The sequence below is a fragment of the Brachybacterium zhongshanense genome (genome assembly GCF_055385755.1).
Genome location: NZ_AP043790.1, coordinates 3,337,991 through 3,450,963 on the forward strand (window position 1 = coordinate 3,337,991; position 112,973 = coordinate 3,450,963).

Annotated in this window: 97 protein-coding genes and 1 riboswitch (2 of these 98 running past the window's edge); of the genes, 54 read left to right on the forward strand and 43 right to left on the reverse strand. The window is 71.6% G+C overall.

The annotated features are described in order from the left end of the window. Positions 1-468 precede the first annotated feature (468 nt). Positions 469-2,223, forward strand: coding sequence for a sodium:solute symporter family protein (locus ACZ5AJ_RS14825; protein WP_464135809.1), 1,755 nt, complete (start codon positions 469-471; stop codon positions 2,221-2,223). Positions 2,224-2,260: 37 nt separating this feature from the next. Further along, positions 2,261-2,380, forward strand: coding sequence for a putative transporter small subunit (locus tag ACZ5AJ_RS14830; RefSeq protein ID WP_464135810.1), 120 nt, complete (start codon positions 2,261-2,263; stop codon positions 2,378-2,380). Between the two features lie 179 nt (positions 2,381-2,559). Here ACZ5AJ_RS14830 and ACZ5AJ_RS14835 read toward each other — a convergent pair whose 3' ends face one another. Next, positions 2,560-3,495 carry an aldo/keto reductase gene (locus tag ACZ5AJ_RS14835; RefSeq protein ID WP_464135811.1) on the reverse strand — a complete coding sequence of 312 codons (936 nt, stop codon included), beginning with the start codon at positions 3,493-3,495 and terminating at the stop codon, positions 2,560-2,562. Between the two features lie 162 nt (positions 3,496-3,657). On the opposite strand from ACZ5AJ_RS14835, the gene ACZ5AJ_RS14840 reads away from it, so the two are divergent. From ACZ5AJ_RS14840 to ACZ5AJ_RS14850, 3 genes are all read left to right on the forward strand, one after another. Next, positions 3,658-4,920 (forward strand): MFS transporter, encoded by a 1,263-nt coding sequence (locus ACZ5AJ_RS14840; protein WP_464135812.1) that lies wholly within the window; start codon positions 3,658-3,660, stop codon positions 4,918-4,920. A 134-nt stretch (positions 4,921-5,054) separates the two neighbouring features. Continuing rightward, entirely contained in the window at positions 5,055-5,801 is a 747-nt protein-coding gene (locus ACZ5AJ_RS14845) for an NUDIX hydrolase (RefSeq protein WP_464135813.1), read from the forward strand. 3 nt (positions 5,802-5,804) lie between these two features. Next, entirely contained in the window at positions 5,805-7,028 is a 1,224-nt protein-coding gene (locus tag ACZ5AJ_RS14850) for an amidohydrolase (RefSeq protein WP_464135814.1), read from the forward strand. A gap of 30 nt (positions 7,029-7,058) precedes the next feature. Here the strand turns inward: ACZ5AJ_RS14850 and ACZ5AJ_RS14855 are convergent, their stop codons facing one another. The 6 genes from ACZ5AJ_RS14855 to ACZ5AJ_RS14880 all read right to left on the reverse strand — a co-directional run bounded on the left by ACZ5AJ_RS14855 (position 7,059) and on the right by ACZ5AJ_RS14880 (position 14,944). Further along, a complete protein-coding gene (locus tag ACZ5AJ_RS14855; protein WP_464135815.1) occupies positions 7,059-8,276 on the reverse strand; it encodes a glycoside hydrolase family 1 protein in 1,218 nt (405 codons plus the stop codon). A gap of 35 nt (positions 8,277-8,311) precedes the next feature. Further along, positions 8,312-10,081 carry an ABC transporter ATP-binding protein gene (locus ACZ5AJ_RS14860; protein ID WP_464135816.1) on the reverse strand — a complete coding sequence of 590 codons (1,770 nt, stop codon included), beginning with the start codon at positions 10,079-10,081 and terminating at the stop codon, positions 8,312-8,314. Further along, positions 10,078-11,010: an ABC transporter permease gene (locus ACZ5AJ_RS14865; protein WP_464135817.1), complete on the reverse strand. Its 933-nt coding sequence runs from the start codon at positions 11,008-11,010 to the stop codon at positions 10,078-10,080. Before ACZ5AJ_RS14865 ends, ACZ5AJ_RS14860 begins: the two co-directional genes overlap by 4 nt. Further along, positions 11,007-11,987, reverse strand: a complete 981-nt coding sequence (locus ACZ5AJ_RS14870; protein ID WP_464135818.1) for an ABC transporter permease — start codon at positions 11,985-11,987, stop codon at positions 11,007-11,009. Before ACZ5AJ_RS14870 ends, ACZ5AJ_RS14865 begins: the two co-directional genes overlap by 4 nt. Before the next feature lie 7 nt (positions 11,988-11,994). Beyond that, positions 11,995-13,665 (reverse strand): ABC transporter substrate-binding protein, encoded by a 1,671-nt coding sequence (locus ACZ5AJ_RS14875; RefSeq protein WP_464135819.1) that lies wholly within the window; start codon positions 13,663-13,665, stop codon positions 11,995-11,997. Positions 13,666-13,852: 187 nt separating this feature from the next. Then, a complete protein-coding gene (locus ACZ5AJ_RS14880) occupies positions 13,853-14,944 on the reverse strand; it encodes a LacI family DNA-binding transcriptional regulator (RefSeq protein ID WP_464135820.1) in 1,092 nt (363 codons plus the stop codon). 592 nt (positions 14,945-15,536) lie between these two features. On the opposite strand from ACZ5AJ_RS14880, the gene ACZ5AJ_RS14885 reads away from it, so the two are divergent. Then, positions 15,537-16,409, forward strand: coding sequence for a VOC family protein (locus ACZ5AJ_RS14885; protein WP_464138783.1), 873 nt, complete (start codon positions 15,537-15,539; stop codon positions 16,407-16,409). A 34-nt stretch (positions 16,410-16,443) separates the two neighbouring features. Here the strand turns inward: ACZ5AJ_RS14885 and ACZ5AJ_RS14890 are convergent, their stop codons facing one another. From ACZ5AJ_RS14890 to ACZ5AJ_RS14900, 3 genes are read right to left on the reverse strand one after another with little or no spacing between them, the layout of a single operon-like run. After that, complete coding sequence (locus ACZ5AJ_RS14890; RefSeq protein WP_464135821.1) at positions 16,444-18,618, reverse strand: hypothetical protein; 2,175 nt, start codon at positions 18,616-18,618, stop codon at positions 16,444-16,446. Continuing rightward, complete coding sequence (locus ACZ5AJ_RS14895; RefSeq protein ID WP_464135822.1) at positions 18,615-19,283, reverse strand: ABC transporter ATP-binding protein; 669 nt, start codon at positions 19,281-19,283, stop codon at positions 18,615-18,617. The genes ACZ5AJ_RS14890 and ACZ5AJ_RS14895 overlap by 4 nt, the downstream gene beginning before the upstream one ends. A 24-nt stretch (positions 19,284-19,307) precedes the next feature. Continuing rightward, complete coding sequence (locus ACZ5AJ_RS14900; protein WP_464135823.1) at positions 19,308-19,661, reverse strand: hypothetical protein; 354 nt, start codon at positions 19,659-19,661, stop codon at positions 19,308-19,310. A gap of 255 nt (positions 19,662-19,916) precedes the next feature. On the opposite strand from ACZ5AJ_RS14900, the gene ACZ5AJ_RS14905 reads away from it, so the two are divergent. Genes ACZ5AJ_RS14905 through ACZ5AJ_RS14915 form a run of 3 tightly spaced genes read left to right on the forward strand, consistent with a single transcriptional unit; the run spans position 19,917 to position 22,714 of the window. Further along, on the forward strand, positions 19,917-21,509 hold the full coding sequence (locus ACZ5AJ_RS14905) for a UDP-glucose dehydrogenase family protein (protein WP_464135824.1): 1,593 nt from the start codon (positions 19,917-19,919) through the stop codon (positions 21,507-21,509). A 49-nt stretch (positions 21,510-21,558) separates the two neighbouring features. After that, on the forward strand, positions 21,559-21,906 hold the full coding sequence (locus ACZ5AJ_RS14910) for a cupin domain-containing protein (RefSeq protein WP_464135825.1): 348 nt from the start codon (positions 21,559-21,561) through the stop codon (positions 21,904-21,906). A gap of 22 nt (positions 21,907-21,928) precedes the next feature. After that, complete coding sequence (locus ACZ5AJ_RS14915; protein ID WP_464135826.1) at positions 21,929-22,714, forward strand: class I SAM-dependent methyltransferase; 786 nt, start codon at positions 21,929-21,931, stop codon at positions 22,712-22,714. 3 nt (positions 22,715-22,717) lie between these two features. On the opposite strand, the gene ACZ5AJ_RS14920 is transcribed toward ACZ5AJ_RS14915, so the two are convergent. Further along, on the reverse strand, positions 22,718-24,079 hold the full coding sequence (locus ACZ5AJ_RS14920; protein WP_464135827.1) for an alpha/beta hydrolase: 1,362 nt from the start codon (positions 24,077-24,079) through the stop codon (positions 22,718-22,720). Positions 24,080-24,306: 227 nt separating this feature from the next. Here ACZ5AJ_RS14920 and ACZ5AJ_RS14925 point away from each other — a divergent pair, with 227 nt between their 5' ends. Next, complete coding sequence (locus ACZ5AJ_RS14925; RefSeq protein ID WP_464135828.1) at positions 24,307-25,152, forward strand: maleylpyruvate isomerase family mycothiol-dependent enzyme; 846 nt, start codon at positions 24,307-24,309, stop codon at positions 25,150-25,152. Between the two features lie 12 nt (positions 25,153-25,164). On the opposite strand, the gene ACZ5AJ_RS14930 is transcribed toward ACZ5AJ_RS14925, so the two are convergent. The 3 genes from ACZ5AJ_RS14930 to ACZ5AJ_RS14940 form a co-directional block, all read right to left on the reverse strand. Then, positions 25,165-28,623, reverse strand: a complete 3,459-nt coding sequence (locus tag ACZ5AJ_RS14930) for a YhgE/Pip family protein (protein ID WP_464135829.1) — start codon at positions 28,621-28,623, stop codon at positions 25,165-25,167. A gap of 142 nt (positions 28,624-28,765) precedes the next feature. Continuing rightward, entirely contained in the window at positions 28,766-29,725 is a 960-nt protein-coding gene (gene gluQRS / locus ACZ5AJ_RS14935; protein ID WP_464135830.1) for a tRNA glutamyl-Q(34) synthetase GluQRS, read from the reverse strand. Between the two features lie 215 nt (positions 29,726-29,940). Beyond that, positions 29,941-30,684 (reverse strand): hypothetical protein, encoded by a 744-nt coding sequence (locus tag ACZ5AJ_RS14940; protein WP_464135831.1) that lies wholly within the window; start codon positions 30,682-30,684, stop codon positions 29,941-29,943. A 325-nt stretch (positions 30,685-31,009) separates the two neighbouring features. Between ACZ5AJ_RS14940 and ACZ5AJ_RS14945 the strand changes: the two genes are divergently transcribed. Beyond that, positions 31,010-31,546: a peptidylprolyl isomerase gene (locus tag ACZ5AJ_RS14945; protein ID WP_464135832.1), complete on the forward strand. Its 537-nt coding sequence runs from the start codon at positions 31,010-31,012 to the stop codon at positions 31,544-31,546. Between the two features lie 109 nt (positions 31,547-31,655). Here the strand turns inward: ACZ5AJ_RS14945 and ACZ5AJ_RS14950 are convergent, their stop codons facing one another. Further along, positions 31,656-32,480 (reverse strand): VIT1/CCC1 transporter family protein, encoded by an 825-nt coding sequence (locus ACZ5AJ_RS14950; protein ID WP_464135833.1) that lies wholly within the window; start codon positions 32,478-32,480, stop codon positions 31,656-31,658. 205 nt (positions 32,481-32,685) lie between these two features. Between ACZ5AJ_RS14950 and ACZ5AJ_RS14955 the strand changes: the two genes are divergently transcribed. Together ACZ5AJ_RS14955 and ACZ5AJ_RS14960 are read left to right on the forward strand one after the other, a co-directional pair. Further along, a complete protein-coding gene (locus tag ACZ5AJ_RS14955) occupies positions 32,686-33,891 on the forward strand; it encodes a DNA glycosylase AlkZ-like family protein (protein ID WP_464135834.1) in 1,206 nt (401 codons plus the stop codon). 45 nt (positions 33,892-33,936) lie between these two features. Continuing rightward, positions 33,937-34,938, forward strand: coding sequence for a rhomboid family intramembrane serine protease (locus ACZ5AJ_RS14960; RefSeq protein WP_464135836.1), 1,002 nt, complete (start codon positions 33,937-33,939; stop codon positions 34,936-34,938). Positions 34,939-35,538: 600 nt separating this feature from the next. On the opposite strand, the gene pcp is transcribed toward ACZ5AJ_RS14960, so the two are convergent. Further along, complete coding sequence (pcp, locus tag ACZ5AJ_RS14965) at positions 35,539-36,177, reverse strand: pyroglutamyl-peptidase I (RefSeq protein WP_464135837.1); 639 nt, start codon at positions 36,175-36,177, stop codon at positions 35,539-35,541. Positions 36,178-36,228: 51 nt separating this feature from the next. On the opposite strand from pcp, the gene ACZ5AJ_RS14970 reads away from it, so the two are divergent. Beyond that, positions 36,229-36,903 (forward strand): GNAT family N-acetyltransferase, encoded by a 675-nt coding sequence (locus ACZ5AJ_RS14970; RefSeq protein WP_464135838.1) that lies wholly within the window; start codon positions 36,229-36,231, stop codon positions 36,901-36,903. 199 nt (positions 36,904-37,102) lie between these two features. Here ACZ5AJ_RS14970 and ACZ5AJ_RS14975 read toward each other — a convergent pair whose 3' ends face one another. Beyond that, positions 37,103-38,107, reverse strand: a complete 1,005-nt coding sequence (locus tag ACZ5AJ_RS14975; RefSeq protein ID WP_464135839.1) for an aminoglycoside phosphotransferase family protein — start codon at positions 38,105-38,107, stop codon at positions 37,103-37,105. A 62-nt stretch (positions 38,108-38,169) separates the two neighbouring features. On the opposite strand from ACZ5AJ_RS14975, the gene ACZ5AJ_RS14980 reads away from it, so the two are divergent. Both ACZ5AJ_RS14980 and ACZ5AJ_RS14985 read left to right on the forward strand, forming a co-directional pair. After that, entirely contained in the window at positions 38,170-38,907 is a 738-nt protein-coding gene (locus ACZ5AJ_RS14980) for a glutamine amidotransferase (protein ID WP_464135840.1), read from the forward strand. 100 nt (positions 38,908-39,007) lie between these two features. Next, positions 39,008-39,901, forward strand: a complete 894-nt coding sequence (locus ACZ5AJ_RS14985) for a GH25 family lysozyme (RefSeq protein WP_464135841.1) — start codon at positions 39,008-39,010, stop codon at positions 39,899-39,901. A gap of 87 nt (positions 39,902-39,988) precedes the next feature. Here ACZ5AJ_RS14985 and ACZ5AJ_RS14990 read toward each other — a convergent pair whose 3' ends face one another. The 5 genes from ACZ5AJ_RS14990 to ACZ5AJ_RS15010 all read right to left on the reverse strand — a co-directional run bounded on the left by ACZ5AJ_RS14990 (position 39,989) and on the right by ACZ5AJ_RS15010 (position 45,177). Beyond that, positions 39,989-40,729 (reverse strand): DsbA family protein, encoded by a 741-nt coding sequence (locus ACZ5AJ_RS14990; protein ID WP_464135842.1) that lies wholly within the window; start codon positions 40,727-40,729, stop codon positions 39,989-39,991. A gap of 801 nt (positions 40,730-41,530) precedes the next feature. Continuing rightward, entirely contained in the window at positions 41,531-42,283 is a 753-nt protein-coding gene (pdxH, locus tag ACZ5AJ_RS14995) for a pyridoxamine 5'-phosphate oxidase (protein ID WP_464135843.1), read from the reverse strand. An 85-nt stretch (positions 42,284-42,368) separates the two neighbouring features. Next, entirely contained in the window at positions 42,369-42,725 is a 357-nt protein-coding gene (locus ACZ5AJ_RS15000) for a hypothetical protein (RefSeq protein WP_464135844.1), read from the reverse strand. A gap of 234 nt (positions 42,726-42,959) precedes the next feature. After that, positions 42,960-44,513: a glycoside hydrolase family 5 protein gene (locus ACZ5AJ_RS15005; protein WP_464135845.1), complete on the reverse strand. Its 1,554-nt coding sequence runs from the start codon at positions 44,511-44,513 to the stop codon at positions 42,960-42,962. A 151-nt stretch (positions 44,514-44,664) separates the two neighbouring features. Then, positions 44,665-45,177, reverse strand: coding sequence for a GNAT family N-acetyltransferase (locus tag ACZ5AJ_RS15010; RefSeq protein ID WP_464135846.1), 513 nt, complete (start codon positions 45,175-45,177; stop codon positions 44,665-44,667). 390 nt (positions 45,178-45,567) lie between these two features. Between ACZ5AJ_RS15010 and ACZ5AJ_RS15015 the strand changes: the two genes are divergently transcribed. The 7 genes from ACZ5AJ_RS15015 (at position 45,568) to ACZ5AJ_RS15045 (ending at position 55,357) form a co-directional block, all read left to right on the forward strand. Then, entirely contained in the window at positions 45,568-47,763 is a 2,196-nt protein-coding gene (locus ACZ5AJ_RS15015) for a glucose PTS transporter subunit IIA (protein ID WP_464135847.1), read from the forward strand. A 177-nt stretch (positions 47,764-47,940) separates the two neighbouring features. Beyond that, positions 47,941-48,861 (forward strand): PRD domain-containing protein, encoded by a 921-nt coding sequence (locus ACZ5AJ_RS15020; protein WP_464135848.1) that lies wholly within the window; start codon positions 47,941-47,943, stop codon positions 48,859-48,861. A gap of 120 nt (positions 48,862-48,981) precedes the next feature. After that, positions 48,982-50,199 carry an acetyl-CoA C-acetyltransferase gene (locus ACZ5AJ_RS15025; protein ID WP_464135849.1) on the forward strand — a complete coding sequence of 406 codons (1,218 nt, stop codon included), beginning with the start codon at positions 48,982-48,984 and terminating at the stop codon, positions 50,197-50,199. Beyond that, positions 50,199-51,611, forward strand: coding sequence for an acyl-CoA dehydrogenase family protein (locus ACZ5AJ_RS15030; protein WP_464135850.1), 1,413 nt, complete (start codon positions 50,199-50,201; stop codon positions 51,609-51,611). Before ACZ5AJ_RS15025 ends, ACZ5AJ_RS15030 begins: the two co-directional genes overlap by 1 nt. Before the next feature lie 322 nt (positions 51,612-51,933). Further along, positions 51,934-53,112, forward strand: coding sequence for a hypothetical protein (locus ACZ5AJ_RS15035; RefSeq protein ID WP_464135851.1), 1,179 nt, complete (start codon positions 51,934-51,936; stop codon positions 53,110-53,112). Then, complete coding sequence (locus ACZ5AJ_RS15040) at positions 53,109-54,233, forward strand: hypothetical protein (protein WP_464135852.1); 1,125 nt, start codon at positions 53,109-53,111, stop codon at positions 54,231-54,233. Before ACZ5AJ_RS15035 ends, ACZ5AJ_RS15040 begins: the two co-directional genes overlap by 4 nt. Next, entirely contained in the window at positions 54,230-55,357 is a 1,128-nt protein-coding gene (locus tag ACZ5AJ_RS15045) for a hypothetical protein (RefSeq protein ID WP_464135853.1), read from the forward strand. The genes ACZ5AJ_RS15040 and ACZ5AJ_RS15045 overlap by 4 nt, the downstream gene beginning before the upstream one ends. A 22-nt stretch (positions 55,358-55,379) precedes the next feature. Here ACZ5AJ_RS15045 and ACZ5AJ_RS15050 read toward each other — a convergent pair whose 3' ends face one another. From ACZ5AJ_RS15050 to ACZ5AJ_RS15065, 4 genes are all read right to left on the reverse strand, one after another. After that, entirely contained in the window at positions 55,380-56,603 is a 1,224-nt protein-coding gene (locus ACZ5AJ_RS15050; RefSeq protein WP_464135854.1) for a PLP-dependent cysteine synthase family protein, read from the reverse strand. Between the two features lie 65 nt (positions 56,604-56,668). Then, positions 56,669-57,535 carry a GNAT family N-acetyltransferase gene (locus tag ACZ5AJ_RS15055; RefSeq protein WP_464135855.1) on the reverse strand — a complete coding sequence of 289 codons (867 nt, stop codon included), beginning with the start codon at positions 57,533-57,535 and terminating at the stop codon, positions 56,669-56,671. 189 nt (positions 57,536-57,724) lie between these two features. Further along, positions 57,725-58,216, reverse strand: a complete 492-nt coding sequence (locus tag ACZ5AJ_RS15060; protein ID WP_464135856.1) for an SRPBCC family protein — start codon at positions 58,214-58,216, stop codon at positions 57,725-57,727. Positions 58,217-58,373: 157 nt separating this feature from the next. Further along, the gene (locus tag ACZ5AJ_RS15065; RefSeq protein ID WP_464135857.1) at positions 58,374-58,709 is read right to left on the reverse strand and encodes an ArsR/SmtB family transcription factor; all 336 of its coding nucleotides are present in this window, start codon (positions 58,707-58,709) and stop codon (positions 58,374-58,376) included. A 263-nt stretch (positions 58,710-58,972) separates the two neighbouring features. Here ACZ5AJ_RS15065 and ACZ5AJ_RS15070 point away from each other — a divergent pair, with 263 nt between their 5' ends. After that, a complete protein-coding gene (locus ACZ5AJ_RS15070) occupies positions 58,973-59,989 on the forward strand; it encodes a hypothetical protein (protein WP_464135858.1) in 1,017 nt (338 codons plus the stop codon). Positions 59,990-60,367: 378 nt separating this feature from the next. After that, positions 60,368-61,216 carry a hypothetical protein gene (locus tag ACZ5AJ_RS15075; protein WP_464135859.1) on the forward strand — a complete coding sequence of 283 codons (849 nt, stop codon included), beginning with the start codon at positions 60,368-60,370 and terminating at the stop codon, positions 61,214-61,216. A 55-nt stretch (positions 61,217-61,271) separates the two neighbouring features. Here the strand turns inward: ACZ5AJ_RS15075 and ACZ5AJ_RS15080 are convergent, their stop codons facing one another. Then, a complete protein-coding gene (locus ACZ5AJ_RS15080) occupies positions 61,272-61,685 on the reverse strand; it encodes an SIP domain-containing protein (RefSeq protein WP_464135860.1) in 414 nt (137 codons plus the stop codon). Positions 61,686-61,945: 260 nt separating this feature from the next. Here ACZ5AJ_RS15080 and ACZ5AJ_RS15085 point away from each other — a divergent pair, with 260 nt between their 5' ends. Together ACZ5AJ_RS15085 and ACZ5AJ_RS15090 are read left to right on the forward strand one after the other, a co-directional pair. Continuing rightward, the gene (locus ACZ5AJ_RS15085) at positions 61,946-64,156 is read left to right on the forward strand and encodes a 3-hydroxyacyl-CoA dehydrogenase NAD-binding domain-containing protein (protein ID WP_464135861.1); all 2,211 of its coding nucleotides are present in this window, start codon (positions 61,946-61,948) and stop codon (positions 64,154-64,156) included. A 176-nt stretch (positions 64,157-64,332) separates the two neighbouring features. Further along, positions 64,333-65,364, forward strand: a complete 1,032-nt coding sequence (locus ACZ5AJ_RS15090; protein WP_464135862.1) for a hypothetical protein — start codon at positions 64,333-64,335, stop codon at positions 65,362-65,364. Positions 65,365-65,403: 39 nt separating this feature from the next. Here ACZ5AJ_RS15090 and ACZ5AJ_RS15095 read toward each other — a convergent pair whose 3' ends face one another. Further along, positions 65,404-66,693 (reverse strand): aminotransferase class I/II-fold pyridoxal phosphate-dependent enzyme, encoded by a 1,290-nt coding sequence (locus tag ACZ5AJ_RS15095; protein WP_464138784.1) that lies wholly within the window; start codon positions 66,691-66,693, stop codon positions 65,404-65,406. A gap of 143 nt (positions 66,694-66,836) precedes the next feature. Continuing rightward, positions 66,837-67,451 (reverse strand): GtrA family protein, encoded by a 615-nt coding sequence (locus ACZ5AJ_RS15100; protein WP_464135864.1) that lies wholly within the window; start codon positions 67,449-67,451, stop codon positions 66,837-66,839. Between the two features lie 204 nt (positions 67,452-67,655). Between ACZ5AJ_RS15100 and ACZ5AJ_RS15105 the strand changes: the two genes are divergently transcribed. From ACZ5AJ_RS15105 to ACZ5AJ_RS15120, 4 genes are all read left to right on the forward strand, one after another. Next, positions 67,656-68,456: a hydroxymethylpyrimidine/phosphomethylpyrimidine kinase gene (locus ACZ5AJ_RS15105; protein ID WP_464135866.1), complete on the forward strand. Its 801-nt coding sequence runs from the start codon at positions 67,656-67,658 to the stop codon at positions 68,454-68,456. A 146-nt stretch (positions 68,457-68,602) separates the two neighbouring features. Continuing rightward, complete coding sequence (locus tag ACZ5AJ_RS15110; RefSeq protein ID WP_464135867.1) at positions 68,603-69,160, forward strand: YbaK/EbsC family protein; 558 nt, start codon at positions 68,603-68,605, stop codon at positions 69,158-69,160. 55 nt (positions 69,161-69,215) lie between these two features. Further along, positions 69,216-70,430: an MFS transporter gene (locus ACZ5AJ_RS15115; RefSeq protein ID WP_464135868.1), complete on the forward strand. Its 1,215-nt coding sequence runs from the start codon at positions 69,216-69,218 to the stop codon at positions 70,428-70,430. 142 nt (positions 70,431-70,572) lie between these two features. Further along, positions 70,573-72,855 (forward strand): heavy metal translocating P-type ATPase, encoded by a 2,283-nt coding sequence (locus tag ACZ5AJ_RS15120; protein ID WP_464135869.1) that lies wholly within the window; start codon positions 70,573-70,575, stop codon positions 72,853-72,855. A gap of 9 nt (positions 72,856-72,864) precedes the next feature. Here the strand turns inward: ACZ5AJ_RS15120 and ACZ5AJ_RS15125 are convergent, their stop codons facing one another. Further along, complete coding sequence (locus ACZ5AJ_RS15125) at positions 72,865-73,203, reverse strand: hypothetical protein (protein WP_464135870.1); 339 nt, start codon at positions 73,201-73,203, stop codon at positions 72,865-72,867. A gap of 256 nt (positions 73,204-73,459) precedes the next feature. Here ACZ5AJ_RS15125 and ACZ5AJ_RS15130 point away from each other — a divergent pair, with 256 nt between their 5' ends. From ACZ5AJ_RS15130 to ACZ5AJ_RS15145, 4 genes are all read left to right on the forward strand, one after another. Next, complete coding sequence (locus tag ACZ5AJ_RS15130; RefSeq protein WP_464135871.1) at positions 73,460-73,681, forward strand: hypothetical protein; 222 nt, start codon at positions 73,460-73,462, stop codon at positions 73,679-73,681. 277 nt (positions 73,682-73,958) lie between these two features. Then, positions 73,959-74,723, forward strand: a complete 765-nt coding sequence (locus ACZ5AJ_RS15135) for a hypothetical protein (protein ID WP_464135872.1) — start codon at positions 73,959-73,961, stop codon at positions 74,721-74,723. Continuing rightward, on the forward strand, positions 74,665-75,912 hold the full coding sequence (locus tag ACZ5AJ_RS15140) for an MFS transporter (protein WP_464135873.1): 1,248 nt from the start codon (positions 74,665-74,667) through the stop codon (positions 75,910-75,912). Before ACZ5AJ_RS15135 ends, ACZ5AJ_RS15140 begins: the two co-directional genes overlap by 59 nt. Before the next feature lie 77 nt (positions 75,913-75,989). Continuing rightward, entirely contained in the window at positions 75,990-76,838 is an 849-nt protein-coding gene (locus ACZ5AJ_RS15145) for a hypothetical protein (RefSeq protein WP_464135874.1), read from the forward strand. 281 nt (positions 76,839-77,119) lie between these two features. Here ACZ5AJ_RS15145 and ACZ5AJ_RS15150 read toward each other — a convergent pair whose 3' ends face one another. Both ACZ5AJ_RS15150 and ACZ5AJ_RS15155 read right to left on the reverse strand, forming a co-directional pair. Next, complete coding sequence (locus ACZ5AJ_RS15150) at positions 77,120-77,947, reverse strand: alpha/beta fold hydrolase (protein WP_464135875.1); 828 nt, start codon at positions 77,945-77,947, stop codon at positions 77,120-77,122. A 120-nt stretch (positions 77,948-78,067) separates the two neighbouring features. Continuing rightward, positions 78,068-78,754, reverse strand: coding sequence for a CueP family metal-binding protein (locus ACZ5AJ_RS15155; RefSeq protein WP_464135877.1), 687 nt, complete (start codon positions 78,752-78,754; stop codon positions 78,068-78,070). A 150-nt stretch (positions 78,755-78,904) separates the two neighbouring features. Between ACZ5AJ_RS15155 and ACZ5AJ_RS15160 the strand changes: the two genes are divergently transcribed. The 4 genes from ACZ5AJ_RS15160 (at position 78,905) to ACZ5AJ_RS15175 (ending at position 82,411) form a co-directional block, all read left to right on the forward strand. Next, positions 78,905-79,702 (forward strand): amino acid ABC transporter ATP-binding protein, encoded by a 798-nt coding sequence (locus ACZ5AJ_RS15160; RefSeq protein ID WP_464135878.1) that lies wholly within the window; start codon positions 78,905-78,907, stop codon positions 79,700-79,702. A gap of 75 nt (positions 79,703-79,777) precedes the next feature. Beyond that, positions 79,778-80,749 carry a glutamate ABC transporter substrate-binding protein gene (locus ACZ5AJ_RS15165; RefSeq protein WP_464135879.1) on the forward strand — a complete coding sequence of 324 codons (972 nt, stop codon included), beginning with the start codon at positions 79,778-79,780 and terminating at the stop codon, positions 80,747-80,749. 130 nt (positions 80,750-80,879) lie between these two features. Next, on the forward strand, positions 80,880-81,572 hold the full coding sequence (locus ACZ5AJ_RS15170) for an amino acid ABC transporter permease (RefSeq protein WP_464135880.1): 693 nt from the start codon (positions 80,880-80,882) through the stop codon (positions 81,570-81,572). After that, positions 81,569-82,411 carry an amino acid ABC transporter permease gene (locus tag ACZ5AJ_RS15175; RefSeq protein WP_464135881.1) on the forward strand — a complete coding sequence of 281 codons (843 nt, stop codon included), beginning with the start codon at positions 81,569-81,571 and terminating at the stop codon, positions 82,409-82,411. The genes ACZ5AJ_RS15170 and ACZ5AJ_RS15175 overlap by 4 nt, the downstream gene beginning before the upstream one ends. A 30-nt stretch (positions 82,412-82,441) precedes the next feature. Here the strand turns inward: ACZ5AJ_RS15175 and ACZ5AJ_RS15180 are convergent, their stop codons facing one another. Next, entirely contained in the window at positions 82,442-82,936 is a 495-nt protein-coding gene (locus ACZ5AJ_RS15180) for a zinc-binding dehydrogenase (protein ID WP_464135882.1), read from the reverse strand. 28 nt (positions 82,937-82,964) lie between these two features. On the opposite strand from ACZ5AJ_RS15180, the gene ACZ5AJ_RS15185 reads away from it, so the two are divergent. The 6 genes from ACZ5AJ_RS15185 (at position 82,965) to fdhD (ending at position 88,138) form a co-directional block, all read left to right on the forward strand. After that, positions 82,965-83,837 carry an ABC transporter ATP-binding protein gene (locus tag ACZ5AJ_RS15185; RefSeq protein WP_464135883.1) on the forward strand — a complete coding sequence of 291 codons (873 nt, stop codon included), beginning with the start codon at positions 82,965-82,967 and terminating at the stop codon, positions 83,835-83,837. Continuing rightward, on the forward strand, positions 83,834-84,484 hold the full coding sequence (locus ACZ5AJ_RS15190) for an ABC transporter permease (RefSeq protein ID WP_464135884.1): 651 nt from the start codon (positions 83,834-83,836) through the stop codon (positions 84,482-84,484). The genes ACZ5AJ_RS15185 and ACZ5AJ_RS15190 overlap by 4 nt, the downstream gene beginning before the upstream one ends. Further along, on the forward strand, positions 84,481-85,146 hold the full coding sequence (locus ACZ5AJ_RS15195) for an ABC transporter permease (protein WP_464135885.1): 666 nt from the start codon (positions 84,481-84,483) through the stop codon (positions 85,144-85,146). The genes ACZ5AJ_RS15190 and ACZ5AJ_RS15195 overlap by 4 nt, the downstream gene beginning before the upstream one ends. 111 nt (positions 85,147-85,257) lie before the next feature. Continuing rightward, positions 85,258-86,220, forward strand: coding sequence for an ABC transporter substrate-binding protein (locus ACZ5AJ_RS15200; RefSeq protein ID WP_464135886.1), 963 nt, complete (start codon positions 85,258-85,260; stop codon positions 86,218-86,220). Beyond that, positions 86,220-87,128, forward strand: coding sequence for an NmrA family NAD(P)-binding protein (locus ACZ5AJ_RS15205; RefSeq protein ID WP_464135887.1), 909 nt, complete (start codon positions 86,220-86,222; stop codon positions 87,126-87,128). The genes ACZ5AJ_RS15200 and ACZ5AJ_RS15205 overlap by 1 nt, the downstream gene beginning before the upstream one ends. Positions 87,129-87,193: 65 nt before the next feature. Continuing rightward, complete coding sequence (fdhD, locus tag ACZ5AJ_RS15210; RefSeq protein WP_464135888.1) at positions 87,194-88,138, forward strand: formate dehydrogenase accessory sulfurtransferase FdhD; 945 nt, start codon at positions 87,194-87,196, stop codon at positions 88,136-88,138. Between the two features lie 17 nt (positions 88,139-88,155). On the opposite strand, the gene ACZ5AJ_RS15215 is transcribed toward fdhD, so the two are convergent. Next, positions 88,156-89,115, reverse strand: coding sequence for a sugar-binding transcriptional regulator (locus ACZ5AJ_RS15215; protein ID WP_464135889.1), 960 nt, complete (start codon positions 89,113-89,115; stop codon positions 88,156-88,158). Positions 89,116-89,225: 110 nt separating this feature from the next. On the opposite strand from ACZ5AJ_RS15215, the gene ACZ5AJ_RS15220 reads away from it, so the two are divergent. The 4 genes from ACZ5AJ_RS15220 to putP all read left to right on the forward strand — a co-directional run bounded on the left by ACZ5AJ_RS15220 (position 89,226) and on the right by putP (position 95,517). Further along, a complete protein-coding gene (locus ACZ5AJ_RS15220) occupies positions 89,226-90,971 on the forward strand; it encodes a glycerol-3-phosphate dehydrogenase/oxidase (RefSeq protein ID WP_464135890.1) in 1,746 nt (581 codons plus the stop codon). A gap of 216 nt (positions 90,972-91,187) precedes the next feature. Next, a complete protein-coding gene (locus tag ACZ5AJ_RS15225; RefSeq protein ID WP_464135891.1) occupies positions 91,188-91,907 on the forward strand; it encodes an MIP/aquaporin family protein in 720 nt (239 codons plus the stop codon). 111 nt (positions 91,908-92,018) lie between these two features. After that, complete coding sequence (gene glpK / locus ACZ5AJ_RS15230; protein WP_464135892.1) at positions 92,019-93,554, forward strand: glycerol kinase GlpK; 1,536 nt, start codon at positions 92,019-92,021, stop codon at positions 93,552-93,554. A gap of 370 nt (positions 93,555-93,924) precedes the next feature. Beyond that, entirely contained in the window at positions 93,925-95,517 is a 1,593-nt protein-coding gene (gene putP, locus ACZ5AJ_RS15235) for a sodium/proline symporter PutP (RefSeq protein ID WP_464135893.1), read from the forward strand. A 51-nt stretch (positions 95,518-95,568) separates the two neighbouring features. On the opposite strand, the gene ACZ5AJ_RS15240 is transcribed toward putP, so the two are convergent. From ACZ5AJ_RS15240 to ACZ5AJ_RS15275, 8 genes are all read right to left on the reverse strand, one after another. Beyond that, entirely contained in the window at positions 95,569-96,435 is an 867-nt protein-coding gene (locus ACZ5AJ_RS15240; RefSeq protein WP_464135894.1) for an SMP-30/gluconolactonase/LRE family protein, read from the reverse strand. Positions 96,436-96,604: 169 nt separating this feature from the next. Then, complete coding sequence (locus tag ACZ5AJ_RS15245; RefSeq protein WP_464135895.1) at positions 96,605-99,574, reverse strand: xyloglucanase; 2,970 nt, start codon at positions 99,572-99,574, stop codon at positions 96,605-96,607. 321 nt (positions 99,575-99,895) lie between these two features. Next, positions 99,896-102,211, reverse strand: coding sequence for an FdhF/YdeP family oxidoreductase (locus ACZ5AJ_RS15250; RefSeq protein ID WP_464135896.1), 2,316 nt, complete (start codon positions 102,209-102,211; stop codon positions 99,896-99,898). Between the two features lie 124 nt (positions 102,212-102,335). Further along, complete coding sequence (locus tag ACZ5AJ_RS15255) at positions 102,336-103,847, reverse strand: FGGY-family carbohydrate kinase (RefSeq protein ID WP_464135897.1); 1,512 nt, start codon at positions 103,845-103,847, stop codon at positions 102,336-102,338. Positions 103,848-104,048: 201 nt separating this feature from the next. Beyond that, entirely contained in the window at positions 104,049-105,380 is a 1,332-nt protein-coding gene (locus ACZ5AJ_RS15260) for an MFS transporter (RefSeq protein ID WP_464135898.1), read from the reverse strand. A gap of 44 nt (positions 105,381-105,424) precedes the next feature. Further along, positions 105,425-105,961, reverse strand: coding sequence for an NUDIX domain-containing protein (locus tag ACZ5AJ_RS15265; RefSeq protein ID WP_464135899.1), 537 nt, complete (start codon positions 105,959-105,961; stop codon positions 105,425-105,427). Positions 105,962-105,998: 37 nt separating this feature from the next. After that, positions 105,999-107,924: a 5-oxoprolinase subunit B/C family protein gene (locus tag ACZ5AJ_RS15270; protein ID WP_464135900.1), complete on the reverse strand. Its 1,926-nt coding sequence runs from the start codon at positions 107,922-107,924 to the stop codon at positions 105,999-106,001. 17 nt (positions 107,925-107,941) lie between these two features. Then, a complete protein-coding gene (locus ACZ5AJ_RS15275) occupies positions 107,942-108,787 on the reverse strand; it encodes a LamB/YcsF family protein (protein WP_464138785.1) in 846 nt (281 codons plus the stop codon). A 124-nt stretch (positions 108,788-108,911) separates the two neighbouring features. On the opposite strand from ACZ5AJ_RS15275, the gene ACZ5AJ_RS15280 reads away from it, so the two are divergent. Continuing rightward, complete coding sequence (locus tag ACZ5AJ_RS15280; RefSeq protein ID WP_464135901.1) at positions 108,912-109,772, forward strand: hypothetical protein; 861 nt, start codon at positions 108,912-108,914, stop codon at positions 109,770-109,772. Positions 109,773-109,783: 11 nt separating this feature from the next. Here the strand turns inward: ACZ5AJ_RS15280 and thiE are convergent, their stop codons facing one another. Then, positions 109,784-110,488 carry a thiamine phosphate synthase gene (gene thiE, locus ACZ5AJ_RS15285; protein WP_464135902.1) on the reverse strand — a complete coding sequence of 235 codons (705 nt, stop codon included), beginning with the start codon at positions 110,486-110,488 and terminating at the stop codon, positions 109,784-109,786. A 68-nt stretch (positions 110,489-110,556) separates the two neighbouring features. After that, a riboswitch (TPP riboswitch) is annotated at positions 110,557-110,662 on the forward strand. On the opposite strand from thiE, the gene thiO reads away from it, so the two are divergent. Further along, positions 110,657-111,895 carry a glycine oxidase ThiO gene (gene thiO / locus ACZ5AJ_RS15290; protein ID WP_464135903.1) on the forward strand — a complete coding sequence of 413 codons (1,239 nt, stop codon included), beginning with the start codon at positions 110,657-110,659 and terminating at the stop codon, positions 111,893-111,895. Its footprint overlaps the riboswitch before it by 6 nt. Then, positions 111,892-112,134 (forward strand): sulfur carrier protein ThiS, encoded by a 243-nt coding sequence (thiS, locus tag ACZ5AJ_RS15295; protein WP_464135904.1) that lies wholly within the window; start codon positions 111,892-111,894, stop codon positions 112,132-112,134. Before thiO ends, thiS begins: the two co-directional genes overlap by 4 nt. 2 nt (positions 112,135-112,136) lie before the next feature. After that, positions 112,137-112,973, forward strand: the 5' portion of a protein-coding gene (locus ACZ5AJ_RS15300; protein WP_464135905.1) for a thiazole synthase. The gene runs 6 nt beyond the window's last position; the window shows 837 of its 843 coding nt (coding positions 1-837); its start codon is at positions 112,137-112,139; the stop codon falls past the right edge of the window. After that, position 112,973, forward strand: partial view of a ThiF family adenylyltransferase gene (locus ACZ5AJ_RS15305; protein ID WP_464135906.1) — a 1-nt sliver only. The gene runs 1,211 nt beyond the window's last position; a 1-nt sliver of its 1,212-nt coding sequence is all that appears in the window; the start codon is cut by the window's right edge — 1 of its three bases falls inside, at position 112,973; its stop codon lies beyond the right edge, outside the window. Before ACZ5AJ_RS15300 ends, ACZ5AJ_RS15305 begins: the two co-directional genes overlap by 7 nt.

Here is a 112,973-nt window from a genome sequence, read left to right on the forward strand (position 1 = left end):
CCTCGCGGCCGACGGTCCGGCCCGTCTCGATCCGGTTCACTGTACGGGCGGCCCGGACCCGGCGCTCGTGGATGCCGCGTGATGCCGCGGGTTGCCGGTCCAGGACTCACTGCCGGAGGCCGCGCCCTGCGCATGCATCGACATGCACTGTGCTCGCGCTCATATGCGAAGTCGGTTTGTCCGACAAGCAGTTTGTGGCTGCTGACCTGCAGAAGTGACCTGATAGTTATCTCCGAGCTGGCAACCCCGTCCCCCCTGTGCGACTATCTATGCGGCTCCCTGTGCGACAGCACTGCGGTGCGCCCGGCACGGGCGCGGACCGACGGGTGCCGCCCCCTCCCCGGAGCAGGTGCACGGCACCGCCCGGGTCGACGTGGGACGGCCGGCGTCGCGGGGGTCGAATGCCGGTCGGCCCGACGCAGGGGCGCTACGAGCCCTGTGCGCACTCGCGCGCCTCGCGGAGACCGGATGCACGTGAAGAACGGTTTGTCCGCGACGAAAGGAAGCCCAGTGCCGCCCGCAGGCGAGATCGCACAGCTCGGAATCATCGGAGTGATCCTGATCCTGCTCCTGTTCTACGGGGGCACGATGTGGATGTCGGTCGCGATCTCCCGCAAGAAGGAGAACGCCGACGACTACATGACCGCCGGGAACAGCATCGGTTTCGGCGTCTCCGCCGCCTCGATGACCGCCACCTGGATCTGGGCCTCCTCGATGTACGCCTCGGTGACCGCGGGCTACACGTACGGCGTCTCCGGCCCCATCCACTACGGCCTCTGGGGTGCGCTGATGATCCTGTTCATCTACCCCTTCGGCAAGCGGATCCGCTCCGTCGCGCCGCGCGCCCACACCCTCGCCGAGGTGATGTACGCCCGGCACGGCCGCTCCTCGCAGCTGATGCTCGCCGGCTCCAACGTGCTCGGCTCCGTCATCTCGCTCACCTCGAACTTCATCGCCGGCGGCGCGATCATCTCGATGCTCTCCCCGCTCAGCTTCGGTGCGGGCATCCTCATCATCGCCGGCGGCGTGCTGCTGTACACCCTGTGGTCCGGCTTCCGCGCCTCCGTGCTCACCGACTTCACGCAGGTGATGGCGATGCTGGGCGCCGCGGTGATCATCATCCCCGCGGTGTTCTTCCTCGCCGGCGGCCCCTCGATATTCACCGAGGGCGTGGCCAGCGGGAACGTCACCCCGCAGCAGGAGAGCTTCTTCTCCTCCGACGCGTTCATGAACCAGGGCGCCCCGTACATCGCCGCCGTGCTGGCCTACGCGATCGGCAACCAGACCATCGCCCAGCGCCTCTTCGCCGTGCGCGAGGACCTCATCAAGCCCACCTTCATCACCGCCACCATCGGCTACGGCGCCACCGTGATCGGCGTGGGCATGCTGGGCGTGATGGCGCTGTACCTGGGCGTGCAGCCCACCGGCGGCGACGTCAACAACCTGATGCCGCAGATGGTGGGCACCTACCTGCCCGTGGGCCTCGTGGCGCTCGCCTTCGTGATGATCATCGGCTCGCTCTCCTCCACCGCGGATTCCGATCTCGCGGCCCTCAGCTCGATCGTGATGACCGACGTGTACGGCCAGTCCGTGGGCCGCAAGAACGCGAACCCCAAGCTCATGCTGCTGATCGGCCGGATCACGATGATCGTGGCCACCGGGCTCGCCCTCTACTTCGCCACGGCGAAGTTCAACATCCTGGACCTGCTGGTGTTCGTGGGCGCCCTGTGGGGCTGCCTGGTGTTCCCGGTGATCGCCTCCTTCTACTGGAAGAAGGTCACCAACCTCGCCTTCAGCGTCTCCGTGCTCGCGGCGCTGGCGATCTTCCTGCCGGTGCGGTTCCAGTGGATCCCGCTCACCGGCGGCTGGGCGCTCTTCGTGGAGCTGCTCGCCGTGCTCGGCGTGGGCGTGGTGCTCGGGATCATGGCCTTCGGCTTCTTCGGTCTTCGCCCGGCGATCATCGTCGGCGCGGTCGCGACGCTGGCTGCCCTGCCCTTCGGCCTCTTCGCGCTGCGCGACTACGAGACCCTCTCCGGCTCCCTCGTCGCCTACGCCGTCTCCTTCCTGGTCTGCTACCTGATGAGCGTCCGCTCGACCCAGGACTTCGACTTCTCCGTGATCAAGAAGGTCACCGGCGACTTCGACGAGGAGACCCCCACTGCCGAACCCACCACCGGGGATGACGACGATCGTGATCGCGTTGCCGCCGGCTCCGACCGCTGAGTTTCCCTATACCCCCACCTGCAGGAGGAGGACCCCCATGCTCACCGCCTACGTGCTCATGTGGCCGCTGATCGTGCTCGGCGTGCTGATCGTCATCGCCGGCGGCTTCGCCAAGGACGTCAAGAAGGCCCGCGACGAGGGCCGCCCCGTCATCTGATGCGACCCGCCCGGGCGGCAGCTCGAGCCCGGCCGGGGCGCCGCCCCTCGGCGCCGGCCCGGCCCGGGGCGCCGCCTTGTGGGTCGGGCCGGCGAAGAAATGTCACGGGACGATCGATGCGCGTGCTCGCATCGATCGTCCCGTGACATTTCTCTGTGCGGGAGGGGGAGGTGCCGCCCTCAGGGCACGATCCAGCCGGCGGCCCGGAACAGCTCGTACCACTCGGCGCGGGTGAGGGGCAGCTCGGAGCCGTCGGCGGAGTCGGCGACCCGCTGGGGTGTGGTGGTGCCGAGCACGACCTGCATCTGCGCCGGATGACGGGTGATCCAGGCGGTCGCGATCGCCTCGGGGGAGACCTCGTACTGTGCGGCGAGCCGGTCGATGACGGCGTTCAGCTCGGCGTAGTCGGGATGGCCGAGGAACACGCCGTCGAAGAAGCGCGCCTGGAACGGGGACCACGCCTGCACCGTGATGTCGTGCAGTCGGCAGTAGTCGAGGATGCCGCCTCCGTCGCGGACGATCGACTGGTCGGTGCCCTGCATGTTCGAGGCGATGCCCTGGGCGACGATCGTCGAATGGGTGATCGACAGCTGCAGCTGGTTCGCGACGATCGGCTGGTCCAGGTGCTTCTGGAGCAGGGCGATCTGATGCGGGGTGTGGTTGGAGACGCCGAAGTGCCGCACCTTCCCGGAGGCGTGCAGCTCGTCGAAGGCGCGCGCGACCTCCTCGGGCTCGACGAGGGCGTCGGGCCGGTGCAGCAGCAGGATGTCGATGCGGTCGGTGCGCAGCGCCCGCAGCGACCCCTCGACGGACTCGATCAGGTGCTCGTAGGAGTAGTCGAAATAGGGGCCCGACGGGACGATCCCGGCCTTCGTCTGGATCGTCACCTGGTCGCGCTCGGCGGGGGAGAGGTCGAGAGCCTCGGCGAAGCGCTCCTCGCAGCGGTGCAGCTCGCCGCCGTAGATGTCGGCGTGGTCGAAGAAGTCGATGCCGGCGTCGCGGGCGGTGCGCACGAGGGTGCGGATCTCGTCGTCGGACTTCTCGGCGATCCTCATCAGCCCGAGCACGACGTTCGGGGCGGACAGATCGGTGTGCGGCATGGTGAAGTGCTTCATCGCAGGCTCCTGCTCGGAGGGGGCCGGGGTCGATCCCGGTGTGGCGTCCGCCGACCAGCCTAGGCGCCGACGGGCCCGCGTGCCGACGGGCCCGGCTGCCGACGGGCCTGGCTGCCGAGGTGCCGTCGTCGGGGGACGGCCGATGGCACCTAGGATCGTCTGATGCCGACATCCTCCTCCGCCAGCTCCTCGCCCGCGCCGCTCCCGCAGCCGGCGCCCGGGGGCTCGCGCGCCGGCGCCCGGATCACCCTGACCCTCGCCGCGCTGGCGATGATCGGTCCGTTCACCATCGACACCGTGTTCCCCGCATTCACCCGCATCGGCGAGGAGTTCGGCGGGAGCGAGGTGGGGCTGCAGCAGCTGGTCTCCGCGTATCTCGCCGCGTTCGCCGTCATGTCCGTGCTGCACGGTCCGCTGTCCGATGCGCTCGGGCGCAAGCGGGTGATGATCGGCGGGCTGTCGATCTACCTCGTGGGGATGCTCGGCTCGATCCTCGCGCCGAGCCTGGGCGGGCTGATCCTGCTGCGCATCCTGCAGGGGGCGAGCGCGGGGGCCGCCACGATCGTCTCCCGCGTGGTCATCCGGGACATGTTCTCGGGCGCCGAGGCGCAGCGGCTGATGGCGCGGGTCATGATGATCTTCTCGGTGGCACCGGCGATCGCGCCCATCGTCGGCGGGTGGCTGCTGCTGCTCGGCGACTGGCGCTGGGTGTTCGCGGGGGTGGGCCTGTACGGCGCTGTCGTGCTGGTGCTGACGACGATGCTGCCCGAGACGCTCCCGAAGGAGCAGCGCACGCCCCTGCACGTCGGCTCGATCCTGCGTTCGCTGCTGCACGTCGGCCGCTCCCCGGTGATGCTGCGGATCGCGGCGGCGTCGGCCTTCGGGTTCGCCGCGCAGTTCCTGTTCATCGCCGGCGCCTCGATCTTCGTGGTGCGCCTGCTGGGGCTCGGGGAGCGGGACTTCTGGGTGCTGTTCGTGCCGCTGATCCTCGGCATGATGAGCGGCTCGTGGGTCGTCGGCCGGGTCGCGGACACCGTTCCGCGGGCGCGGCTGATCACCGTCGGCTTCGTCGGCGCCATCGCGACCGCGCTGCTGAACACCGTGCTCGTGCTCCTCGCCCCGACGCCCGACGGCGGACTGGGCTGGCATCTGCTGCCGCTGGTCGTCGGCCCGATGCTGCTCGCCTTCTCGGTGTCGCTGGTGTTCGCGCCGATCCAGCTCGAGCTGCTCGACCTGTTCCCGCACGAGCGCGGTGCCGCCGCCTCGCTGGGGACCTTCTTCTCGCTGGTCATGAACGCCCTGCTGGCCGGGGTGATCACTCCGCTGGTGGGCGGATCGCTGCTGGGCTTCGCGCTGACGGCCCTCGTCTTCGCGGTCGTCGGCACGGCCCTGTGGTCCTGGCACCTCGCCGCCGTGCGGAAGTGAGCAGAGCACGCACGCCGACGGGCTGCTCGGCCGACGGCGGAGGCCCGGCCGACGGGGTGGCGCCGGATCCGACTTCCTGTCATTCCTGCGCCAACTCCCTCCCCAACGGGCCCGCGTGTGCCTAGTGTTGCGTCATGGACATCGAGGCCAGCCCCGCCAGCCCAGACAGCCCTGACAGCGACGCCATCTCCCCCGCCTCCTCCCTCACACCGATCACGGTCGCCGTCGACCTGATCATCCTGACCATCCGCGACAGCCGCCTCAGCGTGCTCCTCATCCAACGCGACGACGAACCCTTCAAGGGCAGCTGGGCCCTGCCCGGCGGATTCGTCGGCCTCGAGGAGGACCTGCTGGAGGCCGCCGACCGGGTCCTGGCCGACGAGGCCTCGCTCGGCGCGGGCGCCGTGCACGTCGAGCAGGTGCGGACCTTCGGGACCCCGGGCCGCGATCCCCGCGGCCGCGTCGTGTCGGTCGCGTTCATGGCCCTCGGGGCGGACCTGCCCGATCCCGAGCGGGGGGACGGCGTGGCCGATGCCCGCTGGTGGGCGCTCGAGGACATCGCCGAGGACACTCTCGCCTTCGACCATGCGGAGGTCCTCGACTGCGCGGTCGAGCGGGCCCGCGCCAAGCTCGAGTACACCACCCTGGCGGTCACGTTCCTCCCCGAGGAGTTCACGATCTCCCAGCTCAGGGGCGTGTACGAGATCGTGTGGGGACGTACCCTGGATGCTGGGAACTTCCATCGCAAGGCCACCCGCTCCGACGGCTTCGTCGAGGACATCGGCAGGCTCGCCGCTCCGACGGGCGGCCGGCCCGCCCGCCTCTACCGGGCGGGGGACGGCACCGGACTGAATCCGCCTCTTCTGCGATCGGGGGCCTGAACCATGAGCACCTATGCCCCGTCGATGGAGCGCATCGCCGCCGCCTATGCCGAGCGCCGGGAGGAGGTCCACGACCTCGCCCTCGCGATCCACGCCGATCCCGAGCTGTCCTTCGACGAGCATCGTGCGGCCTCCCGCTGCATCGACCTGCTCGAGCTCGCCGGCTTCGAGGTGGAGCATCCTGCCGGGGGCATCCCCACCGCCTTCCGTGCGCGTCGGGGGAGCGGATCGCTGACCGCGGCGCTGTGCGTCGAGTACGACGCCCTGCCCGGCATCGGCCACGGCTGCGGGCACCACCTGATCGCCGGGGCCTCGCTGGGGGCGGCCCTCGCGCTCGCCGACCAGCTCCAGGACGATGCGTCGGACCTGGATCTGACGCTCCTGGTCATCGGCACGCCGGCGGAGGAGCACGGCGGCGGCAAGCAGCTGCTGATCGATGCGGGGATCTTCGACGGCGTCGATCTGGCGCTGATGACCCACACCGCCGGGGAGACCGGGACGTACGACGTGCTGGGCTCGACCAGCCAGGCCGTCGGCCGCTGGCGCGTCACCTACACGGGCCGCGGCGCGCACGCCGCCGCGAACCCGTCCGACGGCGTGAACGCGAACGACGCCGCGGTGGTGGCGCAGGTCGCGGCGGGTCTCCTGCGTCAGCGGATGAAGGACGGCCAGCGGATGGCGCTTGTCCCCCAGCAGAGCGGCGTCACGAACATCATTCCCGAGCGGGCCGTCATCGACTGCGAGTGCCGGGCGCTGACGATGGACGAGTTCGACCTGCTGCGGGAGCGGATGTTCGACTGCCTGCGTGCGGGCGCGCTCGCGACCGGGTGCGAGATCGCCATCGAGGCCTCCGAGCCGACCTACGAGCCGCTCCGACAGGATGAGACGCTCGGCGGGCTCTGGAACGCCGCGATGGAGCAGCTGGGCCGTCCGCTGGAGGGCTCCCTCGGGGCGATGCCCGCCTCGACCGACATGGGCAACGTGTCCCGCCGGATCCCGTCGCTGCACCCCTTCGCCGGCATCCCCGGCATCACGGACGCCCTGCACACCGTCGGCTTCGCCGCCGCCTCCGTGCGCCCGGAGGCCTTCGACCTGATGGACGACGCGGCCCGCGCGATGGCCTGGATCATCCGGTCCGTCGCGGCCGACGACGGACTGCGGGAGCAGCTCCGGCGCAGCGGCGTCCACCGCTCGCCCGGTCGGGGAGACCGCTCGCCCGCTCGGTGAGGCGAGCGGTGATCGCTGCGACCGGGGCGCTCAGCCCTTGCTCTCGGGGCCCTCGTCCTCGGGGTCCTCGCTCTCGAGGGCCCCGCTCCGGGCGACCTCGCCGTACCAGCGGGCGCTGGGCTTGATCCGCCGCTCGAAGGTCTCCGGGTCCCAGCCGAGCAGACCGAAGGTGGGGCGGAAGCCGCTGGCCCACTCATAATTGTCCAGCAGCGACCAGTACTGGAAGCCGCGCACGTCGATCCCGTCGGCCATGGCCCGGTGGACCCCTTCGAGGGAGCCCTGGACGTAGGCGCGGCGGCGGGTGTCGTCGGCCGTGGCGATGCCGTTCTCGGTGATCATCAGCGGCACCCCGCCGCTGAGCTCCCAGGCGCTGCGCAGGCCCAGCTCCGCGGCCTCGGGGAAGAACTCCCAGCCGGTGAGGGTGGTCTCGACGTCCTCGGAGACGGGCAGAGGGCCGTCGGGGCCGATGAACGTGCGCGTGTAGGCCTGGACGCCGAGGAAGTCGTCGCCCGCGGCGTTCTCGAGGTACCAGAAGTCGCGCGGGTGGCCGTACTCCTGGAGCTTCTCGGCGCTGCCCTCCTCGTCGGTCGCATGGAACGCCTGGGTGGCGACGGTCCACCCGGAGAGGATCCCGGGCCGTGCCGAGAGGACCTCCCGGGAGGCGCGGTGGGAGGCGAGCAGCTGATCGGCGACGTGCAGATCGGGGAAGGCGAGCCCGTGGGCGACGAGGTTCTCGGCCTTCTCCCCGCCGGCGAGCATGGCCGCGATGTTCGGCTCGTTGATCGTGCACACGTAGCGGACGTCGTCGAGGATCGGCAGCACGGTCTCGGTGTAGCGGGCGAACAGCTCGGGGGCGTCGTCGGCCCGCCAGAAGCCGTCATGCTCGAACCAGCGGGGGACCGTGAAGTGCATGAGCGTGACGATCGGCTCGACGCCGTGGGCGAGGCAGGCGTCGATCATCCGCCGGTAGTGGGCGAGCTCGGCGCGGGAGACGAACCCGCGCTCGGGCTCGATGCGCGCCCATTCGATGCTGAAGCGGTAGGAGTTCATGCCCAGCTCCGCGAGGATCCGGATGTCCTCCTCGAAGCGGTGGTAGCTGTCGGCGGCATCGCCGCTCGGCTCGACGACGGGCGAGTCGGGGCGATGCTCCATCTCCCACCAGTTGGAGTTGATGTTGCCGCCCTCGATCTGGTGGGCGGCGGTCGCGGCGCCCCAGAGGAAGCCGTCGGGGAAGCGCAGGGTGGTCATGGGTCTCCTGTCAGAGGTCGGGGGACGGGCCCGGGTCAGAGCCCGTGAACGCGTCCGGGGCTGGGGATCGCGTCCAGCAGACGGATCGTGTACTCGTCGCGCGGCTCCCGCATCACCTGCGCGGTCGGTCCCTGCTCGACGACGCGGCCGTCGTGCAGGACGAGGATGTCGTCGGTGACCAGGCGCGCGCTGAGCAGGTCGTGGGTGATGTACAGCAGCGACATGCCGGTGCGCTCGCGCAGGTCCCGCAGCAGCGAGAGCACGCCGGCCCGCAGCGACACGTCGAGCATCGAGACGGGCTCGTCGGCGATGATCACCTGCGGGTCCGCGGCCAGCGCACGGGCGATGACGACCCTCTGGCGCTGCCCGCCGGAGAGCTGATGGGGCTGCTTCGCGGCGAACTGCTCGACGGGCGTCAGGCCCACCGTCTCCAGCAGCTCGAGCATGCGGCGGTGCAGGGCGTCCCCGCGCAGGTCGGTGAGGTTCACGAGCGCCCGGGTGATCGTGTACTCGACGGTGTTCAGCGGGTTCAGCGCCGCATACGGGTCCTGGAACACCATCTGCACGGTGCGGCGCAGATCCCGCAGGCCCTTGCGCCGGAGGTCCCCGACGGACACGTCGCCCAGGCGGATGCTGCCCTCGCTGGGCTTCTCCACGCCGGTGATGAGCTTGGCGATGGTCGACTTGCCGCTCCCGGACTGTCCCACCAGGGCGGTCGCGCCGCCCGGGGCGAGCGTGAAGCTCACGTCGTCGACCGCGAGCACCGGCGAGGCCTTCCTCCGGGGCGGGGCGAACAGCTTGGTCACGCCCTCGAGGCGCAGCTCGGGACCGGTCGAGGCCCGCGGCCCGCGATGCGCGCCGCCGCCCGACGGTCCCTCCGGCCCGGTCGGCTCCGACGGTCCGGCCGAGTCCGACGGTCCGGTCGCCTCCGTCGGCGCCGGCGGGGCCTCGAGCCCCGGCAGCGAGACGTGCTCGTCGCAGGGATCGGCGAAGTGGCTGAGCAGCATCTGCGTGTACTCGTGCTGGGGACGGCGCAGGATGTCGGCGCTGGGGGCGTCCTCGACCACGCGACCGTCGTGCATGACGAGCACGCGGTGCGCGGACTCGAGCACCACGCCCAGGTCATGGCTGATGAGGATCGCCGTGAACCCCTCGGAGGCCTGCAGGTCGCGGATCGTGTCCATGACGGCGTGCTGGACGAGCACGTCGAGCGCCGTCGTCGGCTCGTCGAACACCATCAGGCGGGGCTCGAGGGACAGGGCGAGCGCGATCGTCACGCGCTGGCGCATGCCCCCGGAGAGCTCGAAGGGGTAGCGGTCCAGCACCTCCGGCCCCAGCGACACCTTGCCCACCAGCTCCTCGGCGCGGGCGTCCCGCCGGGAGGCGGGCACATGCCGGTGGGCTCGGAAGATGTCGTGGAAGTGCTTGCGGATGGTGCGCACCGGGTTCAGGGCGTTCATGCCGGCCTGCAGGACCATCGCGAAGCCGCCCCGGCGCTGGGTGCGCAGGGTCTCGGCGGGCATGTGCGCGATGTCGACGCCGTCGAACATGACGCGGCCGCCCTCGATGCGGGCCGGGGCCTTCGCGAGCGCCGTGAGCGCGAAGCCGAGGGTGGACTTGCCCGAGCCGGACTCGCCGACCAGGCCGATGAACTCGCCGGGCGCGACGTCGAAGGACACCTCCTTCACGGCGTGGGTGGGAGGGGCTCCCACGGGCTCGTAGACGACGGAGAGGTCGCGCACGCTCAGCAGCGGGCCGTCGGCCGCGGAGGGGGACTCGGTGGTGGTGATCGCAGCGGTGCTCATCGCCCGGTGCTCCCTTCCCGCAGACGGGGGTTGCTGATCCCGTCGACGCCGAAGTTGATGAGGGTCAGCGAGGTCGCCAGCAGGGCGATGCACAGGCCGGGCGCGAACAGCAGCGCCCACTGGCCGGTGAGCAGGGCGTTCGAGTTCTGCGCCCAGTAGATCATCGTCCCCCAGCTGATCACCGTGGAGTCGCCCAGGCCCAGGTACTCCAGGCCCGCCTCGGAGAGGATGGCGGAGGTGGCGGCACCGAAGAAGCTCCCGGTGATCAGGGAGGTCATGTTCGGCAGGATCTCGCGGAAGATGATCCGCGGGGCGCGCTCGCCGGAGAACCGGGCGGACTCCACGAAGTCGCTGCCGCGCAGGGTGCGGGTCTGGCTGCGCAGGACGCGCGCTCCCCATGCCCATCCGGTGATCGCGATGACCGCGATGATCACCGAGATGCCGCCGTTGCTGAGGTACGTGGCGACCACGATCATCAGCGGCAGACCGGGGATCACCAGGAACATGTTGACGATGAAGTTGATGATGTCGGCGGCGATGCCCCGGAGATAGCCCCAGGTCAGCCCGATGATCACGGAGATGATCGTGGCGATGCCGCCGGCCAGGAAGCCCACCACCAGGGAGATGCGTGCCCCGTACAGGAGCTGGCTGAGCACGTCCTCGCCGGCCGCGGTGGTGCCCAGCCAGTGCTGGGCGGAGGCGTCGAGGTTGCGCTCGAACTCGTTCGAGGTGGGGTCGTAGGGCGCCAGCACCGGCGCGGCGAGCGCGATGACGACGAAGACGCCCAGCACGATCAGGCCGACGCGCGCCTTGCGGTTGCCCCAGACGGTGCGCAGTCCGCCGCCGAGGGCGGCGAGGGCCGGTCTGCGGCGCGGTGCCGACGGGGCCGACGGGGGTGCGGATGCGATCGGTTCGTTCGGTGCGCTCATCGCCTCGTCCTCGGGTCGAGAATGCCGTACATGATGTCCACCAGGAGGTTCGCGATCAGGACGCTGACGGTGATCATCAGGAAGATCGCCTGCATCAGCGGGTAGTCCTGGCCGGTGACCGCGTTGAACAGGAGGAAGCCGATCCCCGGATAGCCGAAGACCTGCTCGACCAGCACCGAGCCGCCGACGACTCCGCCGAGCGCCATGCCGAAGCCGGTGAGGTTCGGGAGGATCGCGTTGCGGGCCGCGTACTTCAGGGCGACGGTGCGGCCGGGGATGCCGTTGGCCTCCGCGAAGGTCACGTGGTCCTCGCCGAGGGTGGTGATCATCGCGTTGCGCATGCCGATGATCCAGCCGCCCAGCGAGGTGATCAGCATGGTCGCTGCCGGGAGTGCCGCGTGGTAGAGCGCATCCTTGATGAACTCCCAGCTCAGGCCGGGTGTCGTGGTCGCCGAGTAGGCGCCGAAGGTGGGGAACAGGTGCCCCACGTAGCCCAGGAAGAACAGCAGCAGCAGCGCGGTCCAGAAGTAGGGGAAGGTCCCCAGGAAGCTGCCGCCGACGGTCGGCAGGGCGTCCAGGATGGTGCCGCGCTTCCAGGCGGCCAGGACGCCCAGCAGGGTGCCGATGATGAACGCGGCGATCGTCACGAGGCCCACGAGGATCAGCGTGTAGGGGAGGGCCTGGCCGACCAGGTCCGCGACGGGCTCCGGGTAGAAGGCGTAGGAGACGCCGAAGTCGAGGGACAGGACCTGGCGGAGGTAGTCGACGTACTGCTGGAGGATGCTGCCGTCGGGGACGCCGAGCTGCGCCTCGACCGCGCGCCGGGTCTCCTCGGTGACCGGGCCGTTCTGGGCGAGCTTGGCGAGGGCCGCGTCGGCCGGGGAGCCCGGCATCATGCGCGGCAGAAGGAAGTTGATGGTGACGGCGGCCCACAGGGTGAGCACGAACCATCCCAGTCTCTGGAGGACGTACTTCATCGGGCTCTCACTCGCCTTCCTGGGCGACGCGTCGCACCCGGGTCAGGACCCGCAGCGGCGAGGACCCGTAGGTCTGCAGCGGCGCGTAGGGGTCGTCCTCGGTCGGCCAGCCGGTGAAGCGGCCGTCGTTGTACAGGCCCCACAGCCCCCCGTAGTAGAGAGCGATGATGGGGATGTCGTCGTAGAAGATCTCCTGCAGGCGCTGGAGGATCCGGTCCTGCTCGTCCTCGTCCACGCTCGCGCGGTAGGTCGAGATGAGCTCGTCGACCTCGTCGTTGCGGTAGCGGATCCGGTTGTTCTGGCTGGTCTCGCCGATCGGTGCGTAGTACTCGCCGGAGAGCAGGTTGGAGAACCCCTCGAAGGCGTCGGAGCCGTTGGAGGAGCCGACGGCGACCTGGTAGTCGCCGCTGGAGAGGTTCGCCTCGTAGGCGGCGGGCTGCGGGACGTCGATGGTGACCGCGATGCCGATCTCGGCCAGCTCGCGCTGGACCTCCTGCACGGCCCGCAGCCAGTCGGTGTACCCGTTGGCGGTGGAGATCGCGAAGGTGAACGGCTCGCCGTCGGGCGTCAGCATCGTGGTGCCGTCGTAGGTGAAGCCGGCCTCCTCGAAGGCCTCGATCGCGGCATCGGTGTCGCGCGCGATCCGGCCCTGGTCGGGCAGGTCCGGGTTCAGCAGGTCCTCCTGGTTGGGCAGGAGCAGACCGGACTGGCTGGCCTCGTCCATGTAGCCCTCGGCGGCGACCTCGCCGACCTGCCCGCCGTCGAGCGCGAGCGCGAGGCCGCGGCGGACGTCCAGGTCGTCGAACGGGGCGACGTCATGGTTCGGGTGCAGGCCGATGATGCCGCCCGGCGGGAACCAGTACCGGTTGTGGTCGTTGGCGGCCATCCACGTGCTCTCGACGTCGCTCATGTACGCGTACGCCCAGTCGTAGCCCTTGGTGACCAGGTCCAGCTCCTCGCTCGCCGCGGGATAGACCAGATGCTCGACGTCGATCGAGTCCGCCTGCCAGTAGTCCTCGAAGCGGTCCAGGGTGTACTGCAGGGTGGTGAAGTTGCCCAGCGTGTACGGCCCGGAGCCGATGGGCTCCTCGTTGCGCCAGGTGGAGGGGTCCTCGATCGTCGACCAGATGTGCTCGGGCACGATCACGGTCTTGCCGACGGTGGAGACGGCCGGCGAGTCCGCGCCCTGCAGCGTGAACACGATGGTCGAGCCGTCGGTCTCCACCGAGTCCAGGCGCCCCCATACCCCGGCGGTGTCGTTCGCGGGGAAGTCCTTGAGCATCTGGAAGGTGTAGGCGACGTCGTCCACGGTCAGCGCCGTGCCGTCGTGCCACATCGCGCCCTCGCGCAGGGTCATCACGATCTGCTGCGGGTCGGGCTGCTCCCAGCTCTCGGCGAGCCAGGGCACGAGCTCCCCGTCCAGCGGGTTGATCCAGATCAGCGGCTCGTAGATGATCGTCGCCGCCGTGCGGGGGCTGGGCTGGAACGGGTTGAAGTTCGCGGTGAAGGTGGGGGTGCCCTTGTCCCCGGCGATGAGCATGGTGTCGTCGCCGATGGTCGGATCGGGCACGCTGCGGATCTGCAGGGAGCAGCCCGAGGCGAGCAGCCCGGCGATGCCGAGGGAGCTCCCGGCGAGCAGGGTGCGCCGCGTCGGGCGCAGTGGTGGGATGGGTGCCACGGAAGTTCGTCCTCACGCCGTCGTACGGAACGGGCCTGGCGGGAGGTCGCTCTCCCGGGAAGGCCGTGCGGTGTGACTGTATGCGCTTACATTCGGTCGCGCAAGCCCGCTGGTCGAACCGGCGGTGCGGTCGACGGCGGGGGCGAGCGATGGGGCGGCCGACGGCGAGGCGGGCAGCGGTCGTGCGTCAGGCGGCCGGGCCGCAGCTCGCCCGCAGCAGCACGTCCACCGGGAGCCGACGGTGCACGGCCTCGGCGTCGGGGTCCTGGCTCCTGCGCAGCAGCAGGTCCACCGCCTGGATGCCGAGGTCGATCATCGGCTGGCGGACCGTCGTCAGCGGAGGGGAGCTGTGCCGGCTCTCCTCGATGCCGTCGAAGCCGGTGACCACGCAGTCCTCCGGCACGCGCACCCCTGCCTCGCGCAGCGCCGCGAGGGCTCCCAGCGCGCTCTGGTCGTTGGCGCCGACGACGGCGGCCGGCGGGGGTCCGTCGGCCAGGTGCTCGCGGACCGCCGCGAACCCGCCCCTCCAGGTGAAGTCCGCGACCGCCGAGGACCAGGGCGCGCCCGCCGCCTCGACCGCATCGCGGAAGCCCCGCTCGCGGCCGGCCGCATCGGGCGAGGTCGGAGGGCCCTCGAGGAAGAGCAGCGGACCGGGCGGCTTCACCTCGAGCACATGCCGCACGAGCGCCGACATGCCGCCGCGGTTGTCGACCCCGATCGAGTCCGCCGGGGTCTCGTCGGCCGAGCGCCCGGCGACCTCGACCAGCGGGATCCGGGCGGCGGCCTGGGCGAGCAGATCGTCAGGGATCGTCCGGGAGACGACGGCGAGCCCGTCGACACGGCCGGCCAGGTCGTGCAGCACCATGTCCCGGCTCACGCTCGTGCCGGCGGCGACCAGCAGGGCGAAGCCCGAGCGCCAGGCGGCCGCCTCGGCCCCGCGCACCAGCTGCTCGAAGTAGCGCGCGGCGTACTGCTCGGAGTTCGAGTCGTCGCGGTCGTCGATGAAGGCGACCTCGCCGCTCTCCACCGGTGATCGGTGGCTGGTGGAGGGGATGTCGTGCCCGGGGATCAGCAGGCCCAGCACGCCGGTGCGCCGACCGGCGAGGCCCCGAGCGCTCGCGTTGGGCACGTATCCCATCGCTCCCACCGCCTCGAGCACCCGGGCGCGAGTGGCCGCGCTGACTTTCTCCGGCTGCCGGAGCACACGGGAGACGGTCGCGATCGAGACGCCCGCCTCGCGGGCGACGTCGTAGACCGTCGGCTGCTTCCTGGTGGACACGCCTGGCCTCTCGTCGACGGGATGGGAATGGGGAGCCGTCCGGGCGGGCGAGGCGGAGACGGACGGGCCCCCGCACGCTACCCGACGTCGGGTGCTCTCCGCGTCGGGCACAAGGTCCCGCGGGCGCCCGTCGGCGCGGCCGTACGGTGGAGCCATCGCTCCGAGGGAAGCCCCCAAGGCCTCACCGCGGTGGCGGCATCGCCGGGTCGGCAGGGGAGAGCGGACCCGGAGACGGAGGGCGACGGATCTGATCCGTCGCCCTTCGGCATGTCCGGGAGGCGATCTATCCCAGCGGGCCAGCGGGCCAGGGGGCCAACGGGCCAGCGGGCCAGGAGCTAGGGGTGGTCAGGGAGGTCTGGAGGGGCTGGGGAGGGCATCGCGGTGTCGGGGCTGAGTGCCCCCGCGCACATCCCTCCGGAGAATGGTTGAAAGTTGGACCAAAGGCGCGGATGATGGTTCCATCCTCAGATCTCCAGAAAGGTCCGTCATGACGTCCTCTGCTCCCGCATCGTCGGCCGACGCCAGCCGTCCCGCACCGTCGACCGTCGGCCGTCCCGCCGTCGACGGCCAGCATCTCTCCGCCGACCTCGCCATGGATGCCGTCACCCTGCGCGTCGGCGATCTCGAGCTCATGAGCTCCTACTACGAGAGCGCCCTGGCCCTCGCACCGATCGAGGAGAGGGCGCGCGCGAACGGCGAGGTCCATCGGGTCCTCGGGCGCGGCGGCGTCCCCTTCGTGCGCCTGATCGCCACCCCGGGCCTGCCTGCGGTCGACCCCCGCCAGGCGGGCCTGTTCCACACGGCGTTCCTCTTCGAGGACGAGGCCGCCCTCGCCGGCACCGTGCTGCGCGCCGCCCAGGATCCCCGCTCGCGGTTCGCGGGCACCGGCGACCACCTGGTCTCCGAGGCGTTCTACTTCACCGACCCCGAGGGCAACGGCATCGAGCTGTACCGCGACCGTCCCCGCGACAGCTGGCAGTGGAAGGACGGCCAGGTCGCCATGGACACCCTCTACCTCGATCCGAACGCCTACCTCTCCGAGCATCTGACCGAGGAGACCGCGACGGACCCCGGCGCCCGCCCCGGCATCGTCGGCCACGTCCATCTCCAGGTCGGCGACGTCGACGCCGCGCGGAGGTTCTACATCGACACCCTCGGCTTCGAGACAACCGTCGGATCGCATCCGTCGGCCCTGTTCGCCTCCGCCGGCGGATACCACCATCACGTCGCCATGAACACGTGGAACAGCCGCGGTGCGGGGCCCCGTGCGACCAGCCTCGGCCTCGCCGACGTCGCCATCACCCTGCCCGCCCGCGAGGACCTCGATGCGCTCGTCGGCCGCCTGCGCGGCGCGGGGCTCGAGCATGCGGACGACGGCCGCTCCGTGCGCGTGCGCGACCCCTGGGGCACGCCCGTCACCGTCAGCCTCCCCGGCACCGGAACCGAGGAGCTCCTCGCGCGCTGACGGCGCGGCGGACTCGCCGATGTCCGCGTCGGAGCTATCTTCCGCCCCTGACAGTGGCCGTCGCTCGCCGCGCCGGGACAGCCAGCAGGATCGCACCGATGGGGAGCGCGAGTGAGATCGCCGCGACGAGGAGGAGCCGCAGAGGGTCGCCCTTCGCGATCTGCAGCACCTCGCCGGCGTAGGAGATGACGACCGAGCACAGGAATGCCGTCACGGTGGAGACGGCGAGCGGGATGAGCAGGACCGTCCAGGCCAGTCGCTCCGACGTGCGCAAGGAGAGCCCGAGGCGCTGGTGCAGCATGTCGCGATCTGAGTCCTCGACACTCCGGTCGCCGATCTCACGGACGATCGCCAGGGCGAGGATGACGAAGGCGACCAGCGCCCCTGCCACGAGCCACTGCACGATCGGGAGGGGGGCGGTGATGTCCGAGGCGGGCAGATCGATGTTCAGCGCAGGCAGGAACCCGAGAATGCGTTGGACGTCCTGCGTGGGAAGCGGGCCGCTGGAGAAGATCAGGACGTCGTCGCCGAGCCCGTCATCCGGTGCGAGCCGGCTGGTCTCGTCGGGAATCCGCATCCCGGTGTTCGCCTCGGCAAAGTCCGAGAGCTCACCCTCGTTCCCCGGTGCGCAGAGGTCCGCGCTGTCTCCGCGGAAGAACTCGACGAAGCTCGCGCAGTCGTCCACATCGATGAGATGAGGCATCGGTCCATCGGTGTCGTCCTGTGCAATGGCCGAGACGACAAGCACATCCCTTCCCTCCTCGGAGAAGGCGCTCCGTGCCTCTTCGAGCCCACCTGCCGGGTCCCCTCGCCAGCTGACGGAGACGGTACGGGGACTGTGCGAGGGCGATCCTTCAGCCTGAGCGGCCGCAGAGGATCCCCAGAGCGCTACGGCGAAGCTCGCGACGACGATGAGCACGCCGAGCACAGAGGCGACGCGGGAGAGATGCACGGCATCGTGCCGCAGCCGACGGGCGGCGGCCCAGAGGACGGGACTGCGGGCGGTGCCCATCGAGGAGGCGGCCGCAGCAGAGAGCGCGGGCACTGCAAGGGGTAGGAGGGCGATCACCCCGATGGTCCCGCCGACGAACACCGTGCTCGCGACGGAGGGGGAGATCCACGAGGTCGCCGACGCGATCACAGTCAGCACGGCGGCGGCGAGGCCGGCCGTCGCGATGACACTGCCAACTCGTGGCCGACGACTCCGGGGACGCGGGAGGCGCCGGCCGAGCGCCCCGCAGAGGAAAGCGCATCCGACGGCCATCGCGACCGCAAGCAGGTACACCCACCACGACAGCATGAGATCTCCAGGAAACAGCCGAATGGACGTCGCGGGGATGGCTGTCAGGTGGCGGCCGAGGAGTGCGTGGACGAGCACGGCGATCAGCGCGCCGCTCATAGCCAGCAGACCGGTCTCGCAGCCCATGGCTGCACGCGCTGTCCGGGCACGCACGCCGATGGCGTGAAGGAATCGTAGGCGCTCATCGCGGACCAGCGATCGTGCCCGGGAACTCGAGACGAGCAGCACGAAGCTCGGCACGACGAGGAAGACTGCGACGCCGGGTGCCATCATGCTCACGGCCACCACTTCAGGGTCGTACGAATGGCCGCCATAGATCGCGTTCGGATCGCTCTCTGCGTAGGTTGCGATGTACGTCACCGCTCCGCCCTCGCCCAGTTCGCTCCCCGCTGCGGGCCGCACGAAGATAAGCGGTTCGGAGGGCGCTGCGAGCCCTTCATCGCCGATGGCCCCGTTCGTCCCGGAACCGGCGGCGGAACTGTGCCACCCGAGGTCCTCCGCGGTGTATCCCGCCTCGACCAATGCGGGGGACAGGACCGCCTCGCTGGGGCCCGGCAGCTCGTCCAGGCCGGGCGGTACCGCCGCAGGGTCGTCCTCATGCCCGGGCATGGGCTCGATCCAGACGGTCGGCACCTGTCGCCCCATGGCCAGCGTGCCACGATCCACGACCGCTGCGACAGCGCCCTCGGGAGACATTCCCGGGTACCCGTCCCCGACGGCTGCGGTGGGGACTCCGAGCAGGGCGCCGGCGCGGAGCGGACTGGTGCAGGACAGCGCGATCAGAGCAACTGCCACGAGGACGGCAGAGGTGGCGATGAAGCTCGCGGTCAGGAGACAGACCTGACGCCACCGTTGCCGCCGGTCACGGGAGAAGGCGACGGCCGCGCTGAAGCGGAGGACGGTCCTCATGCTGTGCCATGCTCTCGCGTGAGGAAGCAGGTGCGGTCGCAGAGCGCAGCGACCGCCGGGTCATGGGTGGCGAGCAGGACTGTCGCCGAGTGCCGGCCCGCCTCCCTGAGAAGCAGCTCGGTCACTCTGCGCGCATTCTCGACGTCGAGGGAAGCTGTCGGTTCGTCGGCGACGATGAGATCCGCATCCGGGCGGACGAGCGCGCGGGCAACTGCGATCCGTTGCGCTTCGCCGCCGGACAGCGTTCTGACGTCCGCCTCCGCGCAGTGAGCCATCCCTACACCCTGCAGCGCTTCCACCGCGAGTGCCAGGGCAGAAGATCTCTTCATGCCGTCGAAGAGGAGCGGGAAGGCGACGTTCTCGACCGTGGAGAACTCCTCGAGAAGGTCCGGACTCTGCTGGATGAGGCCCATCCGCCGCCTTCGCAGGTCCGATCTGGCTCGTGCAGAAGAAGTGCGCTGGTCCTGACCGAGTACGCGCACGGTCCCCGATGTGGGCTTCTCGAGGCCCTGAATGCAGGCCAGAAGCGTGGACTTCCCGGAACCGCTGGGGCCCATGATGGCGACGGATGATCCACGGGCCGCGTGAAGCGACGTTCGGGGAAGCGCGAGCACTTCCCCGAACGTCACCATGGCGTTCTCGCAGAGCACGCTGGGCTCGATCAATGACGTCTCCTATGAGATTGTTGGTCAGCTGGGGTATTTCCAGGTGCCATACGCGTCCGGCCGATTGCTCAGAATCTCGATGGCGCGGTGCGCCCGCGGGTAGGTGCTGAGCGACTCGTACTTGTTGGAGTTCACGCCGTTGTAGTTGTACAGATGCCGGGACTTGCCGTTCGTCGTCATCTTGTACTCAACTCGGACTGCGTGCCCATCGTCCTCCCCATCGTGGATCTGAATCTTGTGTGACGAGCTGTAATCGTATGAGTAGTCACCTCCCTGCCAGCTGTACAGGCCGCGTGCTGCCTCCGCAGAGAGTGGGACAAAGGCGAGCCCCACGATGAGTGCTGCCCCTCCAAGTCGTTCGAGTATGGTCCCCATCATTCCTCGAATCCTCAGGAGCGAGGTGGACGGCTCCGTCCACCGCTGGATGTGAATGGCCAGCAGAAGCAAAGCTAGCACTCAGCTGGCGCTCAGGCGGAGCCTCTTACCCGAGTTGGGCGAGATGCCCTGCGATGAGCCGCAGCCACCGCGGACGGCGCCGTCGAGGGTCGGCGGACCCGAGCGCTCATCACCCTCTTCCCCGGCCTCCATCATCCGGTCATCCGCCGGCCATCCCGGCGGGCGAGCGTGAAGCCCATGGACGGTGCGGCAGGCACGGAGGGCGACGGCATGAGGGTCTCGGTGACCGGGGTCGGATACCTCGGGGCGGTGCACGCGGCGAGCATGGCGGAGATCGGCCACGACGTCGTCGGCCTCGACGTCGACGCCGAGCGCGTCGCCGCCCTGGAGGCGGGGCGCGCGCCCTTCCACGAGCCCGGCTTCGAGGAGCTCCTGCGTCGAGGGATCGATGCCGGGCGCCTGCGCTTCACGACCTCGGTCGCCGACCTGGCCGACGCCGACGTGCACTTCCTCGCGCTCGGCACCCCGCAGCGGGAGGACGGCTTCGGTGCGGATCTGCGTCAGCTCCTCGCCGCCGTCGACGCTCTCGCCGACGCCCTGCTCGCCCGTCGGGATGCCGGTGCGCCGGCGCGGTCCGACGGACCGGTGCTGGTCGTCGGGAAGTCGACGGTGCCGGTCGGCACCGCCCGTCGGCTGTCGGCGCGGCTCGAGTCCGTGCCCGGGGTGCACCTGGTGTGGAACCCGGAGTTCCTGCGCGAGGGCCGCGCCGTGCACGACACCCTGCAGCCGGACCGGCTCGTCTACGGGGTGGCCCAGCACGGGATGCCGGACGTCCAGCACGGGATGGCGGACGCCGGTCACGGAGCGCCCGGCTCCGAAGCCGGTGACGCCGACGACCCCGCCGTTGATGCCGCTGATGCCGTTGATGCCGCTGATGCCGTCGACGCCGCCGTGCGGATGCTCGACGCCGTCTATGCGCCGATCCTCGCGGCAGGCACGCCGCGCCTGGTCATGGGGTGGGAGGCGGCGGAGCTCGTGAAGGTCTCCGCCAACGCGTTCCTGGCCACGAAGATCTCCTTCATCAACGCCGTCTCCGAGGTGTGCGAGGCCGCAGGGGCCGACGTCGCCGACGTCTCCCGGGCCCTCGGGCTCGATCCTCGGATCGGCCCGGACTTCCTGCGCGCCGGTGTCGGCTTCGGCGGCGGCTGCCTGCCCAAGGACGTGCGGGCGTTCATGGCGCGGGCCGAGGACCTCGGCGTCGGGAGGTCCCTCGCGATGCTGCGGGAGGTGGACGCCGTCAACGAGCGTCGGCGCGGCCGCGTGGTCGAGCTCGCCCGGGAGATGCTGGGCGAGCTCGCCGGTCGGCGGATCGCCCTGCTCGGAGCCGCCTTCAAGCCCGACAGCGATGACGTGCGGGACTCCCCGGCGCTCGCCGTGGCCGCGCGGCTGATGTCGGCGGGGGCGGACGTCGTCGTCGCCGACCCGGTCGCCGCGCCGGCCGCCCGTCGGGCCGTACCGATGCTGCGGGCCGTCGAGCATCCCGAGGAGGCGCTCGCGGGCGCGGAGCTGACGATCCTGCTCACCGAGTGGCGCGAGTATCGCGCGCTCGACCCCGTGGAGGCCATGGCGCTGGTCGCGGCGCCCCGCATGATCGACGGCCGCGGCGTCCTGGACCGCGTCCGCTGGACCCGCGCCGGATGGGATCTCCGTGCGCTCGGCCGGGGCTCGCGCCCGCCCGTCGGACCCGACGACGCGCCCGACGACGCGCCCAGCGGGGTGTCCAGGGACCAAAGGCTCGCGCATTCCGCGCGGAGCGCGTCGCAGAATTGATCCCGTGCGCGACCGGAGGGGTCGTGCACGGGACCGCCGAGGAGGGCGAATGAGCCACGCGAGCACCGTGTCCACCCTGAGCGCGCTCGGGGACGCGCTCCGCGAACGGGCGACCCTCGGGGCCGACGGCCGCGCCATGCACACCTTCCACGGATCCGAGGACGCCCGCCTCATCCAGATGCTGCTGTTCCTGCGCGAGGGCCGCATGCTCGACGAGCACGAGAACCCCGGGGAGGCGATGCTGCAGGTGATCGAGGGGTCCGCGCGGCTGGTCGCCGGGGAGGACAGCTGGGAGCTGACCGCCGGACAGCATGTGGTGATCCCGCAGCGGGACCATGCCCTGGTCGCGACCGAGGACGCTCTCGTGCTGATCACCGCCGCCCGAGAGATCGGATGACGCCATGGGACCGGAGGAGACCATGGCACTCCCGCAGGACGGGCGCGACGCCGGCACGATGCAGGGGCACTGGCTGCTCGCCCGCCTCGGCAAGAGGGTCCTGCGACCCGGGGGCCTGGCCCTGAGCCGGGCGATGCTGCGGGCCGCCGAGCTCGAGGGCGCCGACGTCGTCGAGCTCGCCCCCGGGCTGGGTCGCACCGCCGCGGACATCCTCCGCGCCCGCCCCGCCGGGTACATCGGCGTCGAGCGGGATCCGGAGGCGGTCCGGCTGGTGCAGCGCGTGGTCGGGGACCGCGGTGAGGTCCGCCAGGCCGACGCGGCGGCCACGGGGCTGCCCGATGCGAGCGCCGACGTCGTGATCGGCGAGGCGATGCTGACGATGCAGGGCGAGCGGGCGAAGGCGGCGATCGTCGCCGAGGCCGCACGGGTGCTCCGCCCGGGCGGCCGCTATGCGATCCATGAGCTGGGCCTGGTGCCCGACCATATCGCCGAGGGCACGAAGGAGGAGATCCGTCTGGCCCTGGCGCGGGCGATCCGCGTCAACGCCCGGCCCCTGACGATCGCCGAGTGGTCCGCGCTGCTGGCGGCGCACGGCCTCGAGGTCGAGCATGTGGAGCAGGCGCCGATGGCGCTGCTGCAGCCGCGCCGGATCGTCGCCGACGAGGGGCTCGCCGGAGCCGCCCGCTTCGCCCGCAGCCTCGCCCGCGATGCCGAGGCCCGCGACCGGGTGCTGCGGATGCGGCGCGTGTTCGCCGAGCACCGGCGCAGCCTCGCCGGCGTGGCCCTGATCGCGGTCAGACCCGGCTGAGGCTCAGGCGGGCAGCGTCCAGCGCAGACCGTCGGCCCAGGTGCCCCGCCACCAGGCGGGATCGTGCCCGCCCGCGTACTCGCGGTAGTGGGTCTCGTACCCCTTCTCGACCAGGATGTCGTGCAGCCACCGGTTGCCCAGCACCTGCCAGACCTTCGCCGGCGGCGGACCGAACTCGAGGTTCCCGACCTCGTGGAACAGACGGATCCGGGCGGGGGCGTCGCGCTGGAAGGCGCGGATCAGCGTCGGCGTCGGGGTGGTGACGGCGAGCGGCATGTCCTCGCCCGGACCGGGCAGATCCGGATGGTGCCAGCACGAGGGCGACTGCAGGATCGCCGCACCGAACACCTCCGGACGGTTCAGCGCCGTCCATCCCGCGCACAGCCCGCCGAAGCTCGAGCCCGAGAGCACCGTGTCCTCGGGGTAGGGGGAGACGCCGTAGCGCTCGCGCAGCAGCGGCATGAGCTCGTCCGCCAGGAAGCGGGCGAAGCGGGTCGACCCCGTGAGGTCCAGCGCGCGACGCTCCTCCTGGTCGACGAGGACGACGACTGCCGGTCGCACGAGCGCCGCCTCGACCAGCTCGTCGCGCACCGCGGGAGCGGTGTGGTCCTCGCCCCCGTCGAAGACGATCACCACCGGCAGCGGCTCGACCGTCGCGCGCGCGGCCGCGGCATCGGCGACCCCCGTCGGGAGCGACACCCACACGCGGCGCTCGGCGCCGAGGACGGCGCTGGGCACGCGCAGCTCCTCGAGGGGCGAGGGCTCGCGGCGCAGCGCGGACTCGAGGAACGGCAGGGGCTGGGCCGCCGGCAGCACCGCGACGGCCGACGACGCCGCCCCGCCCCCGCGGATCCCGCGGCCGTTGTGCGGATCGGGCAGGAGCTCGCCTCCGCCGCGCGGGCCGGCCCCGGGACCGCCGTCCGACGACGCCCTCTGGAACCAGTAGGCGAAGCGCAGCACGGAGGGCAGACGCAGCGTCAGATGATGGATGCCGGTCCCCTCGATGCGCTGCATCCGCAGGTCATCGGGCAGCGAGCGGTCGATCAGGGTGCGCAGCAGGATCGGGGCATCGGCCGACTCGTCGGCCGCGTCACCGCTCGCGCCGCCGCTCGGGTCTCCGCCGGCCGCGCCGTCGCCGACCGCGGCGCGCGGGTCCTCCACCACGAAGGTGACGTCGCACTGGCGGGTGCCGGCCGCCGAGATCAGCGGGGTGCCGACCTGCGCGAGATGCTCCCGCAGGCGCTCGACGGTCCATTCGCCGTCGATGACCTTCTGCACGGCCGGTGCAGGGGAGCCGGCGGGCGACGGAGCGGCGGCGGGGGACGGAGCGGACGCGGGGGAGGAGGTCCTGAGGGTCGAGCTCATGGGTCCACTCTTTCATCGCAGCAGGTCCGGCGTCCCTCCTCGATCGGAGGATCTTCGGCACATCTGAGCCCGACGCCCGACGTCCGACGCCCGCCGCCCGACGCCCGCCGCCCGACGCCCGCGCCTCTCCGCTCCGCGCTCGCCGCGCGACGCCCCTAGTGCGCCGTCGGAGCGCCGCGCACGCCATCCCCTTGCCGCCGCGGGAGGTCGGTGACAAGATCGACGGCATGTCCGCGACGACGCAGATCCGCACCGAGGCCGACGCGCTCGCACGCCTGCTGGCCGACGCCGATGCTGCCGCCCCCGTCCCCACCTGCCCCGGCTGGACCGCCCGCGACCTGCTGTGGCACCTCACCGAGGTGCATGAGTTCTGGTCCGCGATCCTCGCCTCCCGGGCGACCGACGACGAGGACGCCGAAGCTGTCGAGGCCGCCGCCGCGCCCCGGCCCGAGTCCCTCGCGGAGATCCTCGGACGACGTCGCACCGCGACCGCAGGGCTCGTCGAGCAGCTGGAGTCCCGCGCGGACGACGAGCCCGCCTGGTCCTGGTTCCCGCCTGACCGGACCGTCGGCTTCACCCGCCGCATGCAGGTCCAGGAGGCCACGATCCATCGGGTGGACGCCGAGCTCACCGTCGGCAGCGAGGTCTCACCCATCGCGGCCGACGTCGCCGCCGCAGGGCTGGACCACTGCATCGACGTCATGTGGGCCGCGGTCGGCCACTGGACCCCGGAGACCGCCCACCGGGAGGAGCTCGCCGTGCTCGAGCTCGCCCCGGCCGGCGGCACCGCCCGCACCGTGGAGATCACCCGCGCCACCGGTGCCCGCGCCTCCGACGGCACGCCCTACGCCCTCGTGCTCACCCGCGTCCTGCCCGACGGCCCTCAGGAGGGCGCCGCGGCAGCCCTGCCCCGAGCGGTGGTCAGCGGCAGCGCGCTCGCCCTCTGCCTGTGGGCCTGGGGCCGTGCCGCCGCGCTCGAGCGCCTCGCTACCGGTGCCGAGCAGGTCGCCCTCGAAGGCGACTCCCTCGCACTGTCGGCCGTCGCCGAGCTGCTCGAGCAGGGGCTGCAGTAGGTCAGCGGCCGGTCAGGAGCGGGGGTCCTCGGTCGACTCGGGTGCCGACGCCGGCTCGGCGGGAGTCCTCTCCTCCGCCTCAGCAGGATCGTCGGCCTCCTCGGGCTCGTCGGTCTGCGCCGAGGAGTCATCGGCCTGCGCCGACGGATCCTCGCCCGCTCCCGACGCCGTGCCCTCGCCGTGCGGCGCCTCCCCGTCGTGCTGCGGCGCCTCCCCGTCGTCGGCCCCGCTGTCCTCATCGCCGTCCGCGCCGTCGTCATCCTGGTCGGAGCGTCCATCGGCGTCCGAGGTCACCCAGGCCGAGACGACCGGCTCGTCGTCCGAGGCGGCGCGCACTGCAGCTCCCGCAGCAGCCGCACCAGCATCAGCACCGGCGGCGCCTGCACCGGCAGCGCCTGCACCGGCAGCACCCGCACCGCCCGCTCCTGCGGCGGCGGCGACGCTCGCGAGGTCCGCCTGGGCCCGCTTGCGCTCGAGGACCGCGCCGGCGAAGCCCAGGGCGAGACCCAGGGCCAGCCATCCGCTCAACCAGAGCAGATCATCGGCCGGATCCACCCAGCCGCCGCCGATGGCGCCGCGGAAGGCGTCGACCGCGTGGGTCATGGGCAGGAAGATATGGATGTCCTGGAAGAACTGCGGGAGGGTCTGCACCGGGTAGGTGCCGCCCGCTCCGGAGATCTGCAGGGCCACCAGCACCAGGGCGACGAACTTGCCGACCGGACCGAAGACTGCTCCGAAGCCGTGGTTCAACGAGACGAAGACCAGGCTCGTGAGAGCCGAGAGTCCGAAGAGCAGCAGCAGGTCGTCGGCGGCGATGCCGACCGCCCAGTGCAGCGCGGCGACCGCGATCGCGGACTGCACGACGCCGAGCGCGAAAGCGGGCAGCAGACCCCCCGCCAGCAGCTTCAGCGGACCGGCGCCGTTCTCGGCGGCCTTGCGGGAGAACGGCGGCATCATCAGGAAGATCGCCATGCCGCCGACCCACAGGCTGATCGCCAGGAACAGCGGGGCCAGGCCCTCGCCGAAGCGTTCAAGCTCGTTGGCGCGCTGGAAGTCGAAGGCGACAGGATCGGAGGCCGCATCCGCGAGGGTCTCCCGCTCGGAGTCGGAGTACGAGGGGATGTCGTCCACGGAGTCGGACAGGCTGCCGGCGAGCTCGTCGGCACCGTCGGAGAGCTCCCCGGCGCCCTCGTCCAGCTCGGTCGCGCCCTCGGCGAGCTGCTGGGCGCCGTCGTCGGCCTGGGCGGCGCCCTCGGCGAGGTCGTCGGCCCCGTCCGCCAGCTCCCCGGAGCCGTCGGCGAGCTGCCGGGCCCCGTCGTCGGCCGAGGCGAGACCGGTCAGGAGGGTGCCCGATCCGTCGCGGAGCTGGGCGGTGCCGTCGGCGAGCTGCTCGGCGCCCGTCTTCGCGGAGCCGACGCCGCCGGTGTACTCGTCGACGCCCGCGGAGAGCGTCTCGGCGCCGTCTGCGGCCTGCTCGGTGGAGTCCGCGAGGGTCCGTGCGCCGTCGGCCACCTGCTGGGCGCCGTCGTTCAGCTGCGAGATCGAGTCCGCGCCGTCCTCGAGCGCGGAGTAGAGGTCGGGGAGCGCGGAGGCGGCCGCGCGGGCCTGCTCCGCCAGCTCGTCGGCGAGGTCGGCGGCGGAGGAGCCGTCGGCCGTGCCCGTCCCGCCCGCGGCGGTCGCGCCCGAGCCCGATCCGTCGGACGCCTGCCGGGCGGTGTCCAGGGCGCTGGAGACGCCATCCTCCAGCGAGGTCGCGTCCTCGGCGAGGCTCCCGGTGGCGTCGGCGACCGTCGAGGTCCCGTCGGCGAGGGACGAGGCGGTGGTCGCAGCCCCGTCGAGGTAGTCGCCGATGCGGCCGGACGCGTCGACGACGTCCTCGGCGGTCCCGGCGATGTCGGCGGACTGCGCGGCGGCGTCGGAGGCGGCGGTGTCCGCGCCGTCGGCGTCGGTCGCGGCCTGCGAGGCCTGATCCCGGGTGGTCTGCGAGGTCGAGGAGAGCGAGGAGAGCTCCTCGCAGAAGGCGTCGTCGGCCCCGGAGTCCGCGCAGCGGGAGGCGAGGTCGTCGAGGGTCTGCGTGTAGGTGTCGACCTGCGAGGAGGACGCCGAGGCGCTCTCCGAGGCGGTGCTCGCCGCATCGGAGGCGTCCTGGGTCGCGGTGTCGAGCGCGCCGACCTGGTCGGAGATCGACGACGCGCCCTCGGAGACCGTCGTCGCGTCGTCCGCGCGATCGGAGGTCGCCTGGGCGAGGTCCTGTGCGGCCGAGTCGACGTCGGTCGCCTTCTCGTCCAGCGCCGTCGCCGCCTCGGAGAGGGAGGTCGCGGCGGAGGAGGAGGACTCGAGGGCCGCCGAGATGTCGTCGGCGATCTGCTCCAGATCGTCGATCGCGGCCACGAGGTCGTCGCTGGTCTGCTGGACGCTCTCGGGGCTCACTCCGGCCTCGTCGAGATCGGCCTGCACGTCGGAGACGGTCGAGTCGAGGGTCTGCGTCCCGTCGGCGACCTGCTGGGCGCCGTCGGCCAGGGTCGAGGCGCCGTCGGCGATCTGGCGGTTGCCGTCGGCGAGGTCCGAGGCCCCGGAGCGCAGCTCGGAGCTGCTCGCCGCGATCGTGCCGAGCCCGCTCGAGAGGGACTGCGCGCCGTCGTCGAGCGTCGCGACGCCGTCCTGCAGGGTCACCCCGCCCGAGAGGAGCTGGTCGAGGCCGACGACGAGGTCCAGGGAGCCGCTGTGCAGGTCTGTGGCGCCGCTGGCGAGGGTGGCGCTCCCGTCGGCCAGCTCCCCGGTCCCGTCGGCGAGCTCGGAGGTGCCGTCGACCAGCTCCTCCGTGCCGTCCTTGAGGTCGCTCGCGCCGTCGGCGAGCTGTCCGGCGCCGTCGGCCGCCTCGACCACGCCGTCATGGATCGTCGTGAAGCCGACGTAGACGTTGTCCAGGTAGTCCTCCTGGACGTTCGCGCGCAGCGCGTCGGTGAGCGCGGTGCCGACGGACTTGGTGAAGTTCCCGCCGACATAGTTGATGGAGTCGTTGGTGGTGAAGGTGACCATCGTCGAGGCGGCGTCCTCCGCATCGCCGCCGAGCGACGCGATGCGCTCCGAGAAGTTCGCCGGGATCTCCACCGTCGCCCCGTAGGTGCCGTCGGCCAGACCGTCCTCCGCCTGCTCCGGCGTGGTCTCGACGAAGGTGTAGACGGTGCTCTCGTCCAGGTCGAGCAGCGTCTCCACGAAGTCGTCGCCGACGTCCAGCTGCCGCGTGCTGCCGTCCACGGAGGTGGACTCCGCCCCCTCGTCGAGGTTGACGACGGCCGCGGTGACCTGGTCGAGCTGTCCGCTGGGGTCGCGGAAGGACCAGGTCATGTTGCCGGAGTAGATGAGCGGGACCAGTGCCAGGCCGACGACGAAGAGTGCCGCGATGGGCTTCTTCCACTCGGAGGGCAGCAGGTCCAGGACGGTACGGAGCGCAGGGGAGGTTCGCTTCACGCGGGAGACGATACAGCCGTGTATCGAGTTTGTCGCGGGTCGCCCAGGCGGAGTGGCGCGCGGAACGTCGAATGGTTACTCGGCGGTAGTCAGGGTCACATCCGCCGTGCTCGATCCGAGCGTCCGACGGTCTCCGCTCTCCTCATGCCGGCAGGTCCACCACCCAGGGCTCGCGCGGCAGCGACTGCGGATCCCAGCGCTCGAGGACATCGGAGGCGGTGCGGCAGTCCGGAAGGCCCAGGGAGTCGCCGATCCGGCCGACGACGTCCGCCGCGCTCTCCCCGCGCGCGAGCCGGTCCCGCAGCGTCACCGCCCCGTCGCGCTTGGCCAGTCGCGCCCCCGCGGTGCTGACCGCGAGCGGCACGTGCGCATACATCGGCTGCGGCAGTCCCAGCAGGTGCGCGAGGTGCGCCTGCCGGGGCGCGGAGGTCAGCAGGTCGTCCGCGCGGGTCACCTGGTCGACTCCGGCCGCGGCGTCGTCCACGACGACGGCGAGGTTGTAGGCCACGACCCCGTCCCCGCGGCGGAGCACCAGGTCGTCGACCGCGGCCGTGACCTCCCCGGCCCACAGGTCCCGGATGCTCCAGGAGGTGGTGTCCGCCCGCAGCCGCAGGGCCGGCTCGCGACGGAGCTCCCGCATGCGCTCGCGCCCGGCCGCACGGGCGTCCTCGTCGAGGTCGCGGCAGGTCCCCGGGTAGGCGCCGGGCGGGGCGTGGGGAGCGCTCGGCGCCTCGAGGATCTCCCGTCGGGTGCAGTAGCACTCGTAGACGAGGCCCGCGCCCTGCAGCCGTTCGATCGCCGCGGTGTGGGCGTCCGCGCGCTCCGACTGCCGCACGACCTCGCCGTCCCAGTCGATGCCGAGCGCTGCGAGATCCTCGAGCTGGCGCTGCTCAGCGCCCTCGCGGACCCGATCGAGGTCCTCGATGCGCAGACGGAAGGCGCGTCCGCTGCGCCGCGCGAGCACCCAGGCGAGGATCGCGGTGCGCAGGTTCCCCAGGTGCAGATCCCCGCTGGGGGAGGGGGCGTAGCGTCCGGCGCCGACGTCGGCACCGGGGTCCGGGTCTGTGCTCGACGGGGCGGGCGAGGGGAATGCGTCGGGCATGCCTGCAGTCTAGGGAGGACGGGGCATGCGAGGGGCGGCGCGATGCTGGTGCCCTGGGGCGCCGAGACGCCCGGACGCCGAGATGCGCCCGGACGCAGATGACGGTCATGCGGCTCTGGCATCCACGAAGGGAAGCCAGAGCCTCATGACCGTCATCAAGGGCTGGTGTCGGGGCCCGGCTGGTGTCGGGGCCGGCGGGTCGAGCCCCCGGGAGCTCAGCTGTCGGAGCGGTGGGTGCCGCGCTTCTCGGAGTCGGCGTCGGACTCGAGGGAGCTGGCGACGTCGCCCGCGTCGGCCGCGCCGACGGTGTCGGAGACGGTCGAGGAGTCGGAGTCGTCACCGGCGGAGGCCGGGTAGTGGGCACGGGCGAAGTCGGCGGGCGGCGCCCACGGATCCTCGACCGGACGGGTCTTCTTCCAGGCCAGGTAGCCGGCGGTGGCGCCGACCGCGGCGAGACCCACGACCAGGAGGACCTTCCCGGCGCGGCTCTTCTTCTTGGGGGCGGGCGCGACGAGGGCCGCGGCCTTGATGTCGCCCTGGCCCTTGTCGAGCTCCTTGCGGGCCGCGTCGACGGCGGCCTTCAGGACGGTGCCGGTGGTCTCGGCGGTCTTCCGGGCGCGGGGGAGGTAGTCCTCCTGCACGTCGTGGACGAGCTTGTCGGCGCGGGGGCCGAGGTTCGCCTGCAGGTTCTGGCCGGCGTTCTGGCCGAGGCTGGCGAGCTTCTCGCCCTGGGCGCGCAGCTTCTCCTCGACGCCGGGGCCGTACTGGTCGACGAGATCCGTGGCGCGGGAGCGGGCCTCACGAGCGCCCTCGGAGACCACGGGGCCGACCTGGGAGGCCAGCTTCTGGAGCTCCTCGACCGCCTTCTCCGCCTTCTGGGCGGTGCCGCCCGCGGCGGCGACCGTGGTGGCGGCCTGCTTCTCGGCCTTCTTCGCTGCGCGCTTCTTGGTCAGCGCCATGTCGTTCCCCTTTCGGTCGAATCCGCCGGGTCGGGCCGACGGCGGTCCTGGCGCGAGGACGCTCGGGGGATCACCCGCCGGACGCCTCGCCCGTGTGCGACAACTCTAACGCGCCGGCACGACGCAGCTCACAGCTCACGTCCTGCGAACCCCCGGATGCCGGAGATGCCCGACGCTGATCGCGCGCCGGACAGCGGCCGGGAGGCCCGTGGACAGGCCCTGAGGAGGTGCTGTCCGGCACTCGGTCCGGTGCCCCGTCCGGTGCGCGTTCCGCACTCCGTCCGGCACCCGGTGCGGGTGCGTGCGCATGTGCGAGGATGACCGCATGTTCGCAACCCTGCACACCAACCACGGGGACATCCGCCTGGAGCTGTTCCCCGACTTCGCACCCAAGACCGTGGAGAACTTCGTGGGCCTCGCCGAGGGCACCCGCGAGTTCACCGATCCCGAGAGCGGTGAGAAGGTCACCCGTCCGTTCTACGACGGCGTCGTGTTCCACCGCGTCATCTCCGGCTTCATGATCCAGGGCGGCGACCCGCTGGGCACCGGCACCGGCGGTCCCGGCTACAACTTCGACGACGAGATCTCGGAGAAGAACTTCAACGAGCCCTACAAGCTGGCGATGGCCAATGCCGGCAAGCGCATGAACGCGCTCACCGGTCGCCCCTCCGGCACCAACGGCTCGCAGTTCTTCATCACCGTCGCCCCCACCCAGTACCTGCACGGCAAGCACACCGTGTTCGGCGAGGTGGCCGACGAGGAGTCGAAGAAGGTCGTCGACGCGATCGCCGCGACCAAGACCGACATGCGCGACCGTCCGCTCGAGGATGTCGTCATCCAGTCCGTGACCGTCGAGAAGTGACGGCCAGGAGCTCCGGGGGAGACCGGAGCTCCTGAGGACGGGGAGCGGCCCGGCACCGAGATCGGTGCCGGGCCGCTCTGCGTCGTCGTCCGGTGCTGTCCCCGGAGGGTCAGCCGACGGCGATGCCGAGCATCGCGCCGATCCCGTAGGTGACCAGGAGGGCGAGCATGCCGCCGACGATCGTGCGGATCGTCGCGCGCCGCGCCTCCGCCTGACCGAGGCGGGCGCTGACGACGCCCAGCAGCGCGAGGGCGAGGACCACGGCGGCCATGGTGATGGGCAGACGCAGCGCGACCGGTGAGGTCAGGATCGCGATCAGCGGGATGATGCCGCCGATCGAGAAGGAGATCAGGGAGGTGACGGCCGCGGCCCAGGGGGAGACGACCGCATCGTCCTCGACGCCGTGCCGGAAGCGGGTGTGGGCGGCGAGGGCGTCGTGGCGCTCGAGGGAGTCGGTGACGGGGCCGACGACGTCCTCCGGGATGCCCGACTCGGTCAGCGCGTCCATGAGGTGCCTGTGCTCGATCTCGGGCTGGGCTGCGAGGTCTGCGCGGGTGCGCGCGATCAGGGCGCGGTCGGTGTCGCGCTGGGTGGAGACGGAGACGTACTCGCCCATCGCCATCGACAGCGCACCGGCGATCAGCGAGGCGAGCCCGGCGACGATCAGCCATGCGGTGTCGGTGGTGGCGCCGGCGACGCCGACGGCGAGACCGGCGACGGAGACGATGCCATCGTTGGCGCCGAGGACTCCCGCGCGCAGTCGGTTGACGCGGTCGGAGCGCGAGGTGCGCTCGGCCTCCAGGGTGCGCTCGCCCGACGGAGAGCGGCCGGCCGACGGTGAGCGACCGGCTGACGGCGAGCCGTCGGAGGGAGCCGACGGCGGGGCCGGGCGGGACGGCCGATGCGGCGCGGGGAACGGGTCGACGAGAGCCATACCGACACTGTAGCTTTATGGACTCAGTCCAAACAAGCAAGATGAGGCTGGCCTGACCTGGGGCATCGGGCCTTCCGGAACTCCCTCAGGCACCCCTGAGACGGGGAGCCCGGGGAGCCCGGGGCACCCTGAGCGGGTGGAGCGGATGCAGCAGTGGGCAGGCGCGGCGGGCAGGGCGGCTGGAGCGGATCGGTACTGTCGACGCATGAGTCAGCGACACCTCGCCGGAGCGCGGATCCTCGCCCAGGGTCTCGTCGGACCATCTCCCGCGGACGGGCCAACTCCTGCGGACGGGCCATCTCCTGCGGAGGTGGCCCGGAGCTTCGTCGGCCATCAGGGGCAGGACCTGCCGGGGGTCCTGTCCTCCCTCGCTCTGCGCAGCGGCGGCGATGCGGAGGCGATGGATGCGGTCCTCACGGCCTTCGACACCGGGCGGATCGTGCGCGGGTACCCGATGCGGGGGACGGTCTTCGCCGTCGAGGCGGGCACCCTGGCGTGGCTCACGGAGCTCTGCAGCGACGGACCCTATCGGGCCGCGGTCAAGCGCCGGCCCCGGCTCGGGATCGAGGAGGAGCATGTGCGCCGTGCCAGAGAGGTGCTCGAGCGGATCCTCCCGGAGGTCTCGCTGCGCGGCGCCGGCCGAGGCCTGCTCCGCTCCGAGGTCCTCGAGGCGTGGGAGCAGGCGGGCGTGCCCCTCGGCCCCGGTGCCGGCTACCACCTCCTCGTGAACTTCATCCACGAGGGCGTGGTCGTCTACGGGCCCTGGCGGGCCGAGGCGAAGGAGACCGCCGTCGTCCACGCCCCCAGCTGGCTCCCGCCGGCCTCCGACCTCGCCAGCACCTTCGACGGCGACCGCACCGCAGCGATCGCCGACGTCGCGCTGCGCTACTTCACGAGCCGCGGCCCCGCCTCCGTCCGGGACCTCGCCTGGTGGACGAAGCTGCCGCTCGGCGCGATCCGACGGGCGATGCCGCTGATCGAGGACCGGCTCGAGCGCGGGGTCGTCGGCGCCGACGGCAGGATCGGCCCGGCACCTGCTGGCACCACCGGCTCCGCCGCGGATGGCGTGCTCCTCTTCCGGCCCGGCCTGGTGGAGGAGTATGCCGAGCGCGAGAAGGACACGATGCGCGAGCTGCTGCTGCCGGGCTTCGACGAGCTGGTCCTCGGCTATCAGGATCGGCTCTTCCTCCTGGACAGCGCACGCCATGACGTGCTGGTCCCCGGCAACAACGGCGTCTTCCGACGCGCCGCCCTCCGGCGCGGCGAGGTCGTCGGCACGTGGAGCCGCAAGGGCGCCGTCGGGCGGCGTCGGCTCGACCTGGTCGATGCCGAACCGTCGTCCCCGATCAGCGACGCCCAGCGCCGACGCTTCGAGAGGCTCTTCGACAGGTTCCCGACGGCCGACGGCTGAGCGCGGACCCCGTCCGGGTCCAGGGTGGTCATGGAGAATAGGGCCATGGAGCGCCCCACATACGGCTACAGCGCCGACGACCGCGCCGAGGACGGCGCTGAGGACCCCCGCAGCGCAGGCGGTGAGCGTCCCCGGCCCAGCTACGGCGCCGCGGACCCCTCGCATCAGACGACGGGCCAGCCGGTCTGCCCGCGCCATCCCGACCGCGTCAGCTATGTGCGCTGCAAGCGCTGCGACCGCCCGGCCTGCCCCCAGTGCCAGCGGCCCGCCGCGGTCGGCGTGCTGTGCGTGGACTGCGAGAGGGAGCTGAGCCGTCAGCAGGCCTCGGCGCGCCCGCGCAACGCGATGGGCGGGCGCCTCGGCGGCGCCACTGCGCAGAAGCCCCTGGTCACGTACACGATCATGGCGCTGTGCATCCTCGCATACGTGGGGCAGACGGTCAGCGGCGGCGTCGTCGAGCAGTGGCTGATCTTCGCGCCCTTCCGGATCCTCGCCTACCCGTGGACCTTCATCACCTCGGGCTTCCTGCACGGCAGCATCATGCATCTGGCGCTGAACATGTGGGCGCTGTGGGTGGTGGGCCAGCATCTGGAGCGGGTGCTGGGCCATGCCCGCTACGCCGCGGTCTACTTCACCTCGATCATCGCCGGCCACACGGCCGTGCTGCTGCTGACCGATCCGCTCTCCCAGAGCTGGTACTCCGGAACCCTCGGCGCGAGCGGCGGAGTGTTCGGCCTGTTCGCCGCGATCTTCGTGGTCCAGCGCAGGATGGGCGCCGAGACCGCGCAGATCGCGATCATGATCGTGCTGAACCTCGTCATCACCTTCACGGTCCCCGGGATCTCCTGGCAGGGGCACCTGGGCGGCCTCATCATGGGCGGCGCGCTGACCGCGGTCATGTTCGCCCTGCGTCCCAAGGCATCCCCGGGCGCCGACCGGCACGCCCTCGCCCGACGCTCCGCCCTCATCCACACCGCAGTGATCGCCGCCGGGATCCTGCTGTGCCTGGTCCTGATCGTGCTGCGCGTGGTGATGGTCAACGGCTGACGCCGATGTGCCCGGGGTGTGGTAGCCGGAAGGCGTCAGGCGAATGACATCGGTGTGACCATCCCCAGTTGTGGATAACTTTGGGGAGAACTCGGGGGATTTCCCCGATCGGATGTGGACAACCGGGGATCCGGTGTGGACGCACGGTGAGGACACGGGCGTGTTGGGGACGGAGGCGTCCGCAGCGCGCTCGGCGAGGCGGCTGGGTTCGCGGACGCTCCGCCAGTGTGCCGCGTGCCTGGAGACGTCGTCGGACCCTTTTCGGAGGCGCCAGGGTGCTGTGAGAATCCAGCCATGACCTGCGTGGATGCGGTGATGTTCGGCACTGGTGCTCCAGGGCGCCCCGAGTGTGGACGGCGCGGCTGCCGGGAGATCCACGATCGTGGACGGCCAGCGGCCGACGGGCCCCGCACCTGCAGAACTACAGGAATGTCATTCGTCCACGGCTGTGGACATCACTGTGGACAAGTGCTGATCCGTGGGGACGGACGGGGGATCAGGGCCCGGCAGAGCGGCTGGGGAGGAGAGAGCGCGGATGCCGAGGAGGAGCGGGCACGGATGCCGGGCAGTCCGCGGACCAGCGCTCGAGAAGTGCGCGGGTCAGTGCTCGGCGCCGCCCGCGATGCGCAGATCGGTCGGCGCGGACAGCGCGACCCGGGTCATCGCCACCAGAGCCTCCGCGCAGAGCCTCGGGCTGATCACGTCGGCCGACGGCACGTGCACGAAGCCGCTGCGGACCCCCGTCCCGGCGAGACGATGCTGGAGGAGGTAGAAGACGTCGTTGCAGACGTACGTCCCCGCCGTCTGCGACACCGCTGCGGGCAGCTCCGGATTCCCGTGCACCGCCGCGACCATCGCCTTGATCGGAAGGGTCGAGAACAGGCCCACCGGTCCGTCGGGCGCGACCGGCTCGTCGACCGGTGAGGCGCCGGCGTTGTCGGGGACGCGGGCGTCGCGGATGTTGATCGCAACCCGCTCGGGCGTGATCGCCTCGCGCCCGGCCGCGAGGCCGACGGCGATCACCACGGCCGGGGAGGCCTCCTCGACAGCGGCCAGCAGGATCTCGCCCGCCCGGCCGAACTCCACCGGCAGCTCCCGGGCGTCGGCCGCGACCCCCTGCTCCCGGAGCGTCGCAGCCGCCAGCCGCGCGGCCTCCCACGACGGGTTCGCCGCATCCCCGCCGAAGGGCTCGAATCCGGTCAGCAGCACCTGGAGCGACATGGAGGACTGGAGCGTCATGGAGGAAGCCTAGGCCGCCTGGACTGAGGTGATGACGGCTAGCCTGGGGCGATGACAGCGACCAGCTTCGCCGACCGGCTCGTCGAGCTCTTCCCGCACATGGGTCTGAGGATCGCAGCGGGGGACCTGACCCTGCGTCCCCTCCGCGACGAGGACCTCCCCGAGTACATCGAGCTGCTGCGTCGGCCGATCTTCGACGACGAGGATGCCGACCATGTCTTCCCCTGGTTTGCGACCGACACGGAGAGCCGCCTGCGCGGCGCGCTCACGTTCCAGTGGACGCTGCGCTCGCAGCTGAGCCGCGAGAGCTGGTCGATCCCGCTGGCGATCCGTGCCCACGGCGAGCTGATCGGCTCGCAGGACCTCGTGGGCCGGAGGTTCGCCGAGCGCCGCACCGTCAGCTCCGGCTCCTGGCTCACCCGCGACGCGCACGGCAGGGGGTACGGGAAGCTGATGCGTCAGGCGATGCTCGTGCTCGCCTTCGACCATCTCGGGGCGCTGCGCGCCGAGTCCGCCGCCGTGCTCGGCAACGAGCCCTCCTTCGGCGTCTCCCGCGCCTGCGGCTACGTCGACGACGGCACCGAGGTCGTCGTGGAGGGCGGACGCGCGCTCACCCATCAGCGGTTCCTGTGCACCCCTGAGACGTTCCGCCGACCCGACCTCGAGATCCGCGTCGACGGAGTCACGGAGGCGCTCCGACAGCAGCTGGGAGCCGACGGCATCTAGCTTTACCAACCGGACGGATCCCGCCGAGCGCGCGACCCTCCTGATCAGGCGGTACGCCCCCGACGGGATCTGGGAAGCGAGTCGCGCTGCTGACGCGCCCACAGATGCGTCGGGAGCGGCAAACTTCGGGACTCCTGCGTGACCTCAACGCCTGAGAGGCGTCGAGGTCACGCATAGGTCCCTTTCTCAGCAGCACCACCTAGCAGACGCCGTCGGCCTCCAGCCGTCGTGCCGCGGCAGCGGCGGCGGGCATCCCGTCGGACTCCTGGACGCAGCGGGCCAGCAGCCATCGGCGCACCCGTGCCGGGTCGAGTTCGGCGAGGCGAGCCATCCGGTCCGCGAAGGCCGACGGGTCGGCCCGCAGGCGCTCGGGATCGTTGAGCATGTGCTGCAGGACGTCATAGTGGGGATCTCCGACGTAGGGCTTGGGGTCGATGAGGACCCACTCGCTGTCGTCGCGGGCGATGACGTTCGCGTGATGCAGGTCCGTCACCAGCAGGGACGGCTCCCCGTCCCAGTCCAGCGGCAGGCTCCGGAACAGGTCCAGGCCGTGCGCGACGAGGTCGGCGGGGAGCGTCGGCCGTCCGGCCCGGGCGGCGTGCTCCGCGCGGGCGGCCGCCTCGTCGGCCCACCAGTCGCACATGTGCGCGAGCGGGCGGAAGGGACCGTCGGCCGGAGCAGGCATCCGCAGGCGACGCGCCAGTGCCGCGACGACCTCGTCCTTCTCCGGCCACGGCAGAGCCATCTCGAGCGTGGTCCCGGGCCGGACCCGCTCCATCAGCAGGATCGAGGTGCCCTCGCGCAGATCGGCATGCAGGACCCGGGCGGCGCCGCGGCCCTGCCAGGCGATCATCCCGGCGGCCTCGTCCCGCGCCTCGTCATGCGCGAAGGACACCTTGAGCACCATCTCGGAGGGCAGTTCGCCGTCGGACGGCAGATCGCCGTCGGCCGGAGCGAGGCCGTCGGCCCCGTCGGCCCGGGAACCGGAGGCCCGGGAGCCGGGGCCCCGACGCACCGGGGCGACCCAGGATGCGGTGCCGCCGGGGGAGAAGGGGGCGTCCGGAACCAGACGGAGCTCCTCGAGCAGGCCCGGGAGCAGGGACGGCAGCCGATCGCGCCAGGCGGCGACACCGGGATCGCGGTTCCCAGCGAGCAGCGGTGGCAGAGGATGCCCGGAGACGGACGGCGGTGTCTGGTCGGTCATGGGCGGGGGCCTCCCGGGGCCAGCAGCGGATGGCGGGGCGTGCACGGGGCTAGCATTCTGCCGTGAAACCGTTCCTTGTGATCTCCACGCGCCCCGAGGATGACGTCGCCCTCACCGAGCACGAGTCCGTCCTCCGCTTCACCGGCCTGGACGAGGCCGACGTGCGCTGGGTCCGCCTCGAGCGGGAGGAGCTGCCCGACCTCGGAGCGGACGACGTCTCCGGCGTGCTGCTCTGCGGCAGCCCCTTCACCTACTCCGACCCGCCCGAGGACAAGCCCGCGATGCAGGTCAGCGCCGAGAAGGCGATCTTCGCGCTGCTCGACCGGGTGTTCGCCGAGGACATCCCCTTCCTCGGCGCCTGCTACGGGGTCGGCACCCTGGGCACCCACCAGGGGGCCGTCATCGACCGCACTCACGGCGAGCCCATCGGCGCGATCGAGGTGACCCTCACCGACGCCGGCCGGGAGGATCCGCTGATCCGCGCCGCCGGCCTCGGCGACACCTTCACCGGGCTCGTCGGCCACAAGGAGGCCGTGCACACCCTCCCCGAGCACGCCGTCCTGCTCGCGACCGGCGAGACCTGCCCCGTGCAGATGTTCCGCGCCGGCCCGCGCCAGTACGCCACCCAGTTCCATCCCGAGCTGAACGTGCCGCTGATCATCGACCGCGCCCGCCACTACCGCGAGCACGGCTACTTCGACCCCGAGGACATGGAGCGCATCTTCGCCGAGCTCTCCACCCGCAGCGCCGACGAGGCCCCGAAGCTCCTGCGCGCCTTCGCCGAGCTCTTCGCCCGCTGACCCCGCTGAACCCCGCGATCCCGGCGGGACGGGCCGGCCGACGCGCGGCGGCGCGGGGAATGCGCCCTCCGGACCCGGTGCCTCAGGTAGGTTCGCGCCCGTGCCCCGTTTCACCCGCGAGCAGGTCCGGCGACGCCAGCTGACGGTGCTCGCCATCGGGGCGGTCCTCGCGCTCGTGCTCATGGGCGGCTGCACACGCCTGCTGATCGGGGCCCTCACCGGGGACGACGACTCCGCCGACGGGGCGGCCGCGTCCCAGCGCACCCCCTTCGCGGCCGACGACACCGCCATGTCCGTGACGGCCATGCCCGAGGACGCCGCCGCTCTCGCCCAGCTCCCCGACGGCGTCGAGCTCACCGCCGACGAGGTCATGGGCATCGACGTCTCCGCCCATCAGCAGCAGATCGACTGGCAGCAGGTGCGCGAGGACGGGTACGTGTTCGCCTACATCAAGGCCAGCGAGGGGGCGAGCTTCGTCGATGAGCGCTTCGCCGAGAACTGGGAGGGGGCGCTCGCCGCAGGCGTCACCCCGGGCGCGTACCACTACTTCACCCTCTGCTCCACAGGGGTCGACCAGGCTGCGGACTTCCTGACCGCCGCCCCTCCCGACGATGCCGCCCTGCCTCCGGCGATCGACCTCGAGCTCGACGGCTCCTGCACCGAGCGCCCCGAGCCCGCCGACGTCCGCGCCGAGCTTGACGACTTCACCGCCGCTGTCGAGGAGGCCTGGGGGCGGAGGCTCGTGGTGTACTCCTCCGCGCAGTGGCGCGACACGTACGGGCTCCCCATCAGCGAGGGCCGCGTCGACTGGCTGTTCTCGGCCGGTGCGCGCCCCGAGACGACGGACTGGGCGCTGTGGCAGCTGCGCTTCGACGGGACGGTCTCCGGCATCGAGGGCGACGTGGACATCGACGTCGCCCGCATCGAGACGCTGCGCGGCGGCTCCACCATCCCCGACGGCGACGGCGCCCTGACCACCGCCGACGACGTCTAGACGAGCCCGCTGAGCAACCCTCGGACAGCTGCCCGGGCTCGTGGAGGGATCCTCGCGCCCTGCTGTCAGGACGCCTGCTCGATGCTGTCAGGACGCCTGCTCGATCTCCTCGCGCAGCGCGCCCTCGACCGACCAGTCCGCCGTCGACTGCACACCGTCGATCACCACGACCGGGGTGCCGAAGTCCTGCTCCGAGGCCTCGGGCTCGACGACGTCCTCGAGCCACGGGATGTAGGTGCCCTCGGCGACGTCGTCGGAGACGTCCAGCCCGGTGGCCTCCTCGATGATCGAGATCAGCTCGTCGTCGGTCAGCCCTTCAGCACCCGGCTGGTTCGCGTACAGCGCCGACTCGGCATCCCACCAGGCCTCGGGATCCTGGGCGTATGCGCTCAACGCCGCGTTCGCGGCACGGCCGGAGTACCCGGTCGGGGTCGACCGATCGTCCAGCATCGGACGCGGATGGGCTCGCAGGGTGATCGCCCCAGCCTCGGCGAGCTCCTGCAGGTCCGCGCCGTTGACGTCGTGGAAGGTCGCGCAGTGCGGGCAGAGGAAGTCGAGGTAGACGTCGACGACGGGCCCGTCATCGCTCGTGCTCAGCTCGATGTAGGTCTGGTCCGCGGCGACACCGGGTGGGGTCTCCACGGTGTCGGAAGAGGCCTGCGCGGTGCCCGAAGAGGCCTGCGTGTCAGCAGTCGTAACGCTGCCGGAGTCCGCGCTGCTCCCGGAGCCGCCGGAGATCACCAGCACCACCACGATCGCGACGACGATGAGCCCGGCCAGGGCTGAGAGCCCGACGATCAGGGGTCTGCGGGAAACCTGCTGGGGCATGCGAACTCCGTGGGATGGTCGGCGGCCCGAGAGACCGGATGCGAGCGGGTGGGCTGAATCGTGCAGATGGGTGTGCCTGCCGTGGCGGGCGGGGAAGCCTGCCGTGGTGGGTGGGGAAGCCTGCCGTGGTGGGGACCGGACGGGAGGGGCCCACCAGAAGCGCCCGCGGGATACGGGGACGGAACCACTATCCGCGTCGATCCTCGGGATCATGAGGGCCTTCGTCCCGCGACCGGCGAGTCGGCATGGGTGCAACTGCTCGCGCCTGAGGCAGCGGAATCCCGAGAACAGAGGCCGACGACGTCGCCATCACCCTGATGACCTGCCCGGACCTGAAGGAGTTGGCCTGCCTGGACGTGATTGAGTTGGCCTGCCTGGACGCGAAGGAGTGGCTCGGCGGAGCCGCTGCCGTGCTCACGGATGCCGCAGGCGACGACTTGATCGTCCTCGACGACGGTGGCACAGGGATCGGGCGTCGATCGGACGTCGATGGGTCGTCTCGACGAGAGCTGGGGCGCGCTCTCCACCGGCAATCTGCTGATGCCTGCACCGTCGGAGCGAGATCGACTGGGTCTGCGGGTGCTTTTGGACCGGGATCCGGGCGTAACTGCTGAGAATGGGACTCCAGGTGGACCCTGAACCCCTGAGAGGGCTTGAGGTCACGTCACAGTCCCTTTTTCAGCAGCACCCCCCCATGACTCTGAGCCATCAGCGCCCCAGCACCCCCGGCAGCACCCCAGCACCCCCGGCAGCACCCCAGCACCCCCGGCTGCACCCCGGCACCCCAGCAGAAGCCCCAGCTCAGGGTTGGAGGCGGCGGCGGGTCCAGGTGCCGTCGGGGGTGAGCTCGAACTCGATCCGGTCGTGCATGCGGTGGGCACGGCCCTGCCAGAACTCGAGGCGGACGGGGAGCAGCCGGATCCCGCCCCAGTACGGAGGACGCGGGACCTCTCGGCCGGCGAAGCGCTCCTCGGCTTCGGCGTACTGGGCCTCGAGGTCCTCGCGGGATCCGATGGGCCGGGACTGCCGGGAGGCCCAGGCTCCCAGCTGCGATCCGCGCGGGCGGCGCGCGAAGTACGCATCGGACTCCTCATCGGAGACCTGCTCCGCACGACCCTCGATCCGCACCTGCCGCTGCAGCGGATACCAGGGGAACAGCAGGGACGCCTGCGGGTTCGCCGCCAGCTCGCGTCCTTTCGCGGACTCGCGGCTCGTGTAGACGACGAAGCCGCGCTCGTCGCGCCCCTTGAGCAGCACGGTGCGCGAGCGCGGACGGGGTGTCCCGTCGGGGTCGATGGCGACCGAGGAGAGGACCACCGCGGACGGGTCGGAGATGTCCCCCTGCAGGTCGCGACGGGTGAAGGCGTCGTCGAGCCAGGCGTCGAACAGTGCGAGAGGATCCGCGGGGGCGCTGTCGGCGAGGCTCCCGGCGAGATAGTCGACGTGCTCGAGCGGCAGACGATCAGCCCGCTCGACCGGCTGCGCACTGCGGATGTCGTCGCCCGTCGAGCCGTGCGGGGATCCGGGGGAGGCGGAGCCATGGGGCGTGCTCATGGCTGGATCCTAGGCCGCGGCGGGGCCTCGGCGGAGACGGATCCACGGCGGAGGGGGAGCTGCCGGATGCCTGTCCGGTTCGGGCTCAGGCGGTGGCGAGGCGGCGGGGCCGCGAGCGGTGGCCCCCGAGGACGCCGCGTCGGGAACTGCGCCGGCGATCGCGACGGTCATCGCTGCGGTCCCTCGAGAGGCCTCCGCGCTGTGCGCTCTCCTGGCGTCGCGATGTCGAGCTCTCGGTCGGCAGGGAGAGCTCCGCGGAGTCGATCTGCAGGATCGTGGGATCGATGCCGCGGGCAGCGGCACGGGATCTGATCGCGCGGATGGTGCGCAGGGACTCGACGTCTCCCCACAGCTCGGGCAGAGGACGGTAGTCGATCATCCGCGGGTCGTCGGCGGTCGTGTCATGGCGGGTCCGGCTGGTGGCGATGGCTGCGTTCCTCATGACTCGAGGTTCCCGCCGATCAGGGTGCGGACGCGTCCACCGGCGGGCGCGACCGCGTCAGACTGCGGGTGGATCTCGGGTCGCGGGCGGGGGGACCAGAGGACGGGGCCTCCAGCCGGAGGCGGGCCGGCCCCGGGAAGGGACCGGGGCCGGGGCCGATCGTGCTGTCCGCGGGGCCGGCTCGAGTGCCGGCCCCGCTGCAGTGCCAGCTCTGCTCGGCTGACGGTCAGACGGTCAGACGGTCTCCACCTGGTCGAGATAGACGGAGGTCTGGCCCGAGCCGCTGCACGAGGAGACGAACTGGACGCCGATCTCGCGGACTGCATTGAGGCCGGAGACCGAGGAGAGCGGCAGGGTCAGGGTCGAGCCCGACGTCGACACGGCGACCGCTCCGCCGTCGGCCCAGGCCCAGCTGCTGCCGGTCTTGACGTAGAGCTTCGCGGAGAGCCCGCTGCCGACGTCGCCCCAGGTGGCGCGTCGGACGGTGGCGCGCAGGGTGCTGGCACCGCTGAGGTCGTCGTCCGCGGTGAGGCGCACATAGTGCTCGGAGCCGCCGGACATGATGATGTCGGCCTTCAGCGAGGACGAGCCGGAGGCGGACCACTCGTCGGACTGCCAGGGACCGCCGTGGAGGTTGTCGCCGCTCCAGGATCCGGCGCCGCCCTCGAAGTCGGCGATGGTGCCGACGGTCGAGCCGCCGTCACCGCCATCATCGTCGCCGCCGTCGCCACCGTCGTCGCCACCGTCGTCGTCTCCGCCGCCGAAGACGGATGCCTCCGTCGAGGTCTCGCGGATGCCGTCGGCGCCGTCGATCAGGCGCTCGCCCCAGGCGGTGGGGGAGGAGGCGTCGAAGCCGGTGACGATGTCGAGGTACTCGACTCCGTCTCCGTTGCCGCTCCAGGACCATCCCAGGTATCCGATGCCGCGGCTGGTGGTCTCGGAGAGGATCGTGTCCTCGTCGACGTCGCCGTCGGAGTGGGTGTCGCCGAACTCGCCGACGACCAGCGGCAGGCCCGCTGAGTCGAAGGCGTCGAGGTAGTCGGTGATCGCCGAGGCGTCCCCGTAGACCCCGTACATGTGCACGGAGAAGATCGTGTTCCCGTCGGGGTCGGCGGAGGCGACGGTCGCGGCGCCGTCGCGCATGGTTCCCGACCAGTCCTGACCCCAGTTCGGGGCGTCGACCATGAGCGCGTGCTCATAGCCGATCTGGCGCATCCGGGCGACCGCCGCGGAGGTGTCCGAGACCCACGGGGAGGCGGTGTCGTTGCCCAGCGGCTCGTTGCCGATGTTGATGATGACGCGGTCCTCGGTGCCGGCGAGGGTCGACTGCAGACCCTCCCAGTAGTCGACGGCGGCGTCGAGCGGGACCGCGTTGGGGGCGTAGGCGGTGTCGCCGTAGCCGGTGGTGTCGTGCACCTCGAGGATCGCGATCAGCTTGTTGCTGGCGCAGGCCGCGACGATGGAGGAGACCTCCGAGGCCGTGGTCTCGGTCCACTGGTCGCCGCTGGAGAGGACCACGCGGACGGAGTTCGCTCCGGTGGCCTTGATCCCGGCGAGGGCGCCGGTGGTCTCCTCCGGGTACCAGGCGTGGGCATGGTTGATGCCGCGCAGCACCAGATCGGTGCCGTCGGCCTCCACGATCCGCGCCCCGGAGACACGGATCCCCGGATCTGCGCCGACGGCGGCAGGGGCGGTGGTCGCCGAGACCGCCGCGGTGCCGAGGGCGAGCAGGCTCGCCGTGCCGGCGAGCGCGGTGCGGCGCGAGAGAGGTGTGGTGAGGATCGACATCATTGTCCTTTCGTCGGAGACACCACAGTGAGGTCGCCGAAGAAAGAGACTCAACGGATATATCGGACGTCGTGCGGATCCGTGCGGGCCGGTGCGGTGAGACCCGAAGGAGCCCGCCCGCCGTGCGGTCACGTCTCGTGGACGGGAGTCCTCACCGCACCATGCGGATGTCCTCGATGCCGCCGAGGTGCTCCTCGGCCTGGTGGGCGCCGTCGGCCTCGAAGCCGAGCTTCTCGTAGAAGCGGCGGGCGCGCGGATTGTCCTCGGCGACCCAGAGGCTCGCAGGGGTGTCACCGATGACGGCGCAGACCAGGCTGCGGGCCAGACCGCTTCCCCACCAGGCGCGGTCGACGTACAGCAGCGACAGCTCGACGTCGCGCACGGGGACCGCATCGCGCACCGGCCAGGAGGCGGCGAGCCCGACGGGCGCTCCGGAGGCGTCGCGGCCGATGCGGTAGATGCCCGAGTCGTGGGCGGTAGTGCCCGGGGTCAGCCATCGCGTCCACTGCTCGGTGCGGTGGGCGACGGCGTCCTCGTCGAACCATGATCCGTCCAGCAGGTGCGCGTACGCGTCGCGCCAGCCCTCGACGTGGACGCGGGCGATCGCGGGGGCGTCCTCGGGCAGCGGGACGTCGATCGAGAAGGGGAGGGCGGGACCGGGCACGGCTGGCATTGTGCACCTCGCACCGCCGGAGCGCACATCGGGTGCTCGAGCGCACATCGACGGCCCGCTCGCATCAGCCGCCTGCGCGCCGCGTCCACCTGCACCGGGGGTCGGGACGCAGGTCCCGTTTGCGCCTCGGAGCGAGCCTGCTATGGTTCCGTGTCGAACGACAGAGTTCGCCGAAATGCGATCTCCGCGTCCATGGATTGTCATCCCCCGTCCCTGGCGAGGGAGCAAGACCTGGGCCCCGTGCCGTGCGCTCCCGCGCACCCTGGGGACCGGGTCTTTTTTCATGCCCGGACGTCGGTGAGCGCGGTCGTCCGCATCACCCGTCCCACCTGCCCCATCTGCCCATCACCATTCCACCCAGGAAGGATGCGAGGACGCATCATGAGCACCTCCTCATCCGGCTCCTCCGGGTCCGGCTCGATCGCCGAGGACATCGTCCGCGGCGTCGGCGGACCGGAGAACATCGAGAGCCTGACCCACTGCGCCACCCGTCTGCGCTTCCAGCTGCATGACGGCGACCAGGTCGACCGCGAGTCCCTCGACTCCCTCTCGGGCGTCATGGGGACCGTCCCGCAGTCCGGCGACCGCTTCCAGGTCGTCATCGGCGGGGCCGTCGCCAACGTCTACTCCCAGATCATGAACCTGCCGTCGATGGCCGACGGCGGAGCCCCGCGCAAGCAGACCGATGCCGAGGTCAAGGCTGAGATCCGCGCCAAGGGCAAGGGCCGCTTCGCATGGCTCGACAGCTTCTTCGAGTACCTGTCGGACTCGTTCCGCCCGCTGATGGGCGTGCTGCTCGGCGCCTCGCTGATCATCGCGATCGCCTCGGTCCTCGACGCCGTCGGCCTGATCGACTTCCATGCCGAGGACAAGTCCGCCACCTGGGTGTTCGTCGACGCGATGTGGCGCTCGGTGCTCTACTTCCTGCCGATCATGGTGGCCTACAACGCCGCGAAGAAGCTCCAGATCGACGGCTGGGTCGGTGCGGCCGTGATGGCTGCGGTGATGACGCCTGACTACCTGGGCCTGCTCGATGGCACCGCGCCCGGCGTCACCTGCACCACCAACGAGCTGCTGGGCACCGAGCAGTGCGTCGCCGAGGTGTTCGGCCTGCCGATGCAGCTGAACGACTACGGCGGCCAGGTGTTCGTGCCGCTGCTGATGGTCGCCCTGCTCGCGCTCGTCTACAAGGGCCTGCAGAAGGTCTTCCCCGCGAACGTGCAGCTGGTATTCGTCCCCTTCATCTCGATGCTCGTGATGATCCCGGTGACGGCCTTCCTCATCGGCCCCCTCGGCATCTGGGCGGGCAACGGCCTGGGCTCCGGTCTGGCATGGCTGAACGGCAACGTCCCGCTCGTCTTCGCGATCCTCATCCCGCTGCTGTACCCGTTCCTGGTGCCGCTGGGCCTGCACTGGCCGCTGAACGCCCTGATGCTGCAGAACATCAACGCCCTCGGCTACGACTTCATCCAGGGCCCGATGGGCGCCTGGAACTTCGCCTGCTTCGGCGCCACCGCCGGCGTGCTGCTGCTCTCGATCCGCCATCGCGAGACCGAGATGCGCCAGACCGCCACGGGCGCTCTCGCCGCGGGCCTGTTCGGCGGCATCTCGGAGCCGTCGCTGTACGGCATCCATCTGCGCTTCAAGCGCATCTACCCGCGCATGCTGGTGGGCTGCCTCGCGGGCGGTCTGATCGTCGGCCTGCTCGGCGGTGTGAACACCGGCATCTTCGCCTTCACCTCGCTGCTGACCATCCCGGTCTTCGACCCGATCCCCACCTATGTCATCGCGATCGCCGTCGCGTTCGTCGTCGCCATGGTCCTGGTGTTCGTCTCGGACTACATGACCCCGGAGCAGCGCGCCGAGGCCAATGCGAAGCGCGACGCCGCCGAGGCTGCTGAGGCCGCCTCCGCCGCCCCGGCCGCCGCTGAGGCGGAGGAGCGGGTGCTGGCGACCGTCGGCGCTCCCGCCGCCGAGGCGGGTGCCTCGGCTCCCGCCCAGTCCGGCTCGCCGGCTCCCGCTCAGGCGGGTTCGTCGGCCGACGGCGCTGCGCAGGCAGATGGATCGGCCGACGGATCGGCCGACGGGGCCGCCGCCGCGGCGAACCCCGCCGGGGACGCCGGCGAGATCGTCATCACCGCGCCGGTCGCGGGTCGCCTGGTCCCGCTCGACGAGGTCTCCGACCCGGTGTTCGCCTCCCGCGCCCTCGGCGAGGGCGTCGGCATCGAGCCGAGCGACGGACGCATCGTCTCCCCGGCCGACGGCCTGCTGGTGTCCGTCGCCCAGACGGGGCACGCCTTCGGTCTGCTGGCCGACGGCGGGGCCGAGGTCCTGGTCCATGTCGGCATCGACACCGTCAAGATGGAGGGCAAGGGATTCGACGTCCGCGCCGAGCAGGGGCAGAAGGTCCGCAAGGGCGATCTTCTGGCCGTGGTCGACCTGGACGCGATCAAGGAGGCCGGGTACGACTCGGTGACCCTGCTGACGGTCCCCAACACCGCGACGTTCACCGCGGTCGAGCCCGCGCCGTCGAAGGACGTCGCGAGCGGGGAGACGGCGGTCGTCGTCCGCCGCTGACCCGGAGGCCGCGCTGACCCGCGGCCCGGCCATGACCGTGCAGGTCCGGTGCGCGTACCCTCGTCGGACGAGGGTGCGCGCACCGGCGCATGCGGGCCGCTCGGGGTCGAGCCGGTGGCGCCGCGGGGACGGCCGGACGGGCGCATTCTCGATGAGGAGAGGAGAGGTGCAGAGCCGATGAAGGTGCTGAGGGTGCTCAACAACAACGTCGTGCTCTCGCGTGACGACCGGGGGCAGGGCGTCATCCTCACCGGTCGCGGCATCGGGTTCCGCGCCCGGCCGGGGGACCCCGTCGCCCCTGAGAAGATCGTCCAGGTCTTCGTCCCGGCCGACGGGCGGGACCCCGACCATCTCGCCGAAGCCTTCGCGATGATCGACCAGGAGATCCTGCGGGCCGTCGTCATCGCCCTGCGGGAGACCGGCATCGAGGGGCCCGAGTCCTCGCGCCCCACCCTCGCCATCGCGGTCGCCGACCATGTGGCCGGGGCCCTGGACCGGCTCCGCAGCGACCTGGAGATCGAGTACCCGCTGCAGGTCGAGGTCCAGACCCTGTATCCCGACGAGTACGACCGGGCCCGTCGCCTGCTGGTCGAGGTCAATCGTCGCGTGGATCCCAAGCTCCCCGACCACGAGGCCACGGCGCTCGCCCTGCACCTGGTCAACGCCGGCTTCTCCACCGGCGACCTCTCCTTCACCTACACCATGACCGGCGTCATCCAGCAGATGCTCGCAGTCGTGGGGGAGCGCTTCGGCATCGAGGTAGACCGCCACTCGATGGCCGCCGCCCGCTTCATCACCCACGTGCGCTACATGTTCGTGCGCATCCAGCAGCACCGCCAGCTCGACGGCCAGGAGTCCGTCATCGGGCGCACCATCCGCGAGGCCTACCCGGAGGCCACCCGCACCGCCGAGCAGCTCGCCGTCATCGTCCAGCTGCGGATGGGCGATGAGCTCTCGCCCGACGAGGTCTCCTACCTCGCCCTCCACGTCGCCCGCATGACCATGGAGGCCGAGGTGGTCTCCGCGATGCGCGAGGACGAGCTCCCCGCGCCGTCGTCGACGACCTCCACTGAGCAGACGATGACTTCCACCCAGTAACTGGAACCCGTAGTATCAGGTAACGTTCCGCGCATCGCCGCCCAGGAGCATCGCCCGCCGCGGCGGAGCGCGCACGCCGCACACGCTCGTCCCAGACATCGTCGTCGAAGGAGAACCCCCGTGCCCGAGGCCGTCATCGTCGCCGCCGCCCGCTCGCCCATCGGACGTGCCCGCAAGGGCTCGCTGAAGGACGTCCGCCCGGACGATCTCGCATCCCAGATGGTCCGTGCCGCCCTGGACCAGGTGCCGCAGCTCGACCCCGCCACCGTCGACGACCTGCAGCTGGGCTGCGCCATCCCCGAGGGGTATCAGGGCGGCAACCTCGCGCGCACGGTCGCGATCGACCTGGGGCTCGACACGGTCCCCGGGGCGACCGTGACCCGCTTCTGCGCCTCCTCGATCCAGACCACCCGCACGGCCTTCCATGCGATCGCCGCCGGGGAGGCGAAGGCCGTGATCTCCGCCGGGGTCGAGTCGATCTCGATGAGCTCCGGGATGCTCATGGACGACGACGCCCGCGATCCCCGGTTCCGGGAGGCGTGGGAGCGCACCGCGAAGCGCGCCTCCCGCGAGATCCCCGCCCCGTGGCACGATCCCCGCGAGGACGGCGCGCTGCCCGACGCCTACATCCAGATGGGCCAGACCGCCGAGAACGTCGCCGAGCTGCGGGGCGTCTCCCGGCAGGCGCAGGACGAGTACGCGGTGCGTTCGCAGAACCGGGCCGAGGCCGCGATCGCCTCCGGCTTCTTCGCCCGGGACATCACCCCCGTCACGCTCCCGGACGGCACGACCGTCAGCGCCGACGACTCCCCGCGGGCCGGCGTGACCCTCGAGGCCGTCGGCGGGCTGGACCCCGTCTTCCGACCCGACGGCACCGTCACGGCGGGCAACTGCTGCCCCCTGAACGACGGCGCCGCCGCGCTCGTGCTCATGGAGGCGCAGCACGCCCGCGACCTGGGCGTCCAGCCGCTCGCCCGGGTGGTCTCCACCGGGGTGTCGGGACTCAGCCCCGAGATCATGGGCCTCGGGCCCGTCGAGGCGACCCGGCGTGCGCTCGCCCTGGCCGGCATGAGCATCGGCGACATCGACCTGGTCGAGCTCAACGAGGCCTTCGCCGCCCAGGTCCTCCCGTCGGCCGACGACCTCGGCATCGATCACGACCGTCTGAACGTGCACGGCGGGGCGATCGCGCTCGGACACCCCTGGGGGTCGACGGGCGCCCGCATGACCACCACCCTCCTCCATGGCCTGCAGGAGCGCGACGGCGCGCTCGGCCTCGCGACGCTGTGCGTCGGAGGCGGACAGGGCATGGCCCTCATCATCGAGAGGATGTCCTGATGACCAGCCACAGCGACCGGAGCGCCGACAGCGCCATCACCCGCGGCTTCGCCACCCCGGCGGGGGACACCTTCCCCGCCTCCTCGGCGCCCGCCGATGCTGCAGCACCCACGGGAGCCGAGACCGTCGCCCCCGCCGGTGACGCGGAGTCCGTGGTCCCCGCAGCGGGCGGTCTCGGACCGGGTCCGGTGGTCTCGCGGCCCGCGGCCGACGCCCAGAGCCCCGCGGAGCTGCTCCCCGTCGAGGCGGACCACTTCGCCCTCTTCCAGGACGTGTCCGGGGCCGACCTCGAGGCATGGAGGGCGGCGCGCGGATTCGTCCGCCGTCTCGACCTGCTCGAGGAGTCGTGGGAGAAGGGGGAGTACCCCACCGAGCTGATCGGCGAGCTGGGCGCGGCCGATCTGCTGACCGACGGCCTCGACCTGCCGGGCCGTCGCAGGCTCTCGCCGCTCGCCACGGGCCTGGTGAACATGGAGCTCAGCCGCATCGACGGCTCGCTGGGCACGATGGTCGGCGTGCAGGGCGGGCTCGCGCTGCGCTCGATCGTGCTGCTCGGCTCCGAGGCGCAGAAGGAGCGCTGGATCGAGCCGCTCGCGCGCGGTGAGGAGTTCGCGGCCTTCGCGCTGACCGAGCCCGACCACGGGTCCGACTCCGTCTCCCTCGAGACCGTCGCCCGCCGCGACGGCGACCAGTGGGTGCTCTCCGGCGAGAAGCGCTGGATCGGCAACGGGGCCGGCTGCCGGCTGTCGGTGGTGTGGGCGCGGGTCGACGACCCGTCCGACGAGGCCCTCCACGGCCAGGTCTCCGGGTTCCTGGTCGACCAGGCGCTGCCCGGCTACGAGGCCGAGGTGATCCGCGGGAAGGTCGCGCTGCGCGCGATCCATCAGGCGCACATCCGCCTGTCCGAGGTGCGGATCGGCCTGGACCAGCGCCTCCCGGGCGCCCGCTCCTTCAAGGACACCTCGCGGGTGCTGTTCGCGACCCGCGCGGGCGTGGCCTGGGGAGCGCTCGGGCACGCGACCGCCTGCTACGAGGCGGCCCTCGAGCACGCCCGCACCCGGATCCAGTTCGGCCGCCCGCTCGCCAAGGCCCAGCACGTCCAGGTGCGCCTGGCCGACATGCTGCAGACCCTCACCTCGATGCAGCTGTGCTGCGTGCGCCTCGCGCAGCTCGAGGAGGCCGGTGCGGTCACCCCGCAGCAGGCCTCGCTCGCGAAGGTGCACTGCACGCGCGGTGCCCGCGAGATCGCCTCCGACGCTCGCGACCTGCTCGGCGGCTCCGGCATCCTGCTCGAGAACCGCGTGGTCCGCCACCGCAGCGACATCGAGGCCCTGCACACCTACGAGGGCACGGACACGGTCCAGTCGCTCATCGTCGGCCGTGCGATCACGGGGGTCAGCGCCTTCGCGTGATGCTTCCGCGCCGACCGCGGTCGATCAACCGATCGACCTGTTCATCGAGCGGAAGCCACTTCTTCGCGTATTCGACCACGGGCAGCCTTCATAGAGAAGATCAGCCCGCGCCTTGCGGCAACGGGCTGATCATGATGCATCGATGGTAGCACGGGCATATGGCCACGGGAAGCTGACGAAGCTGACATCGACGTCTCGTCGGGCTGGTGGAAGGGATGCGCCCCTCCGCGAGCTCGGGCTCGCAGATAAGGTTGCCGCATCACCCCGGAGAGCACGGAGAGCACCGGGGGAGCGCGGGGGAGCACAGGAGACGGGGGCGGCCATGTCCGGATCGATGCATGCGCGAGCACGGCGGCGGCCGCGCCGCGAGCTGGTCCGGGTCGGCGCGGTCGGTGCCGCCCTCGGCCTGGGCGGGCTGCTCGTCGGCTGCTCGCCGTCGGCGGACACCGGGCCCGGGGCCGACGACGACCTCGGCACCGAGCCCGAGAGCATTCACGAGACCGCCGGTCTGGGGCTCTCCGCCCCTGAGAGCGGGACGAGCGCCGGAGTGCTCGTGACGGCGGAGGGGCTCTACCGGCTGGGCGCCGTCGGACTCGTCGACCGGCTCTCCGCCACGGTCATCGAGGATCGTCTCAGCCGGGCCCTCGGCTCCGATGAGGACGTCGTCGCCCCCGAGGGGGAGGCGTTCCTGATGGCGTCGATCAGCGTGGAGAGCGTCTTCTGGCAGACGGCGAGCGCGGCGAGCGCTGTGGGCGCGGCCCGGGTCGACGCAGGAGCTTCCTCGTCGGCCCGCATCGTCGTCACCCGCGGCGGCGAGGAGACCTCCACCGGCATCACCCTGTGGACGTCCGACATGGCCTGGCTGATGCGGGTGCCGGCGGACCCGGCCCCCGCCGATGCCGTCCTCGAGGTGGAGATGGACGGGAGGATCCAGCGGCTGAGCCTCGTCGACGGTTCGCTGATCAGCACCGACCTTCCGGATCTCTACGGACGCTCCGAGGTCGCGGACCATGGGGGCGGCGAGGACGACGTCGCGGACCTCTACCTCGATGCCGAGGACGAGCACGGGAGCACGGATTCCGTCGTCCTCGCGATCCGGAGCGTGTGGACGACGCCGCTGTCGGACCTCCTGGGATGGGCGGAGGAGGGGAGGCAGCATCTCGCCGTCGGCTTCGACACCGAGCAGCGGATGCGCCGAGGGGCCGACGGCGCCCTCGTGTCCTACCCGATGCGTCCCGCCGGATGCACGGCGGCGCCGGACGGGGAGGAGGCGGCCGAGCCCCTGCTCCTCGAGCACGTCCAGCGCACCGAGTCCTACGGCCGGTACGAGGGGGACTCGTGGACGGCCTGGTTCTCCGTGCCCTCCGGATTCGAGACGGCCCAGGTGACCGTCGGAGCCGAGGCGCTGCCCCGCCGCGAGGGCCTCGCCGAGGCGCTCGGCATCGGTGACGGTCTCCGCATCACCGTCACCGGCACCCCGACCGCAGGAGGAGCCTCATGACCCCGCGACCCCTGACGGTCGCCCGGCCCATCGACCGCTTCCGCCCCGTCGGCACTCCCGTCGCCCGCCCCGTCGGCCGTCGTGCCCTCCTGGGGCGGGGCGCGCTGGCCCTGGCAGGTGCCGGGACGGCGTCCCTCGCGCTGGCCGGCTGCGCGGGCGACGAGCGCACGGACGCCGGCATCGCCGTCGTCCTGCCCGGCCGCAGCTCGGCCGTCGACGGACTCGAGACGCTGCCGACCGATCTCGATCACGCGATCGAGCTGCCGGGACTGCGCTGCCGCGTGGAGTCCGCCGCCCTGCTGGACTCCCTGCCGCGCACCGTCGCCGCGGGCCTCGGCCTGCCGGCGCCCTCCGACGACGAGGCGGAGACCTGGCTCCCGGCCGACGGCGAGGCCTACCTGGTCGCCGTCGTCGTCGCCGAGGGCCCTCGCACCATGGACGCGCAGTGGCCCGAGGGGGCGGAGTACACCGACCGGGCCGTCATCGGCGGCGAGGAGGTGGCCAGCGTCCTCGGGCCGCTGCTGCCCGCGTCCGCGGACCTCACCCCGGACCGTCAGGCGAAGACGGTCGTCGCCTCCGTCCCCGCCGATCTCGCGGCCGGCGATGCGGTCCTCGAGCTCGCCGACGGCGAGGTGGTCCAGAGCATCAGCCTGCTCGACGGCACCCGCATCGCGAGCACCATCGAGGGCTGGTACGCGCAGGTCGCGACCGCCTCCCCGGAGCACATCGCCTGGGAGCGCTACGACGACCGCTTCGACGGCGGGCCCGTCCTCGCCGGCTGCGTGGTCGACGCCGTGATCCGTCCCTCCCGCATCGACGGCACCTGGCCGGCCGACGGGCGCCTGATGCTCGGCGTCGGCCTGTCCCTCCTCGAGCCGATGCCGGGCGGTGAGGAGACCAGCACCCTGACCCTCGTGCTGCCCGACGGCAGCGAGGCCGAGGCGGAGACGGATCCGTCGGCGGCCTTCGCCTCGGCCGGCGCGACCCGCGCCTGGTTCGAGGTCCCCGGCGACCTCGAGACGGCGACCGTCCGCCTCGCCCTCTCCCTCGACGTCGACGGGGAGGCGCTCGACCAGGGCACGGAGGAGATCGCCCTGACGATCACCCGGGAGGACCGGTGACGGCCCCCGCGCCCCGCCGTCGGGTCGTCGTCCTCGGCGGAGCCGCTGCGGCGGCGGCCGCGCTGGCGGCGCTCGCCGGCTGCAGCCGCGCCGACAGCCGGTACGAGACCTTCGGCGAGGACCCTCGCCCGATCAGCACGGCCCGGGCCACGACGCTGCTCGAGCCCGTCGGCGACGGGGCGCAGGCGCTGATCTCCCCGCTGGGCACCTGGCGGGTGCGCGGCACGCACCTCGCCGACCGCTTCGACGCGGCGGACGCCCAGGCCCTCAGCGGCGTCTGGACTGACGGGGGAGGCGACGCCGTCGCTCCCGACGGCGAGCAGTTCCTGCTCGTGCGGATCGAGGTCGATGCGCAGTGGTGGGGCGGGCCGACGGCCGCGCCCTTCGTCCCGTCCGCCTCGCCGCAGGCGCGGGCGCGGATCGAGGCCGACGGCGCGAGCGAGGACATCACGGGCTCCGGGACCGGCACCTATCTGCTGCGCGTCCCCGAGGATCCGTCGGCCTCCGATGCTGTGCTCGTCGTCGAGTCCGACGAGGTCTCGCAGCAGCTCAGCCTGATCGACGGCACCCGCGTCTCCTCCGACGTCGAGCTGCTCTACGGCCGCCACGACGAGGTCACCGCCATGGACGGCGACCGCGAGCTCGCGGGCCTGTACGAGCTGGACCGCGACCTGGATGCCGAGGGCCCGGACGGCGAGTGGAGCCGGCTCGTGCTGTGGATCCGGAGCATCTTCACGGTGCCGGTCGACGTCGACGGCAGCTGGCCCGAGGTCGGCATGCAGTTCCTCCGGGTCGGCCTCTACCTGCAGCAGAGCGTCTCCGGCACCGACGACGATCCCGCGGAGGAGACGGGGGAGCGCGAGCAGGCGCAGGCGCTGCTGCGCCGGGCCGTGCTCGAGCTCGACGACGGCACCGTCCTCGAGCAGACCGAGCTCGCCCCCGAGTCCGAGGCGCTCGCCGGTCTCTGGCTGCGCTTCGAGGTGCCCCTCGACGTCGACTCGGCGCACTGCACCATCGAGCTCGACCCCCTCGACGCCTGGGACGGCCTCGCCGACGAGCTCGCCGATGCCGCCGTCGTCGAGGTCGACCTCTCCTTCGCCCCGGGCCCGCGGTCGGTCGCCTGAGGCGTTCCTCTGACGGGGCAGGTCAGGCGATGCGGATCGGCAGCGCCCGCTCCAGCTCCGCGCGCCACGGCGCGAGGTCCCAGCCCTGGGCGGCGACCCAGTCGTCGTCGAAGTACGTGTCCGTGTAGCGGTCGCCCGGATCGCACAGCAGCGTGAGCACCGAGCCGCTCTGGCCGCGCTCGCGCATCTCGGCGATCAGCCGGGCAGCCGCCACCAGGTTCGTGCCGGTCGACGCCCCGACCCGTCGGCCCAGACGCTCCGACAGATGCCGGGCGGCCGCGACCGAGGCGGTGTCGGGCACCCGGATCATGCGGTCCACGACGCCCGGCACGAAGCTCGGCTCCATGCGGGGCCGGCCGATCCCCTCGATCCGCGAGCCGGTGGCGGTCGTGAGCGTCGGGTCCTCGTGCGTCCAGCCGTCGAAGAAGGCGGACCCCTCGACGTCGGCGACGCACAGGCCGGTCGGCAGGCGCCGATAGCGCAGGAAGCGCCCGAAGGTCGCGCTCGTGCCCCCGGTGCCCGCGCCGACGACGATCCAGCGCGGCACCGGATGCGGCTCAAGCTCGAGCTGCGCGAGGGCGCTGAGGGCGATGGAGTTGTTGCCCCGCCAATCGGTCGCCCGCTCGGCGTGCGTGAACTGGTCCAGGAACAGTCCGCCCAGCTCATCGGCCAGGCGCTGCGCCTCGGTGCTCATCTGCTCGGCCCGCTCGACGGTGTGGCAGCGTCCGCCGGCGGCCTCGATCAGCCCGATCTTGCGTGCGCTCGTCCCGCGCGGGATCACGGCGACGAAGGGGATGTCCAGCAGACGCGCCACATGGGCCTCGCTCACCGCGGTCGACCCTGAGGACGCCTCGATCACCGGCATCCCCGGGCGCAGCCAGCCGTTGACCAGGGCGAACAGGAACAGGGAGCGGGCGAGGCGATGCTTGAGGCTGCCGGAGGCATGGGTCGACTCGTCCTTGAGGTAGAGATCGACGCCCCAGTCCTCGGGCAGCTCGAGGCGCAGCAGATGAGTGTCCGCGGAGCGGCGGTCGTCGGCCTCCAGGCGTCGCAGCCGCTCGGCGACCCAGGCGCGCAGCTCGGCATCGCTGCGGTCCACGTCCTCGAGCCCGCCCAGCAGTCCCGGCGCCGCGGTCACCGGGCGTCGGCCGTCGGATCCGCGGGGGTGCTCGGTGCTGCGGGAGCGCTCGGGTCCGTGGAGGTGCTCGGGTGCCGCGTCGGCATGCGGTGTCGCATCGTCGTCCATACGGTGACGGTACTCGTGCTCCGGGACCGTGCAGCAGACCCGTGCGTCAGGCCTGTGCAGCGCGCTCAGGAGGGTGTGCGCACCGCCCCGAACACCAGCTCGCGGCGAAGCGCGAACCCGAGCTTCTCGTAGGCCCGGATGGCTCCGACGTTCGACGCGGAGGCATGGAGCATCGGACGGTCTCCCCTCTGCAGGATGCCGAAGGCGACATCGAGGACGATCCGCGAGGCGAGGCCCCGCCGACGGTGCTCGGGATCCACGCAGACCGCGCTGATCTCGGTCCATCCATCGGGATGCAGGCGCTCGCCCGCCATCGCCACCAGGCGACCCTCCCGTCGGATGCCCGCAAAGCGGCCCAGCTCATGGGTGCGAGGCAGGAACGGGCCCGGCTGGGTGCGCTCGGCCAGCGAGAGCATCTCCGGCACGTCCACCTCACCGAGCTCGATCGCCTCCGGATCGGGCGAGGCGAACAGATGCTCCGTCGCGACCAGCTGCACCCCGGGGATGCGGAAGACCCAGGGCCAGTCCGACGGGGGCTCGCGGTCGGTGTGGGAGATGCTCACCTGGGCGTCCGGACCGAAGAGGTCGAGCATCGCCTCCCACAGGTCCGGGTGGTCCCAGTCCCTGACACCGACGAACGGCGACACGTCCTCGGGGTAGCGGAGCACCAGATCGCCGCCGATCGCGAGATGGGCATGGGCGCCGGTCAGCGCGGACCATACGGGGTTGTCGAGCACGGCGTCCTCAGCCCACGCGGCGTCGAAGGGCGGCGCGGTCGAGGGATCGGGAGGCAGCTCGGGTGCGGCCGTGGGACCGGGTGCAGTCGTGGGTGGAGGCAGGGGATCCGGCGCGCCGCCGGGCGGCAGAGGACCGGATGCAGGGGAGAGGGCGGAGAGAGGGCCTGTGGATCGCGGTGATCCGATGGCGGTCATCGATGACGAGTCCTTCCCGGCGTTCAGAGCCTCCTCCACCTTACGCGGCCCCGTCGGACGGCGGGGTCCTCCCCTCGGAGCATGCCGGGCCGACCCCTCCGAATCCCGTGCGCTGGCCCCGTTCCTCACAGCAGGAGGTGCGCAGCGGAGCTCGTCACCGGCGGACGGGCTCGGGATCTGCTGAGGACCTCAGGCGATGAGGCCGTCGATCTGGTCGATCGCCGTGCGCGAGCCCTCCTCGACACCCATGTCGAGCACCGTCTGCAGTGCTTCGCGGGAGTCGTACGAGGTCACGTAGACCGCGAGGGTGCCCTGCCCGTCGGTCCCATCAGGGCTGAAGGTGCTGGTCGACTCGGCCGTCGGGAGCGACGGATCGGGGGCGAAGTCCTCGGTCGCGAACCCGTCGCGGTAGCGGAAGAAGGAGGGCTCGTCGGTCTTGAGGATGTCCATGTAGCCGAAGTGGCGGTCGCCCTCGGGGCCGGTCATGAAGTAGGTGATGCGTCCGCCGGCGCTCAGGTCATGATCGACCACGGTCGCCGGGTACTCGGGAGGACCCCACACTCTCTCCAGCTGGCGCGGGTCGGCGTAGACCTCCCAGATCCGCTGCACGGGTGCTGCGAACCGGGCCGTGATGGTGAGGGTGAAGGACTCCAGATCGTGGCTGATGTCGGTGACGGGCATGGTGCGCTCCTGGGGGTGGCCGCGTGATCGTGCGAGGGAGGACGCTCACGCGGGAGGCGGGGAGATCGGTGGCGGCGGAGGGACCTGGGACAGCGATGTCGTCGGTGCCGTCGGCGTCGTCATCGAGAGGGGGAGAGGAGAGAAGGGGAGAGTGGGATCAGGGCTCGGGTCTCTCGGCGACGAGATCATCGATGCGGTCGATGCGCTGGGCCCAGAGGGACTCGAGTTCGGTGAGGAGGGCGGACACGGACCTCAGCTCCGCGGCGTCGGCGCGGGCACGGGTCTCCCTGCCCTGACGGCGCCGGGTGATCAGGCCCGAGCGTTCGAGCACTGCGACGTGCTTCTGCACCGCCGTGATGCTCATGTCGTAATGACGTGCCAGCTCGGAGACCGAATGCTCCTCCTCGAGCACCCGGCGCAGGATGTCCCGACGGGTGCGATCGGACAGGGCGCGGAACCATGCGTCGGCACGGTCGTCGTCGATCTCGAGCACGACGCCAATCTGCAACCGTATGGTTGCCTGTTGTCACGGGTGCAGGGCCGCAAGGGCGTGGTCGAGAGCAGGTGGGCGGTGATCCTCGGCCGCTCCGATCCGTCGGCATTCGACCCGACTGCCGGGTAGCTTGTGCATGAGTTGTAAAGAGTGTTGCTCACGAAGGTCAAGGGGTCGTAAAGTCCTGCGCGTGCTCACCGGCTCGGCGAGCACGCCCGCGGCATAGGCGCCGAGAGGGCGAATCCCAGGGGGAAGGCAGTTCCATGCGTACCACCACCATCACCACCAGACGCTCCGCGAAGCTCGTCGCGCTCGCCGCGACAGCGCTGCTGGCCGCCGGCTGCGGCGCTTCCGGCGCGGGAGGCGACACCGAGGAGAGCGGCTCCGGCGGGACCGGCGCCGATGTCTCTCAGAGCGACGGCGGCTCCGACGATGCCGGCACTGACGATGACGGTTCCGGCGGCGGCGCAGACGATGCCGGCTCCGACGACGATGGTTCGGGCGGCAGCACCGATGACGGCTCCGGCGGTTCCGATGACGGAGACGACGACGGCACTGGCGGCTCCGACGACGGAGACGGCAGCGACGAGGGAGATGACGGGGACGACGGCGACGGGGGCGATGCTGAGTTCGTGCTCCCCGACAGCTGGGCCGGAACCGTCTCCGCAGAGGGCTTCGATGCGGGTGAGGGCTTCCACTTCTTCGCCCAGCAGCACCTGTACGACCACGGGGAGGCGACCGAGATGGGCGCCCTCGACATCCAGGGCCAGGAGTACTTCGGTAGCACCGACGCCCGATGCTCGGGCACCGCGGTTCTCGACGGTGAGGCCGCGACCTGCGTCTACACCGGCACGGAATATGACGGCCAGGGCGAAGGGAAGCAGCTGGACGTGACCGTCCGACTCGTGCCCGGCGCCTTCGGGAGCTCGTCGCTGATCTATTCGGTCGGATACGACGTGGACACCGGCTTCGCGGTGCCGGCCGGCGTCCCGATCGTGCTCGAGCCCATCGCCGGACAGGATGCCTCGTCGGTCGTCCAGGACGACCTCGAGCGGGGAGCGATCAACGCGATCATGATGTCCGACCAGGCTGACGGGGACATCCCCGGCGATCCCGAGGCCGACTGCGAGGTCCTCGACCAGGGCGAGCATGCCGTCTGCACCGTCACCGGGACGCCCGACGGCGCGGCGGACGGCACGTGGTACGCGACCGCGCAGGGGCCGTCCGTGAAGCAGTCCGACAGCATCGACTACCTCTTCTCGATGCTGCCGGAGGAGTGACGCTCTGACGGCCGCTTCACGAGCGGCGGCGGCACGGGCCTCGCGGCCACCCGGCACCGGTGGGGCGGCATGGTCGGAGCTGCTGGTGGAGCGGGAGCTGGAGCCGGGGTGAGAAGAAGGGGATCGGGGGGCGATGCATCCCGGGACGGGGGAGTCCCGGGATGCATCGCGTGAGGCGGTCGGCGTTCGACGTCCCGCGTGCGGCGTCCGGTGCCTGGTATCCGGTGCATGGCGCGGACGCATGGTCCTCTCGAGGTGCTCCCGGACAGATCTCGGGCTGATTCCGAGCCGGTCACTAGCCGATCACGAGTCGATCTCGATAGCTTTCTGGCGCCTTCCTCCCTGGTCGCGCGGGAATTCCGGCTCTAGGATCCGCTCATGAGCATGCAGCGTCCGCCGGAGCAGTACAACTGGGATCCGGCGTCCTCGGATCCCGTGATGGATCCCGTGCTGGTGTCGGATCCGGCGCCGGCGCCCGAGGCGGCCCACGGGACGCTGCAGGGGGCGGCCGGTCCGGGTCCGGGCGCAGTGCCGGTCGAGGCGCTGCCGATCGGACCTGAGGGAGCAACGGCCGCTCGGCGGGGGATGCCCGGATGGGCGGTGGGTGCGATCGTCGTCGGTGTGATCGTCGTGCTGGCGTGCGCTGCACTCGCCGTGGCGACGGTGGGCGTGGTGGGCTGGCTCGCGACCCGGCCGACGCCCGACAGCGGAACGGACCCGATCGTCTACGACGACCTCTCCGGCTACGCTCCCGGCGTCGTCACCGATGAGACCGGCCAGGCGGTCGAGGACGGGACGGGAGGCTACGAGTCCCCGGCGACGGTCGGCGAGCACTCCTTCACCTGGGAGACCTGGGACGGCGGTGACGTGACCGTGCGGGCGACCGCTCTCGAGATCGGATCCGCGCTGCCGGGTTCCGAGGGGGCGGACGTCCTGCAGGACGGGTACGAGCTGGTCGTGCTGACAGCCGACGTCGACTACTCGGGGCCGGGATCGTTCGAGCCCGCCTACGAGCTGTGGGTCGCCGGGGAGACGCCGCTGAGCTACTACTCCGACGTCGCTCCCGGGCTGGTCCCCGACCCGCTCATGGTGAGCGATGCGCTCTCCGACGGGGACAGCGTGACGCTGCGCGCCGCCGTCCTGGTGCCCGAGGACGAGGTTGACGAGCTGGTGCTCGCGGTCTCCGCGGCGTCGGGGGACACCCTCTACTACGGCACCGCGGGCTGAACCGGAGCCGACCCCGGGGCGGAGCCGGTCCCGGGACGGTGGGGAGGAGTCGGGGTCAGCCGGCCTGCGAGGTGTCCTGGCAGTGCCCCGTGCAGGGGCGGTGCAGGTGCAGCTCCGCACAGCGATGCAGCAGGGCGTTGCACATCTGCTCGACCAGCGGGTTGCCCGGCATGCCCACCCAGATGGTGTGGTGCTCGCGGCGCTCGTGATCGCCGTGAACCCATTCGCCGACCCAGGACTCGAGGGCGGCGCAGGCGCGCGCGCCGGGCAGACGGGGGTCATCGGGCTGGCGGCGCAGCAGGCTCACCGAGATTCCCGGCGGCGTGCACATCAGCGGGGATCGGGAGCCGGAGACCTCGATGTAGAGGTTCCCCTCGGCATAGTTCGGGAAGCCGTCCATCATGGCGCGGAGGTGCGGCAGGTCGCTCTCGTCGCCGATCAGGAGAAACCGCTCGTGATGGTTCAGCACGTCATTCCTTGCACGATGGAGTAGAGGTTGGTCGCTACCGCAGGGGCGCGCATTCGATTCAGGCAAGGCTGCCCTAAGTGATGAGATGCGGACGACTTCATCCCGCTCCTCGCGAGTGGACACCGCCGCGCGGGCTGGGGCATGCTCTACCTGAAACCCGCGGTATCAGGCATTCTGCGGCCGACGGGCGGCGGGGACGCCGTCATCGGTCGGACCCCGCGGGGCCGCCAGCTCGACGACGAGATCCCGGAAGGCATCCGATGACCAGCTACACCGAGCACATCACCCGCGTCCTCACGGAGGACGTCGACCATCCCGCGCTCGGAAGGGTCGCGGTGCTGACCTTCGCCCCGCCGGAGGGCGAGGAGAAGCGTCCGACGACCCTCGGCCCCCGCTCGATCGACGCCGTCACCGGCTCCATCGGGGCGGCGCTGGACCGCGCCGAGGCGGGGGAGGTCCGCGCGATCGCCCTGACCGGTGCGGGCCGCGTGTTCCTGGCCGGCGCGGATCTGTCGATGTTCTCCGACCCGGCGGCCGTCGCGGACATCGGCGAGATGACCCGTCTGACCCACGACCTGCAGATCCGTGTCCGCCGCAGTCCGGTGCCGATCCTCGCCCACCTCAACGGCGCGACCCTCGGGGGAGGTCTCGAGGTCGCGCTCATGGCCGACGTCCGCACCGCCGCGCCCGGCGCGCGCGGCATCGGCGTCCCCGAGACCAGCCTCGGCATCCTCCCCGGCTGGGGCGGCACCACGCTGCTGCAGTCCGTCGTCGGCGCGGAGGACGCCGTGCGGATGATCCTCGAGGACCCCGCCCGGGACAGGCAGCTGAAGGCCGAGCAGGCGCTCGAGATCGGACTCGTCGACGCTCTCGCCGACGACCTCGGGGCCGCGCTCGACGAGTTCGCCGCCGTGGTCGCCGCTCACGTCGACGACGGCGAGGAGGAGGCTCCTGCTGAGGCGGCCCCGTCCGTCGGCTCCGCGGAGAGCATCGCCTGGCGCGGTCGCACCGATCCGATCCCCGCGGCCGACACCCCGGAGGCCGAGGCGCTGACCGATGCCCTCGACGCCGCCCACGGCTCGGCGGAGACCCGCCGGACCTGGGCCGCGCGCCTCGAGAGCCAGGGCGCGCCCGCCGTGGCGCGCGCCGCCGATCTGCTGCAGAAGCTGCCCGGGTCCTCCCTCGAGGACGCGCTCTCCCGGGAGGCCGAGGCGCTCGTCGACCTGCTGGCGAGCCCCGCGGCTCCGGCCTCGCTCTACGCCGCCGAGCTGCTCCGCCGCGGCAGGCCCGGCCGCCGCCCCGTCGAGGGGGCGCGCGAGATCCGTCGCGTCGGCGTCGCCGGTGCGGGCCTGATGGCCTCCCAGATCGCCGCCCAGCTGGCGCTGGGTCTGCAGGTCCCCGTGGTCATGCGCGACCTCGACGCCGATATCGCCGCCAAGGGCCTCGCCCATGCCCGCGAGGTGATCGCGGAGGCCGCGGGCCGGGGGCTGCTCGACGAGGAGACGGCGTCGGCGATCGCCGGGGCGCTGTCGGTCACCACCGACGTCGCCGATCTCGCCGGCTGCGACCTCGTGCTCGAGGCCGTCCCCGAGGTGCTCTCGATCAAGCGCTCGGTGTTCACCGAGCTCGAGGGCGTCCTCGACGAGGACGCCCTGCTGGTCACCAACACCTCCTCGCTGTCGGTCGCGGCGATGGCCGAGGGCCTCTCCCATCCGGAGCGCGTGATCGGCCTGCACTTCTTCAACCCTGTCGCGAAGATGCCGCTGGTCGAGGTGATCCACACCGATGCGACCGACGAGGCGACCCTCGCCACCGGCCTCGAGGTCGTGCGTCGTCTGCGGAAGTTCGCGGTCCGCTGCGCCGACGCCCCCGGCTTCGTCGTCAACCGCCTGCTGTTCCGCGTCCTCGGTGCGGTGCTGGCCTCCGTCGACGCGGGCGCGGACCCCGCCGAGGTCGATGCCTCCCTGGACCCGCTGGGCATGCCCATGCGCCCCTTCGAGCTTCTGGACCTGGTGGGCCTCGCAGTGGCCGATCACGTGGGCGTCGTCCTCTCCGAGGAGCTCGGCGATCGCTTCCACGCCTCGCCCGGCCTGCATGCCATGGCGGAGGGCGGGCGCCGCTTCACCGACAGGGTCCGCGGCGCCGTGCACCAGCCGGTCTCCCCGGCGGTCGCCGAGACCTTCGCGGCAGCGGGGACGTCGGCCGCAGCCGGCGAGCCGGGCCCAGCAGGGACGTCGGCGCCCGTCGGCGAGGCGCTCCTGGAGAAGGTCCTCGACGGGCTCGCCGAGGAGATCGCCCTGATGCTCGACGAGGGGGTCGTCGAACGGCCCGAGCAGATCGACCTCGCTCTCGTGCTCGGTGCCGGATTCCCGCGGCATCGGGGCGGTGTCACCCCGTACCTGGACCAGTCCGGGGCGTCCGAGCGAGGGGCCGGGAGACGGTTCCACGGGCAGCTGTTCGCCCGCTCCTGAGCCCGGACCGACCGTCGGCGCCGGGGCCGCGCCCGTCTCCTCGTGACCTGACTGCGATGCGGGAGGGGCTGTGAGCGGGGTCTCCGACCCGTACCATGTGGGACGTCGGACGTGTCCGACGTTGTCACGTTGCACGGGAGAAGGGGGCGACGCCGGTCGACGGCGTCGGCGAGAAGATGTCACAGCCACCGCAGAACGGATGGGGCCAGCAGGGCTCCGACGGATACAGCCAGCAGCCGAACGACGGGTACGGCCAGCAGGGCGGCGACTACGGCCAGCAGCCGACCGACGCGTACGGACAGCAGGGCTACGGCCAGGGCGACGCCTATGGCCAGCAGTCGACCGACGCGTACGGTCAGCAGAGCTTCGGAACGCCCTCCAGCGCCCACGGACAGGACGGCTTCGCCGGCCAGGGGTCGCCGTCGTACGGGGGTGACTACGGTGCTCCGGCGACGGAGCAGTTCGGTGCCCAGCCCCCGCGCGACAACAAGAAGATCGCGATCTTCGTGTGCGCGGGCTGCGCGATCCTCGCACTGCTGCTGATCGTCGTCGGCGGCGGCATCTACCTGTTCACGCGCGACGGAGGCGGCGGCGAGGAGACCACCGCGCCCACCACCGAAGAGGTCACCACGGAGGAGGAGACCACGGAGGAGGTCACCACCGAGGAGGAGACGACCGAGGAGGTCACCACCGAGGAGGAGACCACCGAGGAGGAGACCACCGAGGAGGAGACCACGGAGGGCGGGGAGACGGGCGCCACCGGAGGAGGCACCCGGGATGACCCCTACGCGCTCGGTGAGACCTTCTCGCTCGACGACGGCGAGGGCGGCACCTTCGACGTGACCCTCGGCGAGGTGGATTGGGACGCGGCCGACGCGATCCTGGCCGAGAACTCCTTCAACGAGGAGCCCGCCGACGGCGAGGTCTACATCCTCGTCCCCGTCACCGTCGTCTACCACGGCGATGACAGCGCGACCCCCGGCTTCGACCTGAGCCTCGAGTACGTCGGCTCCAACGGCAACGTGTACTCGTACTCGTCGCTGGTCGCTCCCGACTCCGACCAGTACTGGGACGAGGTCTACGACGGCGGCACGGTGACCTACAACGAGGCGATCGCCATCCCTGCGGACCAGGTGGAGAGCGGCATGTTCACGGTCTCCGCGCTGTGGGACTTCTACGGCGAGGAGACCTGGGTCGCCGCCAGCTGAACCGGGACCGCGGGCCGACGCGACGTCGGCCCGCGGTGCTCAGCGGCGCGGGGCCGCCCAGACGTCGAGGCGCTCGATCGCCTGCTCGATCGTGTCGGCGTCCTTGCAGAACGCGAAGCGCAGGTGGGGGCGGGCGTCGCCGCCGGGTGCGTCCGCTGCGGCGCCCTGCCGGTAGAAGGCGCTCAGGGGGATCGCGACCACGCCGGCCTCCTCGGGCAGGCGATCGCAGAGCGCCTCGGCGTCGGCCTCGCCGAGCGGCGTTCCGTCGGCGACCACGAAGTAGCCCGAGGCGGGAACGGACACCCGGAAGCCCACCGAGCGCAGTCCGTCGACCAGCAGGTCCCGGCGGCCGCGCAGGTCCTCGGCGATCGCGGCGAAGGCGGAGGCATCCATGCGCAGGCCCGCTGCGACCGCCCCCTGGAAGGGAGCCCCCGAGGCGTAGGTCAGCCACTGCTTGACCCCGGTGATCGCGGTGATCAGCTCCGCGCGGGCGGTCACCCAGCCGATCTTCCAGCCGGTCACCGACATCGTCTTGCCCGCCGAGGAGATCGAGACCGTGCGGTCCTGCGCCCCCGGGAACGTCGCCGGCGGGCGATGCGGGGCGTCGTAGGCGAGATGCTCGTAGACCTCGTCGGTGACGATCACGGCGTCGTGCGCGACAGCCTCCTCGACCACGGCCTCGAGCACCTCGTCCGGGAGCATGATGCCGGTCGGATTGTGCGGGGTGTTGACCAGGATCAGGCGGGTGCGGTCGGTGATCGCCGCGCGCAGCCGCTCGATCTCGACCGAGAGCAGCAGGTCGCCCGTGCCGGCATCTTCCGGTGCGGAGGTGCTCCGGGCGGTGGTGGCGGAGGTGATGGGGACGGTCCGGTGCACACCTCCGGCCAGGGCGATCATCGCCGCGTACTGGTCGTAGAAGGGCTCGAGCGTGACGACCTCTTCCCCCGGTTCGACGAGCGCCAGGATCGTCGCGGCCAGGGCCTCCGTCGCCCCCGTGGTCACCAGCACCTCGCGTGCGGCGTCCCACTCCAGTCCGTACCAGCTGCGCTGATGCTCGACGATCGCCTCGCGCAGCACCGCCTCGCCCGCCCCCGGCGGGTACTGGTTGCGGCCCTTCCGGATCGCGGCGACCGCGGCCTCCGCCACCACCGCGGGCGGATGGGTGTCGGGGAAGCCCTGCCCGAGGTTCAGCGCCCCCAGCTGAGCCGCCCGGGCCGACGTGCGGGCGAAGATCGTCGGACGAGCCTGCGGAGCCGTCGTATCGGTCTGCGTGGGTGTCGCGCCGGCCTGCGGGCCGACGAGGAGCCCGGCGGCCCGGGCGGCCCGCATCCAGGGGCCGAGCGACGACGGTGCAGTCGCCGGGTCGGCCGACGACGGGGCGGCCGACGACGGGTCGGTGGAGTCCGGCACGGGGAGATCCGGGGTGGTGGGGGTCATGCGCCGAGTCTGGCAGAGCCGCGCATGCCGATGCCTCAGCGTTCGCGCGGGAAGACGAAGCGTCCGTAGGTGACGTAGCGGAACGAGGTCGAGACGATCTGGCCGATCAGGGTGCCGGAGATGTTGTCCGCGAGCGGCGAGTCCAGGCCCAGCACGTAGCGGGAGAAGCCCAGGCACGCCAGCTGCAGGAGCGTGGCGATGATGTTCACGAGGATGAACGCGCTGATCGAGCGACCGGTGTCCGGGGCGGGCCGGTCGCTGAAGGTCCACAGCCGGTTGCCCAGATAGGTCAGGCAGGAGGCGATCGCGATGGAGATCGTCTTCGCGACCAGCGGATGGCCGTGCATGATCCCGTGGCCCCAGCCCTCGCCGGGGCTCCAGAACACCAGCGCGTTGTACATCGCCGCGTCCAGGAAGAAGACGATCCCGCCGACGGCCAGGAACTTCAGCGAGGAGCCCAGGTGCTCGCGCACGAGCGCGAGCAGCCAGGAGCGCAGACGCTCGGTCGAGGAGCGGGTGCCGGACCGGACATCGGATGTGGCATCGGTCCCGCGGCCGTCCCTGCGGCCGTCCGCGCGGCCGTCCGAGCGCTCGTCCACCGCGGACGGGGGACGGGTCTGCGCGGAGGGGTCCGCTGGTCTCGACAGCACGCTCGGCACTGTACCGGAGGCGATATCGTGGTCCCTGGCCGTTGCGACGGACCCCACGGCGGGTCCTGGGAGCGCACGGCGAGACCGCTGCGACGGGACCGGGAGGACGGTGCCCTGGGAGCGCGCGGTCGAGGTCGCAGACCCCGCCCCGTCGGCCGGGCCCGTGCCGACCACCAGCACGATCATCACGGAGGAACCCTTCCCATGACCCATGTCGCTCTCGCCATCGCCGGATCCGAGGCCACCGGAGGCGCCGGCGCGCAGACCGATCTGAAGACCTTCCATCAGCTCGGCACCTTCGGCACCGCAGCCCTGACCTGCATCGTGTCCTTCGACCCGAGCAACGACTGGGCTCATCGGTTCGTGCCGGTGGACCCGCAGGTGATCCGCGACCAGATCGAGGCGACCACCGCCGTCCACGACATCGACACCGTCAAGATCGGCATGCTAGGCACGCCCGCCACGATCGACGCCGTCGCCGCCTCCCTGGCGGAGCGCGCGTTCACGAACGTCGTGCTCGACCCGGTGCTGATCTGCAAGGGCCAGGAGCCCGGCGCGGCCCTCGACACGGACAACGCGCTCAAGGAGAAGATCCTGCCGCTGGCGACCTTCGTGACGCCCAACCACTTCGAGACCCTGGCCCTGTCCGGGATGGAGTCGGTCGAGACGGTCGAGGACCTCGTCGAGGCCGCGAAGCGCATCCATGAGACCTACGACGTCGTCGTGCTCGCCAAGGGCGGCGTCGTGCTGCCCGGAGAGGACGCGGTCGACGTCTTCTACGACGGCGAGCAGGTCGTGGAGCTGCGCAGCCCCAAGATCGGGCAGGAGCGCGTCTCCGGCGCCGGCTGCACCCTCGCCGCCGCGGTCACCGCCGAGCTCGCCAAGGGGGCCACCCCGCTCGAGGCCGCGAAGACCGCGAAGGCTGTCGTCACCAGCTCGATCGAGCATCGCCAGGGCGGTCATGCCCCCTTCGAGGCCGTCTATCAGGGCGCGTACAAGGGCTGAGCTCGGGCGCTGCGACGGCTGAGCCCGGTCCCGCGGACGGGCACGTCGCCCGGTCCCCGAGCCACGGAGAGCGTCGGCCCGCCCGACGGCGCTCCGGCCCCTCTCGCGCCGTCGCGTGCACCCGCATCCGCTCCTACCGTGGGGCCATGTCCGAGAAGGAAGAGACAGAAGAGAACGAACTGCCCCTCCCGCTGACCTGGACCCCGCTCCCGGAGGCCCTCGACCTGGTCGCGCCGTCGACCGCCGCCGCCGTCCGCGCGGGAGCGGTGCCGAGCGCCCGGGTCGCCCCGGTCGAGGACCATCTCGCGGACACCGCCGCCTTCTGCGCCGCCTACGGCGTGGACCAGACGGCCACCGCGAACTGCGTCATCGTCAAGGGGCGCGGCGGAGGGGAGGACATCCTCGCCGCCGTGCTCGTGCGCGCGAGCGATCGGGCCGACGTCAACCGCACCGTGAAGAAGCACCTCGGGGCGAGCAGGCTGTCCTTCGCCCCCACGGACCTCACCGAGGAGCTGACCGGGATGACCAGCGGCGGCGTCACCCCCGTCGGCCTCCCGGACAGCTGGAGGATCCTCATCGACCCCGCTGTCGCGGCCCTCGACGAGGTGCTCATCGGGGGCGGTGTGCGCACCTCCAAGATCCTCGCCCCCGGCGCGGAGCTCGCCGCCCTCCCCGGTGCGGAAGTGCTTCCGCTGACGCTCTGAGGCGAGTCGGCGCGCCCCGCGTCCGCCTTCCCTCTCCGCCTCCTCAGGAGTCCTCGTGCCCACCTCCCTGAGCGCGCGCCGCTGGGCGCTCTGCGCCCTGTTCCTCCTGCCCGGGCTCAGCATGTCCGCCTGGGTCACGCGAACCCCTGCGGTGCGGGACCTCCTCGGCGCCTCCACCGCCCGGATGGGACTGGTCCTGTTCGGCCTCTCGGTCGGCTCGATGATCGGAATCCTCAGCTCGGGTCCGCTGGTCACGCGGCTGGGGACCCGGCCGGTGGTGTTGGCGGGCTCCGCGCTGATCGTCATCGCCATGCCCGTCATCTCGGGCGGCGCCGTAGCCGGGATGCCGCTGCTCACCGCCTTCGGGCTCATGCTGTTCGGCACCGGGATGGGTGGCGGCGAGGTCGCGATGAACGTCGAGGGCGCCGAGGTCGAGAGGCTCGGCGGCAGGCCGTTCCTGCCGGCGCTCCACGGCTGCTTCAGCCTCGGCACGGTGATCGGGGCGGGCGTGGGGATCCTCGCCAACGCCGCCGGCGTCCCCGTGCTCTGGCATCTGGGGCTGACGGCCGTCGTCGGTGCGATCCTGCTGGTGCGCGCCATGGGATCGATCCCCGCCGGCACCGGGCTGGTCTCCCCGGAGGAGCGGGCTGAGCGCGCTGGAACCCCTCGGCCCGCGATCTGGAAGGACACGCGCCTGGTGCTCATCGGCTGCATCGTGCTCGCCATGGCGCTCGCCGAGGGCACCGCGAACGACTGGCTCCCGCTGGTGATGGTCGACGGCCACGGCTTCGGCGCGACCATGGGATCGACCGTCTTCGCGCTCTTCGCCGCCTCGATGACCGTGGGGCGCTTCGCCGGCGGTCCGATCGTCGCCCGGGTGGGGCGGTCCCGCGTGCTCATGGTCAGCGCTCTCTTCGCGGCGATCGGCCTGGCGCTCATCGCCTACGTGGATCATCAGGGCGTGGCGGTCGCGGCCGTGGTGCTCTGGGGACTGGGCGCCTCGCTCGGGTTCCCGCTGGCCCTCTCCGCTGCGGGGGACTCCGGGGAGGCGGGAGAGGACTCGGCGGCGCGCGTGGCCCTCGCCTCCACCATCGGATATCTCGCGTTCCTCGTCGGACCTCCCACGCTCGGCTTCCTCGGCGAGCACATGGGCCTGCGCAGCGCCCTCGTCGTGCCGCTCGCGGTGGTCCTCGTCGCCGCGGTGCTCGCACCCTCGACGGCTCCCCGCTCCCAGCCGGCGCGGGAGGAGGAGCTCGACGCCGTCCGCTGACGGCGGCCGGAGGCGTGCGAGCAACCTCTCCCGCGGTGGAGCTGAGAGGGAGGCTGCGATCCGGGGCGGCGGGCGGAGGCATTCGCCGACGGAGGACCCCAGACCCTTCCCATATACCCCCGAGGGGTATAGATTCGGCGTCATGGATGCAGAGCACGACACCTCTCGGCACCCGGAGACGAACGCCGACCAGGTCGGCCATGCCGAGCAGCACAGCGATCACGCCGAGCACAGCGGTCATGGCGACCACAGCGGTCATGCCGGGCACGGTGACCACGGTGACCACGGTGACCACGGTGGTCATGCCGGGCACGGAGGACATGAAGGGCATGGGGAACATGCCGGGCACGTGGCCCGGTTCCGGCAGCTGTTCTGGGTGAACCTCGTGCTGGCGGTGCCGGTGGTCGGGTTCTCTCCGATGTTCGCGGACCTGCTGGGCTACTCCCTGCCGGATGCGGCCGTCGTCGGATGGATCGCCCCGCTGCTCGGAACGGTCATGTACGCATGGGGCGGCCGCCCGTTCCTCACCGGAGCCGTCTCCGAGATCCGATCCCGTCGACCGGGGATGATGCTGCTGATCTCGCTCGGCATCACGGTGGCGCTCCTCGCCTCCTGGGGCTCGACCCTGGGGCTGCTCGACCATGAGCTCGAGTTCTGGTGGGAGCTCGCGCTGCTGATCGTCATCATGCTGCTGGGGCACTGGATCGAGATGCGATCCCTTGCGCAGACCTCCAGCGCGCTCGACTCCCTCGCCGCGCTGCTCCCGGATGCCGCGGAGCGCATCGAGCAGGCCGACGGGCCCGGCGGCGGGCGAGCAGGTGGGCAGGACGACGAGGGGGCCGGAGCGACCGCCCATGACGGGGAGAGGCTCGTCCGCGTCGATCCCGCGGACCTGCGCGCCGGGGATCTCGTGCTCGTCAGGCCCGGTGCCAGCATCCCCGCCGACGGGAGCGTGGTCGACGGCCGGGCCGATGTCGACGAGTCGATGGTGACCGGCGAGTCCCGAGCGGTCGAGCGCGGCGTCGGCGACCGTGTCGTCGCCGGCACCGTCGCCACGGACTCGAGCCTGCGCATCGAGGTCACCGCCACCGGGGAGGACACGGCGCTCGCCGGCATCCGTCGGCTGGTGGCGCAGGCGCAGGACTCCACGTCGCGTGCCCAGCGGATCGCGGACACCGCCGCGGGCTGGCTGTTCTGGTTCGCCCTCGGCGCCGCCGTGATCACCGTGATCGTCTGGTCGCTGCTCGGCATGCCCGACGAGGCCGTCGTCCGCACCGTGACCGTCCTGGTCATCGCCTGCCCTCATGCCCTCGGCCTCGCAATCCCGCTGGTCGTCGCGATCGCGACCGAGCGCGCCGCGCGCGGGGGCGTGCTCGTGACGGACCGTCTGGCGCTCGAGTCGATGCGCACCGTCGACACGGTCCTGTTCGACAAGACCGGCACCCTCACCCGCGGCGAGCCCGAGCTGTCCGAGGTCGTCGGAGCCGACGACCATCAGCGAGGGGCCGGGCTCGACCCTGCCGAGGTGCTGGCTCTCGCGGCGGCCGCCGAAGCAGAGAGCGAGCACCCGCTCGCCCGAGCGATCGTCGAGAGGGCACGGTCCGAGCAGCTGCGCATCCCCGCCGGGAGTCAGCGCAGCTCGACGCCCGCCCTGGGGGTGAGCGCACAGGTCGACGGGCGGGAGATCCGCGTGGGCGGGCCCCGCCTGCTCGAGGAGACCGGTGCGGAGCCGCTCCGGGCGACCGATGCCTGGCGCACGGAGGGAGCTATCGTCCTGCACGTGCTGAGGGACGGCGAGGTGATCGGCGCACTGAAGCTCGCCGACGCCGTGCGCGAGGAGTCCCGCGAAGCGATCGACGCCCTGCACGCGCTGGGGATCGAGGTCGTCATGATCACCGGCGACGCCCGATCCGTCGCCGACCGCGTCGGCGAGGAGCTCGGGATCGACAGGGTCCTCGCCGAGGTCCGACCCGAGGACAAGGAGCACGCGGTCGCCTCCCTGCAGGGGGAGGGGAGGACGGTCGCGATGGTGGGCGACGGCGTCAACGACGCCCCGGCGCTCGCGCGCGCCGACGTCGGCATCGCGATCGGCGCGGGCACCGATGTCGCGATCGCCTCGGCCGGCGTGGTCCTCGCGAGCTCGGATCCGCGCTCGGTGCTCTCCGTCGTCGAGCTGTCCCGTGCGGCGTACCGGAAGATGCGGCAGAACCTGTGGTGGGCGGCCGGGTACAACCTGGTGTCCGTCCCGCTCGCGGCCGGAGTCCTCGCGCCGATCGGGTTCGTCATGCCCATGTCCGTGGGTGCGCTGCTCATGTCGGCGTCGACCGTCGTCGTCGCGCTCAACGCCCAGCTGCTGCGCCGGATCGACCTGAGTCCCTCCGCCAGCGTCGCCGCGGTGCTCCGGCGTCCCGACGACCGCCGCTGAGCGCCGACGCTACTGCTCGGTGCGGTCTGCGGGACCTGGAGCGCTCCCCGGATCGGGGAGCAGGGGCTTGCGGGCGATGACGATGCCGAAGCTGGTCCAGCGGCCGGCGTCGACGCGCAGGGTGGTGGGGTCTCCATCGGGATCGGCCTTGGCGAAGGGGTCCTGGCGCGCGAACTCATCCCACCAGGAGGAGACGTCGGCCGCGTACTCGGCGCGGATGGTCTCCAACCCGACCGTGGCGATGTGCGCGGTCGTGCTGCTCAGATCACTGAAGCACTCAGCCCAGGACAGCTCGCCCCGACTCATGTAGGGGTACATGTCGTCCGGAAGGGGAACCTCCGGATGCATGGGCTCACCGAGGCCGAGCACGCCGCCCGGCGCGAGGAGCCACCGCAAGCCCGTCGCGTCGGTACGACGCTCCGAGCCGCGGAGATCTCGAGATCGTGGGCAAGACGGCACAGCGAAGAGATTCGCCTATATGGGGCTAAATCAGACATCGGTCATTGTGCACGATCAGAGTATGGACACCCATTGCGACTGCAGAATCGAGCGCCTAGCGTCGGCTCTGCCAATTTTGGCGCACTCATCCACAATGGGAGGAACTATGGCAGCATCGCCGGCATTCGCGACCGTGACCGAATTTCTCACCGCTCATCCAGAGGTCATTCCCGCATTCAAGGCTGACCCCGGAGCGACGATGGCCGCCCATGGCTATTTCCTGTCTGAGGCGAACATCGACCTGATCAACTCCATCCTCGACGGCGCGGAGCTTGCGCCGGATGCGAGGATCAATGAGCAGCAGGTCCGAATGCTCGCCACCATCTGAGACTCGAACCATGCCGCTCGCTGGCGTCGATCTGGTCCCGGGACCCGGTGGCGAGGGCTACCGGGTCCTGGAGATCAATGACCGCCCCAATGGGTGGTCGCGCCTGAACCCTCTCTGTCGCAGGATCCAGAGGCTCGCGGAGAGACAGGATCGCTCGCGCATATATGTCGTAGCGCCTCCCGCGATCTCTACGGGTGGAGCAACGATCCCCATCCCCACCAGGCCGCATCGTGACTGGAGGAGGCGCGACCTGCGCATTGAGCAACTCATTGCCGACTTGACCGCCCTGGACTCCGCCGGGGGTGCCGAGGTGCTGTTCGGGGATGTGGCCGCAGCCCGAGAGGATCTCAGATCCTCCCGGAGGACTCTGTATCTGGACAAGTCAGCATCGCTCGATCCGCAGGCGCTCCTGGCCACCTCGAACGGAGCAGTCAACAGTCTTCATTTCCGAGCGGCCTGCGAAGACAAGCTGTCAGCGAAGGGGATGCTGCGCAGCAACGGGATTCCGGTTCCGGAGAGCCCGAGTTCGAGCTCTAGATATGCGTCGAGGGTGATTCCGATCGTGGAAAAGCCTCGTTTCGGTTCGGCGGGCATCGGCGTCCACTTCCATTACGGAGGGGCGGGAGAATCGTTGCAGCCGAGAGTGGGGAACTTCCTCGAAGAGTGGTGCGAACCTTTCCGTGTGGTCCGTCAAGGATGGCAGTATTATGCTGACATGCGCATCTATATCTGTGATGATCGCCCGTGCGGAGCATTTTTGAGGGTCGCGGCGGCTCCATTGGATGAGTCATCTGGAATCCAATCCCAGTCGGCGCTGTTGACGTCCGCAGGGCAGTGGGTTCCCGCGTCGCAGTTCCTCCCATCGTCAAGTATCCGATTCGCCGAAGGGCTTGCTCTTGAAGCGGTTCGCACCATCGACAAGGAGTCGACCGGTCAGCTCCTCAACTACTGCCCGTTCCCGGCAAGAAGGGAGCCCATCGAGAGTGCCGCGATCATCGAGGCCGACGTCGGTCAAGCCCCCTTCGCCGTGGCAATCAACTGATTTCCGGAAGTATTTCGGGACACAATCGGTCAGCCAGCTCGGGAATGGGATCACGCAGTTCGCGACGATTTTGGCCATAACAAAGTATTCGGATGCTGCCGACACCCCATGGTACCTCGCCGCGAATATCGCTCTCAGCTATCTTCCGTATCTGCTTCTCGGGCCGGTTGCGGGAGTTCTGGCCGACCGACTCCCCAGAAAGACGCTGCTCATATTCGGGGACAGTGCCAGATGTGTCATCACAGGATTGATGTTCATCGCGATTGTCGCCGAGGACATTCATGTTCTCCTTCTCCTCGTGCTGCTGCATGCATCCGTCGGTAGTGTGTATGAGGCTGCCAGATTTGCGGTGCTTCCTCTCATAGTGGATCGAGAGGGGCTGCGCCTCGCGAACGGCTATATGCAGGTCAGTTATACCTTGGGGCAGCTCCTTGGGCCGACGCTCGTCGGCTTGTCGATGCTTACGAGTTTCGGGTTCAAGATCCTGCTGGTCGACGTCATGGCGTTTGCGATGAGCGCCGTGATCATCGGCACCCTGAGAACTCCTCTCACCATCCGTCAGGCCAAGAGGGAGAGGCTCGGCGTGAAGGGTGAGCTGCACGAGATGATGGCGATCCTGCGCACCCCTCTGCTGCTGGGCACCTTCGGCGGAATGGCGGTCGTGAATCTCTTCAGCGGATCTCTGAGTTCATATCTTCCGTCGCTCCTGGCCTCACGTGGAGTGGATGTCGCAGCCGCAGGGTTCGTCATGGCGGGAGGCGCGGCCGGTCTGCTGTTCTCTCTCCTGTTGAAGAAGTACACCTTCAACTGGTGGCGCGCCCCGGGCATCGGATTGTTCCTTCGCGGCATCGCATGTCTGACATTGGCCTTCTTGCCCGGAGGCATATTTGGTCTGATCATCGCTGTGTTCCTCTGGGCTCTGTCCAGTCTCGGGAGCACGATGCTTCAAGCCGGTGCGACCTCGGTGAGGCAGCTGGCGGCCAAGCCGGAGCATATGGGGAGAGTGGGTTCCTTGGCGCGGACGATCAGCTGGTCCACATTGCCTTTGAGCGGCGTGCTCTCTGCTGTCATCGTGCAGACGTGGGATCTGCGGATCATCTTTCTCTTGGCAGGATGTGTCTCCCTGCTCCTCGTTGTTGCGATGAGGGGCATCTGGGGATCCCACGCTCTCGAGTCATCTGAACCATGATGTCTGATGTCGGAATGAGCACGATGAGTGACGTACGAGTGCCGCATCACCCACGGCCCCCTGGAATCATTGACGGCGTGCGTCTGAGGGACCGGGTCATCGATGAGGCGCGTCAGCAGGTCGAGAGCCTGGAGGTCCCCTCTCTGGCGATCATCCTCTTCCGTGGGACGTCAGGTCGAATTGGATCTGAAGGTGCGGAGCTGGCGGCCGTGGATTCAGCCAACGAAAAGGCTAGAGCGTTCGCCTCCGCCGGATTCAGGGTCATCGGATATCGACCCCAAGCGAACGCTCGGCGAGCGTCGATCGAGCTACTCGAGAAGATCGCCGATGACCCCGGTATCGCCGGACTGGTGGTTCAGCGTCCTCACCCGGAATATGTCAAGGAGGTTGAAGGCCTTGCACAGAAGGATCTGGATGGGAACCTGCTCGAACCGGGAGACGGCTCCAGGGCTTCTCTTCCGGCTACGGTCGAAGCGTGTGTCAGGCTCTATGGGGCATTGGGGGCGAACGGTTCGGCAGCGGTCGTAGGGTCGAGAGGATATATAGGGTCCCGATTGGTGGAGGCGCTGCGCGCGGAAGGCGCCCATGTGGATGGCTTCGACGTCGGTGAACCCATACATATCGATGCTGGCGTGAGCGCAGTATTCAGTGCCGTCGGTGCACCTCGATCGATTATCGCATTCCCCTCCGGACGGGGTAGATTTCATCTGGGTGTCGACGTGGGAAACACTGTGAGCGGAGGCATCGTGCTTGGGGATTTCGCCCCGGCGATGGCCGACCTGTGCTCGCGCATCACACCGGTGCCTGGTGGGGTGGGTCCCCTGGAGATGGCGGTACTTGTCGAGCGCGCCATGCTTCGGTGTCGTGGTGCGGGGCATCGGTCGGTGGAGGTGGAGCGCTTGGCTTCCCTCTGGGCAGATATATAGAGGGGATGCAGGGTCATGGAGATGGTGAGCGACGCGTCTGCGGGGCAGCGCCCGTTGAGGCTGGGAAGGCTGGGTGACGCCGGGGCATTCCAACTCAGAGCAGTCGGGGCTCACATCTGCCATCCGGAGTTGGCTGCTGCTCTGTCCTCGCCAGCTCGGATCCGCGCTCGGTGCTCTCCGTCGTCGAGCTGTCCCGTGCGGCGCACCGGAGGATGCGGCAGAACCTGTGGTGGACGGCAGGGTGGAGTCTGGGGCCCGTCCGGCTCCCGGCCGGCGGCCCCTCACTCGGCAGCAGGGAGCTCGCCCTCGTTGGGGAATGCTGCGATCAGCGTGTTCACGGCCTCTGGGCGATCCTGATTCGCATGGTGGGCGGCGCCGGCCACCGTCTCGAGCTGCACCTGGGGGTCCCGTCGTGCTAGGTGTGCCATCGCGGTGCGGATGTTCCCTGTGGGGTCGCGCTCTCCGAGGAGCGCGAGGACCGGCACGGGCAGCCGAGCTCGGGGATCGGGGCGCAGGGCGTCTCGCCAGAAGCCCATGACCTCGGCGAAGCGCTCCCGCCCGATGGCGAGCAGACGATCGCGCGCATAGGCCTGTGTGGTGGGTTCGGTGCCGCATGCCCGGGCGGATGCTGAGACCGTCCACGACCATGGGGTGCGTCGGAGGATCGGCACCGTGCTCCGCAGCGCCAGGAGCTCGGTCCGTGTCACCGGTCCGTGGTTGTCGGTGCAGTCGATGAGAACAGCCCTGCGAATCTCCCGGGGGCTGTGAGCCAGCCAGGTCTGCGCGAGGTTTCCGCCCAGGGACTGGCCGATGAGGGTGACGTCCGCCCCGGCGAGCGGCGCGAGCATCGCCTCGAGGTCGGCCAGCAGGTCCGTGTAGCGGAAGGAGCCCTCGAGCGGGGAGCGGCCGTGGCCGCGCAGGTCGGGGCAGAGGATGCCGGTCGTCGTCGGGAGGGCGGAGATCTGAGCGTCGAACATGGTGCCGTCCATGCCGGCGCCGTGCAGCAGCACGACCCATCGACCGTCCTCGGACTCCCGCCGTCGAACGCGCATGACGGCGTCGGGACGGTCCATGTCGTGCCAGGTGAGGGTCTCGTGCGCGGGCAGCATCGGTTCTCCTCGAGGTCCGCAGGTCCTGCATCGGTCACTGCAGGGACTGCGATCCCCAGGGTGCCAGGTGCTGGGCTGCGAGAGGGTCCCATGCGGCTGCGGCCGTCCCTGCGCCCGCCGTCACGCCTCCAGGCGCATGGTGGTCAGGCAGGTGGCGGACTCGGCGTCCGTGGTGACCTCCGCGCGAGCGCTCTCGCCGTCGCGGGCGAGGGACACGGAGAGCTGCTCATCACGGGGAAGCCAGAGACCGAGGAAGCCGTTGGCCGCCGTGGTGCGCACCTCGTCGATCAGCACCTCGCCGTCGGCGGAGGTGACGAGGACCTGCAGGTCCTCGCTCTGAAGCTCGCCGACGCAGGTGGTGAGGCTGTGCAGGAAGCAGTCGTGGGTGTCCTCGACGTACGGGGCGATGGAGAGGCGGAAGCCGTCCTCCACGAGGGGCAGGACCGCCTCGCGACCGGCGGTGTCGGCGAGGACCAGCTCCTCCTGCTGCACCGAGGCGGTGAGATCGGCGGGGCGCTCATCGAGAGGCAGGGCCTCGAGCTCCTCGATGATCTCGCGCGCCGTCTGGTCGGTCCACCCGCGAGCGGCGAGCAGTCCGTCGTCGGACGTTCCGGAGCCCGAAGTCGCTCCGGAACCGGAGCCGGCGCCGGTGCCGGCCGGTGCTCCGTCGGAGGTGCATGAGGCGAGGGCGGCGGCGAGGCCGACGGCGGCCGGGGCGAGCAGGAGCGCGCGGCGCGGCAGTCCGGAGGAGGACCTCTGAGGGGTGGACGAGGAGGGCGGCACGGGATTCCCTTCGCTGGTGGTCACCGCCGATCCTCTACGGGGGAGAGGTATCGGGGCCAGGACTTTCGTCCGTTCGTGCCGCCAGGACCTGCCGCTGGTCACGAATTCGTCCCAGATGGTGAAGCAGGTTCTCGCGACCTGGACAGAACGGGCCGTGGGGCGAAAGATCGTCCTATGAGCGACAGCAGTGCGACCACTCAGGGCGAGCGGGCTCCCGCGCAGGGGAAGACGATCGGGGAGCCCCTGATCAGCGTGCGCGGGGTCAGCAAGCTCTTCGGTGACTTCCAGGCGCTCAAGGACGTCGACCTGGAGATCCGGCGCGGAGAGGTGGTGGCGCTGATCGGCGCCTCCGGATCGGGCAAGTCGACCCTGTGCCGCTGCATCAACCGCCTCGAGACGATCAGCGCCGGCGAGATCGAGATCGACGGGAAGCTGCTGCCCGAGGAGGGCAAGGAGCTCACGCGTCTGCGCTCGGACGTCGGCATGGTGTTCCAGAGCTTCAACCTGTTCCCGCACCTCAAGGCCATCGACAACGTGACGCTCGGGCCGCGCAAGGTGCGCGGCGTGCCGAAGGCGCAGGCCGAGCAGCGGGCGCGCGAGCTCCTCGAGCGGGTGGGCCTCGCCGACAAGGCCGAGAACCTCCCCGCCGCCCTGTCCGGCGGCCAGCAGCAGCGGGTGGCGATCGCCCGCGCGCTGGCGATGGACCCCAAGGCCCTCCTGTTCGACGAGCCCACCTCGGCCCTCGACCCCGAGGTCATCAACGAGGTGCTCGACGTGATGACCGAGCTGGCCGAGCGAGGCATGACGATGCTCGTGGTCACCCACGAGATGGGCTTCGCCCGCCATGTCTGCGACCGCGTGGTCTTCATGGATCACGGCGAGATCGTCGAGCAGGGAGAGCCGGAGGAGTTCTTCTCCTCCCCGAAGACCCAGCGCGCCAAGGACTTCCTGTCCAAGATCCTCCCCCACTGATCCCGGTGCCACCGGGCCCGGTGATCCGGCGCCTCCCCCGGCGGTCCGACCGCCCCATCCCGAAGGAGATCCCTCATGACCGACTCGAGCTTCCGTCCCGGCCGCCGCGCCGTGGTCGCCGCCGCTGCGGCGCTGCCGCTCGGCCTCGCCCTCGCCGCCTGCTCGTCCGACGACTCCGACGCCCCCTCGCTGGGCGGAGAGGACGACGAGACCAGCAGCGACTATGACGCCGCGATCGCGGGCGGCCCCGTGGCCGACGACGCCGACGTCTCCGCGAGCACCTGGGCGACCGCCATCAAGGAGGCCGACAAGCTGGTGCGCGGCGGCACCACCGCCAACCAGGTCTTCTCGCTGATCGACCCCTCGACCGACAAGGTCACCGGCTTCGACGCCGGCATCACCCAGCTGCTGGCCCGCTACATCCTGGGCGACGGCGGCGAGGAGAAGGTCGAGTACATCGACACCACCGTCGAGACCCGCGAGACGATGGTCCAGAACGACACCGTCGACTGCGTCATCGCGACCTACTCGATCACCGCGGAGCGCCTCGAGAAGATCGACTTCGCCGGCCCCTACTACCTCTCCGGCACCGCGATCCAGGTGCGCACCGAGGACAAGGACTCGATCACGGGCCCCGAGGATCTCACCGGGCTGAAGCTGGTCACGCAGTCCAACTCCACCGGCATCCAGGCCATCGAGGAGAACGTCCCCGACTACGACGCCTCGCTGGTCGAGACCCTCGCGGACAACGAGTCCTGCGTCGCAGCGCTCAAGCAGGGCCGCGTGGACGCGTACGTCCTGGACCAGGGGGTGCTGCTGGGCAACTCGAAAGCCGACCCAGAGGTGTCCGTCGTCGGCGAGCCCTTCACCGAGGATCCCTACGGCATCGGACTGAACAAGGACTCCGACGCCCTGGACTTCGTCAACGGCTTCCTCGAGGCCATCGAGTCCGACGGCACCTGGGAGAAGCTGTACACCGCCACCATCGGCCAGGTCATCGAGGGCGAGGTCCCGACCCCGCCGACCATCGGCGACCTGCCGGCCTGATCCCGGCCTGATCCCGGCCGGCCGACGGACCGCGCGGACTGCACGAGTCCCGTCGTCCGTCGTCCGTCGGCCGGGCTGTCCGTCAACCGGTCCGTCGGCCCGCTGTACGTCCCCCAACGGAAGGTCTCGCATGCAGATCCTCGTCGAGAACTGGCAGTTCCTGCTGCAGGGCATCGGCACCACGATCGCGCTGACCCTGCTCGGCTACGCCTTCGCGCTGATCGTCGGCACCGTCATGGCCGTGTGCCGCGTCAGTCCCGTCCCGCCGCTCCGCTGGGCCGCGACCGTGTACGTCGAGATCTTCCGCAACATCCCGCTGCTGAGCCTGCTGATCCTGATCGCCTTCGGCCTGCCGGACGCGGGCCTGCTGCTGCCGTACTTCTGGTGCGGCGTGCTCGCGCTGACCCTCTCGAGCGCCGCGTTCGTGTGCGAGAACATCCGCTCGGGCATCAACACGGTGCCCATCGGCCATGCCGAGGCGGCCCGCTCGATCGGCCTCGGCTTCTTCGGCGTGCTGCGCTTCGTGATCCTCCCGCAGGCGTTCCGCACGATGATCCAGCCGCTCGTGAACGTCTTCATCGGCACGCTGATCGGCTCGTCCCTGTGCGCGGCGATCTCCGTCGCCGAGACCACCTATGTCACCCAGCAGCTGAACATCCGGTCCGCCGAAGCGGTCCTGCTGTTCCTCGTCTCCGGCATCGTCTACCTGGTGCTCTCGCTCAGCGCGGCCTACGGCGGACGCGCCCTCGAGCGAGCCGTCGCCCCCTCCTCCGGTCGGCGTCTGCGTCCGACGGACAGCCTGAAGGGAGCGGCCCAGGCATGAGCGCCCGCAGCACCACCGCCACCCAGGTCCTCTTCGACGCGCCGGGGCCCAAGGGCCGCGCCCGGATCCTCGCCCTCTCGATCCTCTCCGTCATCGTCATCGCCCTGCTGATCGCGGGAGCCCTGTGGCAGTTCGGCCGCAACGGCCAGCTCGCCGCCGACAAGTGGCTCCCCTATCTCCGGCGCGACTACATCGCCTTCCTCGCGGAGGGGCTCAAGGGCACCCTGCAGGCCACCGCCGTCGCCGCCGTGGTCGCCTTCCCCTTCGGGCTGCTCCTGGCACTGGGGCGCCTCGCCCGCAACCCGGTGGTCAGCAGCGTCGCCGCCGCCTGGATCGAGTTCTTCCGCGGCATCCCGATGCTGCTGGTGGTCTACGCGTTCCTCCTCGCGCTGCCCGCGTTCGGCGTCACCTTCCCGCGCTTCTGGATGCTCGTGATCCCCATGATCCTGGTCAGCTCCGCGACCACCGCCGAGGTGTTCCGCGCGGGCATCAACGCCGTGGACAGGGGCCAGCACGAGGCCGCCGCCGCGATCGGCCTGGACCGCCGCCAGACCATGGCCAGCGTGATCCTCCCGCAGGCCGTGCGACTGGTCCTGCCCAGCCTGATCCTCGCGCTCGTGAGCCTGCTGAAGGACTCCACGCTCGGCTACGTCGTCAGCTTCAACGAGCTGCAGTTCCAGGGCAAGACGATGGTCTCGATCACCCGGTTCCTGGTGCAGACCTATCTGGTGGTCTCCGTCATCTACATCGTCATCAACTTCCTGCTCACGCGCGCCGCGAACCTCCTGGACGTGCGCATGCGCCGCCGGGCGGCCGCCGGGAGCGGCACGAAGGACTGATCCCGGGCCGACGGCCGCGTCCGCGGAGGCTCAGGGGAGGAGCACCATCTTCCCGAGCGCCTCCCCGGACTCCATGAGCGCATGCGCCCGGGCGGCCTGCTCGAGCGGGAAGGTGCGCCACAGGGGCAGAGCGGCCCGTCCCTGAGCCACATCATCGAGGTAGTCCTGGAGCACGCCGGCCGGGAGGTCGGAGGCCTCGCCCGCGTAGGCGGACAGGCGGACCCCGCGAGGGAGGAACCCGATGGGGTAGAAGTCCTTCACGATCCATTCGTCCGACAGCATCCCCGTGAAGCAGCAGATCCCTCGCTCGCGGACGCAGCCGAGCGTGTCCCGCAGCGTCGGCGCCCCGACCAGCTCGAGGGCGGCGTCGACCCCGTCCGGGAGCAGCCGACGCACCTGCGGGGCGATCCTGCCGTCATCGATGATCACCTCGTCCGCTCGGTCGTCCCCGACCGGCCGGTCGGCAGGTCGCTCATCGGTGCGATGATCGATGCAGTAGTGTCGGCCGAGCAGGACATCGAACATCTGTACGACGACCCGTGGGGGAGGCCCTGTGATCGGGTTCGAGAACGTCGGCAAGACCTATCCGGACGGCACCATCGCCGTCGAGGACGTGAGTCTGGAGATCGCCTCCCACGAGGCGGTCGTCCTGGTGGGCACCTCCGGCTCCGGCAAGACCACCCTCCTGCGCATGGTCAACCGCATGGTCGACCCCACGAGCGGGCGCGTGACCATCGACGGCGATGACGTCGCGGCGCTCGACCCCGTGCGTCTGCGCCGCTCGATCGGATACGTCATGCAGGCCTCCGGGCTCCTGCCGCACCGGACGGTCCTCGACAACGTCACCACGGTGCCGGTCCTGCGGGGAGCGTCCCGGCGCGGGGCCCGCTCCCGGGCGCTCGAGCTGCTCGAGGTGGTGGGGCTGGATCCCGCTCTCGCCCGGCGCTACCCGTCCCAGCTCTCCGGCGGCCAGCAGCAGAGGGTGGGCGTCGCCCGCGCGCTCGCCGCGGACCCCAACATCCTCCTGATGGACGAGCCCTTCGGGGCGGTCGACCCGATCGTCCGCGCCGACCTGCAGCAGGAGATGCTGCGCATCCAGAAGGAGCTGCACAAGACGATCGTCTTCGTCACCCATGACATCGACGAGGCGTTCCTGCTGGGCGACCGCGTGGTGCTGCTGCGCCCCGGCGGGGTCATCGCCCAGCAGGGCACGCCGCAGGAGATCCTCGCCGATCCGGCCGACGACTTCGTGCGCAGCTTCGTCGGCGCCGACCGCGGAACCCGCAGCCTCCACATCGAGCAGGTGGGGGACGCGCAGGTGGTGGTCGACGCCGACGGGCGGGCCGCAGGAGTCCTCTCCTCGGCCGCAGCTCCAGCACCTTCCCCGGCCCCCTCGTCGGAGCCCTCCGCGGAGAGCCGCCCATGACCTGGGTCCTCGGCAACCTCGACCTGCTGGGCTCGCGCCTGCTCGCCCATCTCGCGCAGGCGCTCCCGCCCATCGTGCTGGCCTTCGTGCTGGCCCTGCCGATCGCCAAGCTGATCGCCGTGCGGGGCTGGCTGCGCACCTCTCTCGCGGCGGGTGCGGGCCTTCTCTACGCGATCCCCTCGCTACCGCTGTTCATCCTGCTGCCCCTGATCCTCGGCACCTCGATCCGCAGCCCGCTGAACATCGTGGTGGCCCTGACGATCTACGGCCTGGCCCTCATGGTCCCCAGCGCCTCCGACGCGCTGCGGGCCGTCAGCGAGGACACCCTCCGCTCGGCGACCGCCCAGGGCTTCGCGCCGCTCCAGCGGTTCTGGCGGGTCGAGCTGCCGCTCGCTGGTCCGGCGCTCGTGGCCGGGCTGCGCGTGGTCGCGGTCTCCACGGTCTCCCTCGTCACCGTCGGCGGCGTGCTCGGGGTGCCGAGCCTGGGCATGCTGTTCATCGACGGCTTCCAGCGGAACATCATCGCCGAGATCCTCTGCGGCATCGTGCTGACCGCGGCGGTCGCCCTGCTGCTGGACCTGCTCATCGTCCTCGCCTCCCGCCTCGCCCTTCCCTGGGCGCATGCTCCGCGTGGAGGTGCGGCATGAACCAGCTGACGGCCGCTGTCGCCTGGCTCGCCGATCCCACCCGCTGGTCGGGGCCGGGGTCCATCCCCGTCCGCCTGCTCGAGCACCTCTGGTACACGCTGCTGGGCGTCGGCATCGCGGCGGTGATCGCCATCCCGATCGGCCTGCTGGTCGGGCACACCCGTCGCGGACGGGGTCCCGTGGTCGCGCTCAGCGGGGCCGCCCGCGCCCTGCCGACCCTCGGCCTGATCACCCTGTTCGGCCTGTGGCTGGGCATCGGCCTGACCGCCCCGATCCTCGCCTTCGTGATCCTCGCGATCCCCTCCCTGCTGGCCGGCGCCTACTCGGCCTGCGAGGCCGTGGACCCGCGCACCGTCGACGCGGCCCGCGCCCAGGGCATGACCGAGTGGCAGATCCTCTCCCGGGTCGAGATCCCGATCGGGCTGCCCCTGCTGATCGGCGGGGTGCGCCTCGCCGCCGTGCAGGTCGTCGCGACCGTGATGCTCGCCAGCTACATCGGCAACGGCGGTCTGGGCCGCTTCATCTTCCTGGGTCTGAACCTCTCCGACTATCCGCAGATGCTTGCCGGATCGCTCCTGGTGGTCGCCCTCGCCCTCGCGATCGACCTCCTCCTGCGCCTCGTGGAGCGGCTGACCGCCCCGCGCGGCGCGGCCCGGGGCTGATCCCCCGCCCTCACCGACCCCGCCAGCCCTGCCCCCGACCCCGCTGCCCCCGACCTCACCGACCCCGCTGATCCCGACCCCGTCGATCCGGACCCCCTCCAGGAGGACATCATGACCGCGCATCGTCCGCTCCCCACCCGCCGCTCCTTCGCGGCGCTCGCCGGAGGCGGCCTCGTCGCCGTCGGCGCCGCCGCCTGCTCGAACTCCGACCCGCTCGCCGAGGACACCGATACGGGCGACGGGGCGGACAGCGCCTCGGACAGCGGGGGCGCGAGCGGCGCGCTCGTCGTCGGCTCCCAGCAGTACTACTCCAACGAGATCATCGCGGAGCTGTACGCCCAGGTCCTCGAGGACTCCGGCGCGAGCGTCGAGCGTCAGTACCAGATCGGCCAGCGCGACGTGTACATGCCGGAGCTCGAGTCCGGGGCCATCGACCTGCTGCCCGAGTACCTCGGGAACCTGCTGCAGCACCTCGACGAGGGCGCCGCGGCGGGCACGGCCGACGACCTCGCGGACGCCCTGGGCGCCGCTCTCCCGGACGGGCTGCGGGTCCTGCCCTACGCCGAGGCCACCGACCAGGACTCCTACACAACCACCGGCGAGTTCGCCTCCCAGAACTCGCTGACCTCGATCGGGGACCTCGCCGACATCGACGGCCTGACGATCGCCGCGAACCCCGAGTTCGAGGAGCGTCCCTACGGCCCGAAGGGGGCGCAGAGCATCTACGGCGTGGAGCTCGAGGTCGTGCCGGTCTCCGACTCCGGCGGCCCGCTCACGCTGCAGGCGCTGCTCGACGGCACCACACAGCTCGCCGACATCTACACCGCCGACCCGTCCATCGCCGCGAACGACCTCGTCACCCTCGAGGACCCCGAGTCGATGATCCTGCCGCAGAACGTCGCGCCCCTGGTCTCCGAGCGGATCGACGACGACGCCGCCGCGGTGCTCCAGAAGGTCACGGACGCTCTGACCACCGAGGAGCTCATCGCGCTGAACACCCGCAGCGTCGACGAGCAGCTGGACTCCGCGACCATCGCGACGGACTGGCTGACCGAGAAGGGGCTGCTGGGCTGATGGGCGCGCGAGACATCGAGGACGAGCCCGTCGGCCGGAACGCCGGGGAGCCCGTCGGCCGGATCGCCGTGACCGGTGCGAGCGGCCACCTCGGCGGGCGGGTCGCCGCGCTGCTCGCGGACGCGGGGCTCTCGGACCGTCTGCGTCTCATCGTGCGCGATGCCTCGCGCGCACCGCGCCTCGCGGGCGCGGACGTCGCCGTGGCGACCTACGGCGACGCCGACGCCTGCTCCGCCGCTCTATCCGGCGTGCAGACCCTGCTGCTGGTCTCGGCGGGGGAGAGCGCCGACCGGGTGGATCAGCATCGCACCGTCGTGGCAGCCGCCGCCGACGCCGGAGTGGGTCACCTGGTCTACACCTCCTTCACGGGAGCCGCGGCCGACGCCGAGTTCACCCTCGCCCGCGACCACGGCGCCACCGAGGACGCGATCCGCGCCGCCGCGACGGCGACCGGGATGCGCTGGACCATGCTGCGCGACGACTTCTACCTCGACGTCCTCCAGCCCTGGGCGGGGGAGGACCGCACCCTCCGCGGCCCCGCCGGCGACGGCCGCTGCGCCTTCGTCGCCAGGGAGGACGTCGCCCAGGTCGCCGCACGCATCCTCACGGACCCCGCCCCCTGGGCGGACAGGATCCTCGATCTGACCGGACCCGAGGCGCTCACCCTCTCCGAGGTCGCCGGCCGGCTCACCGCCGCCACCGGGCTCGAGCACCGGTACGTCGACGAGACGATGGAGCAGGCCCGTGCCTCGCGCGCCCCCTACGGCGCCCCGGACTGGCAGGTCGACGCCTGGATCAGCACCTACACCGCGATCGCCTCGGGCGCGCTCGCGGAGGTGAGCCCGCATGTGCGGGAGGTGCTGGGCCGCGATCCGCTGCGCCTCGAGGACGTCGTCACCACGCGCTGATCGCATCGCCTGACAGGGCTGTCTGCCGCCGTCGGACCCGGCCCCGGTCCGACTACCCTCGAGGGATGGGCAGGGTCACCGACAATCGCAGGATCCGCACCGTCCGCGTGCGGGAGGGGCGGCTCTACTCCGGCCGCAAGGGCGACCACGTCGCCGTCGAGGAACCGCTGGACATCCGGCTGAACGGCCGACAGCTGTCCCTGACCATGCGCACCCCCGGCCATGACGTGGAGCTGATCCACGGGTTCCTCCACGGCGAGGGGCTGATCGTCTCCCGGGACGACATCGCGGAGGCGCGCTACTGCGACGGCGCTGTCGTCGACGACGGCACCGGCTTCGAGCGCAACACCTACAACGTCATGGACTTCACGACCACGCGGCCGCAGCTGCTGCCGCTCCCCTCGCGGCAGTTCACGACCACCTCGGCCTGCGGGGTGTGCGGCGCGGAGAGCATCGACGCGGTGCGTCGCAGGAGCCGCTTCGAGCTGACGACGGACTGGACCGTGAGCCCGGGCGCGATCCTCTCCGCGGCCCGGAGCCTCGCCGAGCGGCAGCCGGTATTCGCCCGCACCGGCGGCGTCCATGCCGCCGCCCTGGTCTCCGCGGCCGACAGGGAGATCCTCGCGGTGCGCGAGGACGTCGGCCGGCACAACGCGGTCGACAAGGTCATCGGATGGGCGCTGCTCGAGGACCGGCTGCCGCTGTCCGGCTGCTTCCTGCTGGTCTCCTCGCGGGCCAGCTTCGAGATCGTCCAGAAGGCCTTCATGGCCGGCATCCCGATGCTGGCCTGCGTCTCCGCCGCGAGCTCCCTCGCCGTGGACACGGCCGAGGCGGTCGGCATGACGCTGCTCGGCTTCACCCGGGCGGCATCGACCGACGGCGGGGCCGGCGCGGCCGGCGGGGCCGACGGCGCCGGCGGGGCCGACGGCGGGGCCGCCCAGGGCGCCGACGGTCGGATGAACGTCTACACCGGCATCGAGCGCCTCGACCTCACGGGGCTCGAAGGGTAGCGCCGGCCAGCGCGGCGTCAGTGCAGGGCGAGGAGGCTCGCCGCGGTGACGTCGTCGATGATGAGGTCGGTGGCGAGACCGGCCAGCAGCGCGGCCCGCAGGGGCAGCGCCTTGCGTCGGCCGACGGCGACCAGGAGGCGGCGGGGGATCCGTCGCAGCTGATTGTGGTCGGGGCCCGAGCATCGGGCGTTCAGTCCGATGCCGTGGGAGGTGCCGTCGGCCCGCAGGAAGACCGTGCACACGTCGCCCACTGCGCCGTCGGCCTGCAGCGAGGCGCGATCCTCGGAGGTGAGGTAGTTGCTGGCGTAGACGTGGCTGGGGACGTCGGCGTCGAAGGCGCCGACGCTGAACACCGCGAGCGTGCACTGCCGCTGGGCCTCGAGCACCCGCTGCACCGACCGCTCGCGCCACATCGCCTCCCGGGTGGCCGCGTAGTCGAAGAACGCAGGCACCGGGAAGTGCTGGACGGCCGCGTCCCAGCGCTGGGCGGCGCGCGCCAGCATCGTGTCGACATAGGTCAGCCCCGACCCGCCGGTGTCGATCGCACCGTTGAGCTGCAGCACCCGAAGGCCGGGCGTGGGGCGTGACTGCAGGTGCGAGACGAGAGCGGACAGCGTCGTGCCCCAGGCGAGGCCGACGATCATGTCGGGCTCGAGCATGTCCTCCAGGGCGCGGGCGGCGGTCGCGGTGGTCGTCTCCAGGCGCTGGATCTGGCTCGCGTCGGGCTCGGTGGCGACGACGCGGGCGGTCACGCCGAAGCGCTCGGCGAGCCGTCGGCGCTGCTCCTCGATGCGGTAGGCGCCCGGCGGATGCAGGGAGATCTCCACCAGGCCCTGCGAGCGCGCATCGCGCAGCAGACGGGAGACCGTCGACCGCGAGACGCGGAGCGCACCGGCGATGGACTCCATCGTCGATCCCTCGTCGTAGTACATCCGTGCAGCCTCGTACGCCTGGTCGAGGCGCGGGGAGGAGCTCATGGGGCCCATTGTGCACGTTCGTGCAGCCGGCTTGCCAGTGGCTGCACGTCGATTCGACGATAGGGACCTAGGCCCCTTGCGGGCCTTCCAGAACAGCGAAGGAGCTTTCAGTGTCCTCAGTGCAGCGGTCCGCCCTCACCCCGTCCGGTCGTGCCGATCATCTCGCCCGACTGCGGGAGGCGACAGCAGAGAGGCCCTTGGACGTCCTCGTCGTCGGCGGCGGCGTGAACGGTGCGGGTGCGGCGTTCGACGCGGCCTCCCGCGGACTCAGCGTCGGACTGGTCGAGTCGCACGACTGGGCCTCCGGCACCTCCTCCCGCTCCTCGAAGCTCATGCACGGCGGTCTGCGCTACCTGCAGATGCTCGACTTCAAGCTCGTCGCCGAGGCCCTGCGCGAGCGCGATCTGCTGCTCGAGCACACCGCCCCGCACCTGGTGAAGCCCATCAAGTTCGTGTTCCCCTTCTTCAAGAAGGTCGTCGACCGCGCCTTCATCGGCTCCGGCGTCATGCTCTACGACGCGATGCAGTCCGTCGGCCGCAAGCGCGCCGTGCCCTTCCACCGGCATCTGCTGCACGAGAAGATGCTCGAGGAGTTCCCGGGCCTCGACGGCGAGAAGGCCGTCGGCGCCCTCGAGTACTACGACGCGCAGATGGACGATGCGCGCTTCGTCATGATGCTCACCCGCTCCGCCGCCCAGCACGACGCCGCGGTCGCCAACTACACGAGCGTCGTCGGCTACCTCCATGAGGGCGCGCGCGTGGTCGGCGCCCGCGTGCGCGACGAGGAGACCGGCGAGGAGTTCGACGTCCACGCCCGTGCGACGATCCTCGCCGGCGGCGTCTGGACCCAGGAGCAGCAGGAGCTCGCCGGAGCCGACTCCGGTCTCGAGGTGCTCGCCTCCAAGGGCATCCACATCTCTGTCGCCCGTGACCGCATCCGCGCCGTCCCCGACACCGGCATCATCACCCAGACCGAGAAGTCCGTCCTGTTCATCATCCCGTGGGACGAGTACTGGGTCATCGGCACCACCGACACCCCGTGGACCGAGGACCCCCGTGCCGTCGGCGCGACCGGCGAGGACATCGACTACGTCCTCGAGCACGCCAACGCGGTCCTCAAGGACGACCTGACCCGCGAGGACGTCATCGGCGTCTACTCGGGGCTGCGCCCGCTGCTGCAGCCCGTGAAGAAGGGCGGGGACTCCTCGAAGTCCACCAAGGTCTCCCGCGAGCACACCGTGATGGAGGTCGAGCCGGGGCTCAGCGCCATCGCCGGCGGCAAGTTCACCACCTACCGCGTGATGGCCGAGGACGTCGTCGACTTCGCGATCAAGGACATCGAGCCCGGTCGTCCCAGCCTCACCCGCAGCGTCCCGGTGATCGGCGCCCAGGGGTACGAGACGCTCAAGCGCGATGCGGCGGGGATCGGCCGACGGTACGGCTTCGACCAGATGCGCACCGATCGCCTGCTCTTCCGCTACGGCTCCCTGCTGACCGACGTGCTCGCGCTGATCGACGAGGACCCCGAGCTCGGGCGCCCCCTCGAGCACGCGGCGCGCTACCTGCGCGCCGAGGTCGTCTACGCCGTCCGCGCCGAGGGCGCCCGCCACCTGGCCGACGTGCTCGAGCGCCGCACCCGTCTGGACTACGAGACCCGCGACCGCGGCGTCGACGCCGCCGAGGAGGTCGCCCGGCTGATGGCCCCCGAGCTCGGCTGGGACGAGACCGTCGCGCAGGCCGAGGTCGATGCCTACCGCGCATACATCGCCGCCCGCCTCGAGGGCGAGGCGACGGCCACCGATGCCGAGGCGGCCCGCCTCGTCGGCGCCTCCCAGGAGGTGCCCGACCGCGGCTGAGAACCAGAGAGCCTGAGCACCCGGAGCGGGGGCGCCGACCGGCCCCCGCCCCTCGGGGGCGACCGAGCCCCGATACCCGATCCCCGGCCCGCGCCGACGCGCAGGCCCCGAACCCCCATCGGGCCGTGCGCACGCGCCGGCCCTGCCCGATCCCCGCACCGCAGCGGGGACCGCCTCCGGCCGCGGACGCCGCGCCGGACCTGACGAGGAGGTCACATGGCAACCATCTTCCTGTACGAGATCGCCGGCACGGCGATGCTGACCCTGCTGGGCGGTGGCGTCGTCGCCAACGTCGTGCTGGGCAGGACCAAGGGCAACAGCGGCGGCTGGCTGCTCATCAACTTCGGATGGGGGCTCGCCGTGTTCTGCGGCGTCTTCGTCGCCTACAAGACCGGCGCCCACCTGAACCCCGCGGTGACCATCGGCCTGCTCTCCAGCGGCGCCGCCGAGTACGCCCCTGACATCCCGGTGACCGCAGCGAACACCTTCGCCTACTTCTCCGCCGAGCTGATCGGCGCCTTCCTCGGCGCGATCGTCTGCTGGCTCGCCTACAAGAACCACTACGACGCCGAGGAGGACTCGGCATCGATCCTGGGCACGTTCTCCACCGGTCCCGAGATCCGCTCCTACGGCTGGAACCTGGTCACCGAGATCATCGCGACCTTCGTGCTCGTGTTCGTCATCCTGCTGTTCGGCAACACCCCGCACGAGATGGGCCCGCTGGCCGTGGCCCTGCTGGTGGTCGCGATCGGCGCCTCCCTCGGCGGGCCCACCGGCTACGCCATCAACCCCGCCCGAGACCTCGGGCCCCGCATCGCGCATGCCCTGCTGCCGATCAGGAACAAGGGCGGCTCGGACTGGTCCTACGCCTGGGTCCCCGTCGTCGGCCCCCTCATCGGCGGCGTCATCGCCGGCCTGCTGAGCACGGCCTTCTGAGTCCAGCCCGCTGAGCCCGGCCTGCTGCGCCCGGCCTGCTGAGCCCGGCCTGCTGAGCACCGCCCTCAGAGCATCGCACTACCCTCGAACGACCCCGACGAAGGAGTCACCATGAACGACACCCCGAAGTACATCCTCGCCATCGACCAGGGCACCACCTCCACCCGTGCCATCGTCTTCGACCACGGCGGGCAGATCGTCTCCACCGGGCAGAAGGAGCACGAGCAGATCTTCCCCCGCGCCGGCTGGGTCGAGCATGACGCGCTCGAGATCTGGCGCAACACCCGCGCCGTGGTCGCCGACGCCCTGCAGCAGGCCGAGATCAACCGGCACCAGCTCGCCGCCGTCGGCATCACCAACCAGCGCGAGACCGCCGTCGTCTGGGACCGCACCACCGGTGAGCCCGTCTACAACGCGATCGTCTGGCAGGACACCCGCACCCAGCGCATCTGCGACGAGCTCGCCGGCGACGAGGGGGCCGACAAGTACAAGGAGCGCGTGGGCCTGCCGCTCGCGACCTACTTCTCCGGCCCCAAGGTCAAGTGGATCCTCGACAACGTCGAGGGCGCCCGAGAGAAGGCCGAGAAGGGCGACCTCCTCTTCGGCAACACCGACGCCTGGCTCGTGTGGAACATGACCGGCGGCGTCGACGGCGGCGTCCACGTCACCGACGTCACCAACGCGTCCCGCACGATGCTGATGAACATCGACACCCTCGACTGGAACGCGGACATCGCCGCGGACATGGGCATCCCGCTGTCCATGCTCCCCGAGATCAAGTCCTCCTCCGAGATCTACGGGTACGGCCGCAAGCAGGGCCTGCTGATCGACACCCCCATCGCCGGCATCCTCGGCGACCAGCAGGCCGCGACCTTCGGGCAGGCCTGCTTCGAGATCGGTCAGGCCAAGAACACCTACGGCACCGGCAACTTCATGCTCATCAACACCGGTGAGGAGCTGGTGCGCAGCGAGAACGGGCTGCTCACCACCGTCGCCTACAAGATCGGCGACGCCAAGCCGATCTACGCCCTCGAAGGTTCGGTCGCCGTCACCGGCTCGCTCGTCCAGTGGGTCCGCGACAACCTCGGCCTGATCAAGGACGCCCCCGAGATCGAGGACCTCGCCAAGCAGGTCGACGACAACGGCGGCTGCTATGTCGTCCCTGCCTTCTCGGGCCTGTTCGCCCCCTACTGGAAGGCCGACGCCCGCGGCGTCATCGTGGGCCTCACCCGCTACATCAACAAGAACCACATCGCCCGCGCGACGCTCGAGGCCACCGCCTACCAGTCCGCCGAGCTGCTCGAAGCCATGAACCTCGACTCGGGCGTCGACCTCACCGAGCTCAAGGTCGACGGCGGCATGGTCAGGAACGAGACCCTCATGCAGTTCCAGGCCGACATCCTCGGCGTCCCCGTGGTGCGGCCGAAGGTCATCGAGACCACCGCCCTCGGCGCCGCCTACGCCGCCGGCATCGCGGTCGGCTACTGGTCCGGTGAGCAGGACGTCATCGACAACTGGGCCGAGGACAAGCGCTGGGAGCCCGCCATGGACACCGAGACCCGCGAGCGCAGCCTGCGCCTGTGGAAGAAGGCCGTCGAGCGCACCTTCGACTGGGTCGACGAGGACACCGAGGCCCACGAGGGCTGAACGGGGCCCGGCCTGCTGGGCGGGCTGCTGAAGAGGGGACCAGGAGCACGACCTCGACGCCTGTGAGGGGTCGAGGTCATGCTCCTGGTCCCTTCCTCTGCGGCCGCCTGCCGCCTGCCTTCTGCCGCCTGCCTTCTGCCGCCTGCCGCCTGCCTTCTGCGCGAGCCGGCGCCGGGGGCGTAGGGTCGGTAGGGTCCCGTCCCCGTCGAACGACCCCCGTCCTCGCCGCACCACCTCTCAGTCCCCCTCCACCCAGTCCCCCTCCACCCAGTCCCCCCTGACCGCCATCCGCGCAACCGAGCGCGGAGTCTGAGCCCGTCCTGACGGCGCACCCCGGCCGACCTGACGAGCCTGAGATCGGAGACTCGTCATGGACCTCGACCTCCTCTTCAAGATGATCGCGCTGGCGATCTACTTCCTCGCGATGCTCGGCATCGGCCTGCACGCGTACCGCAAGACCGTCGGCGGCGACGAGTACATGCTCGGCGGGCGTCAGCTGCATCCCTTCACCGCGGCGCTGTCCGCGGGAGCCTCCGACATGTCCGGCTGGCTGCTGATGGGCCTGCCTGGCGCACTGTTCGTCAGCGGCCTGGTGGAGGCCTGGATGGCCGTCGGCCTGACCATCGGGGCCGCTCTGAACTGGGCATTCGTCGCCCCGAGGCTGCGCCAGTACACGCAGATCGCAGGGGATTCGATCACGGTGCCGAGCTTCTTCGGGAACCGGCTGCACGACCGCACGCACCTGCTGAGGATCGTCGCGGGCCTGGTGATCCTGGTGTTCTTCGCGTTCTACGTGTCCTCCGGCATGGTTGCCGGGGGAGTGTTCTTCCAGTCGATGTTCGGCGGACCGTATCTGGTGGGCATGCTGGTGGTCGCGAGCGTGACCGTGCTGTACAGCCTGTTCGGCGGCTTCCTCGGGGCGAGCTACACCGACGTGGTCCAGGGCCTGATCATGCTGGTGTCGCTGCTGGCGGTGCCGATCGTGGCGATGGTCGTCGTCGGCGGACCGGGGGAGATGTGGGCATCGATCCAGCAGGTCGACGAGAACTTCACCTCCATGTCCCGCGGTGCCACCGCGGTCGGCGTGATCTCCTCGCTCGCCTGGGGGCTGGGCTACTTCGGCCAGCCGCACATCATCGTCCGGTTCATGGCGCTGCGCTCGAGCCGGGACGCGAGGTACGGGCTGGTCGTCGGCATCAGCTGGATGGTGCTGTGCGTGTGCGGCGCGATCTTCACCGCGATGGCGGGCCTGGCCTACTTCCAGCAGAACGGCGACGCGCTGCTGACCGACAAGACCAACGGCGAGTCCGTGTTCCTCGACCTGGCGCAGATCCTGTTCCATCCGATGCTGGCGGGCCTGCTGCTGGCGGCGGTCCTCGCAGCGATCATGTCCACCCTGTCCTCGCAGCTGATCGTGTGCTCGTCGGCGCTGGTCGAGGACCTGCTGGGCGGCTTCGGCCTGAAGCTGGGCGCCACGGCGAAGCTGTGGGCCGGACGCGGCGGGGTGCTCGCCGTCTCGATCTTCGCGATGGTGCTCGCGCTGGACCCGGACAACTCGATCCTGAACCTGGTGGCCTTCGCCTGGGCGGGCTTCGGCGCGGCCTTCGGGCCGATCGTGCTGCTGAGCCTGTTCTGGCGCCGTCTGACGATGCCGGGTGCGCTCGTCGGGATGATCTCCGGCGCCGGCGTCGCCTTCTGGTGGGGTCAGGCGGAGCCCGATGTCGCCTGGGGTCTGTTCACCACGGCCGACGGCACCGCCCAGCACCTCTACGAGATCGTGCCCGGCTTCGCGGTCGCGCTGATCCTCGCGATCGTGGTCTCGCTGATCACACCGCGCCCGCCGGCGATCGCCATGCAGGAGTACGACGACATGGTCGCCTCGCTGCGCACGGGCGAGATCCCCGACCGCGGCGAGGGCGGCGGGGGCCGACGGGACGAGGAGCCCGCCCCGGCCGCCGGCTGAACGCCGGCCAGCGGTGGAGGCACGAGCTCCGGCGGAGGCGCCTGCTGGTTCTCAGACGCCCGGCGCGGGGTCCCCGAAGACCCGCTCCTCCGTCGGGCCGACGACCCCGGGCCGGACCGCGAACAGCGACCCGGCCTCGGGGTCCTCGCCGTCCGGAAGGTTCTCGCGGCTGGTGGTGATGTACAGGGTGCCGCGGTCCTCGCCGCCGAACGCGCAGGCGGTGACCTGGCGGGGACCCACGGCGATGCGCTCGACGACGGAGCCGTCGGCCCCGAGGCCGAGCACCTGGTGGCCCGAATGCATCGCCACCCACACATTGCCCTCGGCGTCGAGGGTCAGTCCGTCGGGGTGGCCGTCCTGGCCGGTGAGATCGGCGAAGGGACGGCGCTCGACGAGGCCCGCCTCATCGTCCCAGTCGAACAGGTCGACCCGCCCGGTGGGGGTGTCGACGTAGAAGGCGTGCGCGCCGTCGGCGGAGAAGGCCAGGCCGTTGGAGATCGTGAGGTCGGTGAGGACCTGCTCGGTGGAGCCGTCGGGGTGCAGGCGCCACATGGAGGCCGCCCCGGGGACCGCGCCGTAGGCCATGGAGCCGCACAGGAAGGAGCCGTCGGGGGCGATCGCGCCCTCGTTCATGCGGATCGAGCCTTCCCACAGCGGCGGCAGCACGGTGAAGGATCCGTCGGAGTCCTCGATCGCGAAGCCCTTCTCGACGGCGAGGACGGCGCCTCCGCCGTCGGACGGTCGCACGCACGCGACCACGGGGCTGGGTCCGCTGATCCGACGGGCGGTGCCGTCCGCGCGGAGCTGCATGATGTCCCCCTCGAGGAGGTCCACCCAGCGCAGTCCGCCCCAGGAGTCGGACCAGTACGGGCCCTCCGCATGGTGGCAGATCGAGTCGGTGAGGCGTTCGGCCTGCATGGCTGCTCCGTTCGGAAGGCGCTGAGGTCGACGGCGACCGGGCACCCCGGTGCAGGCGGTGCGGACGGTGCCGTCGAGCCCCACGCTACGCGGGATCGCTGACGTGATGCCATGTCCCACGACTTCGCCCTGCCGGCGCCCGTCCCCGATCAGCCGCTGCTGCTCCGGATCAGGCGCTGAACCGCCGACGCAGGAGCAACAGCAGCCCGCCCACGGTCGCGAGACCCGCTGCGGCCACCGCGGCGATCGCGGCGTTCGTGCCGGTCACCGCGAGCCTGCCGGGCGCGGAGACGGTGGCGTCTGCGTCTGCGTCTGCGTCTGCGTCTGTGCCGGCTCGGGTGTCGGTCGCGGTGTCGGTGCCGGTGGCGCCGTCGTCCCCGGAGCCTGTCGATGAGGACCCGTCGGCCGAGGGGTCGTCGGCGCCGTCGGCACCCGCCCCGCCGTCGTCCGAGGGTGCGCCGGTGCTGCCGCTGTCATCGGCGGGCTCAGAGGGCTCAGAGGGATCCGACGGTTCGGCGGGCTCAGAGGGATCCGACGGTTCCGCGGGCTCCGTCGGCTCCGCAGGCACGGCGTCCGTGTCGCCGACGATGATGCCGCGACCGTTGGTGGCGATGTAGACGCGGCCGAAGACATCGGGATCGCCGGTGATCGCTGCATCCGTGATGCCCCACTGGTTCCGGTCATCGTTGATGCGCTGCCACGTGACGCCGCCGTCGACAGAGCGGTAGATGCCGCGCTGCCCCTCGTAGGAGCCGGAGACGTAGATCGACTGCATGTCACGGCCGGGGGCCGCCGCTCCGAAGCCGACCACGTCAGCCGCATCGAAGCCGTCGAAGACCTCCCAGGTGATGCCGCCGTCGGTCGAGCGGAACAGGCCGTAGACGCCGTCGCCCTCGCCCTCCTTGTCGCCGCCGGCCGCCCACACCTCGCCCTCGACGCCCGGGACCGTCGCGAGCCGCACGGAGCCGGAGGTCGGCAGCACGGCGGCGTCGGCGCTCCCGGAGGAGCCGCTGCCCGCAGTGGTCTCCGGGCTGGTGAAGCTGAGACCGCCGTCGGTCGAGACGAGATATGCGCCGTCGACCCAGGCATGCACGAGCGACGGGTCGACGCGATCCGCCTGGACCTCCGCCGTGGAGGCCTCGGCGCCCTCGGGCAGGCCGGTCGCCGACGTCCAGGTCTGCCCGTCGTCGGTGCTCACCTGGATGCCGATGCCCGCCGCCGCCCAGACGATGGCACCGCCGTCGGCCGTGAGCGCCGCGCGCCCGGACTCGGTCGCCCCCTCGATCGTCGTGCCGCCGATCCAGGTCTCCCCGGAGTCGTGGGACACGGCCACGCGGAAGGCGCCCTCGGCATCGGTGCCCGCGCGCACGAAGGCCTCCTGATCGAGGCCGGCGACGTCGACGCTGCCGGTCCCGCCCATGTAGGGATCCTCGATCATCGAGGGGACCTCGTCGATGGAGCCGTGGACGAAGCCGCCCAGGTCGAACATCGCCGAGAGCAGGTCCACATCGCCCGCCGGGGCCGCGAGATCCTGGATGGCGGTCTCCTCGATGCCCCGGGCTGCCGGCGTGATCTGCACGGTGCCGCCCTCGTCCCAGTCGGTGAGGTTCTGGGTGCGGTAGATCGTCGCACCCGTCCCATACATCATCTCGTCGGGATCGAAGGGGTTGATCGACAGCGACTCCGCCATCCACCCGAGCTTCGGAGCGGGCTCCGTCCACAGCGTCGGCTCCGTCGGCTCGACGCCGAAGGTCAGCCACGGCACCTCGGAGATGTCCTGCTGGTAGCGGGTGACGAGCTCCTGGTTCCCCTCCTCGTCGGACGCATACTCCCAGATCGGGGACCAGCTCTCCCCGCCGTCCGTGGAGCGGAAGATCAGGATGTCCGGCCACCACTGCACCTGCGTGGTCACCATGATCGTGTCGGGGTCGTCCGCATCGATCGACAGGCCGGAGAAGCCGAAGTCGGAGCCGACGGGACGGTAGTCCGGCGTCAGATCGGTCCATGTGCCGTCGTCGATCGAGTAGCGCCACACCTCGCCGTCGGAGCCGTCGTACGGGCCCGCCGTGTCCGAGGTCGTGATGTACAGGTACCCGTTCTCCTCGTCCACAGCCCCGTGGTGCGCGAGGTACCCCGTGGGCGCCCCCTCGACCGGCTGCCAGGTCTCCCCGCCGTCATCGGAGCGGTAGAGCGGATCATCGGTGTCGCCGACGGCCGTGAAGATCGTGCTCGAGCCGTCGCCGTCGGCCGCGCCGCGGGTGTCGAACGCCGTCCACAGGACACCGATCTCCTGCCGGTCATAGCTCCACTCGCTGTCCGGATCGGGCGCGAAGTCGCCGACGTTCGGGAACGAGGTCACCTGCTGCCAGGTGACGCCCTTGTCGGTCGAGCGCCACAGCCCGTTCCCGCTCTCGGCGCCGTAGTACAGCACGTCATGGTCCGCCGGGTCGACGACCAGGCGCTCGCCGATCCCGCGACCGGCCATGTTGCCGCCCACCTTGAAGGGCAGCTCGGTGCGCTCCCAGGTCTGCCCGTAGTCGTCCGAGCGCAGGATCGCCCCGTTGTTGGGGTCCCATTCGTTGGTGTACATGCCGACCGCGACGTACACCCGGTTCGGCTCGACCGGGTCCGTGGCCAGGCTCAGCACCCCGTTGTAGCCCCAGTCGTCCCAGCCGATCTCGTCCAGCAGCGGCACCCAGGTGTCGGTGGCGCGATCCAGCCGGTAGGCGCCGCCGATGTCGGTGCGCGCATAGACCAGCCCTTCCTCGGTCGGGCTGTAGATGATCCCGGGCACGTAGCCGCCGCCCTCGATCTGGGCGTTCGACCAGGTGTAGTCCGACGACGCGGAGTCGCCGAGCGTCGTCGCGACCGCAGCCGCGGGCGCGGAGCCGGTCGGCGCCGCGAAGGCCGGCACCGTCAGGCAGGGCGTCGCGACCAGTGCGAGCAGGGCGGCCGACGAGGCGATCGAAACGCTTCGTCTGTGGCGCGAGGCGAGCCGGGCGGATGCGGCGGATGCGGCGGATGCGGCGGATGCGGTGAATGCGGCGGATGCGGCGCGCGAGGCGGAGACGGGGGAGGCGCCGCTCGCGGACGCCGGGGAGGAGACCGGGTGGGAGGAGGCCGGGTGGGGGCCGTGCATCTGTCACTCCTTTGTGAGGGAACGCGGCTGCCGCCGGTGGCTGCGCAGATCGTCGCGCACTGCGGCACCCGCCGGGGGAAACGGGTGGAACTGCCTGCGGAGCCTCCGCGGAACGGCGACGGAGGGTCCAGGGCGGCCGGCGCGATGCTGCTCGCCGCGATCCGCACGATGCTGGTCAGCTATGACCAGCATCAGGGGAAGCGTAATCGAAACGCTTCCGCGGCGAAAGGGTTTTCGGCGTGGCGATCACTGCGGGATGGATGGGACGGGCTGCTGAGAGGGGGGCTGAGGCGGCCAGGCGGGCCGGGCCGGCAGCCCGGGTCAGCGCAGGGGAGGCTCGCCCACGAGGGAGGTGGGCTCGAGGCGGATCTGGAGGGACTTGTAGACCGGGGTGTTGGACCGCTCGGCGACGTGACGGTTGTGCACGAGCACGTTGGCCTCGGGGAAGTAGGAGAAGGCGCAGCCGGGAGCGGTGGGGTAGGAGAGCACCCGGAAGCCCTGGGCGAAGCGCTCCTCGCCGTCGTACTCGCTGGTGACGTCGACGATCTGGCCGCTCTTCAGCCCCAGACGCGCGATGTCCCGGTTGTTCAGCAGGATCACGCGGCGACCGTGGCCGATGCCGCGGTAGCGGTCGTTGAGCGCGTAGATGGTGGAGTTGAACTGGTCGTGCGAGCGGGAGATCTGCAGCAGCAGGCGGTCCTCGGGGATGCGCAGCACATGCAGCGGCGAGGCGGTGAAGTGCGCCTTCCCGTCCTCGGTGGCGAAGGTGCGCGAGTCGCGCGGGCCGTTGGGGAGCTGGAAGCCCCCGGGCTCGTCGAGGCGCCGCTCGAAGTCCTCGAAGCCGGGGATCACCCGGGAGATGTGATCGCGGATGACCGAGTAATCGGTGATCATCGCGGGCCAGTCGACGACGGATTCGGGTCCGAAGGTCTCCTGGGCGATGCCGGTCAGGATCGCGGGCTCGCTGAGGAGCATCCGTGAGGCGGGCTTCAGCTTCCCCTGGGTGGCGTGGACCATCGACATGGAGTCCTCGACGCTGAGCCTCTGCGGGGTGCCGCCGGTGAGGTCGAGCTCGGTGCGGCCGAGGGTCGGCAGGATCAGCGACACCCTGCCGGGGGAGAGGTGGGTGCCGTTGAGCTTGGTGGAGATGTACACCGTCATGTCGAGGCCGCGCAGGGCGGAGTCGGTGAGGTCGGTGTCTCCGGTGACGCGGGCGAAGTTGCCGCCCATCTGCAGGAAGAAGCGACCGCGGCCGTCGGCCATGGCGCGCACCGCATCGACGGTGTCCAGGCCGTGCTCCCGGGGGGAGACGATGCCGAACTCGGCGTCGAGGGCTGCGAGGAACTCCTCGGACGGCTTCTCGTAGATGCCCTGGGTGCGGTCGCCCTGCACGTTCGAGTGCCCGCGCACGGGGCACAGGCCTGCGCCGGGACGACCGATGTTCCCGGTCATCAGCAGGAGGTTCACGATCTCCTGGATCGTGGCGACCGACTGCACGTGCTGGGTGAGCCCGAGCGCCCAGCAGACGATCACGCTGCGGGCGTCGATCACCATCTGGGCGACCTTCTCGATCTGGGCGCGCGGGACGCCGGCGGCGTGCTCGATGTCGTCCCACGAGATGGTGTCGAGATGCACGCGCAGCTCGTCGAAGCCGGCGGTGCTCTCGTCGATGAACACCTGGTCCAGGGCATCGCGCTCGATGAGGATCTTGTTGATGCCCTGGAAGAGGGCGAGGTCGCCGGCCAGACGGATCTGCACGAACTCGTCGGAGATGACCTGGCCGCGGCCGAGCGCGTCCTTCGGGGACTGCGGATCCTTGAAGCGCAGCAGCCCGGCCTCCGGCAGCGGGTTGACGCCGACGATGCGGCCGCCGTTCGCCTTGGCCTCGGCGAGGGCCGCGAGCATCCGGGGATGGTTCGTGCCGGGGTTCTGGCCGGCGACGATGAGGAGGTCCGCGGTCTCGACGTCCTGCAGGGTCACGGTCCCCTTGCCGACGCCGACGGTGGCGTTCATGGCCACGCCGCTGGACTCGTGGCACATGTTCGAGCAGTCGGGGAGATTGTTCGTGCCCAGCTGGCGCGCGAGCAGCTGCAGGAGGAAGGCGGTCTCGTTCTCGGTGCGGCCCGAGGTGTAGAAGATCGCCTCGTCGGGGCTGTCGAGGCTGCGCAGCTGCGTGCCGATCAGCGCGAAGGACTCGCGCCAGGAGATCGGCTCGTAGTGGTCGGAGCCCTCGCGTCGGACCATCGGATGCGTGAGGCGGCCCTGCTCGCCCAGCCAGTGGTCCGAGTGATCGCGCAGCTCGGTGATCGAGTGCTCGGCGAAGAACTCGTTGGTGACCCGGCGCTGGGTCGCCTCGTCGGCGACAGCACGGGCGCCGTTCTCGCAGAAGGCGATCCTCTTGCGCTTGTCGGGGTCCTCGTCGGGCCAGGCGCAGGACTGGCAGTCGAAGCCGCCGACCTGGTTGACGGTCAGCAGGGTGCGTGCAGTGCGGACGGGACCCATCTGCTCGATGCCCGTGGTGATCGCGTTGACCGCGGCGGGGATGCCGGTCGCCCAGGTCTTGGGCCGGTGGACGGTCAGGTCGGCGTCGCCGGCGTCGGTCTCGGGGGCCGGTCGGGAGAAGAGCGAGGGGGGCATCGCGGGGATCCTTTCCGCAGCTCGCCGCGGCGTCGCGCCGGGGCATCGGTGATGCGCTGGCGAGCTGCGGGCGGGCGCAGTCGCCGGACCCCCATCGTCTCACGGGGCGGAAGGGGCTGGACCCTCAACCGTCCTTCTGCGTCTTCGTCTCCGTCTGCATCCGCGCGAGGGCGTGTGCGACCTCGCGGGTCCGCGGGTAGAGGTCCAGGTACAGGCCGTAGAGCTCGTCGTAGCGGGCACGCGGCCCTGGATCCGGGGTGACGACCCGCTCGATCGGGTTCCATGCCTCGGTGCCCTCGACCCCGGCGAGCTGCGCTGCCATCCGCGCCCCGCCGTACGGGGCGTCCTCCGTGCAGGACGGAAGCTCCTGCGCCAGACCGGTGACGTCGGAGACGATCTGCGGCCACAGCCCTCCGCGGGTTCCGCCGCCGACGGCGACGGCTCGCGAGAAGCCCGCTCCGGCGGCATCCATCTCGTCGAGGTGATGGCGCACGCTCAGCGCCGCCGCCTCGAGCGCCGCCCGATGCAGGTCGCCGCGGGTGTGCGAGAGCGTCAGGCCGACGACGACGCCGCGGGCCTCCGGATCCATCACGGGGGAGCGCTCGCCGGCGAAGTAGGGGAGCATGAGCAGCCCGTTCGCCCCGGGACCGCTGGCCGCCGCCTCCTCGAGCAGCGCGCCGTGGTCGTCGGCGCCGACGACTCCCTGCAGCCAGCTGGTGATCGCCCCCGAGGTCGCGGTCCCGCCGGTCATCATGTGCTCGCCCGTGCGGATGCCGGCCGACGCCCACAGGGTCCGGCTGCGGGCAGGACGCTCCGAGGTCGCGATGAGGAACATCGTCGTCCCGTACATGATCATCAGGTCGCCGGGATGGTCGGCACCCGCGCCGACCGCCTCCGCCCAGGCGTCGATGGTGCCGGCGGCCACGGGGATCCCGGCCGGCACGCCCGGCAGCTGCGCGGCCGCCTCCGGGGTCACGGTCCCGGCGAGGTCGCCGGGGTCCATCAGGCGAGGCAGCTCGAGTCCCGGCAGCACCTCGTGCGCCCGCTCGCGGTCCCAGTCCTGCGCCGCCGCGTCCCAGAACGGCGTGCACTGGCTCGCGCTCGGCCGGTCCAGCACATGCTCGCCGGTCAGCCGGTGGACCAGGAACGAGGACGTCATGAAGAAGCGCGTCCCCTGCTCGACGAGCTCCGGATGCTCCTCGCGCAGCCACAGCAGCTTGGGTCCGGCGGCCTGCGAGGACAGCAGGCATCCGGAGCGCTCAAGGATGCTCTCGGCGCCGAACCGGGACTCGAGCTCGGCGATCTGCGCGGCGGCGCGGGTGTCGACGCCGTAGAGGATCGCCGGGTGGAGGGGCGCGCCCGCCTCGTCGGCCGGGAGCACGCACGGACCCATGCCGGTCGCGCCGATCCCGATGATCTCCACGTCCCCGGGGGCGGTCAGCTCCGCCGACAGGTCGATCAGCTCGCGCCACCAGATCTCGGCGTCCATCTCGACGTGCCCGGGGCGGGGCCGCTGCGGCTCGTGGTGGCGGGCCGCACCGCGCAGGACCGTGCCGTCGGTCGTCACCAGCATCCCCTTGGTGGATGACGTCCCGACGTCGATCCCGAGCGTCACGCGGGTCCGCGCACTGGTCATCCATGTCCTCCAGGGCAGTCTCGGCCGACGGTCGCCGGCGGCCGACCCCCGTCGGCCGACGACCATCCTGCCACCTGGCGCCGGGGCCCGCGGGTCCTGCGGATCTGCGCCTACGACGGCTCCCTCGAGTCGGCCTGACCGGCACCCGGCCGGCATGGCCGGCGTCTGTTCGGCCCGACCGGCGTCCGCGCCTCGCGAGGTCTATGCCTCGAGGGCCTTCCCCCGCTGCTCGGGGAGCGTGAAGGCGGCGACGGCGGCGAGCGCGAAGGCGACGGCGAAGACGACGAAGGCGAGGACCTGCCCGCCCGCGGCCACGAGCAGCGGCACCATGAACGGGGCGATGAGGGAGGCCAGACGGCCGAAGCCGGCGGCGGCGCCGGTCCCGGTGCCGCGCACCGCCGTCGGGTACAGCTCGGGCCCGATCGCATAGAGCGCACCCCAGGCGCCGAGGTTGAAGAAGCTCAGTGCGCAGCCGGCCGCGATGATCGTCGCCTCGGAGTCCGCCATCCCGTATCCGACGGCCGCCATGGCGGAGCCGGCGAGGAAAACGGTGAGGGTCCAGCGCCGGCCGATGACCTCGATCAGCCAGGCGGCGGCCGCGTAGCCGGGCAGCTGGGCGAGCGTGATGATCAGGGTGAAGGAGAACGACGTGGTCAGCGAGAAGCCGCGGTCGACCAGGAGCGTCGGGATCCAGATGAACGCGCCGTAGTAGGAGAGGTTGATGCAGAACCACACCGCCCAGAGGCCGGCGGTGCGGCCGCGGAGGGAGCGGGACCAGATCCCCTCCGTCTCCCGCGGTGCGTCCGCGGCTCGCGTCTCCGGCGCGTGCCCCGGCTCGGCGGAGGACGCTGCGGCGGCGCTCTCGAAGTCGCGGACGATCCGCTCGGCCTCGTCGTGCCGCCCGCGGCGCTCGAGGAAGCGCACGGACTCCGGCATGCCGAGCCGGATGATCAGCGCCCACAGCGCTGGCACGGTGCCGATGGCGAGCGCCCAGCGCCAGCCCGTCGGCCCGGAGGCCGCCACGAACGTGCCGATCACAGCGGCGAGGATCCAGCCGACGGCCCAGAACGCCTCGAGCCAGACGATCACCCGCCCGCGGATCCGGGCCGGTGCGAACTCGCTGACCAGCGTGGAGGCCACCGGCAGCTCGGCACCCAGGCCGAGACCGACGACGAAGCGCAGCGCGATCAGCATCGCGAGCCCGCCGGAGAGGGCGGAGGCACCGGTCGCCAGGCCGTAGATCAGGAGCGTGAGGGCGAAGACGGAGCGTCGGCCGATGCGGTCGGCGAGCAGACCGCCGACGGTCGCGCCGATGGCCATGCCCGCGAAGCCGACGGAGGCGATGAGCGATCCGTCGGACTTGTCGATGCCCCAGTGGACGGTCAGCGCCGCGATCACGAAGGACACCAGTCCCACGTCCATCGCGTCCAGCGCCCAGCCGACGCCGGAGGCGCCCAGCAGCTTCGCATGCTTCCGGGTGAAGGGCAGACGGTCGAGGCGCTCCGAGCGGGTGAGAGTCGGGGTGCTGGTCATGGTGTCTCCGCAGCGGGGGTCGGGGATGGCGATGCGACCGGCGGTCAGCGGTGGGGCATGGCGTCGAGGTCGGCGTCGGCCCGGCCGTGCAGGACGGCGAGCGCGCTGCGGGCGCGGTGCGCGCCCCAGCGGGAGAGGATGTCGAGCTCGGACTCGTCCACCAGCCTCCAGTCCTCCAGCTCGGAGGCCTGCGGCACGATGCTCGCCTCGAGCTCGGCTGCCGGGAGGGTGCCGCCGTCGAAGAGGAAGTGGGCACCCATCGGGGCGCCGCGGTCGGCGCGGGCGGGGACCCAGGCGACCGTCAGCATCCGTCCCACCTCGATGTCGAGACCGAGCTCCTCGCGGACCTCGCGTCGGGCGCAGTCGCGCGGATCCTCGCCGGGATCGACGCCGCCTCCGGGCAGCAGCCAGTGGTCGCGGTAGTTGGGCTTCTCGACGACGACCCGTCCGTGCTCGTCGCGCAGGATCACCGCGCCGTAGGCGACGACCTTGGGCAGGGTCGCGAAGTAGGCGGGCTCGGGCAGCAGGTGGGGCATGGTCCCTCGGGCCTCCAGGCGGTCGCGGCGACGGGCTCCGTCCATGGGGAGAGCTCCCCTCGACGACGGTCCGCGGGCCAGCCTATTCCCGTCGGCCGGAGGATGCTCCCTCGGCGCCGACGGTCCGGAAGCGCACGACCGCGCCCGGTTCAGCCTGGGCGAGCAGATCCAGTCCGGCACGGGTGACCACCCCGATCACGGGATAGCCGCCGGTGGTGGGATGGTCCGGTCCGAAGACGACCGGAAGGCCCGACGGCGGGACCTGGACCGCCCCGGGGACCGCCGCCTCGCTGGGGAGCGTCGCCGCGCCCTCCGACACCGGGAGCGGCGGACCCTCCAGCCGCACTCCCACGCGGTCCGAGTCCCCTCGCACGGTCCATCCCGGGGCGAGCAGGGCATCCATCGCCGGGGAGGCGAGGAGCGCGTCTCGGGGGCCGGGCACCAGGTCGACCACGATCTCCGCGGTGCGTGCCGAGCCGTCGGCCCGGTCGTCGGGCGCGCCGGCCTGCTCGCCGCGGTGCTCGTCGGAAGGGACGTCCGAGGGATCGTCGTCGGCCCCGAGCTCGGTGTGGATCGCTGTCCGCGGGTTCGGCGGCGGGATCGCGGAGAGCCCCCGGCCGGGGCCGACGAGCAGCACGTCCTCCGCGCTGAGCGGCTCGGGCCCGAGGGAGGACAGGGTGTCGCGGGACAGGGAGCCCAGGACCGCACCGTGCTCGCCGTCGGCGCTCTGCGCAGGGCGGATCCCGCCGCGGATCGCGACGATCGTGCGCAGTCCGCTCGCGACGGGGCCGATCTCGATCCGGTCCCCTGCATCGAGCGCGATCGGTCGCTCGCAGCAGCGGCGGGCGGACAGCTCGAGATCCTCCTCGTCCTCGGCGCCGCGGCGGACGGCCACGGGGGCGGGCGCTCCGGCGACAGCGAGGACGACGGGCTCGAGGGCGCGCAGGCGCAGCGGTCCGACGAGCATCTCGAGAGCCGCGGTCAGCGCCGGGTTCCCGACGGCGAGGTTCGCCCGGACCAGCGCCGTCCGGTCGAACGCCCCCGAGCCGCTCACCCCGATCGAGCCCTGACCGGCGCGTCCACCGTCCTCGAGGAGGGTGAGAGGACCGGCGGAGAGCACCGTGAGCCCGCGGCGCCCGACCCGGGAGGCCGCAGCGGGACGGCGCAGGACGCGCCCGGGGAGCGCCGCCGCGCGCCCGGGGAGCGCCGCCGCGCGCCCGGGGAGGGCCGCCGCTCGTGCCGGCAGGGAACCACGGGACTGGGCGATCGCCCGCCGCGGACTGAACCGCACCCGCGTGCCGGGGGACAGCAGCGCGGGACGCTCGCGCGAAGGATCGAACAGCACGGCGTCGGTGCGGCCGATCAGCTGCCAGCCGCCGGGGGAGGAGCGGGGATAGACCCCGCAGTAGCGGGAGGCCAGGCCGACGGCGCCCGGAGGCACCGCCGTGCGCGGCTCCGCGCGGCGAGGCACGTCCCAGGGCAGAGCGGGGACGGCCGTCCCCGTCGCGGTGCTCGGGCCTGTCGCGGCGCTCGGGTCCGGGCCCGTCGTCGGCAGCAGATAGGCGAAGCCGGGGGCGAAGCCGCCGAAGGCGGCCGTCCACGAGGCCTCCGCATGCGCGGCGACCAGGGCCTCCGGGGTGATGCCGAGCAGGTCGGCGACCTCGGCGAGGTCGTCCCCGTCATAGACGATCGGCAGACGGACCTCGCCGGCCTCCTTGTCCTCGGCGTCGGCCGCAGGCAGCTGCGCGAGCAGCGCGGCGAAGGAGCGGACGTCGCCCCGGACGGTCCCCCGCAGCAGGAGGGTCCGCTCGGCGGGGACCAGGTCGATCAGGCCGACGGGCGCCGCGGCCCTCACCGATGCGGCGGCCGCGAGCACTTCCGCGGTGCCGGGGTACTCCGCCAGCACCGAGGCCTCCCCGGCCCGGTGCACCGCGAGCGGTGCGGGCAGCATCGTCGAGGCGCTCGCCGCGGGCCATGCGCCGCCCGCCGCGGGCTCCGTGCCGCTCACCGCAGGATCCGCGTCGTTCACCGCGGGGCCCCCGGAGCGCGGGGATCCGGCGCCGCGAGGCGGACGCCCTCCGCCTCGAGCCGCGAGCGCACCGTCCGGGCCAGCTCCACCGCGCCGGGCGTGTCCCCGTGCAGGCAGATGCTGCGGCAGGGCACCGGGACCCGGGCCGGTCCGCCTCCGTGGATCCTGGCGCGGCCGTCCAGCGCCAGCTCGAGAGCCTGCGCGGCGACCTCCTCGGGGTCGACGAGCACGGCGCCGGGCTCGCGCCGCGGGGCGAGGGAGGCGTCGGCGAGGTAGGCGCGGTCGGCGAAGCCCTCGAGCACGACGCCGATCCCCGCCGCCTCCGCGCGCGCGGCGACCACCGATCCCGGAGCGGCCACCAGCAGCAGGTCCCCGGCGATCCCCTGCAGAGCCAGGACCGCAGCGATCACCGCATCGGCCTGCGCCGCGTCATGGGCGAGGGTGTTGTAGAGGGCTCCGTGCGGCTTGATGCCGACGACCCGGGCGCCGACCGCTCCGGCGATCGCGAGCAGGCTCCCGGTCTGGGCGATCACCTGATCGGTCAGCTCCGCGGGAGCGATGTCCATGCGCCGTCGGCCGAATCCCAGCAGATCCGGGTAGGCGACGTGCGCGGTGATCGCGACCCCGCGCGCATGGGCGGCGCCGACGGCCCTGCGCATCGTCGAGGGGTCCCCGGCATGGCCTCCGCAGGCGATGTTCGCCGTGGTCACGATGTCGAGCATGGCCTCGTCATCGCCCATCGACCAGGCGCCCCAGCCCTCGCCGAGGTCGGCGTTCAGGTCGATCGGCGAGCGGGGAGGGGTGCCCTGCGGCGGGTCCTGCGAGAGGGTGCGGGCGGTCATCGAGGTCGTCTCCTCCTCGGGATCGACGGGGATCGGGCCGACGGGGCGTGCCGAAGTCGCCCGATCGAGCTGCGGCACCCTCCCATTGTCGTCCCCCCTGTCCTGAGCCCGTTACGCTCGCACGATGAGCGAACCCGGTGATCGCCCAGCCCGCCCCCGCCCTGACGACGCCCGCGCCGCAGGCCCTCGCGCGCACGGCACGGGCTCGGTGCTCGCACGCGCCGGCGCCTCGGAGCCGGAGCCGCTGCTGTCCCTGACCGACGAGCAGCTCGTCGGCCTGGAGGGGACCGATGCGCGTCAGCCGTCCGCGCTGCCCTGGCTCGACGCCCGGCCGGACCGGGTCGAGGAGGCCGCCGAGGTCGCTGTGCGGGGCCTGCTCGCAGCCGGCCGGCTCGAGCCGTTCCGCGACCCGGGGACGGGGGCGGAGGGGCTGCGGCCGGACCCGGAGCTCGCCGAGGTCCTCGTCCTGCGCCGGACCGCCGCGGTCTTCACCACCCTCGAGCGGACGGTGCGGACCGTGGACGGCGCCGCGACCCGTCGCGTCCACTGGTACGTCGATCCCGACGGCGTCCTCGAGGAGGAGGTCACGGGAAGCGGGATCCATCGCTTCACGCCGCTGCGCCCTGCCCAGGCGGCCGGGCGCCTCGCCGCGGTGATCGACCCCGACGGGACTGCCGGGGACAGCCCCGTCCACGACTCGCCGACGGAGAGCGCCCCGCAGCGCCGGGTCGTGCTGCGCGCCTCGGAGCTGACGGAGACCAGCGCGATGGCGCGCCGGCTCGCGGCGGCCCGCGGGATCGCGGTGCTCACCTCCGTGCGCTCGAGCGATGCGGGAGTGCGACAGGTCAGCCTCTATCCGACGCCCGAGGAGGTGCTCCTGATGGAGGCGCTCGACCCCACCGCCCCGGATCCGCGCCTGCAGGTGACGGTGCTGGACGCGGACGCTGTGAGGGCACTCGCGGTGGAGGTCGTCAGCTCCCGCTGAGCGGCGGGCCGTCAGCTGGCGTCGAGCGCCTCCCTGAGGGCGCGCGCGGCGGCCTCCGGATCCTCCGCAGCGGTCACGGCCCGCACGACGACGATGCGCTCGGCACCCGTCGACAGGATCTCCGGCACGCGGTCCGCATCGATCCCGCCGATCGCGAAGAACGGCTTGGGCTCGGGACCGGTCCGCTCGGCGGCCGCACGGGGGAGGTCGAGGCCGACGGGCTCGCGGCCCGGCTTCGTCGGCGTCGCCCAGACGGGCCCGGTGCAGAAGTAGTCGATGCCGGGATCGGCGTCGGCCTCGTGCATCTGCTCGAGGGTGCGGGTGGAGCGGCCGACGAGGACGTCGGGACCGACCAGCGCGCGAGCATCCGCCGTGGTCAGATCCCCCTGCCCGAGGTGGAGCACATCGGTGCCGGCGAGCACCGCCACGTCGGCCCGGTCATTGGCGGCGAGCAGCGCGCCGTGGGCGTCGGCGACGGGACGCAGCGCCCGCAGCGCCTCGACCTCGGCACGGGCCTCGGCGCCCTTGTCGCGCACCTGGAGGATGTCCACGCCCCCGCGGAAGGCGGCGTCGGCGAAGGCGAGCAGGTCATCGAGCCCGCGGGAGAGGTCCACGCACACGTACAGGCGCGCGCTCGCGAGGGCGGCTCGGCGCTGCTCGCCGGTCTCGTCCCGGCTCGCGCGTCGCCGGGAGGGGGTCTGCTGATCAGCGGTCATGCGCACAGCGTCCCACAGCAGGACCCGCCGGACGGCCCGACAGCGCCGATCGGGGGCGCGTAGACTCGGCTCCGTTCCGTGGGAGCCCGGTCGGCGGGCTGAGAGGGCGCGAGGCGCCGACCACCAGCACTGGATGCGGATCATGCCGTCGTCAGGAGGAATGCGCCCGTGCAGCGTGTCGTCATCATCGGAGCAGGCATCGTCGGCCTGCTCACCGCCCATGAGCTGCGCCGTCGCGGGCATCGCGTCGAGATCCGCTCCACCGGGGTCGCCGAGCAGGCGACCTTCGCCGCCGCCGGGATGCTCGCGCCCGCCGCCGAGATGCAGTACGGCCAGAGCCCGCTGTGGCGGATGATGCGCGAGGCCGAGCAGGACCATCGCGCGCTCGCCGCCCGCCTCGCCGAGCGCAGCGCGGCCCGCTCGTCGGCCGGGGCGGACCCTCTGCCCGATCCGGGCTACCGCGATGCCTCGACCCTCGTCGTCGGCCGCGACGCGGGCGACCTCGCAGCCCTGAGCGACCTCGCCGCCGTGCAGCGGCGCAGCGGCGCCTCCGTGCGCGAGCTGACCGGCGCCGAGGCGCGGCGCGAGGAGGGCGCCCTCCTGCGCGGCATCAGCGGAGGCGTGCTCCTCGAGAGCGACCACCAGGTCGATCCGCGCCGCCTCGCCGCCGCGGTCCGCGCCGACCTCGAGGCCGACGGCCCCGACGGGCCCGCCGTCCCGATCCGCCTCGGCGCCGTCCGCTCCCTCGCGGAGCTCGACCCCCTCCCGGAGGCCGACGACGACGCGGCCCCCGCCGACAGGATCATCCTGGCCGCCGGGCTCGGCGTCCCCGGGATCGACGGCCCCCACCGCGCTCTCGACCTGGCGATGCGGCCCGTGCGCGGAGACGTGCTGCGCCTGCGCGTCCCCGACTCCCTGCTGCTGCCGGGGGAGGAGAACCTGGTGGGCCGCACCGTGCGCGCGATCGTGCGCGGCCGGCCCGTCTATCTCGTCCCGCGGGACGACCGGACCCTCGTGCTCGGCGCCACCAGCCGGGAGGACGACCTGGCAGGCACCTCCACCGGCGGTGTGCTGCAGCTGCTGCAGGATGCCGCCGAGATCCTCCCGGCGATCCGCGAGACCGAGCTGATCGAGGTCACCACCCGCGACCGCCCCGGCACCCCCGACGACATGCCCCTGCTCGGCGCCGTCCCGACCGATCCTCGCGTGATCGTCTCCACCGGATGCCACCGTCACGGGATCCTGCTCTCGGCGTGGGCCGCGCAGCGCACCGCCGACCTGGTCGACGGCGCGCCGCTCCCGCCCGAGCACGCCGAGCTGATGGACGCCGTCCGGCCCGACCGCTTCACCCCCGCACCGCAGCCCGCGCGCACGAGCGCGTCCCCCGCCCTCGAGGAGGCCCGATGACCATCACGCTGAGCGTCAACGCCGAGGAGGTCGAGGTCCCCGCGGCCTGGACCGTCCGGGACCTGGTCGCCCATAGGCTCGGTCAGCAGGTCGGCGAGGACGGACGATCGGCCGACGGCGGAGCGCTCGGCGTCGCCGTCGCCCTCGACGACGCCGTCGTCCCCCGCAGCCGCTGGGCCGCGACGCCGCTGGCCGCCGGGGCCCGCTGCGAGTTCGTCACCGCCGTCCAAGGAGGCTGAGCATGGGCACCACCGCCGTCCTGACCGAGGATCCTCTGGTCATCGCCGGGGAGCCGCTCTCCTCGCGCCTGATCATGGGGACCGGGGGCGCGACCGACCTGGCCGCCCTCGAACGGGCGCTGGTCGCCTCCGGGACCGCCCTGACCACCGTCGCCATGCGCCGCTTCTCCGCCGAGACCGGCAACTCCGTGTTCGCCATGATCCGGCGCCTCGGCATCCGCGTGCTGCCCAACACCGCCGGCTGCTACAGCGCCCGCGACGCGATCCTCACCGCCGAGCTGGCCCGCGAGGCCCTCGAGACCGACTGGATCAAGCTCGAGGTCATCGCCGACGAGGACACCCTCCTGCCCGACGGGATCGAGCTGCTCGAGGCCACCGAGCAGCTGGTCCGCCGCGGCTTCACGGTCCTGCCGTACACGACCGACGACCCCGCCCTGGCCCGTCGGCTCGAGGACGCGGGAGCGGCCGCCGTCATGCCGCTGGGATCGCCGATCGGCACCGGCCTGGGCATCCTGAACCCCCACAGCATCGAGCTGATCTGCGAGCGCGCCGGCGTGCCCGTCGTCCTCGACGCCGGCATCGGCACGGCCTCCGATGCGGCGCTCGCCATGGAGCTGGGCTGCTCGGCGGTCCTCGCCGCCTCCGCCGTGACCCGCGCCCAGGACCCCGAGGCGATGGCCCGCGCCATGGACCTTGCCGTCCGCGCGGGGCGCTCCGCTGCGCTCGCCGGGCGCATCCCGCGGCGTCGTCTCGCCCGCGCCTCCTCGGCCTTCGACGGCCTGATCGACCCCGTCGCCGCCGTCGCCGCCGACGCCCCTCGCGGACGGGAGGCCGAGTCA

What these genes read in the sequence shown, in the direction of transcription:
- ACZ5AJ_RS15060 (WP_464135856.1), bottom strand. Translation starts at nt 58,216, where the DNA reads ATGCCCGTCACCGACATCAGCCACGATCTGGAGTCCTTCACCCTCACC.
- ACZ5AJ_RS15040 (WP_464135852.1), top strand. Translation starts at nt 53,109, where the DNA reads ATGACCCCGCGACCCCTGACGGTCGCCCGGCCCATCGACCGCTTCCGC.
- ACZ5AJ_RS14990 (WP_464135842.1), bottom strand. Translation starts at nt 40,729, where the DNA reads ATGCCCCAGCAGGTTTCCCGCAGACCCCTGATCGTCGGGCTCTCAGCC.
- ACZ5AJ_RS14925 (WP_464135828.1), top strand. Translation starts at nt 24,307, where the DNA reads ATGTCCGCGACGACGCAGATCCGCACCGAGGCCGACGCGCTCGCACGC.
- ACZ5AJ_RS15170 (WP_464135880.1), top strand. Translation starts at nt 80,880, where the DNA reads ATGCAGATCCTCGTCGAGAACTGGCAGTTCCTGCTGCAGGGCATCGGC.
- putP (WP_464135893.1), top strand. Translation starts at nt 93,925, where the DNA reads ATGGACCTCGACCTCCTCTTCAAGATGATCGCGCTGGCGATCTACTTC.
- ACZ5AJ_RS15195 (WP_464135885.1), top strand. Translation starts at nt 84,481, where the DNA reads ATGAACCAGCTGACGGCCGCTGTCGCCTGGCTCGCCGATCCCACCCGC.
- ACZ5AJ_RS15280 (WP_464135901.1), top strand. Translation starts at nt 108,912, where the DNA reads ATGAGCGAACCCGGTGATCGCCCAGCCCGCCCCCGCCCTGACGACGCC.
- ACZ5AJ_RS14955 (WP_464135834.1), top strand. Translation starts at nt 32,686, where the DNA reads ATGAGTCAGCGACACCTCGCCGGAGCGCGGATCCTCGCCCAGGGTCTC.
- ACZ5AJ_RS15150 (WP_464135875.1), bottom strand. Translation starts at nt 77,947, where the DNA reads ATGCTGCCCGCGCACGAGACCCTCACCTGGCACGACATGGACCGTCCC.
- ACZ5AJ_RS14870 (WP_464135818.1), bottom strand. Translation starts at nt 11,987, where the DNA reads ATGAAGTACGTCCTCCAGAGACTGGGATGGTTCGTGCTCACCCTGTGG.
- ACZ5AJ_RS15215 (WP_464135889.1), bottom strand. Translation starts at nt 89,115, where the DNA reads ATGAGCTCCTCCCCGCGCCTCGACCAGGCGTACGAGGCTGCACGGATG.
- ACZ5AJ_RS14865 (WP_464135817.1), bottom strand. Translation starts at nt 11,010, where the DNA reads ATGAGCGCACCGAACGAACCGATCGCATCCGCACCCCCGTCGGCCCCG.
- ACZ5AJ_RS15200 (WP_464135886.1), top strand. Translation starts at nt 85,258, where the DNA reads ATGACCGCGCATCGTCCGCTCCCCACCCGCCGCTCCTTCGCGGCGCTC.
- fdhD (WP_464135888.1), top strand. Translation starts at nt 87,194, where the DNA reads ATGGGCAGGGTCACCGACAATCGCAGGATCCGCACCGTCCGCGTGCGG.
- ACZ5AJ_RS15120 (WP_464135869.1), top strand. Translation starts at nt 70,573, where the DNA reads ATGGATGCAGAGCACGACACCTCTCGGCACCCGGAGACGAACGCCGAC.
- pcp (WP_464135837.1), bottom strand. Translation starts at nt 36,177, where the DNA reads ATGACGCTCCAGTCCTCCATGTCGCTCCAGGTGCTGCTGACCGGATTC.
- ACZ5AJ_RS15260 (WP_464135898.1), bottom strand. Translation starts at nt 105,380, where the DNA reads ATGACCAGCACCCCGACTCTCACCCGCTCGGAGCGCCTCGACCGTCTG.
- ACZ5AJ_RS15240 (WP_464135894.1), bottom strand. Translation starts at nt 96,435, where the DNA reads ATGCAGGCCGAACGCCTCACCGACTCGATCTGCCACCATGCGGAGGGC.
- ACZ5AJ_RS15020 (WP_464135848.1), top strand. Translation starts at nt 47,941, where the DNA reads ATGAAGGTGCTGAGGGTGCTCAACAACAACGTCGTGCTCTCGCGTGAC.
- ACZ5AJ_RS14890 (WP_464135821.1), bottom strand. Translation starts at nt 18,618, where the DNA reads ATGAGGACCGTCCTCCGCTTCAGCGCGGCCGTCGCCTTCTCCCGTGAC.
- ACZ5AJ_RS14960 (WP_464135836.1), top strand. Translation starts at nt 33,937, where the DNA reads ATGGAGCGCCCCACATACGGCTACAGCGCCGACGACCGCGCCGAGGAC.
- ACZ5AJ_RS15015 (WP_464135847.1), top strand. Translation starts at nt 45,568, where the DNA reads ATGAGCACCTCCTCATCCGGCTCCTCCGGGTCCGGCTCGATCGCCGAG.
- ACZ5AJ_RS15245 (WP_464135895.1), bottom strand. Translation starts at nt 99,574, where the DNA reads ATGCACGGCCCCCACCCGGCCTCCTCCCACCCGGTCTCCTCCCCGGCG.
- ACZ5AJ_RS15055 (WP_464135855.1), bottom strand. Translation starts at nt 57,535, where the DNA reads ATGACCGCCATCGGATCACCGCGATCCACAGGCCCTCTCTCCGCCCTC.
- ACZ5AJ_RS14975 (WP_464135839.1), bottom strand. Translation starts at nt 38,107, where the DNA reads ATGACCGACCAGACACCGCCGTCCGTCTCCGGGCATCCTCTGCCACCG.
- ACZ5AJ_RS15190 (WP_464135884.1), top strand. Translation starts at nt 83,834, where the DNA reads ATGACCTGGGTCCTCGGCAACCTCGACCTGCTGGGCTCGCGCCTGCTC.
- ACZ5AJ_RS14915 (WP_464135826.1), top strand. Translation starts at nt 21,929, where the DNA reads ATGGCACTCCCGCAGGACGGGCGCGACGCCGGCACGATGCAGGGGCAC.
- ACZ5AJ_RS14860 (WP_464135816.1), bottom strand. Translation starts at nt 10,081, where the DNA reads ATGAGCACCGCTGCGATCACCACCACCGAGTCCCCCTCCGCGGCCGAC.
- ACZ5AJ_RS14840 (WP_464135812.1), top strand. Translation starts at nt 3,658, where the DNA reads ATGCCGACATCCTCCTCCGCCAGCTCCTCGCCCGCGCCGCTCCCGCAG.
- ACZ5AJ_RS15225 (WP_464135891.1), top strand. Translation starts at nt 91,188, where the DNA reads ATGGCAACCATCTTCCTGTACGAGATCGCCGGCACGGCGATGCTGACC.
- ACZ5AJ_RS15175 (WP_464135881.1), top strand. Translation starts at nt 81,569, where the DNA reads ATGAGCGCCCGCAGCACCACCGCCACCCAGGTCCTCTTCGACGCGCCG.
- ACZ5AJ_RS15090 (WP_464135862.1), top strand. Translation starts at nt 64,333, where the DNA reads ATGTCACAGCCACCGCAGAACGGATGGGGCCAGCAGGGCTCCGACGGA.
- ACZ5AJ_RS14945 (WP_464135832.1), top strand. Translation starts at nt 31,010, where the DNA reads ATGTTCGCAACCCTGCACACCAACCACGGGGACATCCGCCTGGAGCTG.
- ACZ5AJ_RS15265 (WP_464135899.1), bottom strand. Translation starts at nt 105,961, where the DNA reads ATGGACGGAGCCCGTCGCCGCGACCGCCTGGAGGCCCGAGGGACCATG.
- ACZ5AJ_RS14920 (WP_464135827.1), bottom strand. Translation starts at nt 24,079, where the DNA reads ATGAGCTCGACCCTCAGGACCTCCTCCCCCGCGTCCGCTCCGTCCCCC.
- ACZ5AJ_RS14900 (WP_464135823.1), bottom strand. Translation starts at nt 19,661, where the DNA reads ATGATGGGGACCATACTCGAACGACTTGGAGGGGCAGCACTCATCGTG.
- ACZ5AJ_RS15180 (WP_464135882.1), bottom strand. Translation starts at nt 82,936, where the DNA reads ATGTTCGATGTCCTGCTCGGCCGACACTACTGCATCGATCATCGCACC.
- ACZ5AJ_RS15130 (WP_464135871.1), top strand. Translation starts at nt 73,460, where the DNA reads ATGGCAGCATCGCCGGCATTCGCGACCGTGACCGAATTTCTCACCGCT.
- ACZ5AJ_RS14950 (WP_464135833.1), bottom strand. Translation starts at nt 32,480, where the DNA reads ATGGCTCTCGTCGACCCGTTCCCCGCGCCGCATCGGCCGTCCCGCCCG.
- ACZ5AJ_RS15205 (WP_464135887.1), top strand. Translation starts at nt 86,220, where the DNA reads ATGGGCGCGCGAGACATCGAGGACGAGCCCGTCGGCCGGAACGCCGGG.
- ACZ5AJ_RS15250 (WP_464135896.1), bottom strand. Translation starts at nt 102,211, where the DNA reads ATGCCCCCCTCGCTCTTCTCCCGACCGGCCCCCGAGACCGACGCCGGC.
- ACZ5AJ_RS15160 (WP_464135878.1), top strand. Translation starts at nt 78,905, where the DNA reads ATGAGCGACAGCAGTGCGACCACTCAGGGCGAGCGGGCTCCCGCGCAG.
- thiS (WP_464135904.1), top strand. Translation starts at nt 111,892, where the DNA reads ATGACCATCACGCTGAGCGTCAACGCCGAGGAGGTCGAGGTCCCCGCG.
- ACZ5AJ_RS15070 (WP_464135858.1), top strand. Translation starts at nt 58,973, where the DNA reads ATGCGTACCACCACCATCACCACCAGACGCTCCGCGAAGCTCGTCGCG.
- ACZ5AJ_RS14940 (WP_464135831.1), bottom strand. Translation starts at nt 30,684, where the DNA reads ATGGCGCTGACCAAGAAGCGCGCAGCGAAGAAGGCCGAGAAGCAGGCC.
- ACZ5AJ_RS15110 (WP_464135867.1), top strand. Translation starts at nt 68,603, where the DNA reads ATGTCCGAGAAGGAAGAGACAGAAGAGAACGAACTGCCCCTCCCGCTG.
- ACZ5AJ_RS15165 (WP_464135879.1), top strand. Translation starts at nt 79,778, where the DNA reads ATGACCGACTCGAGCTTCCGTCCCGGCCGCCGCGCCGTGGTCGCCGCC.
- ACZ5AJ_RS15275 (WP_464138785.1), bottom strand. Translation starts at nt 108,787, where the DNA reads ATGACCGCCCGCACCCTCTCGCAGGACCCGCCGCAGGGCACCCCTCCC.
- ACZ5AJ_RS15030 (WP_464135850.1), top strand. Translation starts at nt 50,199, where the DNA reads ATGACCAGCCACAGCGACCGGAGCGCCGACAGCGCCATCACCCGCGGC.
- pdxH (WP_464135843.1), bottom strand. Translation starts at nt 42,283, where the DNA reads ATGAGCACGCCCCATGGCTCCGCCTCCCCCGGATCCCCGCACGGCTCG.
- ACZ5AJ_RS14905 (WP_464135824.1), top strand. Translation starts at nt 19,917, where the DNA reads ATGGACGGTGCGGCAGGCACGGAGGGCGACGGCATGAGGGTCTCGGTG.
- ACZ5AJ_RS14825 (WP_464135809.1), top strand. Translation starts at nt 469, where the DNA reads ATGCACGTGAAGAACGGTTTGTCCGCGACGAAAGGAAGCCCAGTGCCG.
- ACZ5AJ_RS15095 (WP_464138784.1), bottom strand. Translation starts at nt 66,693, where the DNA reads ATGCGGGCCGCCCGGGCCGCCGGGCTCCTCGTCGGCCCGCAGGCCGGC.
- ACZ5AJ_RS15005 (WP_464135845.1), bottom strand. Translation starts at nt 44,513, where the DNA reads ATGTCGATCCTCACCACACCTCTCTCGCGCCGCACCGCGCTCGCCGGC.
- ACZ5AJ_RS14850 (WP_464135814.1), top strand. Translation starts at nt 5,805, where the DNA reads ATGAGCACCTATGCCCCGTCGATGGAGCGCATCGCCGCCGCCTATGCC.
- ACZ5AJ_RS14910 (WP_464135825.1), top strand. Translation starts at nt 21,559, where the DNA reads ATGAGCCACGCGAGCACCGTGTCCACCCTGAGCGCGCTCGGGGACGCG.
- thiE (WP_464135902.1), bottom strand. Translation starts at nt 110,488, where the DNA reads ATGACCGCTGATCAGCAGACCCCCTCCCGGCGACGCGCGAGCCGGGAC.
- ACZ5AJ_RS15000 (WP_464135844.1), bottom strand. Translation starts at nt 42,725, where the DNA reads ATGAGGAACGCAGCCATCGCCACCAGCCGGACCCGCCATGACACGACC.
- glpK (WP_464135892.1), top strand. Translation starts at nt 92,019, where the DNA reads ATGAACGACACCCCGAAGTACATCCTCGCCATCGACCAGGGCACCACC.
- ACZ5AJ_RS15035 (WP_464135851.1), top strand. Translation starts at nt 51,934, where the DNA reads ATGTCCGGATCGATGCATGCGCGAGCACGGCGGCGGCCGCGCCGCGAG.
- ACZ5AJ_RS14830 (WP_464135810.1), top strand. Translation starts at nt 2,261, where the DNA reads ATGCTCACCGCCTACGTGCTCATGTGGCCGCTGATCGTGCTCGGCGTG.
- ACZ5AJ_RS15085 (WP_464135861.1), top strand. Translation starts at nt 61,946, where the DNA reads ATGACCAGCTACACCGAGCACATCACCCGCGTCCTCACGGAGGACGTC.
- ACZ5AJ_RS14885 (WP_464138783.1), top strand. Translation starts at nt 15,537, where the DNA reads ATGGATGCCGTCACCCTGCGCGTCGGCGATCTCGAGCTCATGAGCTCC.
- ACZ5AJ_RS14855 (WP_464135815.1), bottom strand. Translation starts at nt 8,276, where the DNA reads ATGACCACCCTGCGCTTCCCCGACGGCTTCCTCTGGGGCGCCGCGACC.
- ACZ5AJ_RS14845 (WP_464135813.1), top strand. Translation starts at nt 5,055, where the DNA reads ATGGACATCGAGGCCAGCCCCGCCAGCCCAGACAGCCCTGACAGCGAC.
- ACZ5AJ_RS15075 (WP_464135859.1), top strand. Translation starts at nt 60,368, where the DNA reads ATGAGCATGCAGCGTCCGCCGGAGCAGTACAACTGGGATCCGGCGTCC.
- ACZ5AJ_RS15105 (WP_464135866.1), top strand. Translation starts at nt 67,656, where the DNA reads ATGACCCATGTCGCTCTCGCCATCGCCGGATCCGAGGCCACCGGAGGC.
- gluQRS (WP_464135830.1), bottom strand. Translation starts at nt 29,725, where the DNA reads ATGCCCGACGCATTCCCCTCGCCCGCCCCGTCGAGCACAGACCCGGAC.
- ACZ5AJ_RS14970 (WP_464135838.1), top strand. Translation starts at nt 36,229, where the DNA reads ATGACAGCGACCAGCTTCGCCGACCGGCTCGTCGAGCTCTTCCCGCAC.
- ACZ5AJ_RS15255 (WP_464135897.1), bottom strand. Translation starts at nt 103,847, where the DNA reads ATGACCAGTGCGCGGACCCGCGTGACGCTCGGGATCGACGTCGGGACG.
- ACZ5AJ_RS15125 (WP_464135870.1), bottom strand. Translation starts at nt 73,203, where the DNA reads ATGCATCCGGAGGTTCCCCTTCCGGACGACATGTACCCCTACATGAGT.
- ACZ5AJ_RS14835 (WP_464135811.1), bottom strand. Translation starts at nt 3,495, where the DNA reads ATGAAGCACTTCACCATGCCGCACACCGATCTGTCCGCCCCGAACGTC.
- ACZ5AJ_RS15050 (WP_464135854.1), bottom strand. Translation starts at nt 56,603, where the DNA reads ATGGACGACGATGCGACACCGCATGCCGACGCGGCACCCGAGCACCTC.